Annotated in this window: 87 protein-coding genes and 1 tRNA gene; 54 read left to right on the plus strand and 34 right to left on the minus strand. The window is 44.0% G+C overall.

The features are described from left to right. Window positions 1-502 precede the first annotated feature (502 nt). From AACT19_RS12435 to AACT19_RS12445, 3 genes are read left to right on the plus strand one after another with little or no spacing between them, the layout of a single operon-like run. Complete coding sequence (locus AACT19_RS12435; RefSeq protein WP_004734203.1) at window positions 503-724, plus strand: FeoA family protein; 222 nt, start codon at window positions 503-505, stop codon at window positions 722-724. After that, window positions 725-2,998: a Fe(2+) transporter permease subunit FeoB gene (feoB, locus tag AACT19_RS12440; RefSeq protein ID WP_004734202.1), complete on the plus strand. Its 2,274-nt coding sequence runs from the start codon at window positions 725-727 to the stop codon at window positions 2,996-2,998. Then, the gene (locus AACT19_RS12445; protein WP_076646498.1) at window positions 2,995-3,225 is read left to right on the plus strand and encodes a FeoC-like transcriptional regulator; all 231 of its coding nucleotides are present in this window, start codon (window positions 2,995-2,997) and stop codon (window positions 3,223-3,225) included. The genes feoB and AACT19_RS12445 overlap by 4 nt, the downstream gene beginning before the upstream one ends. A gap of 136 nt (window positions 3,226-3,361) precedes the next feature. On the opposite strand, the gene AACT19_RS12450 is transcribed toward AACT19_RS12445, so the two are convergent. Together AACT19_RS12450 and argS are read right to left on the minus strand one after the other, a co-directional pair. Continuing rightward, window positions 3,362-3,790 (minus strand): HIT family protein, encoded by a 429-nt coding sequence (locus AACT19_RS12450; protein WP_017088030.1) that lies wholly within the window; start codon window positions 3,788-3,790, stop codon window positions 3,362-3,364. A 106-nt stretch (window positions 3,791-3,896) separates the two neighbouring features. Beyond that, window positions 3,897-5,630, minus strand: a complete 1,734-nt coding sequence (argS, locus tag AACT19_RS12455) for an arginine--tRNA ligase (protein ID WP_017088029.1) — start codon at window positions 5,628-5,630, stop codon at window positions 3,897-3,899. A 349-nt stretch (window positions 5,631-5,979) separates the two neighbouring features. Here argS and AACT19_RS12460 point away from each other — a divergent pair, with 349 nt between their 5' ends. Continuing rightward, on the plus strand, window positions 5,980-6,576 hold the full coding sequence (locus AACT19_RS12460) for a VOC family protein (RefSeq protein WP_076646500.1): 597 nt from the start codon (window positions 5,980-5,982) through the stop codon (window positions 6,574-6,576). 312 nt (window positions 6,577-6,888) lie between these two features. On the opposite strand, the gene purU is transcribed toward AACT19_RS12460, so the two are convergent. Continuing rightward, window positions 6,889-7,722 (minus strand): formyltetrahydrofolate deformylase, encoded by an 834-nt coding sequence (gene purU / locus AACT19_RS12465; protein WP_017093523.1) that lies wholly within the window; start codon window positions 7,720-7,722, stop codon window positions 6,889-6,891. Window positions 7,723-8,004: 282 nt separating this feature from the next. On the opposite strand from purU, the gene AACT19_RS12470 reads away from it, so the two are divergent. The 8 genes from AACT19_RS12470 (at window position 8,005) to rnd (ending at window position 16,120) form a co-directional block, all read left to right on the plus strand. After that, the gene (locus AACT19_RS12470) at window positions 8,005-8,205 is read left to right on the plus strand and encodes a hypothetical protein (RefSeq protein WP_065606287.1); all 201 of its coding nucleotides are present in this window, start codon (window positions 8,005-8,007) and stop codon (window positions 8,203-8,205) included. Between the two features lie 160 nt (window positions 8,206-8,365). Continuing rightward, complete coding sequence (locus AACT19_RS12475) at window positions 8,366-10,294, plus strand: ATP-dependent DNA helicase (protein WP_076646502.1); 1,929 nt, start codon at window positions 8,366-8,368, stop codon at window positions 10,292-10,294. A 59-nt stretch (window positions 10,295-10,353) separates the two neighbouring features. Further along, a complete protein-coding gene (gene tsaB, locus AACT19_RS12480) occupies window positions 10,354-11,055 on the plus strand; it encodes a tRNA (adenosine(37)-N6)-threonylcarbamoyltransferase complex dimerization subunit type 1 TsaB (protein WP_017079483.1) in 702 nt (233 codons plus the stop codon). A gap of 91 nt (window positions 11,056-11,146) precedes the next feature. Then, a complete protein-coding gene (locus AACT19_RS12485) occupies window positions 11,147-11,452 on the plus strand; it encodes a hypothetical protein (RefSeq protein WP_004734193.1) in 306 nt (101 codons plus the stop codon). Between the two features lie 39 nt (window positions 11,453-11,491). Further along, the gene (locus AACT19_RS12490; RefSeq protein ID WP_004734192.1) at window positions 11,492-12,052 is read left to right on the plus strand and encodes a Slp family lipoprotein; all 561 of its coding nucleotides are present in this window, start codon (window positions 11,492-11,494) and stop codon (window positions 12,050-12,052) included. Window positions 12,053-12,099: 47 nt separating this feature from the next. Then, window positions 12,100-13,056 (plus strand): alpha/beta hydrolase, encoded by a 957-nt coding sequence (locus AACT19_RS12495; protein WP_076646504.1) that lies wholly within the window; start codon window positions 12,100-12,102, stop codon window positions 13,054-13,056. Window positions 13,057-13,162: 106 nt separating this feature from the next. Next, complete coding sequence (gene fadD / locus AACT19_RS12500) at window positions 13,163-14,857, plus strand: long-chain-fatty-acid--CoA ligase FadD (protein ID WP_004734190.1); 1,695 nt, start codon at window positions 13,163-13,165, stop codon at window positions 14,855-14,857. Window positions 14,858-15,001: 144 nt separating this feature from the next. Then, window positions 15,002-16,120 carry a ribonuclease D gene (rnd, locus tag AACT19_RS12505; RefSeq protein ID WP_032500282.1) on the plus strand — a complete coding sequence of 373 codons (1,119 nt, stop codon included), beginning with the start codon at window positions 15,002-15,004 and terminating at the stop codon, window positions 16,118-16,120. Between the two features lie 119 nt (window positions 16,121-16,239). Here the strand turns inward: rnd and minE are convergent, their stop codons facing one another. From minE to minC, 3 genes are read right to left on the minus strand one after another with little or no spacing between them, the layout of a single operon-like run. Next, window positions 16,240-16,503: a cell division topological specificity factor MinE gene (minE, locus tag AACT19_RS12510; protein ID WP_010436847.1), complete on the minus strand. Its 264-nt coding sequence runs from the start codon at window positions 16,501-16,503 to the stop codon at window positions 16,240-16,242. Between the two features lie 6 nt (window positions 16,504-16,509). Continuing rightward, window positions 16,510-17,322: a septum site-determining protein MinD gene (gene minD / locus AACT19_RS12515; protein ID WP_009848498.1), complete on the minus strand. Its 813-nt coding sequence runs from the start codon at window positions 17,320-17,322 to the stop codon at window positions 16,510-16,512. Window positions 17,323-17,343: 21 nt separating this feature from the next. Then, the gene (gene minC / locus AACT19_RS12520) at window positions 17,344-18,006 is read right to left on the minus strand and encodes a septum site-determining protein MinC (protein WP_017084080.1); all 663 of its coding nucleotides are present in this window, start codon (window positions 18,004-18,006) and stop codon (window positions 17,344-17,346) included. A 221-nt stretch (window positions 18,007-18,227) separates the two neighbouring features. On the opposite strand from minC, the gene AACT19_RS12525 reads away from it, so the two are divergent. The 5 genes from AACT19_RS12525 to AACT19_RS12545 all read left to right on the plus strand — a co-directional run bounded on the left by AACT19_RS12525 (window position 18,228) and on the right by AACT19_RS12545 (window position 24,073). Continuing rightward, window positions 18,228-18,518, plus strand: coding sequence for a YcgL domain-containing protein (locus tag AACT19_RS12525; protein ID WP_017084079.1), 291 nt, complete (start codon window positions 18,228-18,230; stop codon window positions 18,516-18,518). Between the two features lie 30 nt (window positions 18,519-18,548). Continuing rightward, complete coding sequence (locus tag AACT19_RS12530) at window positions 18,549-19,547, plus strand: lytic murein transglycosylase (RefSeq protein ID WP_076646506.1); 999 nt, start codon at window positions 18,549-18,551, stop codon at window positions 19,545-19,547. A 170-nt stretch (window positions 19,548-19,717) separates the two neighbouring features. After that, window positions 19,718-20,638: a LysR family transcriptional regulator gene (locus AACT19_RS12535; RefSeq protein ID WP_083717882.1), complete on the plus strand. Its 921-nt coding sequence runs from the start codon at window positions 19,718-19,720 to the stop codon at window positions 20,636-20,638. A 205-nt stretch (window positions 20,639-20,843) separates the two neighbouring features. Beyond that, entirely contained in the window at window positions 20,844-22,043 is a 1,200-nt protein-coding gene (locus AACT19_RS12540) for a NupC/NupG family nucleoside CNT transporter (RefSeq protein WP_004734178.1), read from the plus strand. A gap of 215 nt (window positions 22,044-22,258) precedes the next feature. Continuing rightward, window positions 22,259-24,073 (plus strand): cation:proton antiporter, encoded by a 1,815-nt coding sequence (locus tag AACT19_RS12545; RefSeq protein WP_076646510.1) that lies wholly within the window; start codon window positions 22,259-22,261, stop codon window positions 24,071-24,073. Window positions 24,074-24,243: 170 nt separating this feature from the next. Here AACT19_RS12545 and folD read toward each other — a convergent pair whose 3' ends face one another. Further along, a complete protein-coding gene (gene folD, locus AACT19_RS12550; protein WP_004734180.1) occupies window positions 24,244-25,101 on the minus strand; it encodes a bifunctional methylenetetrahydrofolate dehydrogenase/methenyltetrahydrofolate cyclohydrolase FolD in 858 nt (285 codons plus the stop codon). A 210-nt stretch (window positions 25,102-25,311) separates the two neighbouring features. Here folD and AACT19_RS12555 point away from each other — a divergent pair. Both AACT19_RS12555 and AACT19_RS12560 read left to right on the plus strand, forming a co-directional pair. After that, window positions 25,312-25,388 (plus strand) — tRNA-Arg (locus tag AACT19_RS12555). Between the two features lie 49 nt (window positions 25,389-25,437). Then, window positions 25,438-26,313 carry a site-specific integrase gene (locus AACT19_RS12560; protein ID WP_076646511.1) on the plus strand — a complete coding sequence of 292 codons (876 nt, stop codon included), beginning with the start codon at window positions 25,438-25,440 and terminating at the stop codon, window positions 26,311-26,313. 336 nt (window positions 26,314-26,649) lie between these two features. Here AACT19_RS12560 and AACT19_RS12565 read toward each other — a convergent pair whose 3' ends face one another. Beyond that, the gene (locus AACT19_RS12565; protein WP_076646513.1) at window positions 26,650-27,171 is read right to left on the minus strand and encodes a helix-turn-helix domain-containing protein; all 522 of its coding nucleotides are present in this window, start codon (window positions 27,169-27,171) and stop codon (window positions 26,650-26,652) included. Window positions 27,172-27,517: 346 nt separating this feature from the next. Between AACT19_RS12565 and AACT19_RS12570 the strand changes: the two genes are divergently transcribed. Continuing rightward, a complete protein-coding gene (locus tag AACT19_RS12570) occupies window positions 27,518-28,594 on the plus strand; it encodes a hypothetical protein (protein ID WP_076646515.1) in 1,077 nt (358 codons plus the stop codon). Between the two features lie 279 nt (window positions 28,595-28,873). Here AACT19_RS12570 and AACT19_RS12575 read toward each other — a convergent pair whose 3' ends face one another. Beyond that, window positions 28,874-29,377 carry a GNAT family N-acetyltransferase gene (locus tag AACT19_RS12575; protein ID WP_076646517.1) on the minus strand — a complete coding sequence of 168 codons (504 nt, stop codon included), beginning with the start codon at window positions 29,375-29,377 and terminating at the stop codon, window positions 28,874-28,876. 298 nt (window positions 29,378-29,675) lie between these two features. On the opposite strand from AACT19_RS12575, the gene aroC reads away from it, so the two are divergent. Further along, entirely contained in the window at window positions 29,676-30,761 is a 1,086-nt protein-coding gene (gene aroC / locus AACT19_RS12580; protein ID WP_004734182.1) for a chorismate synthase, read from the plus strand. Window positions 30,762-30,869: 108 nt separating this feature from the next. Here aroC and AACT19_RS12585 read toward each other — a convergent pair whose 3' ends face one another. Further along, complete coding sequence (locus AACT19_RS12585; protein WP_004734183.1) at window positions 30,870-31,493, minus strand: trimeric intracellular cation channel family protein; 624 nt, start codon at window positions 31,491-31,493, stop codon at window positions 30,870-30,872. 299 nt (window positions 31,494-31,792) lie between these two features. Here AACT19_RS12585 and AACT19_RS12590 point away from each other — a divergent pair, with 299 nt between their 5' ends. From AACT19_RS12590 to AACT19_RS12600, 3 genes are all read left to right on the plus strand, one after another. Beyond that, the gene (locus AACT19_RS12590; protein ID WP_017079495.1) at window positions 31,793-32,323 is read left to right on the plus strand and encodes an elongation factor P hydroxylase; all 531 of its coding nucleotides are present in this window, start codon (window positions 31,793-31,795) and stop codon (window positions 32,321-32,323) included. Window positions 32,324-32,332: 9 nt separating this feature from the next. Beyond that, window positions 32,333-32,596, plus strand: a complete 264-nt coding sequence (locus AACT19_RS12595; protein WP_004734185.1) for a YfcL family protein — start codon at window positions 32,333-32,335, stop codon at window positions 32,594-32,596. A 188-nt stretch (window positions 32,597-32,784) separates the two neighbouring features. Beyond that, on the plus strand, window positions 32,785-33,306 hold the full coding sequence (locus tag AACT19_RS12600; RefSeq protein WP_004734186.1) for an NADPH-dependent FMN reductase: 522 nt from the start codon (window positions 32,785-32,787) through the stop codon (window positions 33,304-33,306). A gap of 185 nt (window positions 33,307-33,491) precedes the next feature. Here the strand turns inward: AACT19_RS12600 and mnmC are convergent, their stop codons facing one another. After that, a complete protein-coding gene (mnmC, locus tag AACT19_RS12605; RefSeq protein WP_076646519.1) occupies window positions 33,492-35,639 on the minus strand; it encodes a bifunctional tRNA (5-methylaminomethyl-2-thiouridine)(34)-methyltransferase MnmD/FAD-dependent 5-carboxymethylaminomethyl-2-thiouridine(34) oxidoreductase MnmC in 2,148 nt (715 codons plus the stop codon). 56 nt (window positions 35,640-35,695) lie between these two features. On the opposite strand from mnmC, the gene fabB reads away from it, so the two are divergent. The 10 genes from fabB (at window position 35,696) to purF (ending at window position 50,908) form a co-directional block, all read left to right on the plus strand. Next, entirely contained in the window at window positions 35,696-36,907 is a 1,212-nt protein-coding gene (fabB, locus tag AACT19_RS12610) for a beta-ketoacyl-ACP synthase I (RefSeq protein ID WP_010436883.1), read from the plus strand. Between the two features lie 488 nt (window positions 36,908-37,395). Then, entirely contained in the window at window positions 37,396-38,529 is a 1,134-nt protein-coding gene (locus tag AACT19_RS12615) for a 4-phosphoerythronate dehydrogenase (protein WP_076646521.1), read from the plus strand. A 12-nt stretch (window positions 38,530-38,541) separates the two neighbouring features. After that, window positions 38,542-39,555 carry an aspartate-semialdehyde dehydrogenase gene (locus AACT19_RS12620; RefSeq protein WP_004734159.1) on the plus strand — a complete coding sequence of 338 codons (1,014 nt, stop codon included), beginning with the start codon at window positions 38,542-38,544 and terminating at the stop codon, window positions 39,553-39,555. Window positions 39,556-39,762: 207 nt separating this feature from the next. Further along, a complete protein-coding gene (locus AACT19_RS12625; protein WP_076646523.1) occupies window positions 39,763-44,835 on the plus strand; it encodes a FimV/HubP family polar landmark protein in 5,073 nt (1,690 codons plus the stop codon). Between the two features lie 196 nt (window positions 44,836-45,031). After that, window positions 45,032-45,826 carry a tRNA pseudouridine(38-40) synthase TruA gene (truA, locus tag AACT19_RS12630; RefSeq protein WP_004734161.1) on the plus strand — a complete coding sequence of 265 codons (795 nt, stop codon included), beginning with the start codon at window positions 45,032-45,034 and terminating at the stop codon, window positions 45,824-45,826. Window positions 45,827-46,002: 176 nt separating this feature from the next. After that, a complete protein-coding gene (accD, locus tag AACT19_RS12635) occupies window positions 46,003-46,929 on the plus strand; it encodes an acetyl-CoA carboxylase, carboxyltransferase subunit beta (RefSeq protein ID WP_004734162.1) in 927 nt (308 codons plus the stop codon). 42 nt (window positions 46,930-46,971) lie between these two features. Continuing rightward, window positions 46,972-48,234, plus strand: coding sequence for a bifunctional tetrahydrofolate synthase/dihydrofolate synthase (gene folC / locus AACT19_RS12640; RefSeq protein ID WP_076646525.1), 1,263 nt, complete (start codon window positions 46,972-46,974; stop codon window positions 48,232-48,234). Continuing rightward, window positions 48,235-48,807 (plus strand): SPOR domain-containing protein, encoded by a 573-nt coding sequence (locus tag AACT19_RS12645; protein ID WP_017084069.1) that lies wholly within the window; start codon window positions 48,235-48,237, stop codon window positions 48,805-48,807. A 61-nt stretch (window positions 48,808-48,868) separates the two neighbouring features. Beyond that, window positions 48,869-49,360, plus strand: a complete 492-nt coding sequence (locus AACT19_RS12650) for a CvpA family protein (protein ID WP_004734165.1) — start codon at window positions 48,869-48,871, stop codon at window positions 49,358-49,360. Window positions 49,361-49,393: 33 nt separating this feature from the next. Next, on the plus strand, window positions 49,394-50,908 hold the full coding sequence (gene purF, locus AACT19_RS12655; protein ID WP_004734166.1) for an amidophosphoribosyltransferase: 1,515 nt from the start codon (window positions 49,394-49,396) through the stop codon (window positions 50,906-50,908). Between the two features lie 79 nt (window positions 50,909-50,987). Here the strand turns inward: purF and AACT19_RS12660 are convergent, their stop codons facing one another. Then, window positions 50,988-51,863 (minus strand): LysR family transcriptional regulator, encoded by an 876-nt coding sequence (locus tag AACT19_RS12660; RefSeq protein ID WP_004734167.1) that lies wholly within the window; start codon window positions 51,861-51,863, stop codon window positions 50,988-50,990. A gap of 228 nt (window positions 51,864-52,091) precedes the next feature. Between AACT19_RS12660 and AACT19_RS12665 the strand changes: the two genes are divergently transcribed. From AACT19_RS12665 to recR, 7 genes are all read left to right on the plus strand, one after another. Continuing rightward, window positions 52,092-53,195, plus strand: a complete 1,104-nt coding sequence (locus AACT19_RS12665) for a response regulator (protein ID WP_004734168.1) — start codon at window positions 52,092-52,094, stop codon at window positions 53,193-53,195. Window positions 53,196-53,343: 148 nt separating this feature from the next. Next, window positions 53,344-53,481: a hypothetical protein gene (locus AACT19_RS12670; protein WP_004734169.1), complete on the plus strand. Its 138-nt coding sequence runs from the start codon at window positions 53,344-53,346 to the stop codon at window positions 53,479-53,481. A gap of 73 nt (window positions 53,482-53,554) precedes the next feature. Continuing rightward, a complete protein-coding gene (locus tag AACT19_RS12675) occupies window positions 53,555-53,926 on the plus strand; it encodes a YbaN family protein (RefSeq protein WP_029222189.1) in 372 nt (123 codons plus the stop codon). A gap of 161 nt (window positions 53,927-54,087) precedes the next feature. Further along, window positions 54,088-54,633, plus strand: coding sequence for an adenine phosphoribosyltransferase (gene apt / locus AACT19_RS12680; RefSeq protein ID WP_004734171.1), 546 nt, complete (start codon window positions 54,088-54,090; stop codon window positions 54,631-54,633). An 18-nt stretch (window positions 54,634-54,651) separates the two neighbouring features. Then, entirely contained in the window at window positions 54,652-56,919 is a 2,268-nt protein-coding gene (gene dnaX / locus AACT19_RS12685; RefSeq protein WP_076646527.1) for a DNA polymerase III subunit gamma/tau, read from the plus strand. Window positions 56,920-57,087: 168 nt separating this feature from the next. After that, complete coding sequence (locus AACT19_RS12690) at window positions 57,088-57,417, plus strand: YbaB/EbfC family nucleoid-associated protein (RefSeq protein WP_004734156.1); 330 nt, start codon at window positions 57,088-57,090, stop codon at window positions 57,415-57,417. Between the two features lie 81 nt (window positions 57,418-57,498). Continuing rightward, window positions 57,499-58,098 carry a recombination mediator RecR gene (recR, locus tag AACT19_RS12695; RefSeq protein ID WP_017111149.1) on the plus strand — a complete coding sequence of 200 codons (600 nt, stop codon included), beginning with the start codon at window positions 57,499-57,501 and terminating at the stop codon, window positions 58,096-58,098. A 95-nt stretch (window positions 58,099-58,193) separates the two neighbouring features. Here the strand turns inward: recR and aqpZ are convergent, their stop codons facing one another. Then, window positions 58,194-58,883 (minus strand): aquaporin Z, encoded by a 690-nt coding sequence (gene aqpZ / locus AACT19_RS12700; RefSeq protein ID WP_004734154.1) that lies wholly within the window; start codon window positions 58,881-58,883, stop codon window positions 58,194-58,196. A 93-nt stretch (window positions 58,884-58,976) separates the two neighbouring features. Beyond that, window positions 58,977-59,225, minus strand: a complete 249-nt coding sequence (locus AACT19_RS12705; RefSeq protein ID WP_004734153.1) for a YkgJ family cysteine cluster protein — start codon at window positions 59,223-59,225, stop codon at window positions 58,977-58,979. A gap of 159 nt (window positions 59,226-59,384) precedes the next feature. Between AACT19_RS12705 and AACT19_RS12710 the strand changes: the two genes are divergently transcribed. Next, window positions 59,385-59,822 carry a YcgN family cysteine cluster protein gene (locus tag AACT19_RS12710; protein WP_017067609.1) on the plus strand — a complete coding sequence of 146 codons (438 nt, stop codon included), beginning with the start codon at window positions 59,385-59,387 and terminating at the stop codon, window positions 59,820-59,822. 154 nt (window positions 59,823-59,976) lie between these two features. Here the strand turns inward: AACT19_RS12710 and AACT19_RS12715 are convergent, their stop codons facing one another. From AACT19_RS12715 to gap, 8 genes are all read right to left on the minus strand, one after another. Then, window positions 59,977-61,554, minus strand: coding sequence for an alkaline phosphatase (locus AACT19_RS12715; protein ID WP_076646529.1), 1,578 nt, complete (start codon window positions 61,552-61,554; stop codon window positions 59,977-59,979). 192 nt (window positions 61,555-61,746) lie between these two features. Continuing rightward, window positions 61,747-63,633 carry a BCCT family transporter gene (locus tag AACT19_RS12720; protein WP_076646531.1) on the minus strand — a complete coding sequence of 629 codons (1,887 nt, stop codon included), beginning with the start codon at window positions 63,631-63,633 and terminating at the stop codon, window positions 61,747-61,749. 193 nt (window positions 63,634-63,826) lie between these two features. Then, complete coding sequence (locus AACT19_RS12725; RefSeq protein ID WP_004734101.1) at window positions 63,827-64,180, minus strand: hypothetical protein; 354 nt, start codon at window positions 64,178-64,180, stop codon at window positions 63,827-63,829. Window positions 64,181-64,428: 248 nt separating this feature from the next. Further along, window positions 64,429-65,388, minus strand: coding sequence for a ChaN family lipoprotein (locus tag AACT19_RS12730; RefSeq protein ID WP_017085076.1), 960 nt, complete (start codon window positions 65,386-65,388; stop codon window positions 64,429-64,431). A gap of 81 nt (window positions 65,389-65,469) precedes the next feature. Further along, window positions 65,470-66,279 carry a 23S rRNA (guanine(745)-N(1))-methyltransferase gene (rlmA, locus tag AACT19_RS12735; protein ID WP_076646533.1) on the minus strand — a complete coding sequence of 270 codons (810 nt, stop codon included), beginning with the start codon at window positions 66,277-66,279 and terminating at the stop codon, window positions 65,470-65,472. 193 nt (window positions 66,280-66,472) lie between these two features. Beyond that, window positions 66,473-68,509 (minus strand): methyl-accepting chemotaxis protein, encoded by a 2,037-nt coding sequence (locus tag AACT19_RS12740; RefSeq protein WP_076646535.1) that lies wholly within the window; start codon window positions 68,507-68,509, stop codon window positions 66,473-66,475. Window positions 68,510-68,807: 298 nt separating this feature from the next. Continuing rightward, window positions 68,808-69,692: a D-hexose-6-phosphate mutarotase gene (locus tag AACT19_RS12745; RefSeq protein WP_017084061.1), complete on the minus strand. Its 885-nt coding sequence runs from the start codon at window positions 69,690-69,692 to the stop codon at window positions 68,808-68,810. Window positions 69,693-69,992: 300 nt separating this feature from the next. Continuing rightward, complete coding sequence (gene gap / locus AACT19_RS12750) at window positions 69,993-70,988, minus strand: type I glyceraldehyde-3-phosphate dehydrogenase (RefSeq protein ID WP_026012234.1); 996 nt, start codon at window positions 70,986-70,988, stop codon at window positions 69,993-69,995. Between the two features lie 319 nt (window positions 70,989-71,307). Here gap and msrB point away from each other — a divergent pair, with 319 nt between their 5' ends. Beyond that, complete coding sequence (gene msrB / locus AACT19_RS12755; RefSeq protein WP_017079511.1) at window positions 71,308-71,745, plus strand: peptide-methionine (R)-S-oxide reductase MsrB; 438 nt, start codon at window positions 71,308-71,310, stop codon at window positions 71,743-71,745. 143 nt (window positions 71,746-71,888) lie between these two features. Here the strand turns inward: msrB and AACT19_RS12760 are convergent, their stop codons facing one another. Beyond that, complete coding sequence (locus AACT19_RS12760; RefSeq protein WP_076646553.1) at window positions 71,889-72,695, minus strand: DUF2989 domain-containing protein; 807 nt, start codon at window positions 72,693-72,695, stop codon at window positions 71,889-71,891. A gap of 113 nt (window positions 72,696-72,808) precedes the next feature. Here AACT19_RS12760 and AACT19_RS12765 point away from each other — a divergent pair, with 113 nt between their 5' ends. Next, the gene (locus tag AACT19_RS12765) at window positions 72,809-73,090 is read left to right on the plus strand and encodes a YeaC family protein (RefSeq protein ID WP_017089848.1); all 282 of its coding nucleotides are present in this window, start codon (window positions 72,809-72,811) and stop codon (window positions 73,088-73,090) included. Window positions 73,091-73,305: 215 nt separating this feature from the next. On the opposite strand, the gene ansA is transcribed toward AACT19_RS12765, so the two are convergent. Together ansA and sppA are read right to left on the minus strand one after the other, a co-directional pair. Continuing rightward, window positions 73,306-74,322: an asparaginase gene (ansA, locus tag AACT19_RS12770; protein ID WP_017084059.1), complete on the minus strand. Its 1,017-nt coding sequence runs from the start codon at window positions 74,320-74,322 to the stop codon at window positions 73,306-73,308. Between the two features lie 118 nt (window positions 74,323-74,440). After that, the gene (sppA, locus tag AACT19_RS12775) at window positions 74,441-76,291 is read right to left on the minus strand and encodes a signal peptide peptidase SppA (protein WP_017079514.1); all 1,851 of its coding nucleotides are present in this window, start codon (window positions 76,289-76,291) and stop codon (window positions 74,441-74,443) included. A gap of 279 nt (window positions 76,292-76,570) precedes the next feature. Between sppA and AACT19_RS12780 the strand changes: the two genes are divergently transcribed. The 3 genes from AACT19_RS12780 to AACT19_RS12790 all read left to right on the plus strand — a co-directional run bounded on the left by AACT19_RS12780 (window position 76,571) and on the right by AACT19_RS12790 (window position 81,439). Then, entirely contained in the window at window positions 76,571-78,580 is a 2,010-nt protein-coding gene (locus AACT19_RS12780; protein ID WP_004734088.1) for an NADPH-dependent 2,4-dienoyl-CoA reductase, read from the plus strand. 233 nt (window positions 78,581-78,813) lie between these two features. Then, window positions 78,814-79,362, plus strand: coding sequence for an NAD(P)H nitroreductase (locus AACT19_RS12785; protein WP_004734087.1), 549 nt, complete (start codon window positions 78,814-78,816; stop codon window positions 79,360-79,362). A gap of 115 nt (window positions 79,363-79,477) precedes the next feature. Beyond that, complete coding sequence (locus tag AACT19_RS12790; RefSeq protein ID WP_017080912.1) at window positions 79,478-81,439, plus strand: DNA topoisomerase III; 1,962 nt, start codon at window positions 79,478-79,480, stop codon at window positions 81,437-81,439. 53 nt (window positions 81,440-81,492) lie between these two features. On the opposite strand, the gene AACT19_RS12795 is transcribed toward AACT19_RS12790, so the two are convergent. After that, window positions 81,493-82,494, minus strand: a complete 1,002-nt coding sequence (locus AACT19_RS12795; protein WP_076646537.1) for a DUF3080 domain-containing protein — start codon at window positions 82,492-82,494, stop codon at window positions 81,493-81,495. Between the two features lie 7 nt (window positions 82,495-82,501). Next, window positions 82,502-83,188: an SDR family oxidoreductase gene (locus tag AACT19_RS12800; RefSeq protein WP_017092502.1), complete on the minus strand. Its 687-nt coding sequence runs from the start codon at window positions 83,186-83,188 to the stop codon at window positions 82,502-82,504. Between the two features lie 261 nt (window positions 83,189-83,449). Here AACT19_RS12800 and AACT19_RS12805 point away from each other — a divergent pair, with 261 nt between their 5' ends. After that, window positions 83,450-84,430 carry a histone deacetylase family protein gene (locus AACT19_RS12805; RefSeq protein ID WP_076646539.1) on the plus strand — a complete coding sequence of 327 codons (981 nt, stop codon included), beginning with the start codon at window positions 83,450-83,452 and terminating at the stop codon, window positions 84,428-84,430. A 106-nt stretch (window positions 84,431-84,536) separates the two neighbouring features. Here the strand turns inward: AACT19_RS12805 and AACT19_RS12810 are convergent, their stop codons facing one another. From AACT19_RS12810 to AACT19_RS12835, 6 genes are read right to left on the minus strand one after another with little or no spacing between them, the layout of a single operon-like run. Continuing rightward, window positions 84,537-85,331 (minus strand): TrmB family transcriptional regulator, encoded by a 795-nt coding sequence (locus AACT19_RS12810; protein WP_004734080.1) that lies wholly within the window; start codon window positions 85,329-85,331, stop codon window positions 84,537-84,539. A 58-nt stretch (window positions 85,332-85,389) separates the two neighbouring features. Further along, a complete protein-coding gene (locus AACT19_RS12815) occupies window positions 85,390-86,319 on the minus strand; it encodes an ROK family protein (protein ID WP_076646541.1) in 930 nt (309 codons plus the stop codon). A 4-nt stretch (window positions 86,320-86,323) separates the two neighbouring features. Next, window positions 86,324-88,102: a glycoside hydrolase family 13 protein gene (locus AACT19_RS12820; protein ID WP_004734078.1), complete on the minus strand. Its 1,779-nt coding sequence runs from the start codon at window positions 88,100-88,102 to the stop codon at window positions 86,324-86,326. 15 nt (window positions 88,103-88,117) lie between these two features. Further along, window positions 88,118-88,951: a sugar ABC transporter permease gene (locus AACT19_RS12825; RefSeq protein WP_017092506.1), complete on the minus strand. Its 834-nt coding sequence runs from the start codon at window positions 88,949-88,951 to the stop codon at window positions 88,118-88,120. A 1-nt stretch (window position 88,952) separates the two neighbouring features. Further along, the gene (locus AACT19_RS12830; protein ID WP_004734076.1) at window positions 88,953-90,236 is read right to left on the minus strand and encodes a carbohydrate ABC transporter permease; all 1,284 of its coding nucleotides are present in this window, start codon (window positions 90,234-90,236) and stop codon (window positions 88,953-88,955) included. A gap of 9 nt (window positions 90,237-90,245) precedes the next feature. After that, on the minus strand, window positions 90,246-91,472 hold the full coding sequence (locus tag AACT19_RS12835) for a sugar ABC transporter substrate-binding protein (RefSeq protein WP_020477191.1): 1,227 nt from the start codon (window positions 91,470-91,472) through the stop codon (window positions 90,246-90,248). A 409-nt stretch (window positions 91,473-91,881) separates the two neighbouring features. Here AACT19_RS12835 and AACT19_RS12840 point away from each other — a divergent pair, with 409 nt between their 5' ends. The 6 genes from AACT19_RS12840 to AACT19_RS12865 all read left to right on the plus strand — a co-directional run bounded on the left by AACT19_RS12840 (window position 91,882) and on the right by AACT19_RS12865 (window position 98,242). Further along, window positions 91,882-92,886 carry a hypothetical protein gene (locus AACT19_RS12840; protein ID WP_004734074.1) on the plus strand — a complete coding sequence of 335 codons (1,005 nt, stop codon included), beginning with the start codon at window positions 91,882-91,884 and terminating at the stop codon, window positions 92,884-92,886. Window positions 92,887-92,906: 20 nt separating this feature from the next. Continuing rightward, window positions 92,907-93,911, plus strand: a complete 1,005-nt coding sequence (gene lpxD / locus AACT19_RS12845; RefSeq protein WP_076646543.1) for a UDP-3-O-(3-hydroxymyristoyl)glucosamine N-acyltransferase — start codon at window positions 92,907-92,909, stop codon at window positions 93,909-93,911. 21 nt (window positions 93,912-93,932) lie between these two features. Beyond that, window positions 93,933-94,334 (plus strand): hypothetical protein, encoded by a 402-nt coding sequence (locus tag AACT19_RS12850; protein ID WP_017092510.1) that lies wholly within the window; start codon window positions 93,933-93,935, stop codon window positions 94,332-94,334. 25 nt (window positions 94,335-94,359) lie between these two features. Then, on the plus strand, window positions 94,360-94,842 hold the full coding sequence (locus AACT19_RS12855) for a glycosidase (RefSeq protein ID WP_076646545.1): 483 nt from the start codon (window positions 94,360-94,362) through the stop codon (window positions 94,840-94,842). A gap of 227 nt (window positions 94,843-95,069) precedes the next feature. After that, window positions 95,070-96,197 carry an ABC transporter ATP-binding protein gene (locus AACT19_RS12860; RefSeq protein WP_076646547.1) on the plus strand — a complete coding sequence of 376 codons (1,128 nt, stop codon included), beginning with the start codon at window positions 95,070-95,072 and terminating at the stop codon, window positions 96,195-96,197. Between the two features lie 191 nt (window positions 96,198-96,388). Continuing rightward, the gene (locus tag AACT19_RS12865; protein ID WP_076646549.1) at window positions 96,389-98,242 is read left to right on the plus strand and encodes an alpha-amylase family glycosyl hydrolase; all 1,854 of its coding nucleotides are present in this window, start codon (window positions 96,389-96,391) and stop codon (window positions 98,240-98,242) included. 601 nt (window positions 98,243-98,843) lie between these two features. On the opposite strand, the gene AACT19_RS12870 is transcribed toward AACT19_RS12865, so the two are convergent. Then, the gene (locus tag AACT19_RS12870; RefSeq protein ID WP_076646551.1) at window positions 98,844-99,248 is read right to left on the minus strand and encodes a hypothetical protein; all 405 of its coding nucleotides are present in this window, start codon (window positions 99,246-99,248) and stop codon (window positions 98,844-98,846) included. Window positions 99,249-99,433: the final 185 nt, after the last annotated feature.

Here is a 99,433-nt window from a genome sequence, read left to right on the forward strand (position 1 = left end):
CGAGATACGAGATACGAGATAGAGAGCTGTGGGGAGTTTAAAAGGCTGTTGGGATAAAAAAAGGAAGAAAAAAAATATCGTGGTATAGCCGGGGGGACTATACCACGGGTGCCAAGGACACCTTCGCTTGCTGCCGGAGTGATATGGCAAGCCACATCACCTCTGGAATAAAATTAAAGAGAAGTAGTTTCTCTTCGTTGGAGTAACTATACGTCTGCCCACTTATTTTACTTATAAAATTAACGACAGATGGCCATGAGAAAACCGACATTATTTTAAGTTATTGATAATTAATAATTTATGTTGGTTTTTCTTGATTGGTACTAGTGAGGTAGTTCTCGTTGTTTGTTGAAAGTAACGTTTTTGACGTAAACGTTTTTAACGAAATTTACGAGTATGTATTTTCGAAAACATTGATTTCACACAATAGAATTGTGGTCATGTATGTGTATCATGGCGGTAATAACAATCTTTCTCATTATCAGTCACGAATTGGGCATTTATGAAACTCTCACAACTCGAGCAAGGAAAAGCGGCTTCTATTGTTGCACTAACAGGCTTAACACCAGACGTTAGAAAAAAACTTATGGTTATGGGCATGTTGCCAAAAACTGAGGTGACGCTAATCCGTCGTGCGCCGATGGGTGATCCACTTCAAGTGGAGGTGAGAGGTGTTTCTATCGCCATTCGTGAAAGCATTGCAGAACAAATCGAGGTTATCTAAATGGATTATCAAGTTCTTACCGTTGGTAACCCAAATAGTGGTAAAACAACATTATTTAACGCCTTAACTGGTGCTAAGCAGCACGTTGGTAACTGGGTTGGTGTAACCGTAGAAAAGAAGACGGGTTTGTATTCGCACGCTGGTGATCAGTTTCAGCTAACGGATTTACCGGGTATCTACGCACTAGACAGTGGTAATGATGCGAACAGCATCGATGAATCTATCGCGTCTCGTGCTGTGCTAACTCACCCTGCAGATGTGATCATCAATGTTGTAGATGCAAGCTGTCTAGAACGAAGCTTATACATGACATTACAATTACGAGAGTTGGGTCGCCCAATGATCGTTGTATTGAACAAGATGGATGTATTAAAGCGTGAGCGTCAGGTGATTAACCTTAAAGCGCTAGAGAAAGAGCTTGGCTGTCCAGTTTTAAGCTTGTCTGCAAACGACAAAGGCCAAGTTGCACGTTTTAAAGAGCGTCTACATAAACTCCTTGTTCAAGGTGTGAGTCTTGATCCTATCTCTATTGATTACGATGCCGCGTTAGAAGCTCTTATCCCTTCTGTTGAGTCACAATTTGATGATGCTGATGTATCTCACCGAGCTCTGGCTATTCGAGCTTTAGAAAATGATTACTTAGTCTTGAACGGATTGGCTCCTCAAACTCGCACTCAAATTGACAGTGTGCGCCTAGGCGCCGATTTCGATATTGACCTTGCTGTTGCTGACGCTAAATACACTTTCTTACATGACCTTTGTAAACGTGTTCGTCGCAGTGAAGGGAAACTAAGCCGTAACTTTACTGAGAAAGCAGACCAATTCATTTTGAATAAATGGGTCGGTATTCCTTTCTTCTTCGTCATCATGTACCTAATGTTCATGTTCTCTATCAATATCGGTAGTGCGTTTATCGACTTCTTTGATATTGGTGTTGGCGCAATATTAGTTGATGGTGGACACCATTTATTAGATGGCCATTTACCGGTTTGGCTAGTTACCATTCTTGCCGATGGCATCGGCGGTGGTATTCAAACGGTTGCGACCTTTATTCCGGTTATTGCCGCGCTTTACTTGTTCTTAGCGGTATTAGAAAGCTCGGGTTACATGGCTCGTGCTGCATTTGTACTTGATAAAGTGATGCAGAAGATTGGCTTACCGGGCAAAGCGTTTGTTCCGTTAGTACTTGGTTTTGGTTGTAACGTACCTTCAATCATGGCAACTCGTACTCTTGACCAAGAGCGTGAACGTAAACTGGCAGCATCAATGGCACCGTTTATGTCATGTGGTGCGCGTTTGCCGGTATACGCACTATTCGCAGCTGCGTTTTTCCCTGGTGCCGGACAAAATGTAGTATTCGCTCTGTACATCATGGGTATTGTTGCTTCTGTATTTACGGGCTTATTCCTTAAAAATACTATCTATCCTGGTAGCAGTGATAGCTTGGTTATGGAAATGCCGGATTACGAGTTGCCGACCGTGCAAAATGTGATGTTGAAAACTTGGCAGAAGCTGAAACGTTTCGTGCTTGGCGCAGGTAAAACCATCGTTATGGTTGTGGCTATTCTTAGCTTCCTGAACTCATTAGGTATGGACGGCAGTTTTGGTAACGAAGACAGCGAAAGCTCAGTGCTATCTAAAGCGGCTCAAGTTGTGACTCCAGTGTTCCAACCTATTGGTATTACTGAAGAGAACTGGCCTGCAACGGTTGGTATTATTACGGGTATTTTTGCGAAAGAAGCCGTTGTTGGTACATTAAACAGCTTGTACACCACGCCATCAGATGAAGAAGCGGCTGAATTCGATTTAGCAGCAAGCTTGCAAGAAGCCGTCATGACCATCCCTGAAAACCTAGCTGGTTTGAGCTATTCAGATCCATTAGGGATTGAAGTGGGCGACTTGTCTGACTCAAGCTCTGTGGCTGCGGATCAAGAGGTTGATACTTCGATCTTTGGTAACTTGAAAGACAAGTTTGTATCAGGCCACGCTGCGTTTGCTTACTTAATTCTTATCCTGCTTTACACACCTTGTGTTGCTGCGATGGGTGCTTATGTTCGTGAGTTTGGTCAGACGTTTGCCCGCTTCATTGCGGTATGGACAATGGCTCTTGGTTACTTCGGCGCAACCTTCTACTACCAAGCAGCAAACTTTGCTGTACACCCAGTAAGTAGTGCTGTGTGGATGGTGGCAATTGCTGGTGGCTTTGTGGTGACGTATCGCGTCTTCAAGAAAATCGGCAGTAAGCAAAAAGCGTTAGAGGTGCAAGTAGTATGATTTTAACTGAACTTCATCAATACATCGATAACGAAGGTGTCGCTGCTCGTAGTGAACTCGCGTCTAAGTTTGGAATGAGCGAAGACGGTGTCGATGCGATGCTGAGTTTTTGGGTCAAGAAAGGGAAAGTTTCCCGCTTGGTCGATACCAACAAGCATGGCCATACAACACGTATTCGTTACACCATCAGCAAACAAGATGGTCTGTCACTGAATGTGATGATGTAGTTCAGAGCTTCATACTCTCGTTGAAAACGACGAGATTAGACAATAAAAAGCCGCTCACCTATTTTAGATGAGCGGCTTTTTGTCATGTGTCTATTCTGAACAGCCTTGCTTTAATGCGTAGTGAGATGAACTCGAATTACGCTTTCTTAAAGATAGAGCTCAGCGATAAAACGTTTTGAATACGAGTATGGATTGCGGCTTGTTGTTCTTCACTGCGCTGTTCGCCTTTGGTGTTGCCCCATACTGGACCTGGCCACGCGATGTCGTCTTTGAAACGTGCAATATGGTGAATGTGTAGTTGTGGCACCATGTTACCCAGCGCGCCTAGGTTTAACTTGTCTGGTTGGAACGTTGCTTCTAATGCTTGGCTTACCGCTTGAGACTCAAGCAAGAACTGCTGTTGTTCTTTCATTGGTAGATGGTGCAGTTCTTTTAGGTTGGCACGTTTTGGTACCAAGATAACCCAAGGCACTGCGCTGTCTTTGCTTAGCAGTGCCAAGCTTAGTGGAAATTCGCCGATAAGCGTGGTGTCTTTTGCTAACTGAGGGTGAAGTTCAAAGCTCATTATTATTATCCATTTCGATTTCTTGAATTCAGTATACGTTAGATAAAAAAAAAGGTTGATGCTCTCACATCAACCTTTGTATTTATTCATTGTAACCCGAAGGGAATTACATGCGCTCTAGAGTTTCGATACCTAGAAGAGACAGACCTTGCTTGATAGTCTTAGCTGTCAGTGCAGCAAGCTTCAGGCGGCTCTGTTTAACGGTTTCATCTTCAGCCACAAGGATAGGGCACGCTTCGTAGAAGCTAGAGAATTGACCAGCAAGTTCGAACAGGTAGCTACACATGATGTGCGGTTGACCTTCACGAGCAACAGACTGTACCGCTTCTTCAAATTGCAGAAGTTTCGCGATAAGGGCTTTCTCTTTCTCTTCAGTGATTTTGATTTCACCTTCAAGAGAGTCCATAGAAATGCCTGCTTTAGCAAAGATTGAAGCGACACGAGTGTATGCGTACTGCATGTACGGTGCTGTGTTACCTTCAAATGCCAGCATGTTTTCCCAGTCGAACACGTAATCAGTGGTACGGTGCTTAGAAAGGTCTGCGTATTTAACAGCCGCCATTGCAACTGTGTTCGCGATGGTTTTCTTCTCGTCTTCTGCTAGCTCAGGGTTTTTAGATTCAATCAGCTGAGTTGCACGCACTTCTGCTTCGTCCAGAAGATCAGCAAGACGTACTGTACCGCCTGCACGAGTTTTAAATGGCTTACCATCTTTACCTAGCATCATGCCGAACGCGTGGTGCTCAAGAGAGACAGACTCAGGAACATAACCCGCTTTACGAACGATAGTCCAAGCTTGCATTAGATGTTGGTGCTGACGAGAGTCAATGAAGTAAAGTACGCGGTCTGCGCCCAGTTCTTCAAAACGGTATTTAGCACAGGCAATATCGGTGGTGGTGTATAGGAAGCCACCGTCACGTTTTTGCACGATAACGCCCATTGGGTCGCCATCTTTGTTTTTGTATTCGTCTAGGAATACAACTTGTGCGCCGTCAGACTCTTTTGCTAGACCTTGTGTTTGTAGGTCAGAAACGATGTTTGAAAGCATATGGTTGTACATACTTTCACCCATTACATCATCACGTGTCAGTGATACGTTCAGGCGATCGTAGTTACGTTGGTTTTGAACCATGGTTACGTCAACCAGCTTTTTCCACATTTCAGCGCAGTATTCGTCGCCGCTTTGCAGTTTCACTACGTAGCCACGTGCTTTCACTGCGAATTCTTCGTCTTCGTCGTAAAGCTTTTTAGATTCACGGTAGAACTGCTCAAGATCTGAAAGTTCCATTGAAACTTCGCCAGTTTCAGCTTGGATGCGCTCAAGGTTTGCGATAAGCATACCGAATTGAGTACCCCAGTCACCAATGTGGTTAGCACGGATAACTTTGTGGCCTAAGAACTCTAGTGTACGAACAACAGCATCACCGATGATCGTTGAACGTAGGTGACCAACGTGCATTTCTTTTGCAACGTTTGGTGCTGAGTAGTCAGCAACAATTGTTTGCGCTTCAGCCGCTGTAACGCCAAGGCGAGAATCAGCCAGTGCTGCGTCTGCTTGTTGTGCTAGGAATGCTTCATCTAGGAAGATGTTTAGGAAACCTGGACCTGCGATTTCAACTTTAGAAGCGATACCGTCTAGGTTTAGAACGTCCAATACTTTTTGAGCAAATTCTCGAGGGTTAGTGCCTAGTCGTTTAGCAACGCCCATAACGCCGTTTGCTTGGTAGTCACCAAATTGTGGTTTTGCAGATTGGCGAACAGCCGCAGGAGAGCCTGCAGGTGCGCCAGCGGCTTCTAGAGCCTGAGATACTTTGTCATTAATCAGTGCTTGGATATTCACACGCGTTTCCTTCAATTCAAGGATGAATAAGAGTGGCCGTTATTTCGTGGGTATTAAATTTGGTTAATTATGCTTCGAGTTAACGATTTAATGCCGAAATGAACAACAGACTCTGTTTAAGTTCACAAAAATGGCGTTAATCATACCAATTTTGTGGGGTTTCTTATAGGTCGAATTGATAGAAAATTAACATTTCCTGAGGGGTTTTTGACAATCGACTTTGACCAAGCCAGGTTTGTCTATTTAGGAAAGTAAGACACCGTACTTTTTGAACGTTTTTTGTAAAAGCAACGCTTGTTGCTGAAAGTAAAACTGATACCATGCAGCCATTATTTGGAGAACAAAGACAATGACGATGAGCCTGAAGCAAGCCGAACTAGAACCACAACAAATGATTGCGCGCCTTGATACGTTTATGGCGAAAATTGAGAACCTAGGAAATGCACTGGGTTTAGATTTAAGCTTTGCTCAAGCGGATCATATTGCATTAAGAATTAATGAAACTGAGCTTGCGAAATCAGCACATCTGGCTTGGTCTGAATATGGCTCTACAATTTCAGAAGCGATGATCAATGGCCGTCCAATTGTGGTGTTGGCTTTCGATGAGCCATTGCAAAGCCTTGGTTGGAAGATTGAGTGCTTAGAGTTGCCATATCCAGCAGAAGGTAAAATTTATCCAAGCCAAGATTGGGAACATGTCGAGTTTGTGATTCCTTCTCACGCGCAAACTGCCGAACAGTATCTAGCGGATCTTAAAGAAACTTACCCGCAGTTCGCTGCTAAGTTTGAAACTTTGGCAGAGCAAGGCGTTAAGATAAAACTCTCTAGCCCGAAAGGCGAGGGTGAACGTTTGAATAACCCAACGGTGGCTTTTAAACATCAAGGCATTTGTATTAAGCTGCATCCACACTCTTTGAAGAAAATTGTTGAGTCAGAACAGGCTTAATTTGAGCAGAGAATAGCTGGGATAGATTCCTGATCTCGCCTAGGCTCGTCGGAATGACGGGGTGTTTGATGGTATTGGCCAGAGTCATCTTTGGATGCTGACAGACTGAGCGTTCGAGGGCGTATGTTAGAGCCTATAGCTAGAAGATTCATCACCGAGTTCGTCATTCCCGATAGCGACGAAAGAGCGTAGTCGGGAATCTCATAAAGCTAGTCAGATCATCAGATACAAAAAACGCGCAATGGGTTAACCCTGTTGCGCGTTTTTTATTGGGTTCTAACTGGAAGTCTTACCGGAAATCGAACCTCCGACCTACAGAATCACAGTCTTGTTACCGTAAACAAACACGTGATCATTGATCACTTTGTTTAAAGCCTTACTCAACACGTTCTTCTCTACGTCACGACCCGCTTGAGCCATGTCTTTCGCGCTGAAGTTGTGATCCACTGGAATCACGTCTTGCTTGATGATTGGGCCTTCATCGAGATCGTTTGTCACGAAGTGCGCGGTTGCGCCAATGATTTTTACGCCGCGCTCATATGCTTGTTGGTATGGTTTAGCACCAATGAATGCTGGCAAGAAGCTGTGGTGAATGTTGATAATTTTGTGGTTGTACTTCTCAACAAACCCCGGAGTCAGCACTCGCATGTATTTAGCAAGCACCAGATAGTCCGCCTCGTACTGGTCAATCACTTCAAGCATCTTCTTCTCATGTTCTTCACGGTTTAATCCTTCGTGAGAAACATGATGATAAGGAATATCAAAACGCTCGGTTAAGCTTTGCAGAGTATCGTAGTTGCCAACCACCGCCGCGATTTCGACATCTAAGCTGCCATCAAAGTTCTTCATCAGAATATCGCCAAGGCAGTGAGCTTCTTTAGTCACGAGTATCACGACACGCTTACGAGAAGAGCCCATCAGCTTACGTTTCGCATTCTCTGGCAATGCTTGGTCTAAATCGGCAAGCAAGGTTTCGTCATTGAAGTAACCCTCTAGCTCGGTACGCATAAAGAAGTGACCACTAGTGTTATCAACGAACTCATTGTTGTGAATAATATTGAGTTGGTGCTTGTAACAAATGTTGGTGATCTTAGAGATGAGGCCTGGGGCGTCAGTACAATGTGTTAATAAAGTTTTTCTTTCCATTTGCATCTTACTTCCATGAATGTTGCACTTTTTTATATGCAATCGGGATTCTTCAAATTTAATGCAGGCCGTCGAACGGTGAACTGAGCCGCAATATCACCGTTATAATTAATCTATTATCAATTTGGTTTCAACAAAATCTACCGTTCATTTAGGGGATTAATAAATAGAGAGGCTTAATAAATTTAGGTAGAGGTTAGATTTCTGACGGTTTTAACCGATATTCTCGGTCAAGTTCCACTAGAGCGAGCCAACATTTCAGCCATGCATAGGTGATCATTTATGGATAAAGAGTTACTAGCGAAAAAGTTGTATTGTAAGCGTGTAAATTCATTAGTGGGTGATGTTCAGGTGGACGACAACGTTCTTGATGAAATGTGGGAAAGCAAAGCTTCTCCGACTGATGCTGCTAAAGCTATGCAACCAAGTGATTCCGGTTTTTCTGGTGCGCCTTGGTTATCTCGTTACTTGAATCGCAAGTAGTTAAACAACCCCTTCATTTGTTTTGGGCTAGGTTGGTTAACAAGACTTAGCCTGCTATGTTCTATTCGATAGACACCTCCGGTGTGCAGTCATTTCTGATTCGCACCGGCTCACTAAACCTGCCATAATTCGCCTTCTATTTTTCTAAACCACGTACTCTATGATATCTAAAACGTTTTCTGCTGATGGTGCTCTGGGTAAAGCGATCCCTGGGTTTCAACCACGACAAGCTCAGTTGGACATGGCTGAGGCGGTCTCACAGGCCATTGAGCAACAAAGCCAATTGGTTGTTGAGGCAGGGACGGGTACCGGCAAGACGTTTGCTTACCTAGTACCGGCACTGCTGAGTGGTAAGAAAACTATTATCAGTACGGGGTCGAAAAACCTTCAAGAGCAGTTGTTTCATCGTGATTTACCATTAATGGTCGATGTGCTTGGTTTTTATGGTCAGGTTGCTCTGCTGAAAGGTCGCTCAAACTATTTGTGTTTAGACAGGCTCAGTCGCCAGATGATCGAAAGTCATGGCACTCATACCGATCCAACGCTGTTAGCTCAGTTGGTGAAAGTGCGCAGCTGGTCTTCGGCGACTCAAACTGGTGACTTAGGCGATTGCGATGATATTGCTGAAGATAGCCCAGTTATTCCAACCATTACCTCGACTAACGAAAACTGCTTAGGCAAAGAATGCCCGAGCTACACTGATTGCTTTGTGCTTAAGGCGCGTAAAAAAGCGATGGATTCGGATGTTGTCGTAGTAAACCACCATCTATTCCTCGCGGATTTAGCGATCAAAGAAACCGGGTTTGGTGAGCTGATACCTGAAGCCGATGTGTTTATCTTCGATGAAGCGCATCAACTTCCCGATATCGCCAGTCAGTATTTCGGACAATCAGTATCAAGCCGACAAATCCAAGAACTAGCCAAAGACATTGAAATCGCTTACCGCACTGAAGCCAAAGACATGCGGCAGCTGCAAAAGGTTGGCGAGAGGCTCATTCAATCAGCCGCCGATTTACGCATTGTGCTCGGCGACACCGGCTTTCGTGGTAACTGGCGTGAAGCATTGAAGTCAGAGTCGATTGCAAGAGAGCTCGTGCGTTTACAAGATGCGTTGCAACTGGCTGTGGATGTATTGAAATTAGCGTTGGGTCGAAGTCAGTTGTTAGACACGGCTTTCGAGCGTGCAACCATGATTAAGTCGCGTATCGAACGTGTGTGTGATGTGTCGATTACCGGTTATTCCTATTGGTATGACACCACGCCACGCCACTTTGCTTTGCACATCACGCCTCTTTCGGTTGCGGATAAATTCCATGAACAAATCGAGCTTAAACCGGGTGCTTGGGTGTTTACTTCAGCAACGCTAGCGGTGTCGGATGATTTCGACCATTTCACCTCTCGACTCGGGTTAAAACCGTCAGCACAGTTTTCACTGCCAAGCCCGTTTGACTATCCAAATCAGGCGCGTTTGTGTGTACCTCGCTATCTTCCCGAACCAAATAGCCCGGGCTTAGCGGATAAGCTAGTAAGAATGTTGACCCCTGTGATTGAGCAAAACCAAGGTCGCTGTTTCTTCTTGTGCACCTCACACAGCATGATGAAAGAGTTGGGGGAACGATTCCGTGAAACGCTCTCGGTTCCAGTTCTGTTACAAGGTGAGACAAGTAAGCAAAAAACCTTAGCCGAATTCATGGAATTAGGTAACGCATTGCTGGTGGCCACTGGCGCCTTCTGGGAAGGTATAGATGTTAGGGGCGACGCATTAAGCTGTGTTATCATCGATAAATTGCCCTTTACCGCCCCAGACGACCCGTTACTTAAGGCTCGAATCGAGGACTGTAAGTTAAAAGGGGGTGATCCTTTTGCACAAGTACAGTTACCAGACGCAGTGATTACCTTGAAACAAGGTGTTGGCCGATTAATACGTGATAAACGTGATAATGGCGCTTTGATTATTTGCGATAACCGCTTGGTGACCCGCGATTACGGTGGTGTATTTTTGGCGAGTTTACCGCCTATCCCACGTACCCGTGACTTAGGGATCATTAAAGAATTCTTAGCTAAAGACCATTCAACCGCTGCTGAGTAATTGGCATTGTTGAGCTTAGCCATTATTTTTAGATTAGATAACGAATATTTGAGACACGAATGAGCGCGAAAATTCTTGCAGTAGATACCGCAACTGAAAACTGTTCAGTTGCACTAGTAATGGGTGACCAGGTGTTCGCACGTAGCGAAGAGGCTCCTCGAGACCATACGAAAAAAATTCTACCTATGGTTGATGAAGTACTGAAAGAAGCGAATGTCGCTTTAACCGATATCGACGCAATCGCGTTTGGCCAAGGCCCAGGCAGTTTCACGGGTGTGCGTATTGGTATCGGTATTGCTCAAGGCTTGGCTTTTGGTGCTGATTTACCGATGATCGGTGTATCTACACTGGCAGCGATGGCGCAAGGCAGCTACCGTAAATTTGGTGAAACTCACGTAGCTACAGCGATTGATGCTCGCATGAGTGAAGTATATTGGGCTCGTTACAGCCGTGAAGACGATGGTCGTTGGACTGCGGTTGATGCGGAATGTGTCACGCCTCCAAGCGAATTGGCTGCGCAGCTTGAAGTGGATTCTGAGACATGGGCAAAAGTCGGCACCGGTTGGGAAGCGTATGCAGAGCACATGGACACACTAGCGATTAACACCAAAGCGTGTGAAGTCCTGTTTCCAGAAGCTCAAGACATGGCGTTCCTTGCTCAATTTGCTTATGCAGAAGGTAAAGCGGTTGCAGCAGAAGAGTCTGAGCCTGTTTATCTTCGTGATAAAGTGACGTGGAAAAAACTGCCAGGTCGAGAGTAAATACGTATTATTTTGGCTTTGCATTCACTTTGCAGAGCCAAAATAAAAACAGATACACAATCATTAACATCAGGTAATAAACTCTTTAAGCATGGTTTCACTAAACGGCTTACCTCCTTCTTCGATAGGCAATACATCCAAAACCAATCGAACCAACAAAAAGAACGAGGTAAAAAAAGGCGATGCAAAAACCTCAGTTGGTCAGCCAACTAAGGTCGCGAATGCTGTCTCGCATTCGATTCGCCAAGTCAAAGAATCTGAGATCCACAAAGCTCAGGTTCAATATGATCTTCCAGAAGGGCGTGGACGACGTGCGATGGAGGAGTATATGGACGTGATGAATCAAGCTAAAAAAGAGGAACTTGCGAAGCTTATTGGGGTCGATATTTATATCTAGCTTTGTGCTTTCATTTATCCTTTTCTAAGGACCAGCATTATGTTTTCTCTCATTTCTAAATCTCGCTTATTTTTCCTTGTCGCCTTCTCTTCGATGGTGATGGGTTGCTCATCTCTACCAGAAGAACTTAATGCAAACTCTGAACAGGTGGTAACTGACTACCAAGAGTGGGTAAACACAGTGCCAGACGCTGGTGACGTTCGTTTAGGTGGTGTGATAGCTAAAGTCACTAACTTACAAGATAAGACTCGTGTTGAAGTGGTTAACTTACCTATCTCAAGTAACGGTAAACCAGATATTGATGCCGAGCCAAAAGGGCGTTTTGTTGGTTACATTGATGGCTATGTAGAACCTTTGAGCTTTGCTGAAGGCCGTTTAATCACCTTGGTTGGAACATCAAGTGGTACTGAAGATGGCACCGTTGGTGATTACCCTTATACCTTCCCAGTAATGAATGTCTACAACCAACGTTTATGGCAGATCACCGAGCGAGTGGTCATCAACGACTTTGCGCCAACCTATTACTCTTGCCGCAGTTTGCATTGTCGCAGCTTTCAAACCATGCCTAAGTCAGGCCGTGTGATTCAAGATGTGGAATAGTCGAACCTGAAATCGACACACTAAACGATAGGGACACCATACAATCAATGATTGAAAAGTCATATTCCCTTGCGAGCGGGACGCTTGCAACACAACAGATTGGCAACTCAAAAACGACCGCAACGACGGTCGTTTTTATTCATGGTTGGCTAGATAATTCTGCAAGTTTCACTCAGGTTATGCCGCAAATAGCCAAGCTTTCTCCAGATACTCACCTCGTTGCTATCGATCTCTTCGGACACGGTTTCTCGTCGCATAAACCGGGGAGTTATTACCCATTTCACGACTATATTGATGATTTGCATCAGTTGGTGACTAAATTATCGCCAAACAGACTGGTACTGGTAGGACATTCACTTGGTGCATTGATCGCAAGTTGCTATAGTGCCGCCTTTCCTGAAAAGGTGTCAGGATTAATTCAAATTGAAGGTCACGGACCTCTTTCTGAAGCTCCCCACGAAACAGTCTCTCGTTTGAGAGATGGGGTACTCAGTCGTCTTCGACAGCGAAGAAAGCCTTCACGTCCTCTGGCAAGTCTTGAGGATGCTATTAAGCTGAGAGCTCACGCCAATCAAATCAAAGCAGAACTTATTGCTCCTATTGTTGAACGAGGAATCGTTGAGCTAAGTACTGTTGATCGAACTGTTGTTGCTAAAGCTGTTTTTGATCAAGCGACTGTAGATCAAGTTGCTCTTAGTCAAGCGACTGTAGATCAAGGTATTGCCGAGTTCGATAACTCTTGGCAATGGCGATGCGACCCTAACCTAAAATGTGACTCGTTATATCGAATGTCACAAGCGCATGCTGAAGCGATCATGGCGGCTATTGAATGCCCTCAATTAATAGTTTTAGGAAATGATGGATTCCGGCATTTGCAGCATAATCGCTACAAATCAGCCCATAGTTCTCTGAATATAGAGACTGTTCCTGGCGGACATCATTGCCATTTAGAGAGCCCAGAGCTAGTTTCAAAGCTAATTCTTGGTGTAGTTAACAAAATTTAAACAAGTGTTTGAGCCTTTTAGTGCTCATGCACTAAAGCTGTGCTGTAATACCGCAATGATAAAAAGCGGCGAAGCAGTCGTCAGCTGATAAACGAGGAGTAACATAGTGGACAAACCTTGGCTTTCACGTTATCCAAGTGACGTACCAGAGACGATCAACCCAGATCAGTACCCATCTCTTATTGAAATGTTCGAACAGTCGGTACAGAAGTACGCAGACCAACCAGCATTCGAGAACATGGGGTCTATCATGACATTCCGTAAGCTTGAAGAGCGCAGTCGTGCTTTTGCTGCTTACTTGCAGAATGATCTAAAACTGAAGAAAGGCGATCGTGTCGCGCTTATGATGCCAAACTTGCTGCAATACCCAATTGCACTCTTTGGTGTATTGCGTGCAGGTATGATTGCAGTGAACGTCAACCCACTGTACACGCCTCGTGAACTTGAACATCAATTGAATGACTCTGGCGCAAAGGCGATTGTTATCGTTTCTAACTTTGCGAGCACGCTAGAAAAAGTCGTTGATAAAACTCCGGTTAAACATGTTGTGCTAACCAGCTTGGGGCAAATGCTGCCACGAGCGAAAGGTACGATTGTCGACTTCGTAGTGAAATACGTAAAAGGCATGGTGCCGAAGTACGACCTGCCGGGTGCTATCTCATTTCGAAAAGCACTGCACAAAGGCCGTCGCCTACAGTACGTGAAGCCATTTATGGCGGGCGATGACATCGCATTCCTACAGTACACCGGTGGTACAACGGGCGTAGCGAAGGGCGCAATCCTAACGCACCGCAACATGATTGCGAACGTACTTCAAGCGAAAGGGGCATATAGCCCAGTACTGCAAGAAGGTCGCGAATTAGTCGTAACGGCATTGCCGCTTTACCACGTGTTCGCACTGACTGTGAACTGCTTACTGTTTGTTGAGATGGGTGGTCGTAACCTTCTGATTACTAACCCTCGTGACATTCCTGGCTTTATTAAAGAGCTGCAAAAGGTTCCGTTTACCGCGATTACTGGCGTAAACACCTTATTCAATGCGCTAGTCAATAACGAAGATTTCCATGAGTTGGATTTCAGTAATATGCGTTTATCTGTTGGCGGTGGTATGGCGGTTCAACGCGCTGTTGCTGAGCAATGGAAGAAAGCGACAGGTGTCCATCTACTTGAAGGCTATGGTTTAACCGAGTGTGCTCCTCTGGTAACAGGTAACCCATACGATCTAAAAGACTACACGGGTGCAATCGGCCTACCAGTACCATCAACAGAAGTTCGTATTGTTGATGATGAAGGTAAAGTGGTTGGTAATGACCAAGTGGGTGAATTGCAGGTTCGTGGTCCTCAAGTGATGCAAGGCTACTGGCAACGTCCAGAAGCGACCAAAGAAGTGATCGACCAAGATGGTTGGTTATCGACTGGTGATATCGTTAAGTTTGATGACGAAGGCTTGTTGTACATCGTAGACCGTAAGAAAGACATGATTCTAGTATCGGGCTTCAACGTTTACCCGAACGAGATCGAAGACGTAGTGGCTCTGCATGGCAAAGTGTTAGAAGTTGCGGCTATCGGCCAACCTCATGAGGTGTCTGGTGAGCTGGTTAAGATTTACGTTGTGAAACGTGACCCTAGCCTAACCAAAGAAGACATTATCGCGCACTGCCGTGAACACCTAACTGGCTACAAGATCCCTAAATTGATTGAGTTCCGTGAAGAACTACCAAAAACCAATGTAGGTAAGATCTTGCGCCGAGTGCTTCGTGAAGAAAACGACGCAGAGCTTGCCAAACGCGCAAGCGAGTAACTAGCTCATTTACGAGAAGATGATGCACCACAAGCCATAGCAGCGCTTAATCTAAGCGAGCGCTGAAAAATGGTGTTAGAATGCCGACAGTTAATGTCGGCATTTTTGTATCCGGCGATCAAAGTAAAATCAGTGAGAGTTTTTGTGGATTATCAAATCATTACCCAAGTTAAAGACCTTGAGCGAGTTTGCCAACAAGCACGTGAAGCCGATGTTGTTATGCTTGATACAGAGTTCGTTCGTACAAGAACCTATTACCCTCAATTAGGCTTAATTCAGTTATTTGATGGTGAAACGCTGTCACTGATTGATCCTATTGCTCTTGATGAAATGACCCCGTTTGTTGGGCTGTTGAAAGACACTTCAGTACTGAAAGTGTTGCACGCGTGTGGCGAAGATCTAGAAGTATTCCAGAACGCATTTGGCTGTACGCCAACACCAATGGTTGATACGCAGATCATGGCAGCCTTCTTAGGTCATGGTCTTTCAACTGGCTTTGCGGCTCTAGTTTCTGAGTTTGTAGGTGTTGACCTAGATAAGAGTGAATCTCGAACCGACTGGCTAGCGCGTCCGCTTTCTCAAAAGCAACTCGACTACGCAGCAGCAGACGTTCACTACTTGATGCCAATGTACAACAAGCTTCTAGAAAAAGTGATGGAAGCGGGCTGGTGGGAAGCGGCGCAACAAGAGTCTGATTTACAAGTGGCTAAGCGCATCCGCAAAGCAAACCCAGATAACGCTTACCTTGATATTAAAGGCGCGTGGCAGCTAAAGCCTCAGCAGCTAGCTATTTTAAGACCGCTAGCAACTTGGCGTTTAAAAGAAGCGATTAAGCGTGACTTAGCGCTGAACTTTGTCTTTAAAGAGCAAGACTTATGGGCAGTAGCGCGTTTTGCGATGAAAGATCCTAAGCATATGGAGCAGGAAGGGTTTGATTACCGTTCTGTGCGTCGCCATGGTGCGAAGATCAGCTCAATCGTGAAATTAGCTGAGCATACGCCAGAAGAAGAGTACCCAGCGCCAGTAGAACGTCTAATGGACTACCCAGGTTACAAGCAACTCTTCAAAGTGCTGAAAGATGAAGTGAAAACTGCATCACAACACAGTGGTTTAGCGACTGAGTTTTTGGCATCGAAGAAGCAACTTAACCAAGTGCTAAGCTGGATTTGGAAGTACGATCGTAACCCAGAGAAGCTGCCTGATGTAATGCAAGGTTGGCGCTTAGACGTGGTTGGCGAGAAGTTAAACAAAGCAATTAAGTAACTGTATATCTGTATCTGCAGTAAGCAACGAATGCTTTAGAGATAAAAGTTTCAGACACAAAAAAGAGAGCCTAGGCTCTCTTTTTTATTGAATATTGATAAGCACAGCTCAGGCTCTAGTTATCGATCTTCTTCTGGAAGCTTAACGTTCAGCTCTAATACGGAGATGTCGTCATCTTTGTGTTCGAAAGTCAGATCAACCATTGATGGATCGACTTCCACATACTTCGCAATACACTTCAAGATGTCTTCTTTCAGTTGCGGTAAGTATGATGGTGCAGGGTCGTCATGGCTGCGTCGCTCGGCAACAATGATCTGCAAACGCTCTTTGGCTAGGTTTGCGGTTGTCTTTTTCTGTGGTCTAAAAAACTCTAATAATGACATTGCGTATTAGCCCCCGAACAGTCTTTTGAAGATGCCTTTCTTCTGTTCCGTTAAGAAACGGAAGTCCACTTGGCTACCCAGTAGTCGCTCTACAGTATCATTGTAAGCCATACCTGCGTCGGTTGCTTCGTCAAAGATAACTGGCACACCCTTGTTCGATGCGTTCAGTACTGCCTGGCTCTCTGGAATCACGCCCAGTAGAGAGATGTGCAGGATTTCTTCAACGTCTTCCACACTGAGCATCTCACCTTGAGTTACGCGTGCTGGATTGTAGCGAGTCAGTAGAAGGTGTGTTTTCACTGGCTCTAAGCCGTCTTCTGAACGACGAGATTTAGAGTCAAGAATACCTAGAATACGGTCTGAGTCGCGTACAGAAGAGACTTCAGGGTTAGTCGTCACAATCGCTTCATCAGCGAAATACAACGCCATCAGAGCGCCTTGCTCGATACCCGCAGGAGAATCACAGATGATGAAATCAAAGCCCATTTCATCCAATTCATCAAACACACGACGAACGCCATCTTTTGTTAGTGCGTCTTTATCACGAGTTTGAGAAGCAGGAAGAATGAACAGGTTCTCTGTACGCTTGTCTTTGATCATCGCTTGGTTCAGCGTCGCTTCACCATTGATAACATTAACGAAGTCGTACACAACACGACGCTCACAACCCATGATTAAATCTAGGTTACGCAGACCGATATCAAAGTCGATGACTGCGGTTTTCTTCCCTTTTAAAGCCAGACCCGAGGCAATAGCTGCACTGGAGGTCGTTTTGCCTACCCCGCCTTTACCCGATGTTACAACGATAATGCGTGCCATTCTGTTTTCCTTTTATTTCTCTTATATTGCGAGGACATCAACGTGTAATACATCGTTTGCCATACTGAACATGGTTTTCTTCTGCCAGTACTCGCTTTCAATTTGATCGCTGAGCCAGTAATTTCCTGCAATGGAAACCAGCTCGGCTTGTAAATCATTACAAATTATTTTTGCTTCAGTTTGACCACTTGCACCTGCAATTGCACGACCGCGTAGCGTGCCATGAATATGGATGCTGCCATCGGCAATCACTTCTGCGCCCGCGCTTACGTGGCTAAGAATCAGCAAATCACCGTCTTTGGCATACACTTGCTGACCAGAACGTATCGGGGTTCTCACCACCTTTATCGGGGCCATCTTCGCCGGAGCTTGAGAAGGAGATTTACTTGCTGTCATCACGGCAAAACCTGCATCTCTGGCTAGGTTTTGCATGCGTTTATCTGAACAGCCAGCCACACCAACCGGGATCATGCCCGCTTGAGATATACCATTTTTCAGTTGCACGAAATCTATATCGCCCGCGACTTTGCTAATGTTGATAACAACAGGCGCAGCTGCGAAAAAAGTGGGTGCCTGGTCTACCTTCTCTTGAAGAAAAGACACTGCATTTTCGACTTGATCATCGGATAAGTGCAAAACAGATAGCGTGAAACTGCTACCTTTTAGATCTGGGTTACTAGACATCGAAAAACTACAGGACCTCAATAGCGGATTGGTACAATTTCTTTATCAATAAAATAAAGGGCATTGCCTGAAACTAGGTTTATCATGTTATATTCCCAAACCAAGCACAGCAAGTAATCTTGTTGTCAAATGAACGTTTTGTTCCCAATATTTCCCTAACATAAACTATTGATCTCGCAAGTGAGAGTTTTGTAGTCATAAACATTTAAAAAAGGTTTGTCATGCTGTGTTCTATATATAAAAGTTCAAAGAAAGAAGGAACATACCTTTATATCCCTAAGAAGGATGATTTTTCACAAGTTCCTGACGCATTGATGCAAATGTTTGGTAAACCTAGTTTTGTAATGGTAATTAAAATGGACGGCCGTAAACTGGCTCAAGTGAACATCGATAAAGTGAGAGAATCACTGAACACCGATGGTTTCTTTTTGCAGGTTCCGCCACCACCAGTTAACGAACTTGAGCTTCATAAAGAGCGTAAAGCTCAAAAAAAAGGTCAAGACGAAGAGTGATAGCCACCTCAATTCAAGGAGGAGTGATCGTTGAGTAAATTTTCGAAAACCATATTGGCTGTGTCGGCATTACTATTGGGTAATAGCCTGACCATTGGCTCAGTTCAAGCTGAAGAGCTTAGCTTTGAGCAATATGTAGAAAAACTAAAGCAACAAGGTCGTGAAGAAGGTATTTCTGAAGCGATCATTGATGAAGCTTTTGATGGTGTGACGTTTAAGCCAAGAGCGGTAAAAGCCGACAAAAACCAACCTGAAAAGAAACTGACTCTGGATGAATACATTCCACGTGCGGTTCCTGACTGGAAAGTGAAGCAGGCGAGATCACTCTATAAGAAACACTACACAGCGTTAAAGCGTATTGGTGATGAATATGGTGTTCAACCAAGATTCATTGTCGCTCTATGGGGTGTAGAGAGTAATTTTGGTAAGTTCACGGGGAATTACAGTGTTATTGATGCTCTAACAACCATGGCTTATGAAGGTCGCAGAGAAGCCTTCTTCCGTAGCGAAGCGATGGCGGCATTGAAGATTCTTGATCAAGGCCATATTGCACCAAAAGAGATGAAAGGCTCTTGGGCTGGTGCGATGGGTCAACCTCAGTTTATGCCTAGCTCATTCTTAGCTTACGCCGCTGATGGCAGTGGTGATGGCAAGAAAGATATTTGGGGTACCGAAGAAGACGTGTTTGCTTCGGCGGCTAATTATCTCAGTCAATCGGGTTGGGATGACAAATATACTTGGGGGCGTCAGGTTCACGTTCCATCAACCGTGTCTATTGAGATGCAAGGTCGAGACGAAGACAAAGCGAAATACCTAAAAGAGTGGTCTGAACTTGGTATTAAGCGTTATGACGATCGCCCACTGCCTACACTTGATCAAGACATCAAAGCTTGGTTGATAATGCCGGACGATGAAACGGGTCGTTCGTACCTCATTTACAACAACTACAATGTGTTAATGAAGTGGAATCGTTCTTACTACTTTGCTTTGGCTGTCAGCCACCTAGCCGATAGAATTAAGTTTGATTAATTGACCTCATTTGATTACTAGACTTAATCTGATTAATAGAACTAGGTCGCTTTGAATAGCATTTAGCCTACTATAGGCAGAACAGATTAAAGGACTCTTCGGAGTCCTTTTTATTTTATATTTCAGAGATTTAAGAAGGTGGTTTTGTGCTAACAGATAGAGCCGCACAGATGGTGATATTCCATGCGTTAATCAAGCATGAAGGCTTTACCAGTGCAGCAAAAAGCTTGAATGTGTCGGTATCTCACATCAGTAAACAAATTGCTTTGCTCGAGGATTCGATAGGTATCAAGTTAGTGCAAAGAACCACACGCAGCCTTACGTTAACTGAAGCTGGAGAAGTGTTCTATCAGCATTGTGAGCAGCTGTTCAATACGGTGAAAGCGGCTCAAATGGACATGGATAGTCAGCGTGACGACATTTCTGGAATATTCCGTATAGGCTTGTCTCAGTCATTTGGCACACTGCATATTATTCCAGCGATTGACCAACTTAGACAGCTTTACCCTCAGCTGAGAATTGAAGTGCATTTGTTCGATTACAAAGTGGACATGATTGAGGAGCGCTTGGATCTCTGGATCACTAACAATGAAGACTTGCCTGAAGGTTACATTGCGCAGCGCCTCGCCGACAGCCAGTTTGTGGTAGCCGCATCACCGGATTATCTGATTAAGGCAGGGACTCCACACGTGCCATCTGATCTGATTGACCATAACTGCCTTATCTACCGCAGCCGTGAACGTGATTACACGTCGTGGGCATTTGATAACGGCCAAGAAAATCTCAGTGTTAAAGTGGCGGGCGATTACTCGGTGGATTTGGCTGAAGCGGTACGAGACGCGGCAGTATCAGGTTGGGGCGTTGCTTACCTAGCGACTTACTTAGTCAAAGAAGAGTTTAGAACGGGCAAGCTCATCCAAGTTTTGCCGGAATGGCAAGCAAGTCAGCTGATGCCATTTTATGCCGTGTATCCGAGCCGAAAGAACATGCCGAAGAAGCTTTCAGCAGTGATTGAGTTCATCAAAGATCATATCGGATCGCCGACTTATTGGGACAAAAACCTCAAAACCTGCGTTGAACTGCACCGCTAACTGTTTCCCAATCTATAAATATAATTTCCATATGGAAAAAGTTTGTTTTTTAGTCAAAGTTAATTATTAAAATTCAATGACTTAGTGGGAGGGGCTATTAAAGAGTGATTCAACCAACATCACATTAACAACCTCAACTTGCCGCAAACGATTTCCTCTATAGAATGCGTCGCCTTTCCTACCTACAACTTTTAGGTTGACGCACATGGCTTCCCTACTTGGAATTATCACTATTTTAGTAACCGCTTGGTTACTATCTACGGACAGAAAAAATATCCCGCTAAGAACCGTCTCTTTGGCTTTCTTACTGCAAATCTCATTCGCCCTACTGGTTCTGTATGTGCCAATGGGTAAAGAAGTGCTGAATGCAGCCACTGGTGCAGTGTCTAGCTTGATCAACTACGGTCAAGAGGGGATTAACTTCCTATTTGGTGGCCTAACGAATAACGGATTTGTATTCGCTATTAACGTTCTCGGCATCATTATCTTTTTCTCTGCTTTGATTTCAGGTTTGTATCACATCGGCTTTATGCCAAAGGTGATCAACCTAATTGGCGGTGCTTTGCAAAAGTTCTTAGGTACAGGTCGTGCGGAATCACTGTCTGCAACTGCGAATATTTTTGTTGGCATGATCGAAGCGCCATTGGTGGTTAAACCTTACTTGAAGCACATGACGGATTCACAGCTGTTTGCCGTGATGGTGTGTGGTTTAGCTTCTGTTGCTGGTGGTACGTTAGTGGGTTATGCATCGCTTGGTGTTGATTTGAACTACCTGATCGCTGCAGCGTTTATGTCAGCACCTGCTGGTCTATTGATGGCCAAGATCTTGGTACCTGGCAGCGCAGATGAGGCTCAAGAAAATATTGAGTCTGACGTTGAAATTCCACGAGCAACAAACGTCGTTGAGGCAATGGCAGATGGGGCTATGTCTGGACTTCGTATTGCCGTTGCAGTGGGTGCGACACTCCTTGCCTTTATCAGTGTGATAGCAATGCTGAATGGCTTGTTAGGTATTGTTGGTGGCTGGTTTGGCGTAAATCTAAGCTTCGAACTTATCCTAGGTTATGTGTTTGCACCTGTTGCATGGTTGATCGGTGTGCCGTGGTCTGAGGCTGTGGTTGCAGGCTCGCTGATCGGTAACAAGATCGTTGTGAACGAGTTTGTGGCTTTCATCCAGTTAATGGACGTAAAAGACGCACTGAGTGAGCACTCAAAAGCGATCGTTACTTTCGCGCTATGTGGTTTTGCAAACATCTCTACGATGGCAATTCTGATTGGCGGTTTGGGCAGCTTAGTTCCAGAGCGTCGTTCTTTCATCTCACAATACGGCTTTAAAGCAATTTGTGCGGGTGTGCTTGCCAACCTAATGAGCGCAGCGATTGCGGGCGTGGTGCTTTCTCTATAAGTAATCATTGGTGACTTATAAGCACTTTCTAACTCGGCCATAACCACCCAGTTAGCTAATCGTGGCTTTGCTCTCCCTATAGTAAAGTGACTGATTAACCACAATAATATTCGCTTAGTATGATAAAGAGAGCCTATAGTGTAAGAACGTAGGCTTTCTTATTTCAGTGAATAAGTTTGTACCACAGGGTGTGGTACAAATGTTTAGGGGCACAAATGGATTTGTCGATCACTTCTTCTTTGGCGTTAATTGGACTCTTGTCCTTGGCTTGCCAGCTACTTGGTTGGCGTTTGCGTCTTCCCGCTATTCTTCCTTTGCTTATCGTTGGCCTGCTATTAGGCCCCGGTCTAAAGATCCTTAATCCTGATATCATTTTTGGTGATGTACTGTTCCCGTTGATTTCATTAGGGGTCGCCATCATTCTGTTTGAAGGTGCATTGACTCTTAATTTCAAAGAAATCAGAGGCCATGGCCGCATGGTGACTCACTTAGTGAGTTTCGGCATGTTGATTACATGGGCGTGCATCGTGGTGGGGGCTTATTATTTTGTCGATTTCAGTTGGCCATTGGCGGCGCTGTTTGCTGCATTAGTCGTGGTGACTGGCCCAACGGTGATTGTTCCCATGCTGCGCAGCATTCAACCCAAATCTTCGTTAGGCAGTATCTTGCGCTGGGAAGGGATAGTGATTGACCCGATTGGCGCTCTGTTTGCCGTTCTCGTTTACGAATACATTGTCTCTTCAGCTGATCCGACAAGCCATGTTCTGTCGGCATTGGGGCTGACTTTAGCCATTGGTTTGGGCTTAGGGATCATCGGTGGCTATTTGATTGCCAAGATGCTGCAAGGGCATTGGGTTCCGCACTATTTACGTAACGTGGCTGTTCTAACGTTGATGCTGGCGGCGTTCTCTTTTTCAAATGATCTGAGTGAGGAGTCCGGTTTATTAACCGTGACCATCATGGGTATCTGGCTCGCCAATGTGAAAGGCTTGGATCTCGAAGACATTATTGAATTTAAAGAAACCCTGACTGTGTTACTCATTTCTGCGTTGTTTATTCTGTTAGCGAGCAGGCTTGATTCTGGGACTTTCCTCTCGATAGGTTGGGGCGGTATTGGCTTATTAGCGGTCGTCATGCTGGTGGCTCGTCCTCTGAGTGTGTGGATTAGCGGGATCGGCACGGATCTTACTTCAGCAGATAAATGGTTTTTGAGCTGGATGGCACCTCGCGGGATCGTTGCTGCCGCGGTTTCTTCTCTATTTGCAATCAAGCTTCAAGAGAAGCAATTAATCGAAGGGGCAGATTTACTGGTGCCAATGGTGTTCTTGGTCATTATTGGTACGGTAGTGATTCAGAGCCTAACCGCGAGTTGGTGGGCGAGAAGGCTGGGTGTGACTCAAGAGAAGGCACAAGGGGTTATTTTCTTTGGTGCGACTCATTTTTCGCGTCAGTTTGCTAAAGTGCTGGCGACACACAACATCAACAGTGTGCTTGCTGATACCAACTGGGAGAGCATTCGCTTAGCGCGCATGGACAACTTGAATGTCTATTTCGGTAACCCAGCTTCGAGCCATGCTGAAAATAATCTGGAATTGGACGGAATAGGGCGCGCCATGATCGTCTCACCTTATCGTCAAACCAACCCATTAGTCAGTATGCATTATCAAGATGAGTTTGGTGAGAATAAGGTGTTTGAACTTGAATCATCAGAAAATAAACATGAAAGGCATCAGGTGAGCCGTGATGGCAATAGAAGCCTGTTTTCAGAAGGGGTTACCTATTCCAAACTTAACTCCTTGATGGCTCAAGGTAGCCAAATTAAGAGCACGGGTTTGACCGAAGCATTTGACCTTAATGAGTTTAACGCGCTGTATCCTAAAGCGATTCCATTGGGTGTGATTACTGGCGGTGATTTCCGTTTAGTGACGCAAGGTTCTGATTTGGAAAAACTCATATCAACGGAGTGTCAGGTCATTAGTTTATTGCCGCCTTCGGCAGAGATTGAAGGTATCGATACTCCAGATAAGTAGCGAGTGCTCTGTATTTAAAGCGAGTCGCTTTGTATCAAAAACGAATAGCTCAGTATCAAAAAAGCCGCAACGTCTTCACGCTGCGGCTTTCTAATTTTGCTCTAGCTTATTTTGCTCTAGGGCGAGGCAATTCATGCCACCGGTATTACTACCTAAGCTCTCATTGCCGACTATTTCGAGTGAAATTGCTCACAAGCGATCATTGTATTCTCGATTAGGCTCGCCACTGTCATTGGACCTACACCACCCGGTACTGGTGTGATGAAGCTTGCGCTCTCTTTAGCCACATCGTATTCAACGTCGCCAACGAGCTTGCCAGATTCCAAACGGTTGATACCAACATCGACCACAACAGCACCTTTCTTAATCCAAGCACCAGGAATGAAGTTAGGCTTACCAACGGCAACCACAACAACGTCTGCTTGACGTACGTGACCTTCAAGGTCTTTGGTGAAGCGGTGGCATGTTGTTGTCGTACAACCTGCTAGAAGCAGCTCTAGAGTCATTGGGCGACCAACAATATTTGATGCGCCTACAACAACCGCGTGCTTGCCGCGTAAATCGATGTTGTAACGGTCAAGCAGCGTGATGATGCCTTTAGGCGTACAAGAGCGTAGCTTAGGCATACGCTGAGCCAAACGGCCTACGTTGTATGGGTGGAAGCCATCAACGTCTTTTTCAGGTGTGATACGCTCAAGAACGTGAGTAGTATCGATACCAGCAGGTAAAGGCAGTTGAACTAGAATGCCATCAATCTCTGGGTCTTCGTTGAGTTGATCGACTAGCGTTAGCAATTCATGTTCGGTGGCAGTTGCTGGTAAATCAAAAGATTTCGAGACGAAACCAACTTCTTCACACGCTTTGCGTTTACTGCCAACGTAAACCTGAGATGCCGGGTCTTCACCCACTAAAACAACCGCTAGGCCCGGGGCACGTAATCCCGCTTGAGTACGAGCTTTTACACGTGCCGCTACTTCAGAGCGAACCGTTTGAGAAATTAGCTTTCCATCAATATTTTGAGCAGTCATGAATTTCCTTAGTATTGATATTCAAGTTAGTGGCTGATGTTTTGGCGCATTATTCCAGAAAATCTTTTTGATTACCATCAAGCAAACGTTTGCTTTGTTCTATTTTCCAACATTTATAATCTTATTGCCCTTTTTTTACTCACTTGGAACAGAATGTTAGATAAAGCCGTTGCTTTACTGATTCGAATTCGTATAATCCTTTCCTGTAGCGCGCCCTTAGCTCAGCTGGATAGAGCACCTCCCTTCTAAGGAGGTGGTCGAAGGTTCGAATCCTTCAGGGCGTACCACTATTTCTGCGGGCACAGTCTTTCTTATTGATTCTGAGAGGACTGTGCCATGCACACTGTTACCAAAATCCCACTTTCTACACCAACTCTAGAAACCCCCATCCCTGTCTGTATAGAGTTTTATATTCATACTAAGGCACAATACCACAAGTCTTACCTAGGCTCCTTACAGTATCGTTTAGCTCGTATTTCATCTTGGTTCTCTGCGTACTCTATTCGTGAGCTAACATTATCAACATCATCTAGAAGTTTAATTACTCAGTTTATAGATTTTCGCCTTAAGAAGGTTAAGTCCGGTACTGTGAGAAAAGACGTATCTACGCTACAAGCAATGATTAACTGGCTTCGAAAGGATATAGGTTTACAGATTCCTGATATCTTCAAGCAGATTCGAATCCCAAGTGATTATGGAGTTCGGTCATTTGTCCCTACTGAGCAGGAAGTCTATGACGTAATCAGTCATCTCCAAACAGAAGAACTCCGTGATGCTGCCTTGTTGCTTGCTGAGACTGCATGTAGACGGAATGAGATATTAAAACTTAGACAGTGCGATATATTTCTAAAAGAGAGATTTATTTACCTTCGTAATACGAAAAACGGAGAAGATAGAAAAGTTCCGTTGAGTTCAGTTGCTGTTTCGATTCTTCGTAAACGACTGATTATGATTGAGGGTAGGGCTGAAACTTATCCAGTCTTTAGTATCATGCCAGAGTACTTGAGTAAGCAGTTTCGTAAGGCCGCAGACAAAGCTGGGTTAGATGATTTTGTTTTGCATACATTGAGACATTACCGTTTGAGCAGTTTGATAGCTGCTGGGCACGATGCTGTTTTAGTCTCAAAGGTATCTGGTCATAAAGACCACCGTATGCTTAACCGTTATATTAAACTTGATGCTACAGTCCTAGCTGGATTGTTATTCGATTAATAGCTGATTTCTTGGGGAGTTGCGACGTCATTCGAACTTCTTGTATATGCATACATATCTATTAGACTTAACCGTTTGACGTGTGACTACTACGGGCTATCAGATAGACACTGAAAGGGGGAAAGTCATTTATTTGATTTCCTTTTTTCAGCGTCTCTTTTAATTGGTAGGATAAATAGTAGATTAAATGGTATGTTCCTTAGTATGTTTGTGTCTACTCAGTGAACATGGGGTGATGCCTTACTGCACAAGGGTTGTAGCGAAAAGTGGTAGGGGCTGTCGACTTGTAATTAATACCCTGTCGGATTGGATAAGAAAGCCCCCGAAGGGGCAATCTTAGAACGGTGATTCTTCTGCTAGCTCAGCTTCAAAATCATCCCACCAGCTTGAAGTAGGTACAGGCTCCTGACTTACTTCAGGTTGAATGAGAGGGGAAGATTCAACATCTACCAATATTTCTGGCTCTGGTTCACTATCCTCTGTTCTCATTTCCACAACTTCAGACTGGCTTGACTCGGCTGAATCTTCGCTTTTTTCCTGTTCTTCAGTTTGTGGTATCCCCAGCCATGTATAGAGTTTGGAGGTGTTTGCACCACTATCATTTACCTGATAGAGACTGCGAATAAAACCTAACTCTTCGAACTTTTGGAGAGCGCTGTTTACGGTTGAACGTACACAACCAGCTTCCCTAGAAAGGCGCCCTTGACTGGGAAAGCAACTATAGACACCGTCTTTCTTTGGGCTACCTAAGTAGCTTGAGAGGCACACCAACACTAATTTCTCAGTGGGTGTAATGTTGTGGAGTTGCTTTAAGTTTGCTTCGATAATTTGTTTAGTTATCGTAAATTGATTAGACAAAACGTTGTCTCCTATTTAAAGGAAACTATGGATTGCTCTAAACCTTTTCAGCATGCATCTAATTTTACCTGTATTACCCACAGCATCCATCTGTTGATAAAAGCACCGGAAATTGGTGCAGGAGCTGGTAATTCTACCTGACAGACTCTTCTCGTCTAATACTATCTCGCTATAGGTAGCTATTAACTAAATACTGCCTTGAATGTGAAGCACAGTCCTGTTGAGACAGTGCTCAAATCAACCCGATAAATAGATGTAGCTCAAAGAATGGTTCAGATGTTGTGGATTACGAGTGAAGTAGCATAGAGATGCTATATAATCCCGCAAAAATAGAAGGGGTTAGAGAATGATAAATAATGAGATTTATGAAGTACCTTCAAATCGACGTTACTGGATGGTTAGGTCTAGTGGTGGGCATTACTACAATCACTTTACTTCCAATAACTGTATTGGCATAGGGCATCTGAACGTTCTTGATTTAGCATCAAAGCCTGCTGGAGAGTTCAATAGTTCAGAAGCTGAACTTAGACTTGCTCTAAGACAGAAAGGTTTTGAAAATAAACTATTTGAGAAGTACAACAGACAGTTAAAGCAAGCAACTAAGTTCATTCATGAGATGGCTATTGGTGATTGGATTATTACTGTAGGTCAAGCTGGATATAGATATGGTGTTATTACAAGTAACCCTTACATTGAGCGTGAACCAGTTGTACTAGAGGGCGAAGCCCGAGGTTACAGAGGTGATGCTGACATGCACTTGCGTAGGGACGTTAATTGGGGTCCTGTAATTCGTAGAGAACATGTACCCTATGGATTGGCGCAAGCGCTAAGAGCTAGGCAGACTGTCACCTGTCTCGATGAGCATTGGCAAGCGTTGTGTCATTCAATTTATCCGGCGTTTGCAAGGGGTGAAGAGCTTTATCTTTCAGTGAAAATAGGCACAGATGACCCTATTAGTAGTTACTCGATTGGTACATTGTTGACTTTGTTTAGCGAAATGGAAGTTCTTGCTAAAGAAGTGGAAAATACCTTCAAAAGTACTGAGTACAACAAAGAAGCATTTAACGCTCTATTTAAAGAGTATTTGAATTCTGGCTTGTTAACTGTAACAAACAAAGCTACATATCACTCTCAAGGCGATGTTTGGTTTAAATTTTCAGCTAAACATAGGTATTGGTTTCATATACTTATGACGTCAACTGTATTACTTGGGAACGATTGGGTTGGAGTTAACGGCGTCATTCCTGATGAGATTCAGCAACAACTATGGCAGATGGCAATAGAACGACTTATTGAACATGATGCTGTAGAGCAATTGAAACAACTTGAGCTGGGTGTACCTAAATTTCAGACCAAAGAATTAGAAGTGCCTGTGGAGCGTGCTGTACCAGTTGCTAATCCAAACATGAATCAAGAAGCTTAGTTTGACATAAAACAGGGGGAAGGATAAATTAGTTAATCTAGTATAATACCTTGCTAGTTTAGTTATTTGACTGTGCCGAGCTGTATAGCTCGCACTGTGGGAGCGAAGCGACCGCACCTCCCTTCTAAGGAGGTGGTCGAAGGTTCGAATCCTTCAGGGCGTACCACTATTTAAAAAAACCCGATAACTCCCTGAGTTGTCGGGTTTTTTGCATTTCAGAACGACTTAATATTTCAATACCATTTTGTGTCTTTAGATGCCTTTGTCTTTCAGTTTTTGCTAAACGGCAACGAGCTGTGGGGTATATCTAAGGCCTAGCATACTGCATCCATCTTCCAAGTAACGATCGGTCACTACGTCGAAACCGAACTTACCATAATAGTCTTTAAGGTGAGCTTGTGCCGAAATAAAAATTGAGCAATCAGGGTAAATCTTCCGAGTGGTATCAAAACTCACTTGCATGAGCTGGTTACCTATCTGTTTACCTCGGCATTCTTTCGCTACGATCACTCGTCCGATACAAACATCGTTGGCATCTGAATCGAGTAGGGGAAGAACATCGGTTGGATACCCAAGTTTCTGAGCCATAATTCGACTGTAAGCCACTAGACGTTCGTTCTCGTAGCCCATGATGTGATAAGTCTCCGGATGGTTATCTTTGCCATCCAAATCGCTGTAGGGCGTGTTCATATCCACGATAAAAATATCAACTCTTTGCTGCAAGAAATCATAGAGCTCTTGAACAGACAGATCCGCAAACTTTTTAACTCTCCACTCAATCATTATTCTTCTCCTTATTATTGTGGGCTACAACATAGAGAGTAATTGAAGTGACTTCATTAACCTTTGTTAATTGGGCAATGTTACTGGTGAAAACGGCCACTTCAAAGCGACGCTCATTTATCCTTGTCATTCATTTCATTCGGCTTATGTAATAGAAAGTTAAAATTGTTCGTTTTTTGGGGTTTACATCATTTAGTAATAAAGCCACTATGAATTCACGAAGAATAGACAAGTAAAGCTATTAGCCAGTCGGTTTAGGAATCAAACCTTCTGAGTGATGGCTGATTTAGAGGAAGTAATGGCAGGAAACAGTATCGGACAACATTTCCGCGTGACCACGTTCGGAGAAAGTCACGGTATCGCACTAGGATGTATCGTAGATGGGTGCCCACCAGGATTAGAAATTACCGAAGCAGACCTTCAAAGAGATTTGGATCGTCGTCGCCCTGGTACTTCTCGCTATACAACGGCTCGCCGTGAAGCGGATGAAGTGAAAATCTTATCAGGTGTATTTGAAGGCCAAACTACGGGCACTTCTATTGGTCTATTGATTGAAAATACAGACCAACGCTCTAAAGACTATTCCGAAATTAAAGACAAGTTCCGCCCTGGACACGCTGACTATACCTACCATCAAAAGTACGGTGTGCGTGACTACCGTGGTGGTGGTCGTTCTTCAGCTCGTGAAACTGCAATGCGTGTAGCGGCAGGTGCGATTGCAAAGAAATACCTAAAACAAGAATTTGGTGTTGAAATCCAAGCATATCTTTCTCAAATGGGTGATATCTCAATTGATAAAGTGGATTGGAATGAGATCGAAAACAACGCGTTTTTCTGCCCAGATGCCGACAAAGTGCCTGAGTTTGACCAACTGATTCGTGACCTGCTAAAAGAAGGCAACTCGATTGGTGCGAAGATTCAAGTGGTTGCGACTAAAGTGCCTGTAGGCCTTGGTGAGCCAATCTTTGATCGTTTAGATGCTGACATTGCTCACGCTCTAATGAGCATTAATGCGGTGAAAGGTGTTGAGATTGGTGATGGCTTTGATGTCGTTAATCAACGCGGTAGTGAACACCGTGATCCATTAACACCAGAAGGCTTCAGCAGCAACCATGCTGGCGGTATCTTAGGCGGTATTTCTACTGGTCAAGATATTGTGGCAAGCATTGCGCTTAAACCAACATCAAGCATTACTGTTCCTGGTGACACGATCACTAAAGACGGTGAAGCAACGCAGCTAATCACTAAAGGTCGTCACGATCCATGTGTGGGTATCCGTGCGGTGCCTATTGCTGAAGCGATGCTGGCTATCGTGCTGCTTGACCACTTGCTACGTCACCGTGGTCAAAACTTTGGTGTGACAACAGAAACGCCAAAAATCTAGTTCTGCTTCGTTTTATTCAGAACAGATTTGAAACTGATCTGATAGAAACAAAAAAGGGTTGCTTCGTAATGAAGCAACCCTTTTTATATTCTGCATCATTGAAAATATCTAATGCACAGAGCTTTCCGGATCAAGCTGGAATGAAGGCAAGCGCCATTTGAATCGTACGGCCGCCATACGCAGCAAGTAACCAACCACAAGCGTAACAATCGTTGCGGTTACGTCGTTAATGCCAAGCTCAAGCAAACCTAGGTATAAACCTGAAGCGACAAGTGCGACAGATGCATACAGCTCTTCATGTAGAACCAATGGTGTTTGACGGCAGATAAGATCGCGCAACAGGCCACCGAACACGCCAGTTACCAAGGCAGACACCATACAGATCATTGGGTGCAGACCCATGGTCATCGCGACTTTAGTGCCAATGATACTGAACACGATAAGACCTAGAGCATCTAAACGAATGAACAAGCCTTTTAGCTTGATTACCCATTTAGCCAGTCCTGTTGTGATAACACCTGCGATACAGGTGATCGCCAGATATTGTGGGTTTTCAACCCAACCTAAAGGGTAATGGCCGAGTAAGATATCTCGTACTGTACCGCCGCCAATTGCCGTTGCACTTGCAACCAACATTACACCAAACCAATCCATTTTTTGTTTGCCAGCACTGAGAGCGCCGGTCATGGCTTCTGCCGTGATGCCAATGATATACAAAACACTTAGTAGCATTGTTGTAGCTCTATAATTTAGGTCTATAAATTGGAGTCTTATAGGCCATAGGGATATAAAAATGAAGCGCGAGTGTAGTAGTAAAAACGCTGATTGACGAATGAATATTTGTACCGTGAATAGGCATTTCAGATTAGCTAAACTAATCATTCACCTCAAAATGGTGTAATCTGGGATCAGCAATCGATTGTCATCGTAAAGTATTATGATGAACCTAATGTCATTGCCAGTGATAGGGCTTTACCGAGCGCTTAAAAAAACGCAAAATGCCCCAGTTCTTTTTATTTAAATTTGATCTTATGACGCACCAATACCCAGATATCATCGACATTTTCAATCAAACCTTTTTCGAGAGCTTTAATACCAAGCTAGAACTGGGAGCGGACGAGCCTATTTACCTGCCAGCCGATGGGGAGGTTTCTCATCACCGTATCGTATTTGCTCGCGGCTTTTACGCGTCAGCACTTCACGAGATAGCACACTGGTGTGTGGCTGGTCCTGAGCGCCGTTTATTGGAAGATTTTGGTTACTGGTATGAGCCTGATGGCCGAACTGAGTCGGTTCAAGCTGAGTTTGAAAAAGTAGAAATTCGCCCACAAGCGTATGAATGGATCATTGCGACCAGTGCAGGCTTTCCTTTTAATGTCAGCTGTGACAATCTACACGGCGATTTTGAGCCAGATCGTTTGGCCTTTATGAATAAAGTACACAGCGAAGTCATGGGTATCTTTGAAGCTGGCCTTCCGCCTCGCGTGAAAATGCTCTCTGAAGCATTACGCAGTTTCTATGATGTTGCACCTTTATGTACTAGCCAATTTATTGTGAAATAAGAGAATATTATGATTATCGAATTTGAAGAAAAACTACTTGAAGTAATTGATGCTCGCATTGAAAACGCATCAGACGATGAACTGTTTGCTGGTGGTTACTTACGTGGTCATATTTCTCTTTCAGTGGCTTCATGTGAAGAAGACGGTATTGAAGACGTAGCAGAAGTTAAATTGCGTATTGAGAAGAGCCTAGAAGACGCGCGTTCTGAATTGACGCCAGCCGATCGCACGATCGTTAATGACCTTTGGGTTGAGCTGCAAAACCAAGCTTAATTTTATTCGTCTAGCATTATTCGTCTACCGTAATTCGCTCATTACTCTTCTTCCTCATTTTTGAGCGAACCAATAATTTGAGACTCATTCGAAATTTTTGAATGAGTCCGTTCATTTCTTGTGATGGTCCCATTTCCTGACTACGTTATTCTAATCCCACTTAACGGAACTATAGAAAAGGTCACATCATGAAAGTTATCGCATTTGGCGCAAGCACAAGCTCTACCTCTATCAATAAAGCACTAGCAACTTACGCAGCAAACTTGATTGAAGGTGCTGAAGTAAAAATCCTAAACATCACCGATTACAACGTGCCTATGTTCAGTGAAGACACTGAAAAAGAGATTGGCCAAGCGGAAGGCGCTCAAGCATTTTTACGTGACCTAGCTGAAGCCGATGCATTCGTTATCTCGTTTGCAGAACACAACGGTCACTATCCTGCAGCGTACAAAAACCTATTTGACTGGGCGACACGCATTGAGCGTTCAGTATTTGGCGAGAAGCCTGCGGTTTACTTAGCGACATCTCCGGGCCCGGGTGGTGCACAGACGGTACTTGGCGCAGCAACAGGTTCAGCACCATTTTTTGGCGGTAACGTTAAAGCGTCACTTTCAGTGCCTAGCTTCTACGATAACTTTGATTTTGAGTCGGGTTCAATTAGCAACGAAGAGATTGCCGCTCAGATTAAAGACGCGATTGCTAAGCTGTAAAAGCGGAAAGTAAAGCGAATAGCTGCAAAGTAGCAAGCTGATGTAAAGTTACGAGCCGCTGAAAAGTAAGAAGCAGCGACGTAGACAAGATTAGAAAAACAAAGCCCGAGCATTGAGAGATGCTCGGGCTTTTGTTTGAGTCGTACTAATACTTATTTGAATATTTAGACCTAGTCTAGAATCGACTATTCCGCACTGGTTTGTTTTGTTGAGATCCAACCTTCTGTTAACGCTTTGCCTTTACGTAATCTTCTAATCCACATTCGACTTGGATGAATGGCTTCGAGCACACCAACCGGAAGAGGTAAAGGATCGCCACAAATTTGCGATGCTAAAACTTCAGCTAAAAGAGGGGTCGAGCTCAAACCACGCGAACCTAAACCGATAAAGCAGAACAAGTTCGGATACCTGGTAACAGGTTCGATATCGTCGATAGCATCACGTTGCGGATTAAAGTTGTGCAGATTCTGATATTGCTCTTTGATGGATTCAAAATCGCCAACATTACCGACGAATGGTAGGTGATCTCGACTCACGCTGCGGATACCTTGGCGCGCTAAGTTGCCACTGGTATCGACATCTTTTGTCCATGCTTGGTCTGGTAGTGACCCATGCAGGCGCTTGCCATTATGTTGTTGAACCTCAATATCAAATTCTTGGTCGATATTGGTTTTATCGTAATTCGCGCCAATACAGTGGTGACCATTATTTGGGTTTTGTGGCGTCAGGTAGCCATCAAAGCACAATACCGTTTTTAACTGGCTGAGATTCTCTGTAGTCGGGATATGACTCACTTGCCCTTTAACTGGTGTCAGAGGTACGGGGCGAGTTTGTTCAAATTGGGTGAACTTGTGTCCATTCGCGACAACCACTTGATCGTGCTTGGTTTGAATTTCACCTTGAGGTGTCTCAATCGTCAGCAACCATTGCTGCTCTGCTTCTAACCATTCAAGTTGCGTAACTTGGTGTTGATAGTGTGCGCTCACTTGGTTGGTCTCTTCTAACTTACCAATCAAACCTTGAGTAAGCTGAAGAGGGCTTAGCCACCCACCCAGTGGAAAGTAAACACTCTCTTTATCGACTGGTAAACCAATCTTTTCGTTGGCTTGCTCTGGCGTTAAACGCTGAATCAAATCTGTGTGGAAATTGCCTTCCAACATGCGGTTGAGTTTTTTAGTGGAGCCTTCATCCCACATCAAAATGTTCACGCCACACCAGCTGTGATCAAATTGAACAGACTGAGCCGCTTGATTAATAAATTGACGAGCAAACAGTAACCCTGGGCCAAACACGCGAGACACGTTCGATGTCGCTTCACTCAATAACGGGTAAATCGCACCTTGATTATTGCCAGAGGCATTACCCGCAGCTTGTTGGTGTTCACAATAAAGGGTGATGTTTTTACCACGACGGCTTAAGTTTTTTGCAAGTGCAGCACTGGCTACACCACCACCAATAATAGCTATGTCTTGTGAATCACTGTGTTGAGCGAGGCCATACCAAGGTTTGATATTGGTGTGAGCGTGCTTTTCGCCAAGTCGGCCTGCAATCATTTCTCGTTTAGTACCAAAGCCTTTAACTTTTTTCATCGCAAAGCCAGCTTCGATTAGACCGCGGCGAACAAAACCCGCGGCGGTGAAAGTGGCGCAGCTACAATCTTGTTTTGCCAGTTTAGCCATGCCGTTGAATAGGTTTTGATTCCACATCTCTGGGTTCTTACTTGGCGCAAAACCGTCTAAGAACCATGCATCGACCAAACCTTCATGCGGGGTCGGTACGTTTGGCATACAATCTTTAATATCACCAAACCACAAATCAAGCGTGATCGCACCATCACCGAGCACAATACGGTGACATTCAGGCAGGGCGATAGGGTAGTGTTCTTGGAGTTGTGTCGCATACTCTGTTAATTCTGGCCACGATTGGTGCGCTTTGATGAGATCCTCTTTATTGAGAGGATATTTTTCAAAACTGATGAAATGTAACTCTTTGGTCATCGCTTGTGGGTTATCTTTAATAAAAGCATCGAACCATTGCCAGACTGCGAGAAAGTTCAAACCTGTACCAAAACCGGTTTCAGCTATCACAAAACGGCGTTGTTGATGTTCAAGCCAACGCTCTGGAAGGTGGTTTTGTTTTAAAAAGACGTAGCGAGTTTCTTCTAAACCGTTAACATTAGAGAAGTAAACGTCGTCAAATTGGTCTGAAACTGGCGTGCCAGACTCATTCCATTCCAGTTCTGCATTAGTAATTGAAGTCATAAAATCTATCATTTTGTGATTTGAAGCGATATGTTGGTAGGGATTGTACGAATTTCTAGGAAAGCTGACCACTTTTGTTAGGCTTCTTAGTTATCATCTAGCTGAATTTAGAATTATAGGAATGTCACATGAAACGAGTCGTAATCACCGGTATGGGTATTGTTTCAAGTATCGGTAACAACGTCGAAGAAGTTTTAGCATCACTGAAAGAGGGTAAATCTGGTATTACCGCTTCAGAGCAGTTCAAGGAAAATGGCTTGCGCTCTCAAGTTTGGGGTAACCTAAAAATGAACCCTGCTGACCATATCGATCGCAAAAAAATGCGCTTTATGGGTGATGCAGCGGCATTCGCTTATCTTTCAATGGAGCAAGCAATTGCTGATTCTGGTTTAACTGAAGATCAAGTATCTAATGACCGCACAGGTATCGTTGCGGGTTCAGGTGGTGCTTCATCTCTAAACCAAGTTAACGCTGTAGACATCATCCGTGAAAAAGGCGTTAAGCGCGTTGGTCCATACATGGTGCCACGTACAATGGCTTCTACGGTTTCTGCTTGTCTAGCAACTCCTTTCAAAATCCGTGGTGTGAACTACTCTATGAGCTCTGCATGTGCGACATCGGCACACTGTATTGGTCACGCAATGGAGCTTATCCAACTGGGTAAACAAGACGTTGTATTCGCTGGTGGCGGTGAAGAACTGGATTGGTCTCTGACTATGATGTTCGACGCAATGGGCGCACTTTCTACTAAGTACAACGACACTCCAGAACTTGCTTCTCGTACCTACGATGCTGACCGTGACGGTTTCGTTATCTCTGGTGGCGGCGGCATGCTAGTTATCGAAGAACTTGAGCACGCTGTTGCTCGTGGCGCAAAAATTTACGGCGAGATCGTGGGTTACGGCGCAACTTCAGATGGCTACGACATGGTTGCTCCTTCTGGTGAAGGCGCGGTTCGTTGTATGAAGATGGCAATGCAAAACGTTGATGGCGTTGACTACGTGAACACTCACGGTACTTCAACTCCTGTTGGTGACGTTAAAGAACTTGGCGCAATCCAAGAAGTCTTTGGCGGTAACAGCCCAGCAATCTCAGCAACTAAAGCGATGACAGGTCACGCTCTAGGTGCGGCTGGTGTACACGAAGCAATTTACTCAACACTAATGCTTGATAACGGTTTTATCGCACCAAGCATTAACGTTGCAAACCTAGACGAAGCAGGCGCAGGCCTAGACATCGTAACGGAAGCTCGTGAACAAGAGCTAACAACGGTTATGTCTAACAGCTTTGGTTTCGGCGGTACGAACGCAACGCTAGTAATCAAAAAATACCAAGGCTAATTGAAGCTAAGGTTAAATTAATAAAGGTTAATCGTTAATGGGTGACGTGAGTGCAGACTCAACACGCATAGGTTGCCCACTAACCATGACCAACAGAACAAAGCTTTTTAAATGTAGGTTTTATACGTGTTTTTTTGAACATGACTTTTTAAATCTGGGTTTAGAAATTAAAAGGTTTCCAGAGCTTGACCAGTAGTGACTTTGGTTAGTACTGGTTGAACAGACGCAAGACTCTGTCTCCTGGAGAGCGAGATAGGATCCTTTTGTTCTGGATGTTTGCCCGATTGTTTATTCAATCGGGCATTTTTCGTTTCTGGGCTACACAATCTTCAGTGTTGATTCGGTTTTGGGATATGGTGTGATAAATGCCAACGTAGCCCTTTATATATAATGTATTCCATTTGCTACTCGACACCGAGTGTGGAATTTTGCACAATCATTTCAATTCACATTTAAGGTCGACAGACCCCAACTAAAGTACTCGCCAAATGAAAATCTTAATCGACGAAAATATGCCTTATGCTGAAGCGCTATTTAGCCAGCTAGGGGAAGTGACAATGAAGTCTGGTCGCACATTAACTGCTGACGATCTAGTTGACGTAGACGCATTGATGATTCGCTCTGTCACCAAGGTGAATGAGTCATTGATTAGCAAAGCCAATAAGCTGAAGTTTGTCGGCACTGCGACGGCAGGTATGGACCATGTCGACCAAGCATTGATGAAAGAGCGTGGCATTTTCTTTACTGCGGCGCCTGGCTGTAACAAGGTGGGTGTCGCTGAGTATGCCTTCAGCGCAATGATGGTACTTGCGCAGCAACAAGGCTTCTCTGTATTCGACAAAACGGTCGGTATTATCGGTTGCGGTCAGGTAGGTAGCTACTTAGCGAAGTGCCTTGAAGGCATTGGTATCAAAGTTCTGCTGAACGATCCTCTAAAACAACAAGAGAGTGATACTCGTGAGTTTACTGAATTAGAGACACTGCTTGAGCAATCGGACGTGATCACTCTACATACACCAATTACTAAAACGGGTGAGTTCCCAACGCATCACTTGATCAATGAGCAAGTGCTGAACAACTTACGTGCTGATCAAATTTTGATTAATGCAGCTCGTGGCCCAGTTGTTGATAACCAAGCGTTAAAAGCTCGCTTGCAAAAAGCCGATGGTTTTACTGCCGTTCTTGATGTGTTTGAGTTTGAACCTGAAGTCGATTTTGAGTTACTTCCACTGCTTGCTTTTGCAACTCCTCACGTAGCGGGCTACGGTTTAGAGGGTAAAGCACGTGGTACCACGATGATCTTCAACAGTTATTGTGAGTTTTTAGGTACTGAACAGCGTGCTTATGCAAGCGATCTTCTGCCAACAGCGCCAGTGCCTCAAATGAAATTAGATAGAGCTTGGGATGAAGCAACACTGCACAATTTGACTCAGTTGATCTATGATGTGCGCAAAGACGACGCCTTATTCCGTCGCAATATCTCTACGCCGGGTTCTTTTGACAAGATGCGTAAAGAATATTGGGACCGCAGAGAGTACAGTGCAGTCGAGTTAACGGGCGACGAATCTTGTAATTTAACGCCGTTATCTAAACTCGGTTTTATGGTAAAGCCAACTTTATAAAAGAGAGAAACAATGAGCCAAGAATTTAATATTGCTATTTTAGGTGCGACTGGTGCGGTTGGTGAAACCATTCTTGAAGTACTTAAAGAGCGTAAATTCCCTGTCGGTGAAATGCACTTACTAGCAAGTGAACGTAGTGAAGGCAAAACTTCCCGTTTTAACGGCAAAACAATACAAGTACAAAACGTAGAAGACTTCGATTGGTCTCAAGTACATATTGCGTTTTTCTCTGCAGGTAGCGAGCTTTCAGAACGTTGGGCTCCAATCGCCGCTGACGAAGGTGTGGTTGTTATCGATAACACATCACGTTTCCGTTATGAATACGATGTTCCTCTGGTTGTGCCAGAAGTGAACCCTGAAGCGATTGCTGAGTTCCGTAACCGCAACATCATCGCGAACCCTAACTGTTCTACTATTCAGATGGTAGTAGCACTTAAACCTATTCACGATGAAGTAGGTCTTGAGCGTATTAACGTTTCTACTTACCAATCTGTGTCTGGTGCAGGTAAGCCGGGTATCGATGAGCTAGCAGGCCAAACCGCTAAGCTTCTTAACGGCATGCCAGCTGACAAGTCAGCATTCTCACAGCAGATCGCGTTCAACTGTATTCCTCAGATTGATGAATTTACAGAGAACGGCTACACACGTGAAGAAATGAAGATGGTTTGGGAAACTCAGAAAATCTTTGCTGATTCGTCAATCACGGTGAACCCGACTTGTGTTCGTGTTCCTGTGTTCTACGGTCACGCTGAATCCCTACACGTTGAAACTCGCGCGCCAATCGGTGCAGAGCAAGTTATTCAACTTCTAGAGAACACGGAAGGCGTTGAAGTATTCCAAGCTTTAGACTTCCCAACTCAAGTTCGTGATGCGGGTGGTAAGGACCACGTAATGGTTGGTCGTATTCGAAGCGACATCAGCCATCACAGCGGCGTGAACATGTGGGTAGTAGCTGATAACGTACGTAAAGGCGCAGCAACGAACGCAGTTCAAATCGCTGAAGTTCTGATTCGCGATTACTTCTAAGCTTCATTGCTTTGATTATCAAGCCTCACTCTTTAGTGGGGCTTTTTTAATCGATTGAAAATATTGTTAGTCAAATTGTGTGAAATTGCTGCGAATATTGTTGCTGCAACACATTTTTTGTTTTCATCTCTATAGTTTTACGTCATTTATCCGATATATTTAATAGATCATCACTTTTCCGAATTTAAGCACCTAGCTGAGCCTTTTATGTTTCAATTTTTCAAGCCGTGGTTAATGCCTTTTGCCTTTATCATTGCGACTCAGATTTCCGTTGTTCGTGCAGATTCCATTCGAGTTGTAGGGCCTAATGGCCAGATACAATCAGCGCCTACGTTTTCAGAACCTCTTCAAAGAGCGCAATTGAATAGCGCTGAGCCTTCACGTTTCTATGGTCCAACTCGTGGCTCAGAAACGCTATGGTCTATTGCTTCAAGGTTACGCCCTGATAACTCCGTTTCAGTCCAACAAACATTGTTGGCGATTTATCGCTTAAACCCACAAGCGTTTGAAAATCAGAATATCCATAGCCTGCTGCCTGCCAGTAATTTACGTGTGCCTTCTTTAGAGCAAGCACGTGCAAGTTCGACGCAGCAAGCTATCAACATCATGAACTCGCACCTTGCTAAGCTTGATGCTCCTGCGACAAAGCCTACCGCTTCAAAACCTAAAGTAGCGCAAGCGTCAAGTCGACCAGATGTAGCACCTAAAAATGCACAATCCAAAGCTAAGGTTAGCGAACCTAAAGTTGTCGATAAATCGATAATTGGTAATCAAGAGATAGTGAATAACAAGCCGCTAACCGGTGCCAAGGAAATGAACCACCTTGAGAAGCAGTTAGAGCTTTCAGAAACTGAGTTACTGTCACTCGAAGAAAAAAACCATCAACTTCGTTTGATGCTGTCGAATGTTCAATTGGAAGTGGATGAGCTAAAAACAGAGCTCAGTGATGAAGACCGCATTCGTAGCGAAGTGGAAAAGCTGCTTGATGAAGAGCGTAGAAAGAACGCCGAAATTGAAAAAATGGCACCAAGTGCCATGGATGAACTGTTATCTAATGGTTGGTTAGTTGCGGCTCTTGCGATTATTCCGGGTCTTCTATTTGGTTTGATCATCGTGATGCTGATAGGTCGTCGTTCTAAAAATGAAGAACAACAGCAAAACACTCAAGAACAACCGATTCAGCCTGAACCAAGCAGCGTCGCGCCTATTACATTGGGCGACGAGATGGACGACCTTAACGAGCTGTCTTTAGACGATGACTTGTTTGGCACTGAAGATGACGCCAATAAGTTGTTTGACGACCAAGCTCTTGCTGAAGAAGATGATGTATTTGCAGGATTGGATGAATCTGATCTCGATTTCAATCTCGACGGTGAAGATGATGACCCATTTGCGAGCATTGGCGAAAATGGTGATTTAGACACTAACTTTGATGATCTAGACTTGGACAGCAGCAACGGCATCAGTGTTAATGGTGAAGAGAAAGCGCTTGGTCTTGAAGAGATGGAGCGCGCGCTCGATAAAAGCGCAGAAAGCGCACTTGATACCGATGAAGTCGATTTTGACCTCTCAGATGATAACGCAATGTCTGCTGATGACATTGAAGCACTGCTATCTAAAGAATCCGAGACTGAAGATTTAGGCTCTAACGAATTAGACCAGTCACTATTAGATGACCTGTTTTCTCTTGATGACGAAGATGATGATAGCTTCGACATCGATGCTTTGATTTCGGAAGAGCAAAATGATTCTACTTCTAGTGCCGACACATCAATAACCGATGATTTTGATATCGATGCGCTTATCTCAGAACAACAAAGCGATGCTACGCCTTCGGACATAAGCAATGACGACTTTGATATTGATGCTCTGATCTCTGAACAACAGACCACTCAATCTGCAGCTCCTAGTGTAGAGGATGATATTGATGACATCTTTGCTCAGGTTGCCGCTCAGAACGAGCAAGCGAATGATCCTTTCAACCTCGATAGCGACGATGAGATAGCGACGAACCTAAACAATGGTTTGGCGTCTGATGATGATATCGAAAACATCCTGTCTCAGTTTGATAAGCCAATCGTTGATGAAGAGACTCAAGACAGCGTTGATCTACTTGATGAGCAGTTGGAAGGGGATGACGTTGACCTAAGCAACTCGACCGAACTCCTTGATGAAATGCTGGGCGATGAATCGGATGATGAGCCTGAAAGTGAGCCTTTAGGTTTTGATGCCTTATCCGAACTTGAAGAGCTTTCTGGTTTATCGACTGATGATGAGCTAAATATTGCAGAAGACAGCACGGAAACTCTGGATGAATTAATCGGAGATTCTGATGATGATTTCGAACTCGATGCAGAGAGCACCGACTTACTGGATGATTTCCTTGATAGTGAACTATCGGATGATGCGCTTTCAGCGGACCAAGCCGATTCACCAAAATCAGAATCTTTAGACCCGTTTGATGATTTACTGACAAGTGGTATTGAAGACGAGCTTGAATCAGAAGAGCAGACGTTTGATAAAGAGCTAGATGCTGCCTTTGGTTCTGACAAAGCCAGCGACGACCTTATCAAGGATTCAGATGTTGAACATACTCAATTAACGTCAGAGCCTTCTGAAGCCGAGCCTGAGCAAATAACGGACATTAGTGAAACTCCACAACCTGAACTTGTTGGTGATGCTTCATTAGATTCAGAACTGATTCAAGACGGTGCTGATGTTAAGCCAGAAAATGATGAAGCCTTTAATCGTGATGACTTTATCGATGACTTGTTTGGTGTAGCGCCTGCAACGGATGCGTTGCTTGATGACGCACTAGAAACAACAGATGAAGCATTGATTGATGAGTTGATGACTTCTGATGACAGCGATTCGTTGCAAGCTACTGAAGAGCCGGATGAAGCATCAATCGAAAGTGCTTTGGAACCAGAACAAACGTCTCTTTCTGATAGTCATGAACTATTACCAGAAGAAGCGGTGTCGTCTGTTCAAGATGATGAACTGGATGTTGACTCGTTGCTCTCTGAGAATTCTGACTTTGACAAACCAGTTTTTGAAGAGCCGACTCAAGAAGACACTGAGCAACAAGCATCAGATTCGGAAGAAGCCGACGTACAAGATCAGCGTGAAGACATCGCTGCGAGTACTGAAGATCAAGCTTCGCCGTCGTCTTTAAATGATATCTCTGAAGACGATGAAGAAACGGTAGAAGATTGGTTAGCCGAAGCCATTGATGATGTTGAATCTCCTGCGAATATAGACTCTGATTTTGACTTTGAACCGAAAATTCAAGGTAGCGATGAACTTGAAAATATCGTTGAATCCTTGCCAGAGGCAGAGCCAGAGCCAGAGCCAGTCCGTGCTGCACATATGCCAGAAATCATTCCAAATGAGTTCGGTGTACCAGAAGACAGTGATTGGCTGATTGGAGACGATACAGCTAAAGAAGATGCGTTGGAAGAAGTGGACGCTGAAGCTGATGTTGAAGTAATACCAGACCCAGTTACTCCTGCTGTTGAACCTCAACTAGACGCTGAGCCTCAAGCAGAAACGGTACCGCAAGTTGACGCTACGGAACAAGCTGAAGTTCCAGGACAAGACAGCGAAGAAGAGTTCTCGTTTGATGACTTCGAGCTTCCAGAGTTTAATGAAGAAGACGCGTTGGCAGAAGCCGATGCTGATGTTGAAGTAATACCAGAACCAGTTGCTCCTACTGTTGATTCTCAACTAGACGCTGAGCCTCAAGCAGAAACGGTACCGCAAGTTGACGCTACTGAACAAGCTGAAGTTCCAGGACAAGACAGCGAAGAAGAGTTCTCGTTTGATGACTTCGAACTTCCTGAGTTTAATGAAGAAGACGCATTGGCAGAAGCCGATGTTGAAGCTGATGTTGAAGTAATACCGGAACCAATTGCTCCTGCTGTTGAACCTCAACTAGACGTTGAACCTCAATCAGTATTAGAACCACAATTAACATCTGAGCCACAAGCAGACGTTGCGCCTCAAGCAGAATCGGCACCGCAAGCTGAAGCTACGGAACAAGCTGAAGTTCTAGGACAAGAAGGCGAAGACGAGTTCTCGTTTGATGACTTCGAACTGCCAGAGTTTGGTGAAGAAGATGCATTGGCGGAAGCCGTTAGTGAGCCTGATGAAGCTCAGTTAGAGCAAGATCTCGCTCCTGAGGCAGACAAGTTTGAGTTCGATGATCTTGACCTTCCTGAATATGACGAAGAAAGCGCAAAAGCAGACTCTGTTTTAGATGATATTGAGCAAAGCAGTGCAGAGCCAGTAGCGGAAGAAGAAGGCGTCGAGTTCGATGAGCTTGATTTGCCTGAATACGGTGAAGACGAAGCCATCTCAGATGCATTTGCAGAGAAGCCGACACCACTGACTTCTTTTAGTCCTCAAGGTGAAGAGCAAGATGCGTTGCATGATTTGTTCTCAAACCCGCAAAGCTTTAGTCACGCTGACGATTTCTCGGATACAGAGGGTTTCTCGGACGAAGCAGGGTTCTCAGATGCAGAAGAACCTGAATTGGCAGCGTTCGCACAACCAGATGATTCACCGAGTTCATCTTCAGGATTAAATTCAACGCCTTTAGAATCAAACTCAGCACCTAAAGCGGTTCAAGACGAACCACTAGAAGGCTTTGACGATTTTGATGAAACAGCATTGGCTGAGTTGCTTTCAGAAGATGTACAAGACTCAGTCGACAATATGTTTGAGAAGCCATTAGATGCAACGTCGATTGACAGTGCAGGGCTCGATATCGATGCGATGCTTGAAGTTGGCGGTGAAGATTGGAAAGGCTTTAACTTAGCTCCAGAGCATCAATCAAGCATGCACAATGGTGTTCCTGACGATCAACAAGAGATTTGGGCATCGGCTGAAAAACAAGCTGAACCTAAAATTAAAGAAGAGAATTGGGGTCAACAAGATAATCTAACAGAGTCAGGTAACAGTCGTGATAAGCAATACATGACGATTGACGAACTGATGGCTCAAGTAGAGCAAGAAGGCGAAGAAGCCATTAATCCAGATGATGAAGAGTTGAAGTTGGATGTTGGTCTCAATGAATTCCCTGATGTTATCGGTGATATTGGCAACTATGATGTCGACAATAATGCAGAAGCTGCTGGTAAGCTCGATTTGGCTAAAATCTATATCGAGATGAGTGATTCGCAAGGTGCAATTAAACTTCTAGAAGAGGCGATAGTTGACGGGAGCGATGATATTCGTCGAGAGGCAAAGAATCTTATCGATACCTTAAACGGTCGATAAATTTAAAAAAATCATAAAGGGTAGCGTTGGCTACCCTTTATTTTTAGATGAGCCCAAGCGCCTTTGTTTTATTTGGCTTCTTAAAACCACCGTCTAGGGCGGTAGTGGTTGTTTATTGCAGTTTTAGCCCCATCCTATTTGGGCTAGCACTCATTTCCGTATATACTTCTTGCCCATTTTCAAAGAGAACAAGAACATGAAAATTGCTTTAGGTATTGAATATAACGGTACCCACTACTTTGGTTGGCAGCGCCAACGAGACGTGAAAAGTGTCCAAGAAGAATTGGAAAAGGCTCTTTCAGTTGTCGCGAATCATCCTGTAGAGGTTATGTGCGCAGGTCGTACAGATGCCGGTGTTCACGGTACGGGACAAGTCGTTCACTTTGAAACTAATGTTGATCGTAAAATGGTTGCTTGGACAATGGGCGCGAATGCCAACATGCCAAAAGATATTGCGGTTCGTTGGGCGACAGAAGTGAATGAGGATTTCCACGCTCGTTTTTCTGCAACTGCACGCCGTTATCGCTACATTATCTTTAATCATGCACTACGTCCTGGCATTCTGAATTCAGGCGTGAGCCATTACCATGGTCACCTTGATGAAAAAAAGATGCATGAAGCGGGTCAGTACTTGTTAGGCGAGAACGACTTCACTTCATTCAGAGCGACACATTGTCAATCTCGTAGTCCATGGAGAAACATGATTCACTTAAACGTGACTCGTCATGGGCACTACATAGTGATCGATATTAAAGCGAATGCGTTTGTTCACCACATGGTGAGGAATATTACGGGTAGCCTAATTGCAGTAGGTAAAGGTGAGCAAAAACCAGAGTGGATCCAGTGGCTTTTAGAGGCTAAAGATCGAAAAGTGGCTGGCGCAACCGCCAAAGCGGAAGGCTTGTATCTGGTAGATGTTGATTATCCTGAACATTTTGAGTTACCACGAGAGCCAATTGGACCTCTGTTTTTACCGGATAATTTGAACTAAATGTGAGACTTAGGTTCAAAAAATATTACGGTTTCGTGCGTAAAATAGTGCCAGAAAATAGGTACAACCAGTTTTTTATCTACAGTCGCTGTTTTATGTGCTTTAATTCCCACGCATAATTCCCAAATTTATTTCTTTCGCAATCAAGCGTAAGAATCGAAAAAAAAAGGTCTTCCATGAGTTGGCTTGAAAAGATTTTAGAAAAAAGCAACATCGTAACATCTCGTAAAGCGTCTATCCCTGAGGGTGTTTGGACTAAATGTACTTCTTGTGAGCAGGTTCTTTACCATGCTGAACTAGAGCGTAACCTAGAAGTGTGTCCAAAATGTGACCATCACATGCGCATGAAGGCACGTCGCCGTCTGGATACATTCCTAGACAAAGGTGAGCGCGTTGAACTAGGTGCTGATCTTGAGCCACAAGACAAACTGAAGTTTAAAGACTCTAAGCGTTACAAAGAGCGTATCTCTACTGCTCAAAAGAACAGTGGTGAAACTGACGCGCTGATCGCAATGAAAGGTGAACTACTAGGTTTACCAATCGTAGCGTGTGCTTTTGAATTCTCATTTATGGGTGGTTCAATGGGCTCTGTTGTTGGTGCTCGTTTTGTGAAAGCGGTAGATGCGGCTATTGAGAACAACTGTGGTTTAGTTTGTTTCTCTGCAAGTGGTGGTGCTCGTATGCAAGAGGCATTGATGTCTCTAATGCAAATGGCAAAAACCAGTGCTGCTCTAGAGCGTTTATCTGCGAAAGGCCTACCGTTTGTTTCAGTAATGACTGATCCAACAATGGGTGGTGTTTCTGCGAGTTTGGCAATGCTTGGCGATATCAACATCGGTGAGCCAAAAGCGCTTATCGGTTTTGCTGGACGTCGTGTAATCGAACAAACTGTACGTGAAGACCTTCCTGAAGGTTTCCAACGCAGTGAGTTCCTACTAGATCACGGCGCTATCGACATGATCGTTGACCGTCGTGAGATGCGTCAGCGAGTTGCAAGCCTTGTTGCTAAAATGACCAACCAGCCTTCACCATTAGTAGTTTCTGTGAACGATTCACCGAATGAAGCTACTTATGAAGTACCAGAAGCGCCAGAAAAAGGGTAAAGTACCTTCTAACAAACCTACTTAATCATGGTTATGAGTTAGATGAGTCAACAACCTATTCCTCAAGCCACATCCTCTTTGGAGATGTGGCTTGATTATTTATCAAACATCCACACAAGCGCTATTGATCTTGGATTAGACCGAGTTCAGGCCGTCGCCTCTAAGGCAAACCTCACCAAACCTGCTCAACACGTTATTACTGTTGCCGGAACTAATGGCAAAGGCTCAACGTGTGCACTAATGGAAGCTATTCTGTTGGATGCTGGTTACTCAGTTGGTGTCTACAGTTCTCCTCACTTAATTCGCTATAACGAACGTGTTCGTATTAACGGCCAAGATCTATCCGATGAAAAGATGGTTCAGTCTTTCAGTTTCATTGAGAAAGAGCGCGGTGAGATCAGCCTTAGCTTTTTCGAATATGGGACTTTAGCGGCGTTACGTGCTTTTCAAACTGAAGCGGTTGATGTTGTGTTATTAGAAGTGGGTCTAGGTGGACGCCTAGATGCGACGAATATCGTTGAGCATGATGTTTCTGTGATTACCAGTTTGGCTGTCGACCATGTTGATTGGCTAGGTGATGACATCAATGTGATTGGTTTTGAGAAAGCCGGTATTTATCGTAGCGGTAAGCCGGCTATTTGTGGTCAACCTAAACCACCAGCTACGGTTGCTGCTCACGCTGATGACATTAAGGCTGAGTTCTATCAGGTGGGCATTCAATACACCTATGATGTAGACGGCGATACTTGGAACTGGCGTAGTGGGGCATTCCAACTAGAATCACTGCCTATTCCAAGCCTGCCGCTACCTAACGCAGCAACAGCATTGATGGCATTAGGTACTTCAGAACTTAGCATTAGCGATGTGAACGTCGTTAATGGCATGAAGAACGCACAGCTTCCTGGGCGTATGCAGCAAATTAGCGAACAACCCGTGATTGTGCTTGATGTTGCGCACAATCCGCATTCGGCTGAATACTTTGCGCAGCAAGTAACGAAGAAGTATGCAGGCAAAAATTTACACGTTGTAGTCGCCATGCTTCATGACAAAGATATCCCTGCGACATTGGAAGTATTAGCACCAATCACAACACATTGGTACCCAGCTTCGCTGAACGGCCCACGAGCCGCAACAGCGGCTGAATTGTGTCAAAGCCTACCTCAAGGCGTAGAGCAGCATTCAAACCCTGTAGCAGCGTTTGAAGCGGCTTTAGCTTCTGTTAAAGATGACGATGTTGTACTGGTGGTCGGTTCTTTCCATACTGTGGGTGAAGTATTGGAGCATTGGCAGAAAAAAGGAAACTAAATGGCAAGTAAATTCCAAAGCCGATTAGTCGGTACCATCATTTTAGTGGCCATTGGTGTGATTGTATTGCCCGATGTGCTGGATGGTAAGAAGCTCCACTATAAAGAAGAGTTTGCAAGCATTCCGATTAAGCCAGAGCTTGATAGTAATGTAGAAGTTTTTGAAGTACTCGACCCTGTTGAAGATCAGATTGCACTGCCGGATTCTCCGGTTGAGCGAGTGGTTGAAAGTGGTGTTGATAATTCAGATAAGCAAACTGCGTCGGCTTCCAGTAACAAAGAAGCGGATAAAGTGGCAGTGGTGGTTAAGCCAGTACCGGAAAAAAATGAATACCAAGACAGTGCTTGGATTATTCAATTGATGGCTTTGAAGAATGCTGACAACGCAAAAAACGTTGTTAAGGATTTACAAAAGCGTGGTTACCAGGCTCACACCAAGCAAGAAAAAACGTTTACGCGAGTAATTATTGGCCCGGATGTCTCTAAATCCAAACTTGAGCGACAAATTAAGGAATTAGAAAAAATTACGGGTTCAAAAGGCCAGTTGCTCAAATTTAAACCGTTAAATCCATAAGAAAACGTTTGCGTCAGCATTTTTTCTGTTAAAATGCGCGCCAACTTAAGATGAAGAATTCATGAATTGGTTAGATTTTGTCATTTTAGGCGTGATCGGCTTCTCTGCCGTGATCAGTTTAGTTCGCGGTTTCGCTAAAGAAGCGTTATCACTTGTTATTTGGTTTGGAGCATTTTTTATTGCTAGCCAGTACTACGCTAAATTAGCCATGTACTTCACCAATATCGAAGATGAGATGTTTCGAAACGGAACTGCGATAGCAGCATTATTTGTTGCAACGTTAGTTGTCGGTGCCTTAGTTAACTATGTCATCGGTCAGCTAGTTCAGAAAACAGGCCTGTCGGGTACAGACAGAATCCTCGGTGTCGTCTTTGGTGGCTTACGTGGTGTTCTGATTGTCTCAGCAGTGTTGTTTTTCATGGATGCGTTTACTGCATTCCCAAGTTCTGAGTGGTGGGAGAATTCGCAGTTGGTTCCGGAGTTTAGCCGAATCATTGCGCCGTTCTTTGAGCATTTACAAGCAACATCTAGTTTCTTATCTGGCGCGCTTTAGCGCCAGTTAATGTCGAAAATCGAGGATTAGGACATGTGTGGTATTGTTGGAATCGTGGGTTCAACACCTGTAAACCAGTCTATTTATGACGCTTTAACGGTATTGCAGCATCGTGGCCAAGATGCCGCTGGTATTTGTACCATAGAAAGCAATCGTTTCCGTCTGCGTAAGGCGAACGGTTTAGTTAAAGATGTTTTTGAAGCAAAACACATGCAACGCCTCCAAGGTAACGTTGGTATTGGTCATGTTCGTTATCCTACAGCGGGAAGCTCGAGTGCTTCTGAAGCGCAGCCTTTCTACGTAAACTCTCCTTTTGGTATCACGTTGGCGCACAACGGCAACCTAACGAATGCAAGTGAAGTTCGTGAGAAGTTGTTCGAAAAAGACCGTCGTCATGTCAACACAACCTCTGATTCTGAAGTTCTACTGAACGTATTGGCTCATGAAATCGATACTGTTAAAGGTAATGTGACTTCAGAAGATGTGTTCCGCGCCGTTGCAAACGTGCACCGTACTATTCGTGGTGCTTACGCAGTGACAGCGATGATCATCGGCCACGGTATGATCGCATTCCGTGACCCACATGGTATTCGTCCACTGTGTCTTGGTAAGCGTGAAATTAACGGTAAAACTGAGTACATGGTTGCGTCTGAATCGGTAGCGTTAGACGCTGTTGGTTTTGATTTTATGCGCGATGTTGCCCCTGGTGAAGCTATTTACGCAACATTCAATGGTGAGCTTTTCACTAAACAATGCGCAGATAACCCACAATTAAACCCATGTATTTTCGAGTTTGTTTATTTTGCTCGTCCTGATTCATTCATCGATAAAATTTCGGTTTACAGCGCACGCGTTGAGATGGGTGAGATGTTAGGCAAGCGTATTAAAGAAGAGTACGCAGACCTAGACATTGACGTGGTAATTCCAATCCCTGAAACATCGAATGATATTGCGCTACGAATTGCTCAAGCGATCAATAAGCCATATCGTCAAGGTTTCGTGAAAAACCGCTATGTTGGCCGCACGTTTATCATGCCTGGTCAGCAACAGCGTAAGAAGTCGGTTCGCCGCAAGCTCAACGCGATTCGTTCTGAGTTTAAAGGTAAGAACGTTCTATTGGTTGATGATTCTATTGTTCGTGGCACGACATCAGAGCAGATCATTGAGATGGCTCGTGATTCTGGCGCAAGCAAAGTCTTCATGGTTTCTGCTGCTCCTGAGGTTCGTTTCCCGAACGTTTACGGCATAGATATGCCGAGCGCGACTGAGCTCATTGCTCATGGCCGTGATAACGAAACGATTTGTAAGCAGATTGGTGCCGATGCTTTGATTTTCCAAACGCTACCAGATTTAATCTCGGCGGTAGGTATGGGTAATCAAGACATCTCTCGTTTTGATACATCCGTATTCAACGGCGAGTATGTAACGGGCGATATCGACCAAGCGTACCTAGATTTCCTAGACTCTTTACGTAATGACGATTCAAAGGTTGAGCGTGAGATCCAACAAGATCTCGCGAACCTAGAGTTACATAACGAAGGCGCTTAGCGTACTCATAAAAAATGAGTAATAAAAAACCAGAGCATCGGCTCTGGTTTTTTTGTTTGCGGGGGAAGGGGATTGAATCTTAGTGAATGTGGTATGCGATCACAAAATCGATAAACAATCTAACCTTCTCTGGCAGGTGGTCTTTGTGGTTATAAAGCATGTAAATATCACGAGGGTTAGCACTCCAGTCTTCTAAGACTTGCACTAAGCTGCCATCTTCAATGTATTCACGGATCATCACGTCAGGCATTAGGGTGATACCTAGGCCTTCTGAACAGGCTTGTCTTACGACATTAAGCGCATTCGCATTGAAACGACCTTTCTCGCTATTCACCACCGTCTCTTCATTCGAATTACTCAGCTGCCACTTAATCAGCGGATAGCCTTTAAGTAGCGAATGATTCGCGAGCTCTTCTGCATGACTTGGTGCCGGGTTCTTCGCTAAGTAGTCAGGACTCGCGATAAGAATATCCTTCACTTCACTGATCTTTCTTGCGATTAAGCTTGAATCACGCTGCGGGCCGACTCTGAAAATGACATCCCACTCGGTTGGATCAAGCTGATCAGCTTGGTTGTTCATCATCAGCTCAATATTGATATCAGGGTATTGAGTCATGAATTCACTGAACATCGGCATCATCATGCGCTTGGTCAGGTTTGAGGGCGCGGTAATGCGAATCTTCCCTGAAGCACCCTTACACACGTCAGTGAGTTCTTCTGCAGTAGAAGATAGACGTTGTAGTAACGGTGAGCATTCATTGAAAAAACGTTCGCCAGCCTCTGTTAAAGAGAGTTTACGCGCGTGTCTATTGAGAAGCCTTAGGTTCAAAGAGTCTTCTAAGGCTTGGATGCGTCGTGTAATGGTCGCAACCGGAATCATAGTCTTGCGCGATGTTGCGGTGTAGCTCCCATTTTCAACGACAAGTCGAAAGAGGTTTAAATCATCTAATTTCATAAATCCAGACACATTTGTTTACAATCTCATCTAATTTATACGTAATATTGAGATCAATGTTTGCGTTACGTCAACTCGTTGCACTATTTACCAGTATTCCAACCCTTGTCACGAATTACCAGTAAAGAGTGAACATTTGTGTATTTAGTATTTTATTACTAAGTTTTATATTAGTTCTTAGAACAGATAACAATAATAATTCGACTTAGTTTTGTGAGGTTAGAGATTATGTACAAAACTCACAGTCAGCCAGTTATGACCTCGGCTCAGGAAGTTCTCAATCAAAAATGCGTTATGTTGGTTGATGATGATCCTATTTTTCGCCGGATAACCAGCGCGTACTTAGACAAGATTGGTTATAAAGTGGTTGAGGCTGAAAATGGGCTGGACGCTCTGCAAAAACTTAGAGACTCAGCGCCAGATTTAATTGTGTGTGACTTATCAATGCCGATACTGGATGGGATTGAGCTTGTAGAGGAGCTCAGTTTAGAGTATCCGTCACTGCCTATGATCGTCGTGTCTGGCACCGATGATATGTCTGATGTGGCGAAAGCATTACGATTTGGTATCAAAGACTTTTTAGCGAAACCTCTAGAGGACCACGGTCATTTAGGAAGTGCGATTGCGAATACGTTGACAGATTCGTTCGATAACATTTCAGACCAACGAGATTTTTCAAGCCAATGGTTCTGCGTTGATGACGGTGGCGAGATCCCTGAAGACCAAGAACTGCATTGGCATCTAAACTACCTGCAAGATAACCCGAGTGCTGCAAGAGACTTATTGCACGCGCTGCTCCCAGAGAAAGACACACGACAAGGCTCATGGCGTTGCAGCTACCGTTTACTGCAATCAACAGAAATGATGCCGCTTGTGTTTGATTATGCGTGGATGATGAACGGGCAGTTTGCTTTCTACCTCGTCGATTCGTCGTCTTCTGATAACGGCGGCTCAGCGGCCACATTGTTGGTGAGAGCGTTATTCCACGATTACATCAGAAATAGAAAAGATTTTAACGTTGATCTCAAAGATATTGCGGAAATTTTGGAGAAGGGGATTCGTTGCTCTAAATGTTCAACCCCTGTGAATGCTTTGTTTGGTGTTGCTGATCTTGCTGTGGGAACTATCTCTATTTTACCTGCGGGTTTAGATGGACAATGGTCAAATGGCGAATTGAATCAACATATTGCGGCGGGCGAGCGCTTGGGTGAGAACTGTAAGAAGAACTTCATTACGCGGGATCTTCCGATTGAACAAGGCTGCCAGCTATCATTGAGCCTGCTTGGATCGGCCAGTTTTAGTTTAGACATACACCAAGGGTCCACTGATTAACCCTATATTTCCTCGGTTTTTGTGAATAATTGATTAAGGTATAGTTGCGCAAATGGTGTGGCTATGCCTTTTTTGTTAAATGTCGATTTAGCAAAGCGGGTTTGGTTCGCCAGATACTTACCTTTACTAACAAAAACAAGAAGCAATCATGGCAGATAACAAAGACTTTCAAGACCCGTTTAATGTATTCTATTTTTTAGGATTTTTAGCTGCATTTTTAGCGATTCCATTACTACCAGCAACCCTAACGTTGATCCGAGTATTCAATGGTTACGCAACATTCTAGTTAAGCTATCGTCGCCGATGGTGATAGCTAACTCAAGGAGGCCACAATTAGCGTTCGAGTTTTAAGCCTCAATATTGCTGGTGGCCTTTGTATCATTCTTGCAGTTCTAGGGATCGTTTTACCCGTTCTGCCAACCACGCCTTTTCTCCTTCTTGCCAGTGCATGTTTCATGCGAAGCAACCCCAAAGTTCACAAATGGATGCATGAGCATAAAACGCTCGGCCCGTTATTGAACAATTGGTATCAACACGGTGCTGTGACCAAACAAGTTAAAACGCGTGGCGTGTTCTTTATCTTGTTGAGTTTTGCGTTATCGATCTACTTTGCCCCGATCATTTGGGTCAAGGTTTTCCTAATTTGTGTACTTGTTATTCTTCTCACATGGTTTATGCGACTTCCAACCCATGAGTTGGTTGCTGACAGCAAAGAAAATCACTACCATTAAGCCAGTGTGCCTGCTTGTATAGCGGGCGTTTATTATTTCAGCAATCAGAGTTATGACTCTCGTTGCAATGAATACCAATCGTACCTTTCCTTAATTCCGAGCGTTGATGTTTGATTCGTTAACGAGAGTTTGGAAAGCGGCCTAATGAAGTGCATAAGATTATGAACACAGAAAAAATCTCTCTGATCAAAGCAAGCATCAAAAGCATTCCTGATTACCCTAAAGCGGGTATTTTGTTCCGTGACGTAACAAGCTTGATGGAAGATCCTGCCGCGTACAAAGCGACAATCGACCTGTTAGTAGACACATACAAGGGCATGGGCTTTACTAAGATCGTTGGTACTGAAGCTCGTGGTTTCCTATTTGGTGCGCCTCTTGCTCTTGAGTTAGGTGTCGGCTTCATCCCTGTTCGTAAACCGGGCAAGTTGCCTCGTCAAACTGTGGCACAATCTTATGAGCTTGAGTACGGCACTGATACGCTAGAAATCCATACCGATGCTATCGTTGAAGGCGATAAAGTGCTGATGGTTGATGACTTGCTAGCAACAGGCGGTACGATTGAAGCGACAACAAAGCTGATTCGTCAGCTTGGTGGTGTGGTAGAACACGCTGCATTTGTTATTAACCTTCCAGAAATCGGTGGTGACAAGCGCTTACAAGGCTTAGGTCTAGAAGTGTTTAGCATCTGCGAATTCGACGGTCACTAATCCTTTTCGGAATTATTCATGAGCTATCTTGCGTTAGCGCGAAAATGGCGACCAACCAAATTCAAAGAAGTGGTTGGTCAAGCCCATGTTTTAACAGCATTAGAGAATGCCCTTAGCCAAAATAGGTTGCATCACGCTTACCTATTCAGCGGTACACGAGGTGTCGGTAAAACGACCATCGGCCGTTTGTTTGCGAAGGGACTCAACTGTGAAACAGGCATTACTGCAACCCCTTGTGGTGAGTGTGCAACCTGTAAAGAGATCGATGAAGGTCGTTTTGTTGACCTGCTCGAGATCGATGCTGCCTCACGTACTAAGGTAGAAGATACCCGCGAGCTTCTGGACAATGTTCAGTACAAGCCTGCACGTGGTCGCTTCAAGGTTTACCTAATCGATGAAGTACACATGCTGTCTAGGCACAGCTTTAACGCGCTTCTAAAGACCTTAGAAGAGCCGCCTGAGTATGTGAAGTTCTTGCTCGCAACGACGGATCCGCAAAAGCTTCCTGTGACGATATTGTCGCGTTGTCTGCAATTCCACCTTAAGCCGATTAGCGTTGATAATATCCACGAGCAACTCGATCATATTCTTGAACAAGAAAATGTGACGTCTGAATCTCGTGCGCTTGGAATGATTGCCCATGCCGCTGATGGCAGTATGCGTGACGCTCTTAGCCTAACAGACCAAGCTATCGCATTAGGTAATGGCAATGTAGTGACAGACACTGTTGCTCACATGCTTGGTACGCTGGATACAGGCCAAGCGATTCACCTACTTGAAGCGATTAGCAGTAAACAACCACAATTAGCGATGGCTTGCATTCAAGCTCTTGCTGAAAATGGCGTTGAGTGGGATGGATTGCTGAGTCAACTTGCGGCTCAATTACACCGTTTGGCGATGTATCAAGCTCTGCCGTCTACTTTAGACAAGGCTCAGCCTGATGCTGAAAGGCTAGAATTGCTGAGCAAAGCGTTAAGCCCTCAAGACATCCAACTCTACTACCAGATAGTGCTGAAAGGGCGTCAAGACTTGCCATTATCGCCAACCGCTCGTGTTGGTATTGAGATGGTGGTTCTGCGTATGTTGGCATTCAGACCTGCTGAGCAAACTGTTGCTACGGCTATCTCGACTGAGTCGACTAGCCCAGCGCCTGCAGCTCAGAATCCGGTTCAGAATGTTGCTCAGCCAGTGAGTCAAGCTGCGCCAATGGCCGCTCCGAGACAGTCAGCTCAGGCTCCAGCGGTTTCAAAGCCTCAAGTGCCTCAGCAAGCCCCTGTTCAGCAGTCTGTGCAACAGCAACCGCCGCAGAATCAGAACCAATATTCAGATTCGCAAGGTTACGCTGATCATTCAGGCAACCAAGGTTATCCAGAACAGGATTACCCGCACAGTCAGTATGACGCGCCACCTGCTTATGATGAGCGTCCAAGCTACGGTGCAGAGCAGCCGATGAGTCCCATGACTCAGCAAACGAATTACCAGAATCAAGAGCAGCCAAATGTTGCTCCCGTTGCACCTTCTGTTCCACCTGTTCCTTCTGCTTCGCAAGAGCAACCAGCGCGTGCAACTTCGCCTGTGAGTGGTTTACGTCACCAATTGCGTTCTCAACGTAGAGGTGGTGCAGCAACAGAAAACAAAGGTTCGGCGCCAAAAAAGGCTAAAGCGACACCAGCTAAAACTTCAGTTCTTGACCGAGTTGCTCAGCAACACGGTGGTTCTGAGCGGGTGTCGCCAGCTTCTTTATCAGCCTCTTCGACAGAAAATGTGACCAACGATAATGAACCTTATCGCTGGAAACCGTCTAAACCTGTAGTGAAAGAGGTGAGCAAAGAGCTTACACCTACTCAGATCAAGCGTGCGTTAGAGCATATTAAGACACCAGAAATGGTCGATAAATTGCTTCAAGAGTCGATTGTTCAAGATGAATGGTCCGCCACGATTCAAAAGCTAGAGACAGCCAAGCTTGTTGAACAGTTAGCATTGAACTCAGTATTTACTAAGATTGACACATCAATCACCTTAACGTTAAGAGCGAGCCAGGCTCACTTGAATACGGACCGTGCACAGAGTGAGCTATTACAGTCTCTCAATACTGTGCTTGGAGAAGAGTGTCATTTGAGTGTTGAAATTGGTGATGGTGGAGAAACGCCGCTAGAACTGCGAGAAAGATTGTATCAAAGCAAGTTGAAAGACGCGTTTACCAGTTTGGAAAACGATGCCAACGTACAGTTTATCGAAAGACGTTTTGCTGCCGAGTTGGATAGAGACAGCGTTCGTCCAATATAGTGTTCCTCCAATATCGATATGCCTTTCATTTAGTGATGAGCATATCATCCTTAGAAAGCAAATCAGAGAACTGAACTCGTGGGGTTGAATCACAGTGTTTTAACCCCCATTTAAGCCCTTAGTAGCTTAAATGATTTTAATAAACCAATTAGACCAGAGAGTAATAACATGTTTGGTAAAGGCGGTATGGGCAACATGATGAAGCAAGCCCAGCAAATGCAAGAACGCATGCAAAAGCTTCAAGAAGAAATCGCAAATATGGAAGTTACAGGTGAGTCAGGTGCTGGCCTTGTAAAAATTACGATTACTGGTAGTCACAGTGTTCGTCGCGTTGATATCGATGAAAGCCTAATGGAAGACGATAAAGAGATGCTTGAAGATCTTATCGCAGCCGCTTTCAACGATGCAGCTCGTCGTGTTGAAGAGACTCAAAAAGAGAAAATGGCTGGCGTAACTGGTGGGATGCAACTTCCACCAGGTATGAAAATGCCTTTCTAAGCGACTTATTTATAAGAGACTTGTCTCGATCAACGGCCTATTTTGAATAGGCCGTTACTTTAAAAGTTAGAACGGTTAAATATGCGTACCAGTCATATGCTGGAGCATTTGATGGAGGCCTTACGTTGTCTACCTGGGGTTGGCCCCAAGTCGGCGCAGCGTATGGCCTTTCATTTGTTACAGCGCGATAGAAAAGGCGGCCTACAGTTGGCTGAAGCTCTTAGCCAAGCAATGACCGAAATTGGTCATTGTAATGAGTGCCGCACTTTTACTGAAGAAGATACTTGCCACATTTGTACCAATCCTAAACGTCAGGATAACGGTCAAATTTGTGTAGTAGAGAGCCCTGCAGACATTGCAGCCATTGAAGCAACTGGCCAATATTCAGGTCGTTACTTTGTGCTTATGGGGCATCTTTCACCACTTGATGGTATCGGTCCAAGTGATATCGGTCTCGATGTTTTGGATTACCGTTTACGTCGTGGTGATATCACTGAAGTAATTCTAGCGACTAACCCGACAGTAGAAGGGGAAGCAACAGCGCATTACATTGCTGAGCTATGTAATGCCCATGAAGTGAACGCTAGCCGTATCGCCCATGGTGTTCCCGTCGGTGGTGAGCTAGAGCTGGTGGATGGCACCACGCTTTCGCACTCCTTACTCGGTCGTCATAAGATCTAAAAAAGCCGCTTGGTGAATCATCACTAAGCGGCTTTTTCTTTTTTGTTTTAAAGCTCTATTCTGAAATGCGTCTACTCTAAAACCTTTTCAAACGATTAATCAGAGCCACGCACAGCTTTGTAAATCGCAGCGCCAATCACGGCACCAATAATCGGTGCAATCCAGAATAGCCATAATTGCGAAACAGCCCAGTCTCCAACAAATACGGCTACACCAGTACTTCGAGCAGGGTTCACAGAGGTATTAGTGACGGGGATACTGATAAGGTGGATCAAGGTTAAACAAAGACCAATCGCGATAGGCGCAAATCCAGCCGGTGCTTTCGAATCGGTTGCCCCCATGATCACGAATAGGAACACCATAGTCATTACTACTTCACACACGAGTGCTGCGGTTAGCGAATAGCCACCCGGTGAGTGTTCACCGTAACCATTCGAAGCAAAGCCTGATGAGACAACGTCAAAACCTGCTTGACCAGAAGCAATCACAAATAGCACGCCGCCCGCGATAATACCGCCAATCACTTGGGCAATAATATAAGGCGCAACATCCTTGCCATCAAAGCGACCACCACTCCATAGACCGATGGTGACAGCAGGGTTAAGGTGGCAACCGGATATATGACCAATAGCGAAAGCCATAGTGAGTACGGTTAAACCAAAGGCAAGGGAAACTCCGAGTAGACCAATTCCCACATCAGGGAAAGCCGCGGCTAAGACGGCACTACCACAACCACCTAACACCAACCAAAACGTACCGAACATTTCTGCGATATACTTATTCATAACTATCCTTATTAATCTTTACCAGTATCAATAAGATAGTTTAGATCTATCAAAGTTGTGAAATCTTGGGCATATATAAGAAGAAAAGTATTGTTAGGTTATTGCTTCGAGCTCAATAAGGTTATCAAGCGCTTCTTGGTCTGTTTTACCACAGATGATAGGGCAGGCTTTGAACTGGTGACATACCTTCGGGCGTGAAGGTTGACCAAATAATTTGCATAGATCTTGCTCATTTAATTGAATGCAGCGTACGCCAGCAGGCTTACCATTAGGCATTCCAGGAATAGCAGATGTAATACTTGGAGCGATACAACAAGCTCCACAACCTAGGCGACATTCCATCAAATTAAACTCACTAAATAACAGGGTGCGCGATAGTAGCAAAAAATGATGAGAGTGACAGCTGTTGATTGAATCAAAGAATGAACAATTATTATCCTTGAACTTTTTATGGGCTAGCGGTATAACACGCACCCCAGTAAAAGAGTAAGAAGTAATCCTATGACGAATCCATTTTGGCAAGAAAAGACACTAGAGCAAATGACCGAGAACGAGTGGGAATCACTGTGTGACGGTTGTGGTAAGTGTTGCCTGCATAAACTAATGGATGAAGATAGCGATGAAGTTTACTACACCAACGTGGCGTGCAGCTGGTTAAACGACAAAACATGTTCTTGTAAAGACTACCCGAACCGCTTCACTTCAGGTGAAGAGTGTTTGAAGCTGACTCGTGACAAGATTCATGAATTCCATTGGCTACCAGATACTTGTGCTTACCGTCTTCTATCTGAATCTAAGCCGATTCCTGAGTGGCACCCATTGATTACGGGTTCTAAATCAGAGATGCATGCTGCAGGTGAAAGTGTTCGTAACAAAGTGGTATACGAAATCGATGTTGTCGATTGGGAAGACCACATTTTGAATCACCCAAATCGCTAAGTATTATAAAAACAGCCGCTCTTTAGCGGCTGTTTTACTATTTGGCGTCGCCTAAATTTAAAACTCAATTACTCAATTACTCACTTAGCTCAAAAGCTTAAAACAAAAAACGCCCCGAAGGGCGCTAAATTTAAACGAGCAAAAAAGATTCAGGCTAGTTTACTTGTTGTTTAATGTACTCACCCAGTTCTGAGTGGTGCATGATTTTCGAAACTGGCAGTATCTTTTCAGCAGGACCCCAAGCAAACACGTTCACTGGTGTGTGAGTGTGTGTACCTGTACCCCAAACGATGTTTTGGCCTGTTGCTTGTTCACGAGCAAGCAGGTTGCCACGGTCGTTATAAGGGAAGAATGCATCAAAATCGTTGATAGCAGGCACTTCTTCTGCCGACAAGTATTTGTGCTGAGCCAATCGGTATGGATTCGGCTTACTGGCTAACACGTTTTTTGCTTGTTCAGCAGTGATAGGGAACTCACTATTCTTGTTGACGATCTCAGCCAGTTTTTCAGGTGTTTGCAGCGCTTTATCTAGCTTCTGAAATTCGCTGATCATGCCGTAGTAGCTTTGCTTTTGATTGTATAAACCATCAAGAATATCGAATGCGCCAAAGTTAAAGTTGGGTGCATAGTCGCGATCAGCAAAGGCTTCGCCAGAACGTTTCTGTGGTTTTGGTAGGTCATTAGAAGAGTAGCTGAAACCGAAAGAGCCTGTTTCGTGGTCTGCGGTCACAATCACGATCGTGTCTTCACGATCTTTTGCCCATTCATACACCGCTTGGATCGCTTCATCAAACTTGAGCAGTTCATGCAGCATGGTGCCTGCATCGTTACTGTGTCCCGCCCAGTCGATTTGGCCACCTTCGACCATTAGGAAAAAGCCATCTTCATCTTTGGATAGGATGTTGAGTGCTTTTTGTGTCATCTCTTTCAGGCTTGGTTGAGTTCGTTCGCCACTCTTTTTCTTGTTGCTGTAAGCGATGCCATCATCCATGCCCGAGTAGGCGAATAGGCCAAGTAGTTTATCGCCTTTAGCGTCGTCTAGCATGTTGCGATTAAACGCCAGTTGGTAGCCGTCTTTCTCTGCTTCAGTCAGCAGGTTACGGTCGTCTTTACGCTTCGATTTGAGATAAACATCACCTTGAGTCAGTTTCTCAAGTTGCTTATAGGTTTCACCTTTGTCGTTGGTCGATTTAGGAATCCAATGACGCAGCCCTCCAGAGAGCATCACATCAGCGCCCGTTGCTAACATGTCAGATGCAATTTGATTCTCTAAAGAACGGTGAGGTTGGTGAGCGGCGAAAGAAGCAGGGGTCGCGTGAGTTAAGCGCGTGTCGGAAACTAAGCCGGTCGCTTTGCCTGCTTTTTTCGCTTTCTCAAGTACTGTCTCAACATGGTTACCCTGGGAATCGATACCGATCACTTCTGAACCGCTGTAGATACCCGTTGCAAGCATGGTCGCAGAGCAAGCTGAATCCACTACGATTGCGTCTTCCGGATGCGTTAGGGATGAACCAATAACCCCTTCTTGAGCAAGTTGATAAATGGCCGTTTTGTTCCCTTTATAGATGGAATTTGGCGCTTGGTTTGCGTAGGTTTCCAATAAGCCAACTTGCTGAGGTCCCATGCCGTCGCCGATCATCAGAATGACATTTTTGATTTCTGCTGAAAGTACGTTGAATGAGAGTGTTGAGGTTACCACTGCGGTAACAATTGGTTTCATAAAGTGCTTCATTAGTTATCCCTTTTTATATAAGCGGGATGATTAGAACACCGATTTGTGTCAAAGTCGTTTCATATTTGTTTCATCAATATGAAATTGAGCAATAACTCAAATTTTTAGAAAAACATAAAAAAGGCTCACATTTCTGTGAGCCTTTGTCGTATTTAGGAGAGTCCAAATAAATGGACTGTGTCATGGCTAATGTCAAGCAAGCGGCAGTTCTGCAACCACCTGATTGAACGCGACTCGAGCTTTCTGAGCTTGTTCTGATAACTCAACTTTTTTCGCTTGAGCTGTTCTTAGGTTGTTTTCAGCCTGCTCAAGTGCTTGTTGTAGGTTTTCAGGAAGCTCATGTGTTTCCATTTGTGCACCCTGTTCAAGAACATAAGCGCGGATTTCTTTCTTCACATCAGCAAGGGCTTTATAAGCTTCACGTTCAAGTTCTGCGGCTTCTTGTGCTGCGTCTTTCTCTTTCTCGAACTGTGCCAGTGCCATACCTTCTGCCGACCATGGATCCATGTCTGGCAGCTCTTCGATGTTAATCGTCGGCTCGATGTAACTCTCTTGGTGACGTAAATCGAGGCTCGTTGCACGAACGGCTGAGATCATCAACATCACAGAGATAGCCAGTAGCGGTAAGCCACCAACAATCGCAGCGGTTTGAAGTGTGCTTAGGCCACCCAAGAACATCAGAATCGTTGGTAAGAACGACAGTGTGAATGCCCAGAACATACGGTTCCAACGCATCGGCTCTTCGGTCACGTTGTTCTGAACCACAGAAGCCAGAATGTAAGAGATAGAGTCAAAGGTTGTCGCAGTAAAAATAATACACAACAGTGTAAATACGGCGATCACTAACGTGCTCATTGGCAGTTGTGCCAGCATCGAGAAGATAGCTTTGGTTGCGCCTTCTTCGTTTAAGATTGCAACGACATCTAGCTCACCAGATAACTGTAGGGATAAACCGTAGTTACCTAAGATCATGAAGAATAAGAAACAGCCTAATGAACCAAAGAAGATAGAGCCTGACACCATTTGTTTAATGGTTCTGCCGCGAGAGATACGCGCAACAAACAGGCCCATGCTTGGTGCAAAAACTAGCCACCATGCCCAGTAGAAAATGGTCCAATCTTGTGGGAAATGCGTATTTTCGAACGTACCGTAGCCGCCGAATGGTTCTGCCCACGTTGCCATCACAAAGAAGTTAGACAATAGGCGACCAATCGAGTCTAGACCCGTTTCAAGCATGAAAATCGTTGGGCCAGCGATTAGGACGAATATCAAGAGTCCCATTGCACCCCAGAAGTTGATGTTACTGAGGATCTTGATGCCTTTTTCCAAACCCGCATACGATGAGTACGCGAATATCGCAGTACAAACCAGAAGCACCATAACTTGAGTGACGTTATTTTTTGGTAGGCCGAATAAGTGGTTAAGACCTTCAGTAATAAGAGGTGCTGCTAAACCTAACGTTGTTGCTGCGCCACCTAATAGACCAAAGATGAATAGGATATCTACAACTTTACCTGCAACGCCGCGGCTATGGTGTTCACCCAATACTGGCATTAATGCGCTAGAAATTTTTAGTACAGGTTGTTTACGTACATAGAAAAAGTAGGCAATTGGAATAGCAGGGATTAGGTAGATAGACCAAGCAATTGGACCCCAGTGGAATAAACCATAGGTCGCAGCCCAACGAACGGCTTCTTCACTGCCGGGTTCTAGTTGAAAAGGCGGTGATTGGTAGTAGTAAGCCCACTCGATACAACCCCAATACAAGATACTTGCCCCGATACCACCACAGAAAAGCATTGCTGCCCATGAAGCGGTTTTAAATTCAGGTTCTTCATCGGCTTCACCCAGTTTAATTTGTCCCATATCACTGAACACAACGTAGACCATGAAGGCACAAGCTGCGAGTCCAAGCGCTAGGTACAAGAAACCAAGTTGGTCTGTCATAAAGGTTTTAGCGACCGCGATCCAGTCTGCTCCTTGCGTCGGGAACATAATCAGCGGGAAGATGATCGTGAGTAGGAGTGCTATCGCACCAAAAAAGGTTGGCTTATCAATAAGCGCAAAAGAGTTTTTCACGAGTATTATTCCATTAAAATGAGAGCGGAATTATGTCGTGAACTCGTTTTTTAGGACAAATCAGGTCTGTTGTCGTGACGACAAATCGATTTTTTGCAATGAAAGAGGCTCAGAGCAATAGGGACAATGTAAGCAGTGCTGTGCAAACAATGCACGTGGTGCGGTGAAAGGAATGTCGTAAAGGAAAGTAAGGTTATATAAGAGCGAGAAGAATGCCACCAACCGTTGCCGCTGCGGATAAGTATTGCCCTGCTGAATAAGAACCATCGTCCTCTTCTTCAATCTTATCTGGGTGATCCATACCTAATGCGCCGTGAGCAAATGACTCAACCTTATCAGTAACGGTCGCGTTTTCAGCTTCGACTTTCTTGGCTTCTTTATCGATTTCTTTAAGGGCAGATAATAGGGCTTTGCCCTCATCGGAAAGCTTAACGGTATTTTGTTCAACCTTAAGAGGTGCAGGCTTGTCAGCTTCAATGCTTTTAGCTTGTGCGTTCATTTGCGAAGGTGAATACAGCTGAGTGTTACTCGTTCCTACTGGCGTCATATCGCTCTCCTTACCTATCCTTAAATATAGTATCGGCAGAGGTGTGAAAAACTTGTGCATTTAATCACCGTGGTGATGTTTTTTTATTCGCACAATATATCTTCGTCTGCTTAATCAAAACTGCTTGGTAATTAAGCAATTCCTATGCCGATATCAATATTTATCTTAGGGCGCCATTGAACAAGCTTTTAGTTTGTTAGACTTATGCCAGACCTAAACTTGAACAAGATTAAGTCTGGATAGCGAGTTTAGTCGCACTTGAGATCGGATCCGCGCTTAGATAGGTGCTTGTATGCCTTCATTCGGTTCTCTTTCTTAACAAAGCGAGCCGGTGGCGAGAGAACTTCAAGCTGATAGTCACTGCTATCCGATGAGATCGCTTCAACTGGGCTGATGATGGCAATTTTCAAATCAGGGTTACGACGTAGAATCGATGCTGCAGTGCCTAAACCACCTTCGGTGTGGAACTTACCGGCCACATGAATCACTTGTTGGTCTGGGTTCGATGCGAGGTAATCAACAATCGATTCTGCCATGGTTTCGTCCCATGTGACTTGAGCCGCAAACTGTTTTTCTGTTTGCTCTGGTGTTCCGTGATGCATCGAAGCCATGAACTTTTCTTTATAAGGGCTATCGCCAGTATCCACTTCTGAAGCAATCCATTGACGTTGTTCCGTCGTTAGCTGATCTAGATAGGATAATCCTTTACGGCCGATACACTGTACAAAGGGTTTTGGTGCGTTTGCCGCAATGATATCGACGTTGTTGGTTTTAGCGAACTCCACTAACGCGCGGTAATCACTTTCGTAATTTGGCCAAGCAGCCGCTTGAGACATAAGAACTTGTTCGCCAATCTCATCATTTAGATATTGGTTTAATGTGTTTTGATGCTCTCGAGTGAATTGTTCCATTGAAAGCGCGATGTTTGATGTGGCGTTGCGGCGCGCTTTTAAGAAATCGGTTTGGAAGCGATGGATTGCCGAGTGAGTGTGCCATTCGCCAATAAGAACCACATCAGCGTCAATCAGCTGTTTAGGCAATGCATTGAGAGAAAGCGCTTCGCCTTGTGGAGACGCGAATTGGTAGTCGTAGAATGTGGAAACGGCTTGCGTTTGCGTGTTAGCCACGTTTTGAGAAGTGCTGTTTGAAGGTTGATTAGCACAAGCTGTAAGCAGGGTAGCTAATCCGATAAGAATAATACGTTGCATGAAATGCCTCCTTGAAGAACACGCATACTAAAGGAGGCAAGATGAGATTTCAATGCAAACGATAATCAATATCAATTAAAGTTATTTGCGGTACACTCGTAGCATAAAGTCAGCTTCACAGTTGAATTGCTCTGCATCGGTGAGTTGTTGTTTAAATTCTTCACTCGCTTTCCAAGCAAACGGCGTCATCTGTAGCAGGTCGAATGCGTCTGACCCCGATAGTTCCATCATATAGTTTAGTTGCTCTTGGTGCTCAAGAGTAAAACCTTCGATCATCTCTGGATCTTCATCATGCAAACGAACGCCATCATAAATCGCATCACGCAGCTGATAAAGGTGTCGGCTAGCAGGTGTCACGGTGATCACCACACCATTGTCTTTGATGGTGCGTTGCAGCTCTTCTGCCTTGCAAGGCGCGTAAATGCGTAGAATGCCATCTAAGCTATTTTCAGCAAAGGGTAGGCGATGACTCGAAGCGACTGAGAAGTCGACCGCTGGGTAGCGTTTAGCCGCGTATTTGATAGCAATCTTAGAGATATCTAGACCAAAAGTAGCGCCATTCTTTTCTTGAAGGTTTACCGCAATTTCATTGGTGTAATAACCTTCACCACAACCTATATCTAATAGGCTAGGGGCTGTTTCTGGCAGATAGCTAGCGCATAAACCAACAACGGCTTGGCGCATCGGATCGTAGTGGTTGCCTTCAAGGAAGCGGCGACGAGCCTGCATCATCTCTTTGTTGTCACCTGGATCTTTTGAGCGTTTGTGGTGTGCTGGTATCAAATTGACATAGCCTTCTTTCGCTAGGTCGAACTGATGGTTCTTTTCACACTTAAACGTACGATCGTTTTGAGATAAAGGTTGGTGACACAAAGGGCATTGGTAAGTCATTGCGAACTCGAGGTAGAAATTTCAAGTCCAAAATTTTAACAGGAAGCATAGTGGGGCGCTAGAATAAACGCAGTTGTATTGGCTAACGGCAATCCGTGAATAGGTAGAGCCAGTTAATGAAGAGATAGAGCCAACGTATGGTTGGCTCTATTGGTTATGAGCAAGTCACTGATAGAAACAGTGAACTCGCCTTCTAGCTAAAGAAGTTAACTTGGTTCTTTAACGACTCAGCTTGTCTTTGAAGTTCATCAGCACTGTGAGAGGTCTTAGCGCTCGTTTCACGGCTCTGCTGGTTGAGGTCGCTGATCGCATGTGCGTTTGCGGCGATTTCTTGAGAAACCTGAGCTTGCTCTTCTGATGTCGCAGCGATGGTTTCAGCTTGAGAAGCAATAGATTCAACTTGAGAGGCAATCGACTCTAGAGCCGTACCGGCTTCTTGCGCTTTATCGAGTACTTGGTTGGCATTCGATTGGCTTTGTGTCATCAGGTTCACGGCATTGTTAGTTGAAGATTTCAACTTCTCGATGATGCTCACTACGTCTTGCACTGACGTTTGTGTACGATGAGCCAATGTTCTTACTTCGTCAGCGACAACGGCAAAACCACGACCCTGATCACCCGCACGTGCTGCTTCTATCGCAGCGTTCAACGCAAGTAAGTTGGTTTGTTCTGCGATGTCATCAATCATCTTAGTGACGGTTTGAATGCTTTCGCTATCAGAACTCACTTGCTCGATGGCCGATGCTGACTTGTCTAATTGATCATTCAGCTGGGCAACATCAATACACACACCTTCAACGACTTCTAAACCTTTCTGGCTGTCTTCATTTGCAAGGCGAACATTTTCAGCAATGCTGTTCACTTGCTGCGCTACAGATTCTGCAGAGGTGGCCATCTCTTCAATGGCCGTAACGACTTGCTCAACCTGTGCTTGCTGGCGATCAGATTGACTCAAGTTGTGGCTGGCATCTTGTGACACACTGCTTGAGCTGTTCTGTACTTGGTCACTGGTCGTACGTATCTCGCCCACGAGTGTATTCAATTGAGCTGCCATGTTCGCAACACCGGTATTTAGGTTGCTGATCTCGTTTTTCGTCTGCTTGCCATTGTTTGGAATATGCAGGCTCACTTCGCCTTTTCCTAAACGCAGCATGTACTCGTTTAACGTCGTTAGTGGCGTCAGTGTACGGTTTAACACGAAGGTTAACGCGACGATGGTAGCGGCAGCAATCAAGGTAGCAATAATAGCGATGAGCTTGAGTAATTCATCACTGCCCTTGGTCACTTCCTTGATAAAAGTACCGCCAAGCAGTTTCCAATCCCACCCAGGAACTTCGGTGTAGACAAGGTACTTCTCACCAACGGTTTCTTTAACCTTGTATGGATATAGAATTAGACCTGATGGCTGTTCAAAGATCTGATAGAAAGGTTTGTTGCCGTCATAGTCAGCAACATCAACAATTGATTTACCACCGCCAACGTTAGTCGGGTGCAGTAAGTACTGGCCTTGATGCTCTTTCTCGTTATCAACAATGATGGTGTATCCCGTATCCCCCCAAGAAACAGAGCGTAGAGATTCAAACAAGCTTTGAGTCGCCTCTTCTACTGGCAAACCAATGAAAGAGATACCGTTTACTTTGCCTTGAGCATTGGTCAAAGGCGCATAGTAGGTGATGTAACGTTGGCCGAAGAGCTTAACTTGAGAGTAATAAGGCTGGCCATTTTTGAGCTTGCTATAGCCTGGATGATTTTTCCCTAGCGTGGTCGCAACGACTCGTTCGCCTGAAGGTTTTTTAAGAGAAGTAGAGACACGAATAAAGTCGTCGCCAAATGGGGCAAATAGGGTCGCTACGGCGCCGGTGTCGCGGGTAAAGCTATCGACGAGTTTGGTGTCATTGATTAGGCTCTCACCATACTGAGTCATGTTGGGAATAGAATGACCGTTGAACTCAACGTCATAACTTTCAACATAAACACCTGCTAGGTAGCCGTTACGAAAAGTGGATTCTAAAACTTTAGCGGTATGCAGGTAAGCATCAAACTGACCAGAGATGGTTTTGGCCATCGCTTCTACTTTGGATTGGTGTTCTTTTAACGTGTTGTCTAATAATACCTGTGAGGCATTGCGGTACACGAGTGTTGCAATGGAACCAAAGGCGATAAGCAAGCACAGCAAAATGACCAACTTAAGTTGGAAGCCAACACTTTGATTTTTGTATTTCTCGAACATGAATTCACTATCCTGTCTTCATTGAGATGTTGTTAAGTGGTTTTAAGGAAGTTTGTTATTGAGCTTTCTATCATAGGTACTTATTTATCGGCAGTAATTGATAATAATTAATGAATTGATAGTTATATTTATAAACTAGAGTGATGAGAACCACGTGGCGTGGGTTTAAACGAAGAGGCGATGGACTACTGGCTTGTGTTAAGACGTTGATTACTGGACGGTACGTGTGAGGTTAGGGGCAATAAAAAATGCAGCGTTATGAGCTGCATTTTTATGTCTAATTAAACTCGCTAGAGGCCTAGTTTGAAGAAATCACCGTAATCAGTTGGTGGCTTTCGCCAGGCTGTAGCGTTTTGCCTGCTTCTAGGCTTGGTGCGTGCAGTGTTGATTCTACACACATCATGGTTAGGTAACCGTCGTCTTGCATATCGCCCATAGCTGTTGCGCCTTCCGCCCACGGGTTCCACAATACTGCAGAGTTATGACCGTGGTTCTCAACTGTTAGTGTGCGATCGAGATTTTTGTCAGCAACAAAGATTTGCGCCTCTGGTTGCGTGTAAACGCGGTCAATCGTGTCGGTTAGTACCAGTTCAGAACCACCTTGGCAGATCTTGCCACCTTGCAGGCTATCAATGTACTCAGCACCCATACCGGTTGTGGTTGTGTTGTGAATATCACCAACGTTTAGGTAAGTGTGCAGTGCTCCAGAGAAAGTCCATGGTTGTGAATCTGTGTTTTTCACATCCAAAGTTACTTTTAGTTGGTCACCAATCTCAACATTTAAACGTGCATCGAACTGATGCGGCCATACTGCCAGAGTTTCTTCATTCGGCTTTAGGCCTAGGCTTACAATCACACCCGCTTCGCTTTCACGGTGCTCAACTAATTGCCATTCGCTTGAACGTGCAAAGCCATGTGCCGGTGCTGCAATGCGGCCAAACCAAGGCCAACATACTGGAATACCACCACGTAAGGCTGTTTTTCCATCGAATTTAGCTTGTTGGCTCATCCAAATAAGGTCTTGTTGACCTTGTGGTTGGAATGACACCACATGGCCTCCAAACAATGAAATGGCTGCGTTTGCTTTATCGTGGATAACGCGAACCAATTTTACACCTTCGTGTTCAACGATAGTCACGTTGTCAGAAAGTACTGTCAGTGTAGGCAGAGTAGATAAATCCATTACATGATCCTTCTAAGGAAATTGAATTCAAATGCTGGCTAGAACAGTGCTTGTGATTTTATGAGCGACAAGCAGAGCCAGTATTGGAATTAAATTTTGCGTTTTGACTTAAGGTTTAGGTTTAGGTTTAGGTTTAGCTTCAGTTTTAGTGTGTGACTAGCCAAGGCATTTTGGCGATCGGGGGCGAAGCCGTTTAAAAGATAGCAGGTATTAAAAAGGCGACACTAAGGTCGCCTTTTTTCAAAGTCTGCTCAAAACAGTCTTCGCTAATGCTTATCTAAAGCTATTTCTAAAAAGAAATTACTTAGAGATGTGAGCGATTAGGTCAAGAACTTTGTTTGAGTAACCGATTTCGTTGTCGTACCAAGATACAACTTTAACGAATTTGTCAGTTAGAGCAACACCAGCTTTAGCATCGAATACTGAAGTTTGAACTTCACCGATGAAATCTTGTGATACTACTTGGTCTTCAGTGTAACCAAGAACGCCAGCCATTTCGCCTTCAGAAGCTTCTTTCATTGCAGCACAAATTTCTTCGTAAGATGCAGATGCTTTTAGGTTAACAGTTAGGTCAACTACAGATACGTTAGCAGTTGGTACACGGAAAGCCATACCAGTTAGAAGGCCGTTTAGTTCTGGAAGAACAACGCCTACAGCTTTAGCAGCACCAGTTGAAGATGGGATGATGTTTTGAGAAGCACCACGGCCACCGCGCCAGTCTTTAGCAGAAGGGCCATCTACAGTTTTTTGAGTTGCTGTAGTAGCGTGAACTGTAGTCATAAGACCAGACTCAATGCCCCACTTATCGTTAAGTACTTTAGCGATAGGTGCAAGACAGTTAGTAGTACAAGAAGCGTTAGAAACGATGTCTTGACCAGCGTAAGATGCTTGGTTAACGCCCATTACGAACATTGGAGTTGCATCTTTAGAAGGACCAGTAAGAACTACTTTCTTAGCGCCAGCAGTGATGTGCTTACGTGCAGTCTCGTCAGTTAGGAAAAGACCAGTTGCTTCAGCAACTACGTCTACTTCGATAGCATCCCACTTAAGATCTTCTGGGTTACGCTCAGCTGTAACACGTACAGTTTTACCGTTAACGATTAGGTTACCGCCTTCAACTTCAACAGTACCGTTGAAACGGCCGTGAGTTGAGTCGTACTTAAGCATGTATGCCATGTACTCTACGTCGATTAGATCGTTAATACCTACTACTTCGATGTCTGCACGCTCTTGAGCTGCGCGGAATACGAAACGGCCGATACGGCCAAAACCGTTAATACCTACTTTGATAGTCATTGTAGTTGCTCCACAACTTAATTTCTGATTAAAGATAACTGGTAGTAAAATTACAGAATCCAGTATACATCTGCAATAGATAATCCGACTTAACTTGTTTAATGTCAAAAAAAAGCGACGCTTTTCTTAACAATTGGGCGTAAGTGGTTGAAAATTGACCATTGCAAGTGGCTCTGTACCCTTCCAGTTGGGTAAAATACCCCTAAATGATGATTCACTTATGAGTGTATATGTACAATGTTTCCTGGTGAGAAAGTATGTGCTACAAAACGACTGATATGCAAGCCTTTATAGAAAAAAGTAAATATAATAACAGAGAATGTGGAGAGATATTAACGTGGTTCAAAAGGGAGGAAATATGATAAAGCCTGATGAATACTGGCGTGAGCGCCTAACGGACGACGAATTTGCTGTGTGCCGTGAACGTGGTACTGAAGCCCCATATAGCGGTAAGTTACTGCACAACCATAACACTGGTGTCTATAGCTGCACATGCTGTGAAAGCCCTTTGTTTCTGTCGGATAACAAATATGACTCTGGGTGCGGTTGGCCAAGCTTTGATGCCCCAGTGAATGATGAAGCAGTACGCTATATAGAAGATCTAAGTCACGGAATGAAGCGTGTGGAGATCCGTTGTACTGCTTGTGATAGCCATTTAGGTCACGTTTTTCCTGATGGCCCACAGACAACAGGTGAGCGATTCTGTGTTAATTCTGTGTCGTTAATTTTCAACAAAAATGACAAAAGTACGAAATAACTTGTCACAATTGTTTAATCCTTACAGGTCGTACTTGTCGATTAAGGACTATTGAACAACCCAAGATTTCAGAATTAACTCTAGTACAAATAAAAACAGCTACCATGAAGTAGCTGTTTTTTTTGTGCATGAAGAAATCAAAACTAATAGTTAGGCACTATAGACGCGGTGTAAACGCCGTCTTCAATGGCTTCGACAATCTTTTCAGCATCATCATTGAATTGCTTGTATTGAGGTTTGTCGAAACGATACAGCACAGTGAGCTCTGCTTCAGAAGCAATGGGCACATCAAAGTCTTTGGCAACCATTGCCCACACATACGCTTTTTCCATATGACCAAGGCTGTGGTTGATACTGGCCATCGACTTGAAGATTTCAGTGTTGACGACCGAACCATTTGAAAGCGTTAACGCATTATTGAGTAGCTTAAGCGTTTTTGCATGATCGCGGGTGGTATAGAAGGTGGCTAAGGCATATTGCATTTCTGCCGTATTTAACGCTTCTTTCCCTTCTAGTTGTAGGAAACTGCGTCTGGCGTTGGTGTCCCCGGTTTGTGACCACAAGAAGTAAAGCGTTTCCGGTGTATTGGATTGTGATAGTTCATCTACAATACGCTCAGACTCTTCGATGCTGTGCATTAAAGAAGTAAAGCGACGCTCTTGCAGCTTAGATTGATCAATCGTCTCGATCTGCGCCGCAAGCTCTAGGCACTTTTTGTACGCAGTGACTAACTTGAACTCTTTAATCTTATTGGCTTCGGAGGGGTGCTTCTGAACTTCAAATCGATGCCAGATGAGGTCGGTACGTGCGACGCGACATTGCCCATCGTTCATGTTCAATTCCTCACACTGCAGCCCCGGATTACTTTGACAGAGTTGATCGGTATTTTTATTTCCTTCAAGACACCCAACCAGAGTGAAAGGTAATAGGCTAATCGCCAACCGTTTCATCATTTTCATATTCCTTCACTTGTGATCGAATGCACTTATTATCGGTCAGGTTCTTGACTCAATTCTGTTACGGGTTATTTTCTGGTGAAAATTGTTAAAACTAAGGCTTTATCATGGATGCAGAACAACTTCTTAGCGCAATGACACCCGAGGTCTACGAACGTTTAACTTACGCAGTTGAGACGGGTAAATGGCCAGAAGGTACGGTGCTCTCTAAAGAACAGCGCGACTCGTGTATGCAAGCAGTTATGTTATATCAATCTAAACATAACTCCGAAGCTCAACATATGACAATTGCAGCTGGTGGTGATATTAGCTTTAAATCTAAGTCTGAGCTTAAGAAGCAATTTAAGTCAGACCAAGAAGATATTGTTAGGGTTAACCCGAATCATTAGGCTTAAATTACAACAAAGGGGTGGCACTGTGCCACCCCTTTAGCTGTTAAGCCGTTTATTTATAAGCAATAAAACGATTTAGTTCACGTTAAACGCCTGCGATACCCATGAAACGACTGGGTTAATGCGAAGGTTTTGGTTAAACGTATAGCTAACCCCATAGCTAAACCTCTGAACCTATAGCTCTAAACCTCTAAACCTATAGCTGAACAAGCTTATAAACTCATCTCACCGCGCAACACTTGTTGCATTTGATCCTTCACTTGTTCGTAGCTTAAGTTTTGGCTCAACAGGTAATGTAACTTCGCCAGTGCCGCTTCTGGTGTCATATCGTAACCACTGATAACTCCAGATTCTGCTAGTGCACAACCCGTCGCGTAGCCACCCATATTGACTTTACCGGCCAAACACTGAGTTAGGTTCACTACAATCACACCTCGTTCTGATGCATCTTTTAAGTGCTGAAGTAGCTCTTGATTTTGTGGTGCGTTACCAACACCAAAAGTAAGCAAAATCATTGCGTTAACAGGCTGTAGTAGTGTGTTGCGAATCACCTCATGTGAGATGCCTGGGTACATAGTGATTACGCCGATGGGTTGCGGAGTAATGTTATGAACCTTGAAAGCACCTTCAGGTTGCTCGTTTACCTTAACGTTATTGCTGATCTGGATATTGATACCTGCTTCTAGCAATGGGGTTAGGTTTGGAGAGGTAAACGCATTGAAGCCATCTGCGTGTGATTTTGTGCTGCGGTTACCGCGCATCAACTTGTTGTTGAAGAACAGTGTCACTTCGTTGATCGGGTAGTTCGCTGCAATGTGCAGAGCATTCAGCAGGTTTGCTTGTCCGTCTGAACGTAACTCTGCCAATGGGATCTGAGAGCCCGTAACAATCACAGGTTTGCCGAGGTTTTCCAGCATGAAAGACAGAGCAGAGGCGGTGTAAGCCATTGTGTCTGTACCGTGTAGGATAACGAAACCATCGTACTTATCGTAGTTCGCGCGAATATCATCAGCGATAGTCTGCCAATCAAGTGGCGTCATATCTGAAGAGTCCATCAATGGAGAGTATTCATGAATGGTGTACTCAGGCATTTCTGGGCGATGGAATTCAGGCATGCCAGCTAGCTGCTTATCCATAAAACCTGCGACAGGGACATAGCCGTGGTCCAAAGACTTCTGCATGCCAATTGTGCCGCCGGTATACGCGATATAGATGTGTTTTCTTTCCATGGCGATTAATACTTAGTGTGATATAGGGAACAGGGGGGCGATTATAGCGAATTATCATGCAATAAAAAGAGGCGCCTCACACAGAGGCGCCTCTTGATAACAAAGCGTTGAGCTTATCTTATTGAACTTGGCAGTTTAAGCAAAAAGCGTATCGGCCTTGTGGGTCGTTAAAGTTGCCTAACAGCTGGCTATCTTGAGCTAACTGCTGAGTAACAGGTTGTAAACTGCTTGGAATCATTGATTGGATATCAAAGCCTATCGACATCTGAACTTGATTCATAAACTCTTGAATAAATTGTTCAGTCGTTGAAAGTGGTTCTTCTACCCAGTAGATGTTGTAGGTTTCAAGCTCTGCAAGTGAAGCCGCTGCCGCAATCGCATCATCAAAATCACCAATTTCATCGACTAGACCTTTCTGGATTGCATCTTGGCCAGTCCATACTCGGCCTTGAGCGATCTTGTCGACAGCATCGACTTCCATGCCGCGATTCTCTCCAACTAGGCTAATGAATCGGCGGTAACCGTTTTCAATGCCCATTTGGAACGCATCTTTCGCGCCGTCGCTAAGCCCAGTCGTAATACCAAGACCAGAGAAAGGTGATGTGCCAACGCCATCAGTGTAAACACCAATATCGTTCAACCCTTTTTCGAAAGTTGTGATAACACTAAAGATACCAATCGAACCAGTTAAGGTCGTTGGTTGAGCCAAGATCTTGTCCGCACCCATCGAGATCCAGTAACCACCCGAAGCGGCAAGACTAGACATCGACACAACAACCGGCTTGCCCGCTTGCTTGATCGCTTCAATTTCATTGCGAATCACTTCTGAAGCAAAGGCACTGCCGCCCGGGCTGTCTACACGAAGTACAACGGCTTTTACTTTGTCGTCGTTGCGCGCTTGGCGAAGTAGTGCTGCTGTGGTGTCACCACCAACGGTGCCACGTGGCTGCTTACCATCCATAATTGCGCCGCTAGCAACAATCACAGCAACATCGTGCGATTCACTGGTTAGGTCTGGAAGCATGGTTGTACGGTACTCGTAGTACCCAAACGCGTTATAGCTGTCTTGACCATCACTGCCGAAGACGTCAGCAAGCTCTAGTCGTACTTGCTGGCGAGTCGCCAGTTCGTCAACTAAACCAAGCTTCTCTGCCAGTTTTGCGATATCGCCATCAACCGACTCAAGGTCTTTTAAGAAAGAGTCCATGCTTGGGTTCAAGGTCTTAGCGTCGATCTGACGGTTGTTGCTTACGTCATCAACGTATGCGCCCCATAATTGGCCTAACCAACGAGAAGCAGATTCTTTCGCTGCATCTGACATGTCGTCACGAATGAAAGGCTCGATAGCTGACTTATAGGTACCCACACGGAACACGTGCGTATTGACGTCTAGCTTCTCTAATAACGTTTTGTAGTAAAGCGAATAAGCGCTGTAACCTTTGAGAAGAACCCCACCATCTGGTGATAGGAAGACTTTAGTTGCGTAGCTGGCTAGGTAGTATTGGCTTTGGTTGTAAAAGTCACCCACCGCATAAATTGGTTTGCCTGTTGCTTTGAACTCGTTGAGTGCTTTAGCAATGTAGCGAAGCTTGGTCAGATTGGTTTCTGGCAGTTCTTTGAGTGCTAAAACGATACCAGTAACGTTGTCATCGTCTTTGGCGTAGCGAATCGTTTCAACAATATCAAACAGGACGTTCTCTTTTGGAAGGTCTTTGCCAAGCAGTGAACCCGTGACTGAATCCATCGGATTGATATAGCGACTTTGCTCCACGATAGGACCAGACAGGTTAAGTACTAAAGCCGATTCCTGTGGAACAGTGGGCTGAGCTGTGTCTGAGTGGAAGTATACAAAGTAGATGATGGCGATACTGAGTAAAAAGAAGAGGTTAACGAGCGCAAGACGCACAAACGTTATGAGCTTCCAAATCCCTTTAAAGATCATACCTATAAATTTGAATATCTTTTTCATTATGTCTCCGCAGTGAGATCACGTGGCTTTAACAAGCAACAGTACTATTAATCTCAATAATATGAACTGCTTAGTATCCTACGATAATTCCCTAGCTCAAACTACACCAAGAATTGTTAATCGATATATATTCTCATTAAGTGTAGACAAATTAAGGGTTTCTGAACGATTAATACCTTCAGCATTATGATCAGTGTTACAAAAATGTAAACGGTTGTTTGAAGTTTTGGTGATTGAGTTATATTGTGGTCAGACCACAAGGATATAATAATAGAAGTGATGTCTGCCATGTACCCACATTTACTCGAACCACTCGATCTTGGATTTACTCAGTTACGTAACCGTGTATTGATGGGATCAATGCACACGGGTTTAGAAGAAAATAAAGAAGGCCTCCACAAGCTTGCCGCGTTTTATGAAGAGCGAGCAAAAGGAGGCGTTGGCCTTATTGTTACCGGTGGTTTCTCTCCTAATTTACGTGGCAGATTGACCCCATTTAGTGCTGAGTTCAGTAAAGTTAAGCACGCAAAAGCTCACCAAGTTGTTACCGAGGCCGTGCATAAGCATGGCGGTAAAATTGCCCTTCAGTTGCTGCATGCTGGCCGCTATGCCATGCACCCATTCGCGCAAAGTGCTTCGGGCATCAAAGCGCCAATCGCTAAGTTTGCACCGAGTGAGATGAGCCCTCGTCAAATTAAAAAGACCATCGGTGCTTTTGCCAACAGTGCAGAGCTAGCTCAGGTTGCTGGTTATGACGGCATTGAGATTATGGGCTCTGAAGGCTACTTGATTAACCAATTCATCTGTAAACGTACCAACATGCGTTATGACGAATGGGGCGGTTCTTATGAGAAGCGCATGCGTTTCCCATTAGAGATCGTTAAATCGATTCGCGAAGCGGTGGGTAAAGATTTCATCATTATTTTCCGCTTATCGATGCTGGATTTGGTTGAGCAAGGCAGCACGTTCGAAGATGTTGTACTTCTGGCTCAGAAGCTAGAAGAAGCGGGCGTGACCATTATTAATACCGGCATTGGTTGGCATGAAGCTCGTGTTCCGACTATCGCGACACAAGTTCCAAGAGGGGCATTCTCTTGGGTGACGGAAAAAGTAAAACCATACGTGTCGATCCCAGTGGTGACATGTAACCGAATCAACACGCCTGAAGAGGCCGAACGTATCCTCAGTTCAGGACAGGCCGACATGGTATCAATGGCTCGTCCATTCTTGGCTGACCCTGATTTCGTTAATAAAGCGGCTCAAGACCAAGCTCAGTTCATTAACACCTGTATCGGTTGTAACCAAGCTTGTCTTGATAACGTATTCAAAGGCAAAAGAGCGAGTTGTTTGGTTAACCCTCGAGCTTGTTACGAGACTGAAATTGTTGTTCAGCCTGCCCAAGCGACCAAAACTATTGCCGTGGTTGGGGCTGGGCCTGCTGGTTTAGCCTGCGCGACGACGTTGGCACAGCGTGGTCATAATGTTGATCTGATTGAGAAAAATGACCGTATCGGTGGACAATTTAGATTGGCAATGCAGATTCCGGGTAAAGAAGAGTTCAGAGAAACGATTCGCTACTTTGCTAATCAAATCGATGCATCAGGCGTGAACTTAAAACTGGATACTGAAGCGACGTTTGAGATGTTGTTGAAGTACGATGAAGTCGTTATGGCTGCTGGTGTTGAACCAAGAAAGCTTGATATTGAAGGGATTGACCAAGAAAACGTAATCGATTATCAAACCTTGATTCGTGAAAAGACACCAGTAGGCGAAAAAGTCGCGATTGTTGGTGCCGGTGGTATTGGTATTGATGTGGCAACTATGCTGACAGAGCCGACTTCTCACAGCTTGGATGACTGGCTGCATGAGTGGGGCATTGATAAAAATATGGAACACCCTGGTGGACTTTATCCTTACCCTGATTCGTTCAGTGATAAAACGGTTTGGGTGATGCAGCGTAAAGCGGGTCGTGTCGGTAAAGGTCCGGGTAAGACTACAGGTTGGATTCATAAACGCACATTAGAAAAACGTGGTGTGAACTTACTTGGTGGCGTGAGCTACAACAAGATTGACGACCAAGGTCTGCATATCAGCGTTGGTAAGAAAGATCAGGTACTCGATGCCGATTCCGTTATCGTGTGTGCGGGTCAGGTTTCTGTTCGTCCATTCGAAGACATGTGGCAAGAGTTTGGTGGCAAACTACACGTGATAGGCGGTGCCGATTACGCGGGTGAACTGGATGCCGTGCGTGCGATTCGCCAAGGTGTTGAGTTAGCTATTAAGCTTTAACAACAAACAGAATGTTCTCGTTTGATAAGTTTGAATCAGAAAGTTCAATAAGCTGAACTAGACGGGTAACTAAGCTTGGACTAGACGGATAAATAAGGCTCCTAAGTCATAGATTTAGGGGCCTTTGTTGTTTTTAGTGTCGTTTCAAATAGACAGCCGTTGAGATTTATTATCGTTTGTGTTCTGTGCTACAGTTCAATTATACAAACAATAAAAATTAGTAAGGACTTCAAATGGATGCTTTGGATCTATTGCTCAACAGACGCTCAATCGCAAAACTCTCTGATCCGGCACCTGAAGGTGTGGCGTTAGAAAATATCATTAAAGCGGGCTTACGTGCTCCAGACCACGGCGCATTGACACCATGGCGCTTTGTTATCGCACAAGGCTCAGGGTTACAGAAGCTCTCTGATATTTTGGTTCGTGCAGCACAAGCTGACGAGAGCGAAGAAGCGGTCATTGAGAAAGTTAAAAAAGCGCCGTTTCGAGCACCGATGGTGATCACTATCATCGCAAAGGTAACTGAGCACGAAAAAGTGCCCGCGTTCGAACAACACCTATCTGCGGGTTGTGCTGCGCAAGCCATGCAAATGGCTGCCGTTGCACAAGGTTTCCAAGGTTTTTGGCGCTCAGGTAAGTGGATGTTCCACCCTGAAGTTCACCAAGCTTTCGGCCTAGAAGGCGACGACGAAATCGTTGGTTTCCTATATTTGGGTACTCCGGGCTGTACGCCAATGAAAGCGCCAGAACGTGACTTCTCAAAGTTCGTCGAGTTCTTGTAAAGAAAGCTGAAGCTTGAATAATGGAATGCTAACTGTATAAACAACCAGTTTTCCTTGATTTCTAGGGGCCACATTAGATAATGTGGCCCTAATTGTTTGTAGCATCTGGAAAAACATGTCTCGTCTTATCATTGCTGAAAAACCAAGCCTAGGCCGCGCGATTGCCGCCGCACTACCGAATCCACAGAAGAAAGACCAAGGGTTTATCAAATGTGGTAATGGAGACGTGGTGACTTGGTGTATTGGACACTTATTGGAGCAGGTTGAGCCAGACGCTTATGACGACCGTTATAAGAAGTGGAACTTAGCCGATCTTCCTATCGTGCCAGAGCAATGGCAACTAAGACCTCGTAAGACGTCAAGCAAACAGCTCACGGTGATCCGAAAGCTATTGAAAGACGCGACCCAAATTGTCCATGCGGGTGACCCTGATAGAGAAGGGCAGTTGCTAGTTGATGAAGTTATCGATTACTGCAAGGTGTCTAAGGCCAAGAAAGAGTCGATGGACAGGCTGCTGATCAGCGATTTGAACTTACCAGCGGTGAAGCGTGCGCTCTCTCAGATGCGCAGTAACCGAGATTTTATTCCATTGTCTATTTCTGCTTTAGCACGCTCTAGAGCCGATTGGTTGTATGGCATGAACATGACCCGAGCTTACACCTTGCTTGGTCAAAAGGCGGGTTACCAAGGCGTGTTGTCGGTCGGTCGAGTGCAAACGCCAGTACTTGGTTTGGTCGTAAGGCGTGATGAAGAGATCGAAAACTTCATTCCGAAAGATTACTTCACTCTGCATGCGCTGATCCCTTACCAAAACAACGGCCAGAGCTTTGATATTCGAGCGCGTTGGAAACCAAGCGAAGCATGTAAGCCATGGCAAGATGAAGAAGGCCGGGTGCTCAATCGAAAACTGGTTGAGAACGTGGCTAACCGAATTGCGAATCAACCCGCGACGGTGACGGAATCAGAGCAAAAGCAAAGTAAACAAGCTGCGCCACTGCCTTACTCGCTGTCAGCTTTGCAGATTGATGCGTCTAAACGTTTTGGTATGAGTGCTCAGCAGGTGTTGGACACCTGTCAGTCGTTGTACGAGAAACACAAACTCATCACTTACCCGCGTTCTGACAGTCGCTATCTACCTAAAGATCACTACTCACAAAGAGAGTCGGTCGTGGATGCTATCGCTAACAATGCGAAAGAGCTGCAAAGTGGTGCTCAAGGTGCGGATCTTTCTCTTAAATCCAAAGCATGGAACGACAGCAAGGTCGATGCTCACCACGCGATAATCCCAACACCGAAGAAATCATCGGTGAACGGCCTGTCTGCCAACGAGATGAAAATCTATCAGCAAATCGCTCGCCAGTATCTAATGCAATTCTATCCACCAGCGGTTTTTGCCGATGCTAAGCTGGTTTTTGATATCGCTGGTGGCGTGTTCATCGCTAAAGGACGTCAGCTTATCCACCCGGGCTGGAAGGTGTTGATGGGGAAAACGGACACTGAAGAAAAAGGTGATGGTACGGATACGGTTCCTCCATTGGATAAAGGAACCGTGTTGACGTGTCGTGAAGGTATTATTGGTGATAAGAAAACCGAACCACCAAAGCACTTCACGGAAGCGACCTTGCTACAAGCGATGACAGGTATCGCGCGCTTTGTCGCGAACAAAGACCTTAAAGCCATTTTGAAAGAGACCGATGGCCTTGGAACGGAAGCAACCCGAGCGGGTATCTTAGATACTTTGTTTAAGAGGCAGTTGCTAACTCGACAAGGTAAAAGCATCCATAGTAGCCCTGCAGGTAGAGGTTTGATTAATGCGTTACCTGAGGACTCGACCTTTCCCGACATGACGGCTCACTGGGAGCATCAGTTGCAAGGCATGGCTGAACGAAACCAAGCGTATCAACCCTTCATGCAGGCGCTAGAAAGTAAGATCGATGGCTTAATGGGTAAGGTAAAAACAGGTGAAGTCCCTGAATCCCTGCGTCATCTGCCTAAAGTTGAAAGACCAGCATTCAAGCGCCGTAAAGGTGGTGGGACAAGGAAGAAGACTTACGCGAAGAAAGGCGCTAAAAGTTAATCAGTTAGAAACTGAAAGCTAACAACACCCATTATTGATATTGGGAATCAATATTAACGACCGACCTTGCGCCCACAACGTTTAAACAGCTGCTGCCAATAATCAACATGGCGGCGAGTTGATGCTCGAAAAGCTTGATGTGCATCTTGGATGGGAAAGTAATAACTGTGCAGTTCAGATTGCGCGTCAAACATCCCAAGTTGCGGGGCTAACTGCTGATAATAGCCATCCAGCTGCGCCATGTAAGGCTGAACCTTACCAATGTATTGCTGCTCGAACACATTGTTGAGATAACGAAACTTAGTGGTGTCTCGCTGCTTCCCGCAGATGATGTTGGCATCAAAAGTAGTGAGTTGCTTGGTGATGGTATCAAGCTCAACCGAAGCACGAGCCAGCGAGTAGTATAAATCCCCGAGCGTAGAGCTCTTTTCTAATACTTCTTGAACCTCAGTAGTCTTTCCCGAAACGAGCGGAACGTTTAACGCTTGATTGATATGTTCTAAGGCATCACTGGTTTGTCGTACCTGATCGCCGATATCAGCACGTAACCACTGACTACCACGCATTTGTGACTGCATGGCATCGCTGGCATAGATTAGATTCCACTGGTGCCGCGGAAACTGTGTGAGTTTCTGCTGCTCGATTTCTTTCAGTAGCTCTACGACCTCAGGGTCTAATTCGCTACTGGATAAACATTTCCCAACACCTGCAAGTAGGGCGACTTGATAATCGTAATTGCGAAACTCATCCGCGACTTTCCCAAGAACCGAATTTCTTTCTGCAATCAGATTGAACAATCCACACTGGCGAAGCTGGTAGCTGTCGATGAGACCAATAGAAAGCGAGGGCACGTCAAGCAGAAGCTCTCTTTTTCTCGGTAGGCTTTCAAATTCCCATTTCTCTTTTATCTCGTCAGCATCTTGTACTCTGGCTATCTTGGTTTGGTAGTCGTCGAACAAGTCTCCGGGGCCATCACTGAAACAGCCAGCTAGCATCACAGTCAGACAAAACAGTGTTGAGTGCTTAACTAGGTTTGAGAGAGGGCCATCATTCATCTGCGGGTTACCAATCTATTTCGCTGCCATCGAAATTGAAGAAGTGACCACTTACTTCAGTATTCGCAGACTCGATGACTTTTATAAGACCAGAAGCTGAGGTGTTGGTGTCGATCAGAGCATTAGGGCCGCCCATTTCGGTCTGTACCCAACCAGGATGCAGAGCTAACACCGTAACGCCGCTATCCGTTAAGTCGTTACTTAAGCTCTTCACAACGGAGTTTAGAGCGGCTTTGGAGGAGCGATAGATGTAGCCGCCTCCTGAGGTGTTCTCGGACATGCTACCGACTCTAGAAGACAGGCAGGCGATCTTTTTGACGTCACTAATTTCTATAAGAGGTAATAGAGTCTCGACAAGCTTCAATGGCGCAATGGTGTTGACTTCGAATACACGGCGCCACTCTTCGACATCGGTATTACCCAGACCATAACCTTTAGGACCATAGTAGCCAGCGTTGTTGATCAAGATATCAATCGACTCTATTTGCGAAGTGAGGTGGCTCACCGCTTGGTAATCGGTTATCTCTAATTGAATGCAGGTCAGGTTGCTGTTGTGGTCTGCGAGAGAGAGCAGTTCTTTTGCTGAGTTAGCATCACGATAAGTCGCGTACACCTTGTGGCTACCTTCCAAGTATTGTTGAGTCAGGCTTAAGCCAATGCCGCGATTTGCTCCAGTAATGAAAATAACGCTCATGGTGATTCCTTTTTAGTTCAATTAGTTAAGTTTGATGGCTTAACAGGAGAAAATCAACGCTCCACCAACTGGCCATTAGCATTCCTACAAAAATCATTACTGCTGCTACTGAGCCGCAGATCACCCCAAAGATGAGTATTAGGTTTTTCATTGGTGTCTCTTTTTGAAAGTTAAGTTAATGATAACTATTATCATCAATTAAGGTTGTCGCCTAGGCTGAGACTGTTATGATTTTGAGAAAGATACGCAATTAACCTGATTATGATTCCTTTAATTTACCACCCAATCTATTCGCAGTTACCTTTACCAGAAGGTCACCGTTACCCGATTAACAAATATCAGTTGTTACACAGTGCTGTTGAAGCATTAATGGATAGAGATCCTCTATGGAAGCGTCAGTTTGAAATCTTCCAACCAACGCCGGTTTCGGTTGAACAGGTAAAACAGGTTCACGATAGTGAGTATGTAGATTTGCTTGTTTCTGGTAATTTGCCCGCAGCAAAGATGAGACGTATCGGTTTCCCCTGGAGTGAACAACTTATTGAGAGAACACTCTACTCAAGTGGTGGAACCTGCTTGGCCGCTGAAATGGCAATAGAGAGTGGTTTAGCGATTCATTTGAGTGGTGGTTATCATCACGCACACCATGATTTTGGTAGCGGCTTTTGTTTGTTGAACGATCTGGTGTTAGCGGCAAAACATGCGTTGACCTTTGAACACATCGATAAAGTGCTTATCGTCGACAGCGATGTTCATCATGGTGATGGCACAGCGACTCTTTGCCAAGAGAATGACGACATCATTACTTTGTCGTTCCACTGCGACAAAAACTTCCCTGCACGAAAACCGTTGTCTGATTTAGATGTGCCGTTAAGTCGTGAAACAGAAGATGAAGAGTTCTTACGTTGTTTTGAACAAGTCACTAAGTTAGCGATTGCTCACCATCAACCTGATCTGATTATTTATGATGCGGGGATCGATATCCATCAAGACGATGAGCTGGGTTATTTGAATGTTTCGACAAAAGGGATATTTGAACGCGACTGTTTCATGATTGAATTAGCGAAATCAGAGTCTATTCCGATGGCCTGCGTAGTCGGTGGCGGATATCGAACTCAGCATCAAGATTTGGTTCCAATTCACATGCAGTTATTGAAGGCGGCAGCAAAGTTGAACGTATCTAAAACTGTGGATGCGATTTCAGATACTCGCTATTCAACCAGACTCTCTACACATAGGTAACTCCGCATTGCTGTGCGTTATATTGTGTTCATGACTTAAGAAGCGTAAGTGGTATACGGTGAGCAAACAAAAATCCGCTGATCGCTTAGCGGATTTTTAGTGCCACTTAATGTTTTTTAAGCTCGTCTAGCACCATTGAGTTATGTTGCTCATGAATGGTGTTAACACGTACACGTTTTTCTGGCTCTAAACGCTCATATTCGGTTAGATATATATCACTATGGATGTGCTCTGCAATCATTTTAACGATAAGTCTATTATTCGCATATAGGCCTACGGTTTCTTCACGATGAGAAAACATTAAGGCTAGTTTCATATCTGCCACGCACATAAAGCGATGAGAGGGGTATTCTGTCTCTTCCGTTTCAGATCGTGAGTATAATTCTATCTTCTCGTGTGGCTTCGACATTTTATTGAATGAGAAACCGATCACTCTTACACCACGTTCCACTGCATCGGATAATTCTTTTGAAAATAGGTCTAAATTAAAGTCAGTGTTGAGGTAAACCTCAAGGTTAGCCTGATTAATAATTTCTTTGGCTTTTTGCAGCAGATTCTCAGAGCCTGTGAGGTTATAGACGAATTCTTTTTCCTCTTGAAGCATCATCTTTGAAAGCTCTGTCTTGAGGATATTAATGTTCTCTACAGTCTTCTTCTCAATTTGGCTGAAAATTAAATCAGGTGATTTTGCTTCATACTCTTTTGTGTCCCCATCGGACATAAAGATATAGCCATTGGTGTAGAGATTATCTATCGATGAGTAGACAGAAGATCGCGAGATAGAGATCTCTTTTGCAATTTTATATCCGCTGGAGCGGCCATTTTTCAGCAAATTAATGTAAACAAGTGCGTCGGTTTTGGTAAATCCAAAATCCATCAATTTGGTCACTAGCTCTGACACGGGTTGTCCTCTGAAACTATTCAATGTTTTCTTCCTGCTAAGGTTACCATTCCTGCAACTATGAGCGTAAATGATTGTTGTTATTTTTTATTGCGATGAGAGAAGCGCCGTATGCAAAAAGGAATTTATCTTGCGGTAACTGAGTGATTACGGGTAAGTCACTCGTGGCGTTGTTGCGATAGAGCGCTACTTTCAAATCGTTACGTAAAGAAGGATAGGCGCTTGCGGAGCCTGATAAAATTAACTGCTTAGGGCGTAAAGACTGGATGGGCTTAATTAAGCTACGAGCCAGTTGATCGACAAAAGTTCGATAGATTCGGGTTGAGTGAGTGTCTACTTCATCAACACCATCAAAGATCTGTGAAAGAGTTCGGTCACGCAATACGACTTGGTGATACTGACGTTCAATGCCTTTCTCGGAGACAAACTGTTCGATGCATGTTTCATTTCCGCAGCGACAGATTGGTGTTAAGCCATCAACGAGCCACTGAAAGTTGGGCAGTGTTGAATGAGCCCAATTAGCACATAGTGAGTGATGAACATTCTTCATTTTATTGTAGAAACTGATCCCGCAACTATCACCAATGGTGGCACTTAATACCGTCTCATTGGTAAGGGTCTTTGAGTGTTGGAACTCAGTCATAACGGCACTTTTCGAGTGGTTGACGAGTATGCAATCACAGTTAAAACGGTTTGTTAAATCAATAGCCAATTGTGCTAGGGGTAAATGGTCGTCTTGAGAGCCGTCACGCTCTGCAGGTAGATACTCTGAAGAGTAATATTCAGAAGCACTGATACCTATTGCGGTGACTTGCCCATATCGCCAGCTAACTTGAGTGATCAGTTCAGCGAGATATTTAAATAGGCTTTGTTTATCTTCTGGCGTTTTCTGCACTGTTCGATACACCTCTTTACCAAAAGAAGTGCTTATTATTGAGTGAGTAAGTAGGGAATCAATAGAGATTCCCATAACAATCGCAGTGTTCATCAAGTTATTGAACTTTCTCGATAAGGTAGCCAAATGCTTTGATTGAGATTGAACGTCCTTCTAGCTCAATTTGCTTGTCGTGTTCGCTATTATTGAGAACAAACAAGTGCTCAGCTCGGCGATAAGCAATACAGTCAGCATCGTTTACAGATACCCAGTCTAGGTTTGGTTGGTTTAAATCGGGATTAGCCTTACGTAAAGCGATCATTTCTTTGATGAAAGCCTTAAAGTCTAAGTCGTGATTATCCACATTCCACTCCATGCATTTACGATTATTTTCACTGCCCATACTACGGCCACCATCCATACCAATTTCGCCGCCGTAATAAATACAAGGTGCACCGACTTGAGTGAACATGAATAAATACGCGAGTTTTGCTTTACGTGTATCACCTTGGCATAGAGAAAGGATGCGCGTAGTGTCATGGCTATCAAGCAAGTTAAACATCGCTTCATTAACGTTTCTTGGGTATGCCATGTACGAGGTATTTACAGCATTAATAAAGCTATGTTTATCAAACGCAGAGAGTGCAAAGTAGTCGGTAATGGCTTGGGTTAGTGGGTAGTTCATCAATGAGTCGTATTGATCACCGCGCAGCCAAGGCATGCCTTCATGCCAAATCTCACCAAGAATGTAGCAATCTGGGTTGACTCCTTTGACGACTTTTCGGAAGTCTCGCCAGAAGGCGTGGTCAACTTCATTAGCGACGTCTAAACGCCAGCCATCGATATTGAATTCTTCTACCCAGTGACGGGCTACATCTAAAAGATATGATCGGCATTCTTCGTTTTCAGTATTTAACTTAGGCATTTCAACGACGTTGCCGAAGGTTTCGTAATTGAGGTTCCAGAAGTCCCATTCCTCTTTAGGTGTATCAGGATAAACTGGGAATTTATTGATCCAGAACCAATCGGCGTATTGAGATTCCGCTCCTTTTTCAACAACGTCCAGCCATAAAGGAGATTGAGTGCCAATATGGTTAAATACAGCATCTAACATGACTTTCATGCCGCGCTGGTGGGCTTCTGTTACCAGTGCTCTGAACGCTTCATTACCGCCAAAGTGTGGGTCGACATTATAGTAATCAACCGTGTCATATTTGTGGTTGGCATTGGCAGTAAAGATAGGGCACAGATATAAGCCATTTACGCCCAGATCTTGTAAGTAATCGAGTTTTTCAATTACGCCCCACAAATCTCCACCCATAAAGTTATCCGATTTAGGCTCGGTTCCCCAAGGTTGGACATTGATAGGCGATATGTCAGGTCGACCATTTGCAAATCGTTCAGGGAAAATCTGGTACCAAATGGTATCTTTCACCCAGTTAGGTGTTTTCAATACATCGCGTGGGTTGATGTATGGGAAACAATAAAAGTTACTCAAATTACTGAGTTCTGTTTCTGCTTTTTTAGGTTCAGATAAATCAGCGCATCGTTTTTCACCGAAGAGAATCTTTTCTCCATCTTTACCGTATAAAATAAACCCGTAACGGCTCCGGCGTTTTGGCGGCTTAAACTCTGCAAACCAGTGGTCGTGGTGCTCAGTTTCACCTTCGTGAATCATTGCTACTTCGTTACCACCTACCCAACCGTGGGCATCGCTTCCTCCTAAATTACCACCATCAAGACCGCCTTCAGCCCAATGGTAAGGGTCGCCTATCCACAGGGAAACACGTTCAATTTCACCTTTTGCACTACGTAATCGCAGGTGCAGTGTTTCATTATCATAGGCGTAACTGTCCGCACTCTTTGCCGAGTGTGTAAGTGAACTTCTTGTAATCATGCTGTATTCCTAGCGTTATTCTTTTACTGCACCGCTGACGAGACCAGTGGTGATGTGTTTTTGTGTTGCAACGAATAGCAACGTGATTGGGACGGCTACCAACAAAGAACCTGCGGCAAATAAGGTGAAATTTTCAGCGGAGTTCGATGAAATCCAACTGAAGATACCAATTGCGAGAGTCATTTTTTCTTCACTACGCAAGATTAGCGTTGGCAAAATGAAATCCATCCATGGTCCTGTAAATGAAACTAAGCCGACAAAGACAAGGATAGGTTTGGCTAGTGGTAAAATGATTTCTAAGAAAATCGTCATATGACCAGCGCCATCAATTTTGGCCGCTTCATCTAATGATGTTGGGATAGCGTCGAAGTAACCTTTCACAAGCCAAATCATGAAGGGAAGGGAGCCGGTGACGTAAACAAACAGTAAGCCAGCGTAAGTATCAATTAAGCCCATTTTGGACAATAAAATGTAAATAGCGGTCATTGATAGAAACGCAGGGAACATCTGTAAGACTAAAATACTCATCATTACGTTCCGTTTACCCTTGAAGCGGTAACGTGAGAATACAAACGCCGAAATGGTTACCACGATCAGTGAAATGATCATATTGGCGGTTGCTAGGAAGAACGTATTTTTGTACCACTCAAAATATGGCGTGTCGGTAAAAAGTGCTCGGTAGTGGTCAAGAGTAAATTCCATCCCAGTAAACGATGAGCTAAATAAGTTATTACCCGCTTTAAATGACGCCATAACGGTCCAAATTACCGGTCCAAGTACTAACAACGCATTGGTTATTAGGAAGAGGTAAACGATAGCTGTACCGATTTTTCCAATAAACTTATCCATGTTACATACCTACATCGTCTTTAAAGGAATTCATGCGGCGGAACTGCCAAATAGCAATACCAGACAAGAATAAGAAGATGACAATTGAGATAACAGAAGCAATTTGGTACTGCTGGAAATCTAATGTCAGTTTGTAGATCCAAGTGATCAAGATGTCGGTGTGACCAGCAAATCGATATTCAGGGTTTATTGGACCACCTTCGGTTAATAGGAAAATTGCACCGAAATTATTGAAGTTATGGGCAAAGGTCATCACTAGAGATGGCGCAACTTGGTGTAATACCATAGGCAAAGTTATTTCCCAGAACTGCTGGAGTTTATTGGCTCCATCCACTTCACTGGCTTCGTAAAGGTCCTCGGGAATATTCGTTAATGCACCTGCGATAAGTAGCATGAAGTAAGGTGCACCGACCCAAACACTGACTGCAATAACCGTGATTTTTGCGGTAAATGGGTCAGATAAGAAAGCGACAGAATCTAGCCCCCACGAATTCAATACCGCGTTAACCGGACCAATACCATTCAAAAGTAGGCGGAACATCAACAAGGTCACAAAGGCTGGAATGGCATAAGGAAGAATGAAAACAAAACGCCATGCTTTCTTTGCTTTGATATTTTTGTTTTGCAATGCAAGCGCCAACAAAAATCCAAAACCGCAAGTACAGATAGTGGCAAAAAACGCCCACATCACAGTCCAAGATGCCACGCCAAAGAAGGTGCTTGACCAAATTTTAAGCTCAAATAAGGCAAAGAAATTCTTAAAACCAACCCAATCAACCAAATTCCTTGGTGGAATATGATGAGGCGCAGAATAGTTAGTAAATGACACCATCACAGTAATGATGATCGGCATTATGATGAAAGCAATACTGGCTACAAAAGCAGGGGACAGCATGATAAATGCGAATTTTTGGTCGTAAATATCTTTGATCTGTTCACGTAAAGTCAGGTTGGTTCTTTGGGTTTCTTTTGCATCTTTAACGTTGGCTAAATATAAGCAAATGAATAAGAAGCTATAGAGTAGGGCGATCACTCCTTCTACCAGCATAAATACTGAGTTGTCGCCTTGGGTGATCGTAAAGCCTTTACGCACTTGAGCTACGTCGCCTAAAGTTACTAACCCTTTCAGCGAAGAGAGTAGCTCAGGGAAAACCAGTAACGTAATTAGCTGCATTGCTAAGAATACGCCACCTTTCACCCAGTGACCTTTTAAGAGTTGTGTGCTCCCCATTATGAGGAGAGCAGCAGGCACTCGTGGTGCCGGCTTAGTCTCTGATAACAACATAGATCCTCTTTACTCTTGGAGTTCGATCTGTTCTTCGATAATTGAGCGAGCTCGGTCTAATACGTCTTTTGGTGACTTATCGTTTATCCAAAATGCCGTAATTGCACTTGCCATTGGCGACCAAATGAACCCCATCTCAGGTACTGAAGGCATAGCGTCTGAATAGAAACCTTGAGTGATAATAGCGTAAGTTGCTTCGTCAGCATCGACGATAATCTCTTCCATAACGGTTGGAACTGGCGGGATAGCTTGAGCCATTTCGTAACGTTTCTTGAGCATTTTGTCAGTCGTGAGGTAGTCAGCAAATAATTGAGCTGCTCTTGGGTATTCAGTATAGGAAGAGACAACTGCAAGCCTAACTGTTGAGAAAGTACGAGGTTGCTGACCTTCTAATTTCGGCATAGGCACAACTCCAAAGTTTATACCTGAGTTTTTATAACCTTGAATCGCCCACGGACCATCGATAATCGCGGCAACTTTACCTTCGCTAAATAAACCACGGCGAACTTGCGGGTTACGCATATCAATAGGGTTAGAGTCATTAGCAACACGCAGTTTCTTCATTGCCTCTAAACCTTGTTGAGCCTTTTCAGAGTCAATGCCGATATCTTTTGCATCCGTCCCGTTTTTACCAAACTCATAAGCGCCATAGAGTGTGACGAACATACGTGACTCGTAGTAATTTTGGATATCCCAAAGTAAGGCGTACTTATGCTCTTTTTTACTATTGAAGGATTTTGAAAACTCAATGAGTTCCTCAAAGTTTTCAGGCGCTTCAGGCAGTAGGTCTTTGTTATAGAAAAGAGCCGTTGTTGCGAAGCTGACAGGGAAGCCATAACTGCCGCCTTCTGCTTGTGACGCACTGATAGCATTTTGCATGAATGTGCTATTGATTCGGTCTGCAGAGACTAGATTTTCCATTGCGCCACCGGCAACAACTAAACGCCCCAGTAGGTCATGTTCAATCTCGGCAACGTCAGCAACACGCGCTGAGCCACCATCCTGAATAAGTCGAGATGCCGAATCGATGGGTGCAAGCCCTCTAAATGAGAACTTAATATCTTGGGCGAAATCTTTGTTGAAAGATTCAGCTGCATATTCCATGTAATCGACAGTTGATTTATCTGTCCAGATTAATAGCTCTGCACCGCTTTCTGGCACAATTTCTTCAGCACAAGCAAATCCTGATACTAAAGCTGCAGCCATTAACGTTGTCGTAAATAGATTTTTCTTCATATCCACACCGCACAATCAAAGTAGTAGTTCATAAGATACTACTAGGTTATGTCTCGACCAAAATATGTCAATACGAATTGAGTGGAATAGAAGCGTGTTTGTGATTTGAATCACTATATTTACAGGTTTAATAGTATTGTGGCTTGTTATGTAGGAAACCAGGTTAGCTAAGGAATGGCAGCAAGAACTAGGCTCAATTTGACACTTAGATTAATGAAAACCCTACTATTCGTGATGGTGGTCAATTATTTCCATAGCTAAAGGTGACCAATGTCTCATATATCATTTCTATAGGAAGAAAAATAAAAATAAATGCAGAACAATAATTAGGCGTTCAACGTGAACTACTAAGATTCGTGGCCAGAATTATTAGAAAATAACTCCATTGCCGGATTAATAAGGAAATACTGTGAAACGAACAATATTGTCTGTAGTGATAGCTAACACCCTACTTATTAGCACCACTGCACTAGCAAGCGACCGAGGCTTTGCACCTGAAGATACTTTTTTTGATGAAGCTATGCAGTTTGGCGGGCACGTTGGATCATCAGTTGAGTATGAATACAAAACGACTACCGACTGGGCGAAGTGGGGAGGGACTGAATCTACTGAGAAAACTAGGACTCACGAAGTAGTAAGTTTGTTCTACAAAAATGCTAAGTGGAACATGTCGGCTCTGTATGCGTTTAAATTGGAAGACCGTAAGAAAGAACAAACGGGATACAGTGAAACAGAAGATGGTTACAAACATCTTTTATCACTGAACAAAGGTTTTAACATAGGCAGTGGCTGGGCGACTGGTGCGGTCTATGACATCGAATATACAAGAAGCCAGATATATAGCACGGCAGGTGTTAATGGATTACGCCATACCACAACAGAACACAGTTTTAGACCATACTTAACCTACTGGAATAATGAATATGGTGCTGGTTTCTATTCAAACCTTGAATATTTATTGAATGATGAAGATAAGAGTGCGTGGGGCACGATAAAAGAAGAGGGATATAGTTTACTCTTCAAGCCATATAAGCGTTTTGGTAACTGGGAAATGGGCGTTGAGTTTTTCTACCAAATTAAAGAAAACGACGCAAACGGAAATAAAGTTAGCGACTTTACTGAAAAATACGCTGAGCCAATTGTTCAATACAGCTTTGATGATGCAGGCACAATGTATGTGCGAGCGCGTATCGGTGAAAACGAAACGAATGGAATTGGCAGTAACGATGATTACTTCAAAGATATTCGTAAAGCGACAGTAGGCTATGAGCAAGCTGTAGGTGACGATTGGCTAATGAAAGCTGAGTATGAATGGGCGAAAGATACTGAAACATCGAATGCTGCTCAATATGCAGGTGATGAAAAAGTGGTTGAACAAAACACCCTCTTCTTACAAGCTTTATACCGCTTTTAATAAATAGTAGGTCGAACATCATGATAAAAGTTTCAGAAATTGCTCAAATCCTTGGTGGCAAAGTAGTTGGTGATGAATCAATTGAGATATCAACGATTCGCCCAGTATCAAGCGATGAAAAAGGAGGGTTAGCGATAGTATTTGCTAAGTCAGATCTTAAAGGGCTTTCTGAAACTTTAGCGGATGTCATTGTTGGACCAAAAGTTGTGCTTGAAACTCAAGCCAAAACGAAAATTATCATTGATGAGCTTGATGCCGATAAGCTCAATCAACTAATGCGTTTTTATAAAGTACATAAGTATCAATTATTTGATCAATGCAATACCTCTGATACTCCAGATGTCTATATTGGAAAGCACTGTCAAATAGGTGAAAACTGCCACTTTATGCCCGGTGTGAAAATCATGAACGGCGTGACGATAGGTAATAATGTCGCCATTCATGCCAATACGGTTATCAAAGAAGGGACCGTGATCGGTAATAACGTGACTATCGATTCCAATAACTCGATAGGTAATTACAGCTTTGAATATATGACTGGCAAGTTAACACGCTATGAGCGCGTAGAAAGCGTTGGTCGAGTGATTATTCAAGACGATGTTGAAATTGGATGTAACAACACTATTGACCGTGGCACCTTAGGCAACACCGTGATTGGACGAGGCACCAAAATTGATAACCTAGTGCAAATAGGTCATGACTGTAAGATTGGGCAGCATTGTTTATTAGTTTCTCAAACGGGTTTCGCAGGGCACACCATCCTTGAAGATAACGTGATTGTACATGGTCAAGCTGGCACTGCTGGGCACCTCACGATAGGCAAGAACTCGGTTGTTAAAGCGAAATCAGGTGTGAGTCATTCTTTCCCAGAAAATAGTGATCTGTTTGGCTATCCAGCAAAAGACGCACGTTCGTATTATAAGAACTTAGCCATGCTTAATAAATTAACAAATAACAGCAAGAAACCTAGTAGTAATGAATCTGCTAAGAATAAGGGGTTTATCGCAAGGTTTTTAAAATTATGAATATTATTAAGTGACAATTTTATGAACGAATCAATTAATATTGTTGATGCTTATATAAGAGATAGTATTGAAGGTGTGTATTTAGAGTTAGGTGATAACTCTACTTTAAATATTCCGCCTCATCATCAAGAATGCTTGTCTAACTATATTAACGAAAAAGTTAAGTTTGGTATTCGACCTGATTTTATTTATCTAGCGGATGATAACGATAAATTGAATACCGTAGAAGGTCAGTTTACTGAGTTACAAAAACAGGATAATGGCTATAACCTTATTTTTAATATTGAACATAAATTGTTTGTTTCAAAGGTTAGAAATAAAGTTTTGAATACCAATGATATTGGTAAATATTTTAACGTGAACTTTGATACTTACTTTAGTCATATTTTCGACCATGACACGAAGATGAATCTGACTATTTAATGATTAGAATAATAAGGAATTTATAATGAAACGTACTCTGCTGCTTACTGCTCTTTTGTCTTCTGCATTAATGGGGTGTGCAAGCACTTCAGACGCTCCCGCTATTGAACAAAGTCTTGCTACTGGTCCTTTTGCTGACTGTAATCTAGCGAGTGTTGAAGACCGTGGTCCAATTCGTCCTTCACTGTTTGTGATTGGTACTTTCCCTGATGGTCAGTGGATGCACATGGATAACCGCCAGATGTCTCATAAAGGCAATGGTATCTATCAAGTCGTGAGTGAAGAAAAAGCAGGCAATGTAAGCTTACAGTTTGCAACCATGAGTTGGAATCCTCAATTTACTGCTGCAGGTAAAGAGATGGAAGTAGGCTATGAAAAAGAACTAAAACGTGGTGGTTTTGCTAAAAATACAACGGTAAATATCCCTGAAGATGGGAAGTACTTGTGGAGTATTGAGATCAACAAGGATAAGAAACCAGTACGAGCACTTATAAAGGCGTGTAAATAGCATTATTTCCGTTGAGAGTACTAATAGACGTTCAAAGTCGTTCGGTCCACCTATAAGTTATACTTAGTACTCTCTTCTTTTGCCTATTTAGCGAGTGTTTTTACTCTGTAGAATCACTCGCTAAGTGGAACTATTCGCTAAATAAACAGTTTTAATTTTTTGAATAAGCGATACCAAGTGAGCCTTATTTTTACACTTGAGTATATAACCCGTATGCGGAGTATCAAATGGCAACAGTTAGCCTACGCAAAGTAGAAAAAGAATACGACAATGGTTTTAAAGCTGTACATGGAATTGACTTAGATATTCATGAAGGTGAGTTCATGGTATTTGTGGGTCCATCTGGTTGTGCTAAGTCAACCACACTGCGCATGATAGCGGGTCTTGAAAGTATTTCAGGTGGTGATATCCGTATTGGTGATCAAGTCGTTAATGATTTACCTCCTAAAGATCGTGGCATTGCAATGGTGTTCCAAAACTATGCGCTTTACCCGCATAAAACGGTTTTTGACAACATGGCCTTTGGTCTAAAGATGCAGAAAAAGCCGAGAGAAGAAATCAAACAACGTGTTGAAGAAGCGGCTGAAAAATTAGAAATTACAGATTTGCTTTATCGTAAACCGAAAGAAATGTCGGGTGGGCAACGCCAGCGTGTAGCTGTGGGACGAGCGATTGTGCGTAAACCTGATGTATTCTTATTTGATGAACCGCTGTCTAACCTTGACGCCAAATTGCGTGTTTCAATGCGAGTTAAAATTGCTCAACTGCACCAGTCTTTGAAAGAAGAAGGCAACCCAGCAACAATGATCTATGTGACACATGATCAGACGGAAGCGTTAACGCTAGGGGATAGAATTTGTGTGTTAAACCAAGGCAACATCATGCAAGTCGACACTCCTTCCAATCTTTATAATTACCCAAAAAATAAATTTGTAGCTGGCTTTATTGGTTCACCAGCAATGAACTTAGTGAACACAACCTTACGTAAACTTGGTGACGATATTTACGTAGAACTTGCACCTGGTGCCCAAATTATTATCCCTAAAGATAAGCAAGAGAAGTTGCTTAACTACATAGATAAACCAGTGTGTTTAGGCATTCGACCTGAGCATATTGATTTAGCTAACGATGATGAAACGGTGAATGTTCACCCAGGTGAATTAACCGTCGTCGAAAACTTAGGTAATGAAAAGTATTTGTACTTTAGAATTGGTAATAATGAAATTGTTGCTCGTGTTAATAATCAAACCATTACAACCTCGGATATTGGCAGTAATGTGAGGTTTAATTTTGATTCAGGGTTCTGTCATATATTTGATTCAGAAACGGAAGAGAATATAACCTTGTTATATTAACTACCCTTAACGTCATTTAAATAATCCCTAAATATACGTAGGGGTTATTTTTAGTAAAAAGTAAAAAGTAAAAAGTAAAAAGTAAAAAGTAAATCAAGATTATTTAATACCGATGTAACCATCCAAGATTTTGTTTGGAGGGTTTGCTGTACCCCTAATAACCATTTATCAACGTAAAATAGGACAAGATGATGAAGAACAAGTTAGTGCTCTTTTCAGTATTGCTTGCTTCCTTGCCTGCTGCTGCAGATTGGAATCAAGCTTATTTTCGTGGAACTGCAAATAATTGGCAAACAGAAAGCATGGTTAAAGTGAAAACTAACCATTGGCAAATAGTTAAAAAATTTAACACAGGGGATGGCAGTAACCCCCCAAGTTTCAAAATCGACCGTTTTGGTGATTGGTCAGAAAATTACCCACTAGCTAACTTCGTTGTTGATCCTAATAAAACGTATGAGATTAACTTCTACGCTGATACCAACAGTGTTGTAGTCCATGAAAAACTAGCTTTTGATATGCGTGATGAGACGATGTACTTCGTCTTTTTAGACCGTTTTTCTGATGGCGATTCTGCAAATAATACCGGTAATAATGCTCAGACTTACTCTGCAGACCGATCTGATTATAAGAAGTATTTTGGTGGTGATATCAAAGGGTTGTTAGGTAAGTTAGATTACCTAAAAGATATGGGAATTACTTCTATTTGGATTACCCCGCCTGTTAATAATGTCGACCAATTAAACAAAGATGGTTCAGCTGGTTATCATGGTTACTGGGGACGTGATTTTTTCCAAGTGGATGAGCATTTAGGCACAATTGACGATTTCCGCGCTCTTAGCCAAAAAATGGATGAGTATGACATGAAGTTGGTGCTGGACTACGCACCAAACCATTCTAACCCCAATGATGAAAATGAATATGGTGCGTTATATAAAAATGGTGTGTACCAAACTAACTTCGATGGCGATACTGAAAACTGGTATCACCATAATGGTGGAGTGACGAATTGGGATGATTATTATCAAGTTCGAAACCACAACTTATTTAATCTATCCGACTTTGACCAAAGTAATGAGAAAACCTATCAATATTTAGTTGAAGGAGCAAAGTTCTGGATTGACCTCGGTGTCGATGGCATTCGTATTGATGCGATTAAGCATATGGATAAATCTTTTATTCAACGCTGGACTGGCGACTTAAACAATTACGCAAAAGCTAAGGGTAAGCCTGGTTTCTACTTCTTTGGTGAGTGGATGGATGCAGGTGCCACGGCTACGGGTATTAATGCTAAGTCGATTGATTTTGCTAACACATCTGGCTCTGCACTATTAGATTTTGGTCTACGTAATACGATAGAAGACGCGCTGTTGCGTGCCAATGGTACTGGTATGTACGCGATTAATGAGTACATGAAAATTCGCGATACTAAGTTTACATCGAGTGACTGGCAGGTTGTATTCTTAGATAACCATGATGCTCCGCGTTTATCTACGGTGCTTCGTTCAGACGCAACTAATTTCGGGCCAGGTAAAGATAAATGGGGCGGTCGCCAGAGTGTTCCATTCGCTCAAGATCGTATTGAGTTAGGTTTAGCTCTTATTATGACTTCTCGCGGTGTCCCTTGTATCTACTATGGCACTGAACACTATGCTGCGAACTTTACGACCAATGGGTTTGGACAAGTAGGTAATGACCCATATAACCGTGAAATGATGCCAAGTTTTGATACTAATACGCCGGCTTATCAAATGATTAAGAAACTGAGTAAATTGCGTAAAGAAAGTTATGCGATTCAGCAAGGCTCTTACATTGAACGTTGGGTAAGTAATGATGTTTTAGTCTATGAGCGCAATGCTGGGGATGATGTTGTTGTCGTTGCCATGAATTTAGGTAACAGCACCTCTGTGAATGCCATTAACCTAGGCTTAGCGAACGGAACTTACGATAATATTTTAGGTGGTGATCAAGTTGTTGTGACGGATGGTAGTGGCACATTTAACTTGGAGCAGAATGAAGTGGTGGTGTTGAGAACACTTCAACAGTAGAAAATTAATAGCAGGTTAAAACTAAACGCTAGCAATGAATGTTGCTGGCGTTTTTTTATGGGTGATTTCTTGATTGATGTACAGACCATAAATCGAGTATTGAGCAGCTCAGAGTGAGTTTTATCATTTAGCTGGGTCTTAGAAGGTACAAGTGGTAACTGAGCGGCTATAGCTACTTAGAGGCGGCATATTGGAATGACGTAATGTTTCAAATACAAAAAAGCCGCTGATTTCTCAGCGGCTTTCTTTAATGTGGTGGAGGGATAGGGATTTGAACCAAACGCCCGCAACAAAAAATGAGATTTTACCGTTTATTATCAATAACCTGCATCTGGATAACTAAGCATTGGTTATCAATTTAGTATGTCAATTGACATTACGCCCTTTCTTGGAATACTTCAAGAAAAAGCTATGAACTGAGTTTTTGAAACTTCAATTGGAGAAACACTGATTACTATGTTGTGGGATATTCTGATGGTTTATCAAATGGTAAGTTATACTGAATATCACACTGCCAAGCAAACCACACATGTTATGTGCGTACTGCTACCTTCATAACATAGAACCCCACCATGCTGGTGAAATGACATCGACCAACTGACTACTCAGTGTGCGGCATGTCTGCTCTTTCCATTGGCGTTGTTATTTGTTCTACCAGACGCTTATTTTCCTGGGTCAGCCAAGCAACTTTGTTCTCTGCACCGCTAAGATTCTTCTTAAAAAGACGATGGTTAACTGCAAATTTACTATTATCACTTCTGAGTGTATCTAATTGATTAATAAATTTATTTAATAAATTTTGGCTAATTATTTGTTCGTCTTTCCAAAGTTCTCTGGTGTCAGTAATGACTGTGCTACAACGGAATGCAGGATGCGAGCAATAGTGTGTCGTCGAGGGGTATAATGCTCGAATGGCCTGTGTTTCCTTAACCAATTTAACTTTTCTTCTCCAATAAAATTCAATACCTTCACACCCAAACACGATAGAGTTGCTCACTTGGAACATAACAAATTCGTGTTTCTGGTTAATGTCTGATCGAGCATCTTCGACGATAGATAAGTGTTCAATCAGGTTCAATATCTTTTGTGACTAGGGTTTGGCGCGATTAGATCACGTCAGTGAACCAAGTGCGATCCCGCCCTAGGGTACTCCGTGGTTTCTGTATCTACATGGCTTTGTTGCGTAATTCA

It is taken from the genome of Vibrio sp. 10N.222.47.A9 (assembly GCF_963872585.1).
Taxonomy (GTDB): domain Bacteria; phylum Pseudomonadota; class Gammaproteobacteria; order Enterobacterales; family Vibrionaceae; genus Vibrio; species Vibrio splendidus.

What these genes read in the sequence shown, in the direction of transcription:
- AACT19_RS12745 (WP_017084061.1), bottom strand. Translation starts at nt 69,692, where the DNA reads ATGGATTTATCTACTCTGCCTACACTGACAGTACTTTCTGACAACGTG.
- AACT19_RS12855 (WP_076646545.1), top strand. Translation starts at nt 94,360, where the DNA reads ATGAAACGTACTCTGCTGCTTACTGCTCTTTTGTCTTCTGCATTAATG.
- folC (WP_076646525.1), top strand. Translation starts at nt 46,972, where the DNA reads ATGAGTCAACAACCTATTCCTCAAGCCACATCCTCTTTGGAGATGTGG.
- recR (WP_017111149.1), top strand. Translation starts at nt 57,499, where the DNA reads ATGCGTACCAGTCATATGCTGGAGCATTTGATGGAGGCCTTACGTTGT.
- AACT19_RS12595 (WP_004734185.1), top strand. Translation starts at nt 32,333, where the DNA reads ATGATTATCGAATTTGAAGAAAAACTACTTGAAGTAATTGATGCTCGC.
- msrB (WP_017079511.1), top strand. Translation starts at nt 71,308, where the DNA reads ATGTGGAGAGATATTAACGTGGTTCAAAAGGGAGGAAATATGATAAAG.
- AACT19_RS12665 (WP_004734168.1), top strand. Translation starts at nt 52,092, where the DNA reads ATGTACAAAACTCACAGTCAGCCAGTTATGACCTCGGCTCAGGAAGTT.
- AACT19_RS12620 (WP_004734159.1), top strand. Translation starts at nt 38,542, where the DNA reads ATGAGCCAAGAATTTAATATTGCTATTTTAGGTGCGACTGGTGCGGTT.
- AACT19_RS12785 (WP_004734087.1), top strand. Translation starts at nt 78,814, where the DNA reads ATGGATGCTTTGGATCTATTGCTCAACAGACGCTCAATCGCAAAACTC.
- apt (WP_004734171.1), top strand. Translation starts at nt 54,088, where the DNA reads ATGAACACAGAAAAAATCTCTCTGATCAAAGCAAGCATCAAAAGCATT.
- AACT19_RS12435 (WP_004734203.1), top strand. Translation starts at nt 503, where the DNA reads ATGAAACTCTCACAACTCGAGCAAGGAAAAGCGGCTTCTATTGTTGCA.
- minE (WP_010436847.1), bottom strand. Translation starts at nt 16,503, where the DNA reads ATGTCATTATTAGAGTTTTTTAGACCACAGAAAAAGACAACCGCAAAC.
- tsaB (WP_017079483.1), top strand. Translation starts at nt 10,354, where the DNA reads ATGAGCGCGAAAATTCTTGCAGTAGATACCGCAACTGAAAACTGTTCA.
- AACT19_RS12740 (WP_076646535.1), bottom strand. Translation starts at nt 68,509, where the DNA reads ATGTTCGAGAAATACAAAAATCAAAGTGTTGGCTTCCAACTTAAGTTG.
- AACT19_RS12860 (WP_076646547.1), top strand. Translation starts at nt 95,070, where the DNA reads ATGGCAACAGTTAGCCTACGCAAAGTAGAAAAAGAATACGACAATGGT.
- AACT19_RS12650 (WP_004734165.1), top strand. Translation starts at nt 48,869, where the DNA reads ATGAATTGGTTAGATTTTGTCATTTTAGGCGTGATCGGCTTCTCTGCC.
- AACT19_RS12765 (WP_017089848.1), top strand. Translation starts at nt 72,809, where the DNA reads ATGGATGCAGAACAACTTCTTAGCGCAATGACACCCGAGGTCTACGAA.
- AACT19_RS12690 (WP_004734156.1), top strand. Translation starts at nt 57,088, where the DNA reads ATGTTTGGTAAAGGCGGTATGGGCAACATGATGAAGCAAGCCCAGCAA.
- dnaX (WP_076646527.1), top strand. Translation starts at nt 54,652, where the DNA reads ATGAGCTATCTTGCGTTAGCGCGAAAATGGCGACCAACCAAATTCAAA.
- feoB (WP_004734202.1), top strand. Translation starts at nt 725, where the DNA reads ATGGATTATCAAGTTCTTACCGTTGGTAACCCAAATAGTGGTAAAACA.
- truA (WP_004734161.1), top strand. Translation starts at nt 45,032, where the DNA reads ATGAAAATTGCTTTAGGTATTGAATATAACGGTACCCACTACTTTGGT.
- lpxD (WP_076646543.1), top strand. Translation starts at nt 92,907, where the DNA reads ATGATAAAAGTTTCAGAAATTGCTCAAATCCTTGGTGGCAAAGTAGTT.
- AACT19_RS12825 (WP_017092506.1), bottom strand. Translation starts at nt 88,951, where the DNA reads ATGGATAAGTTTATTGGAAAAATCGGTACAGCTATCGTTTACCTCTTC.
- ansA (WP_017084059.1), bottom strand. Translation starts at nt 74,322, where the DNA reads ATGGAAAGAAAACACATCTATATCGCGTATACCGGCGGCACAATTGGC.
- AACT19_RS12705 (WP_004734153.1), bottom strand. Translation starts at nt 59,225, where the DNA reads ATGGAATGTCGCCTAGGTTGTGGAGCTTGTTGTATCGCTCCAAGTATT.
- AACT19_RS12805 (WP_076646539.1), top strand. Translation starts at nt 83,450, where the DNA reads ATGATTCCTTTAATTTACCACCCAATCTATTCGCAGTTACCTTTACCA.
- AACT19_RS12525 (WP_017084079.1), top strand. Translation starts at nt 18,228, where the DNA reads ATGCTGTGTTCTATATATAAAAGTTCAAAGAAAGAAGGAACATACCTT.
- minD (WP_009848498.1), bottom strand. Translation starts at nt 17,322, where the DNA reads ATGGCACGCATTATCGTTGTAACATCGGGTAAAGGCGGGGTAGGCAAA.
- AACT19_RS12450 (WP_017088030.1), bottom strand. Translation starts at nt 3,790, where the DNA reads ATGAGCTTTGAACTTCACCCTCAGTTAGCAAAAGACACCACGCTTATC.
- AACT19_RS12615 (WP_076646521.1), top strand. Translation starts at nt 37,396, where the DNA reads ATGAAAATCTTAATCGACGAAAATATGCCTTATGCTGAAGCGCTATTT.
- accD (WP_004734162.1), top strand. Translation starts at nt 46,003, where the DNA reads ATGAGTTGGCTTGAAAAGATTTTAGAAAAAAGCAACATCGTAACATCT.
- AACT19_RS12590 (WP_017079495.1), top strand. Translation starts at nt 31,793, where the DNA reads ATGACGCACCAATACCCAGATATCATCGACATTTTCAATCAAACCTTT.
- purU (WP_017093523.1), bottom strand. Translation starts at nt 7,722, where the DNA reads ATGGAAAGAAAAACTTTATTAACACATTGTACTGACGCCCCAGGCCTC.
- AACT19_RS12625 (WP_076646523.1), top strand. Translation starts at nt 39,763, where the DNA reads ATGTTTCAATTTTTCAAGCCGTGGTTAATGCCTTTTGCCTTTATCATT.
- purF (WP_004734166.1), top strand. Translation starts at nt 49,394, where the DNA reads ATGTGTGGTATTGTTGGAATCGTGGGTTCAACACCTGTAAACCAGTCT.
- AACT19_RS12460 (WP_076646500.1), top strand. Translation starts at nt 5,980, where the DNA reads ATGACGATGAGCCTGAAGCAAGCCGAACTAGAACCACAACAAATGATT.
- AACT19_RS12475 (WP_076646502.1), top strand. Translation starts at nt 8,366, where the DNA reads ATGATATCTAAAACGTTTTCTGCTGATGGTGCTCTGGGTAAAGCGATC.
- AACT19_RS12820 (WP_004734078.1), bottom strand. Translation starts at nt 88,102, where the DNA reads ATGATTACAAGAAGTTCACTTACACACTCGGCAAAGAGTGCGGACAGT.
- AACT19_RS12780 (WP_004734088.1), top strand. Translation starts at nt 76,571, where the DNA reads ATGTCTGCCATGTACCCACATTTACTCGAACCACTCGATCTTGGATTT.
- aroC (WP_004734182.1), top strand. Translation starts at nt 29,676, where the DNA reads ATGGCAGGAAACAGTATCGGACAACATTTCCGCGTGACCACGTTCGGA.
- AACT19_RS12660 (WP_004734167.1), bottom strand. Translation starts at nt 51,863, where the DNA reads ATGAAATTAGATGATTTAAACCTCTTTCGACTTGTCGTTGAAAATGGG.
- sppA (WP_017079514.1), bottom strand. Translation starts at nt 76,291, where the DNA reads ATGAAAAAGATATTCAAATTTATAGGTATGATCTTTAAAGGGATTTGG.
- AACT19_RS12800 (WP_017092502.1), bottom strand. Translation starts at nt 83,188, where the DNA reads ATGAGCGTTATTTTCATTACTGGAGCAAATCGCGGCATTGGCTTAAGC.
- AACT19_RS12760 (WP_076646553.1), bottom strand. Translation starts at nt 72,695, where the DNA reads ATGAAACGGTTGGCGATTAGCCTATTACCTTTCACTCTGGTTGGGTGT.
- AACT19_RS12540 (WP_004734178.1), top strand. Translation starts at nt 20,844, where the DNA reads ATGGCTTCCCTACTTGGAATTATCACTATTTTAGTAACCGCTTGGTTA.
- AACT19_RS12715 (WP_076646529.1), bottom strand. Translation starts at nt 61,554, where the DNA reads ATGAAGCACTTTATGAAACCAATTGTTACCGCAGTGGTAACCTCAACA.
- AACT19_RS12600 (WP_004734186.1), top strand. Translation starts at nt 32,785, where the DNA reads ATGAAAGTTATCGCATTTGGCGCAAGCACAAGCTCTACCTCTATCAAT.
- AACT19_RS12485 (WP_004734193.1), top strand. Translation starts at nt 11,147, where the DNA reads ATGGTTTCACTAAACGGCTTACCTCCTTCTTCGATAGGCAATACATCC.
- fabB (WP_010436883.1), top strand. Translation starts at nt 35,696, where the DNA reads ATGAAACGAGTCGTAATCACCGGTATGGGTATTGTTTCAAGTATCGGT.
- AACT19_RS12850 (WP_017092510.1), top strand. Translation starts at nt 93,933, where the DNA reads ATGAACGAATCAATTAATATTGTTGATGCTTATATAAGAGATAGTATT.
- AACT19_RS12795 (WP_076646537.1), bottom strand. Translation starts at nt 82,494, where the DNA reads ATGAATGATGGCCCTCTCTCAAACCTAGTTAAGCACTCAACACTGTTT.
- AACT19_RS12575 (WP_076646517.1), bottom strand. Translation starts at nt 29,377, where the DNA reads ATGATTGAGTGGAGAGTTAAAAAGTTTGCGGATCTGTCTGTTCAAGAG.
- AACT19_RS12870 (WP_076646551.1), bottom strand. Translation starts at nt 99,248, where the DNA reads ATGTTCCAAGTGAGCAACTCTATCGTGTTTGGGTGTGAAGGTATTGAA.
- aqpZ (WP_004734154.1), bottom strand. Translation starts at nt 58,883, where the DNA reads ATGAATAAGTATATCGCAGAAATGTTCGGTACGTTTTGGTTGGTGTTA.
- AACT19_RS12710 (WP_017067609.1), top strand. Translation starts at nt 59,385, where the DNA reads ATGACGAATCCATTTTGGCAAGAAAAGACACTAGAGCAAATGACCGAG.
- gap (WP_026012234.1), bottom strand. Translation starts at nt 70,988, where the DNA reads ATGACTATCAAAGTAGGTATTAACGGTTTTGGCCGTATCGGCCGTTTC.
- AACT19_RS12815 (WP_076646541.1), bottom strand. Translation starts at nt 86,319, where the DNA reads ATGAACACTGCGATTGTTATGGGAATCTCTATTGATTCCCTACTTACT.
- AACT19_RS12495 (WP_076646504.1), top strand. Translation starts at nt 12,100, where the DNA reads ATGATTGAAAAGTCATATTCCCTTGCGAGCGGGACGCTTGCAACACAA.
- AACT19_RS12725 (WP_004734101.1), bottom strand. Translation starts at nt 64,180, where the DNA reads ATGACGCCAGTAGGAACGAGTAACACTCAGCTGTATTCACCTTCGCAA.
- AACT19_RS12470 (WP_065606287.1), top strand. Translation starts at nt 8,005, where the DNA reads ATGGATAAAGAGTTACTAGCGAAAAAGTTGTATTGTAAGCGTGTAAAT.
- AACT19_RS12645 (WP_017084069.1), top strand. Translation starts at nt 48,235, where the DNA reads ATGGCAAGTAAATTCCAAAGCCGATTAGTCGGTACCATCATTTTAGTG.
- AACT19_RS12570 (WP_076646515.1), top strand. Translation starts at nt 27,518, where the DNA reads ATGATAAATAATGAGATTTATGAAGTACCTTCAAATCGACGTTACTGG.
- folD (WP_004734180.1), bottom strand. Translation starts at nt 25,101, where the DNA reads ATGACTGCTCAAAATATTGATGGAAAGCTAATTTCTCAAACGGTTCGC.
- AACT19_RS12865 (WP_076646549.1), top strand. Translation starts at nt 96,389, where the DNA reads ATGAAGAACAAGTTAGTGCTCTTTTCAGTATTGCTTGCTTCCTTGCCT.
- AACT19_RS12790 (WP_017080912.1), top strand. Translation starts at nt 79,478, where the DNA reads ATGTCTCGTCTTATCATTGCTGAAAAACCAAGCCTAGGCCGCGCGATT.
- AACT19_RS12545 (WP_076646510.1), top strand. Translation starts at nt 22,259, where the DNA reads ATGGATTTGTCGATCACTTCTTCTTTGGCGTTAATTGGACTCTTGTCC.
- AACT19_RS12445 (WP_076646498.1), top strand. Translation starts at nt 2,995, where the DNA reads ATGATTTTAACTGAACTTCATCAATACATCGATAACGAAGGTGTCGCT.
- minC (WP_017084080.1), bottom strand. Translation starts at nt 18,006, where the DNA reads ATGTCTAGTAACCCAGATCTAAAAGGTAGCAGTTTCACGCTATCTGTT.
- AACT19_RS12560 (WP_076646511.1), top strand. Translation starts at nt 25,438, where the DNA reads ATGCACACTGTTACCAAAATCCCACTTTCTACACCAACTCTAGAAACC.
- AACT19_RS12585 (WP_004734183.1), bottom strand. Translation starts at nt 31,493, where the DNA reads ATGCTACTAAGTGTTTTGTATATCATTGGCATCACGGCAGAAGCCATG.
- AACT19_RS12830 (WP_004734076.1), bottom strand. Translation starts at nt 90,236, where the DNA reads ATGTTGTTATCAGAGACTAAGCCGGCACCACGAGTGCCTGCTGCTCTC.
- AACT19_RS12535 (WP_083717882.1), top strand. Translation starts at nt 19,718, where the DNA reads ATGGTGATATTCCATGCGTTAATCAAGCATGAAGGCTTTACCAGTGCA.
- AACT19_RS12835 (WP_020477191.1), bottom strand. Translation starts at nt 91,472, where the DNA reads ATGAAGAAAAATCTATTTACGACAACGTTAATGGCTGCAGCTTTAGTA.
- AACT19_RS12490 (WP_004734192.1), top strand. Translation starts at nt 11,492, where the DNA reads ATGTTTTCTCTCATTTCTAAATCTCGCTTATTTTTCCTTGTCGCCTTC.
- AACT19_RS12730 (WP_017085076.1), bottom strand. Translation starts at nt 65,388, where the DNA reads ATGCAACGTATTATTCTTATCGGATTAGCTACCCTGCTTACAGCTTGT.
- rlmA (WP_076646533.1), bottom strand. Translation starts at nt 66,279, where the DNA reads ATGACTTACCAATGCCCTTTGTGTCACCAACCTTTATCTCAAAACGAT.
- AACT19_RS12670 (WP_004734169.1), top strand. Translation starts at nt 53,344, where the DNA reads ATGGCAGATAACAAAGACTTTCAAGACCCGTTTAATGTATTCTATTTT.